Annotated in this window: 103 protein-coding genes and 20 tRNA genes (2 of these 123 only partly in view); 93 read left to right on the top strand and 30 right to left on the bottom strand. The window is 56.3% G+C overall.

Features of this window, described 5'->3' with window-relative positions:
- From ACXAD0_RS13765 to gcvP, 4 genes are all read left to right on the top strand, one after another.
- A protein-coding gene (locus ACXAD0_RS13765) for an L-serine ammonia-lyase (protein ID WP_475089068.1) crosses the window boundary here: on the top strand, positions 1-943 show its 3' portion. Its footprint begins 461 nt before the window's first position; the window shows 943 of its 1,404 coding nt (coding positions 462-1,404); its start codon lies off the left edge, out of view; it ends in the stop codon at positions 941-943.
- 15 nt (positions 944-958) lie between these two features.
- Positions 959-2,074 (top strand): glycine cleavage system aminomethyltransferase GcvT, encoded by a 1,116-nt coding sequence (gene gcvT / locus ACXAD0_RS13760; RefSeq protein ID WP_475089067.1) that lies wholly within the window; start codon positions 959-961, stop codon positions 2,072-2,074.
- 83 nt (positions 2,075-2,157) lie between these two features.
- Complete coding sequence (gene gcvH, locus ACXAD0_RS13755) at positions 2,158-2,529, top strand: glycine cleavage system protein GcvH (protein WP_475089066.1); 372 nt, start codon at positions 2,158-2,160, stop codon at positions 2,527-2,529.
- Between the two features lie 15 nt (positions 2,530-2,544).
- A complete protein-coding gene (gene gcvP / locus ACXAD0_RS13750) occupies positions 2,545-5,430 on the top strand; it encodes an aminomethyl-transferring glycine dehydrogenase (RefSeq protein WP_475089064.1) in 2,886 nt (961 codons plus the stop codon).
- On the opposite strand, the gene ACXAD0_RS13745 is transcribed toward gcvP, so the two are convergent.
- From ACXAD0_RS13745 to ACXAD0_RS13735, 3 genes are all read right to left on the bottom strand, one after another.
- Positions 5,427-6,554 carry an AI-2E family transporter gene (locus ACXAD0_RS13745; RefSeq protein ID WP_475089062.1) on the bottom strand — a complete coding sequence of 376 codons (1,128 nt, stop codon included), beginning with the start codon at positions 6,552-6,554 and terminating at the stop codon, positions 5,427-5,429. The genes gcvP and ACXAD0_RS13745 overlap by 4 nt on opposite strands.
- Positions 6,555-6,974: 420 nt before the next feature.
- The gene (locus ACXAD0_RS13740; protein ID WP_475089061.1) at positions 6,975-7,454 is read right to left on the bottom strand and encodes a hotdog fold domain-containing protein; all 480 of its coding nucleotides are present in this window, start codon (positions 7,452-7,454) and stop codon (positions 6,975-6,977) included.
- 193 nt (positions 7,455-7,647) lie between these two features.
- Positions 7,648-8,652, bottom strand: coding sequence for an isoaspartyl peptidase/L-asparaginase family protein (locus tag ACXAD0_RS13735; protein ID WP_475089060.1), 1,005 nt, complete (start codon positions 8,650-8,652; stop codon positions 7,648-7,650).
- 230 nt (positions 8,653-8,882) lie between these two features.
- Between ACXAD0_RS13735 and ACXAD0_RS13730 the strand changes: the two genes are divergently transcribed.
- The 3 genes from ACXAD0_RS13730 to arsB all read left to right on the top strand — a co-directional run bounded on the left by ACXAD0_RS13730 (position 8,883) and on the right by arsB (position 12,452).
- On the top strand, positions 8,883-9,734 hold the full coding sequence (locus ACXAD0_RS13730) for a hypothetical protein (RefSeq protein ID WP_475089058.1): 852 nt from the start codon (positions 8,883-8,885) through the stop codon (positions 9,732-9,734).
- A 42-nt stretch (positions 9,735-9,776) separates the two neighbouring features.
- Complete coding sequence (locus ACXAD0_RS13725) at positions 9,777-11,195, top strand: M14 family metallopeptidase (protein WP_475089057.1); 1,419 nt, start codon at positions 9,777-9,779, stop codon at positions 11,193-11,195.
- Positions 11,196-11,423: 228 nt separating this feature from the next.
- Entirely contained in the window at positions 11,424-12,452 is a 1,029-nt protein-coding gene (gene arsB, locus ACXAD0_RS13720; protein ID WP_475089056.1) for an ACR3 family arsenite efflux transporter, read from the top strand.
- 65 nt (positions 12,453-12,517) lie between these two features.
- Here the strand turns inward: arsB and ACXAD0_RS13715 are convergent, their stop codons facing one another.
- The 3 genes from ACXAD0_RS13715 to ACXAD0_RS13705 form a co-directional block, all read right to left on the bottom strand.
- Entirely contained in the window at positions 12,518-13,195 is a 678-nt protein-coding gene (locus tag ACXAD0_RS13715; protein WP_475089055.1) for a hypothetical protein, read from the bottom strand.
- Positions 13,196-13,337: 142 nt separating this feature from the next.
- Entirely contained in the window at positions 13,338-13,709 is a 372-nt protein-coding gene (locus ACXAD0_RS13710; protein ID WP_475089054.1) for a hypothetical protein, read from the bottom strand.
- 10 nt (positions 13,710-13,719) lie between these two features.
- Complete coding sequence (locus ACXAD0_RS13705) at positions 13,720-14,916, bottom strand: class I SAM-dependent methyltransferase (RefSeq protein WP_475089053.1); 1,197 nt, start codon at positions 14,914-14,916, stop codon at positions 13,720-13,722.
- A gap of 257 nt (positions 14,917-15,173) precedes the next feature.
- Here ACXAD0_RS13705 and ACXAD0_RS13700 point away from each other — a divergent pair, with 257 nt between their 5' ends.
- On the top strand, positions 15,174-16,067 hold the full coding sequence (locus ACXAD0_RS13700; RefSeq protein WP_475089052.1) for a hypothetical protein: 894 nt from the start codon (positions 15,174-15,176) through the stop codon (positions 16,065-16,067).
- Between the two features lie 67 nt (positions 16,068-16,134).
- Here the strand turns inward: ACXAD0_RS13700 and ACXAD0_RS13695 are convergent, their stop codons facing one another.
- Positions 16,135-17,601 (bottom strand): aldehyde dehydrogenase family protein, encoded by a 1,467-nt coding sequence (locus ACXAD0_RS13695; protein WP_475089051.1) that lies wholly within the window; start codon positions 17,599-17,601, stop codon positions 16,135-16,137.
- Between the two features lie 210 nt (positions 17,602-17,811).
- On the opposite strand from ACXAD0_RS13695, the gene ACXAD0_RS13690 reads away from it, so the two are divergent.
- From ACXAD0_RS13690 to ACXAD0_RS13680, 3 genes are all read left to right on the top strand, one after another.
- Positions 17,812-18,711 carry a polysaccharide deacetylase family protein gene (locus tag ACXAD0_RS13690; protein WP_475089050.1) on the top strand — a complete coding sequence of 300 codons (900 nt, stop codon included), beginning with the start codon at positions 17,812-17,814 and terminating at the stop codon, positions 18,709-18,711.
- 45 nt (positions 18,712-18,756) lie between these two features.
- Positions 18,757-19,731: a chromophore lyase CpcT/CpeT gene (locus tag ACXAD0_RS13685; protein WP_475089049.1), complete on the top strand. Its 975-nt coding sequence runs from the start codon at positions 18,757-18,759 to the stop codon at positions 19,729-19,731.
- A 105-nt stretch (positions 19,732-19,836) separates the two neighbouring features.
- Positions 19,837-20,838, top strand: a complete 1,002-nt coding sequence (locus ACXAD0_RS13680; protein ID WP_475089048.1) for an NADP-dependent oxidoreductase — start codon at positions 19,837-19,839, stop codon at positions 20,836-20,838.
- Positions 20,839-21,436: 598 nt separating this feature from the next.
- Here the strand turns inward: ACXAD0_RS13680 and ACXAD0_RS13675 are convergent.
- Complete coding sequence (locus ACXAD0_RS13675) at positions 21,437-22,012, bottom strand: VOC family protein (RefSeq protein ID WP_475089047.1); 576 nt, start codon at positions 22,010-22,012, stop codon at positions 21,437-21,439.
- A gap of 22 nt (positions 22,013-22,034) precedes the next feature.
- A complete protein-coding gene (locus ACXAD0_RS13670; RefSeq protein ID WP_475089046.1) occupies positions 22,035-22,832 on the bottom strand; it encodes a GntR family transcriptional regulator in 798 nt (265 codons plus the stop codon).
- Positions 22,833-22,885: 53 nt separating this feature from the next.
- Here ACXAD0_RS13670 and ACXAD0_RS13665 point away from each other — a divergent pair, with 53 nt between their 5' ends.
- Positions 22,886-23,371: a PaaI family thioesterase gene (locus tag ACXAD0_RS13665; protein WP_475089045.1), complete on the top strand. Its 486-nt coding sequence runs from the start codon at positions 22,886-22,888 to the stop codon at positions 23,369-23,371.
- Position 23,372: 1 nt separating this feature from the next.
- Here ACXAD0_RS13665 and ACXAD0_RS13660 read toward each other — a convergent pair whose 3' ends face one another.
- Both ACXAD0_RS13660 and ACXAD0_RS13655 read right to left on the bottom strand, forming a co-directional pair.
- Positions 23,373-24,053: a Crp/Fnr family transcriptional regulator gene (locus tag ACXAD0_RS13660; protein ID WP_475089044.1), complete on the bottom strand. Its 681-nt coding sequence runs from the start codon at positions 24,051-24,053 to the stop codon at positions 23,373-23,375.
- A gap of 79 nt (positions 24,054-24,132) precedes the next feature.
- Positions 24,133-25,419 carry an acetyl-CoA hydrolase/transferase family protein gene (locus ACXAD0_RS13655; RefSeq protein WP_475089043.1) on the bottom strand — a complete coding sequence of 429 codons (1,287 nt, stop codon included), beginning with the start codon at positions 25,417-25,419 and terminating at the stop codon, positions 24,133-24,135.
- 153 nt (positions 25,420-25,572) lie between these two features.
- Here ACXAD0_RS13655 and ACXAD0_RS13650 point away from each other — a divergent pair, with 153 nt between their 5' ends.
- Genes ACXAD0_RS13650 through ACXAD0_RS13630 form a run of 5 tightly spaced genes read left to right on the top strand, consistent with a single transcriptional unit; the run spans position 25,573 to position 32,091 of the window.
- Positions 25,573-27,006 (top strand): MmgE/PrpD family protein, encoded by a 1,434-nt coding sequence (locus ACXAD0_RS13650; protein ID WP_475089042.1) that lies wholly within the window; start codon positions 25,573-25,575, stop codon positions 27,004-27,006.
- A gap of 48 nt (positions 27,007-27,054) precedes the next feature.
- Complete coding sequence (locus ACXAD0_RS13645; RefSeq protein ID WP_475089041.1) at positions 27,055-28,455, top strand: phenylacetate--CoA ligase family protein; 1,401 nt, start codon at positions 27,055-27,057, stop codon at positions 28,453-28,455.
- Entirely contained in the window at positions 28,455-29,909 is a 1,455-nt protein-coding gene (locus tag ACXAD0_RS13640) for an amidase (protein ID WP_475089040.1), read from the top strand. The genes ACXAD0_RS13645 and ACXAD0_RS13640 overlap by 1 nt, the downstream gene beginning before the upstream one ends.
- A gap of 53 nt (positions 29,910-29,962) precedes the next feature.
- A complete protein-coding gene (locus ACXAD0_RS13635; RefSeq protein ID WP_475089039.1) occupies positions 29,963-30,478 on the top strand; it encodes a c-type cytochrome in 516 nt (171 codons plus the stop codon).
- Entirely contained in the window at positions 30,475-32,091 is a 1,617-nt protein-coding gene (locus ACXAD0_RS13630) for an FAD-binding oxidoreductase (protein ID WP_475089038.1), read from the top strand. Before ACXAD0_RS13635 ends, ACXAD0_RS13630 begins: the two co-directional genes overlap by 4 nt.
- 43 nt (positions 32,092-32,134) lie before the next feature.
- On the opposite strand, the gene ACXAD0_RS13625 is transcribed toward ACXAD0_RS13630, so the two are convergent.
- On the bottom strand, positions 32,135-33,334 hold the full coding sequence (locus tag ACXAD0_RS13625; RefSeq protein ID WP_475089037.1) for a multidrug effflux MFS transporter: 1,200 nt from the start codon (positions 33,332-33,334) through the stop codon (positions 32,135-32,137).
- Positions 33,335-33,505: 171 nt separating this feature from the next.
- On the opposite strand from ACXAD0_RS13625, the gene ACXAD0_RS13620 reads away from it, so the two are divergent.
- A complete protein-coding gene (locus ACXAD0_RS13620; RefSeq protein WP_475089036.1) occupies positions 33,506-34,366 on the top strand; it encodes an alpha/beta fold hydrolase in 861 nt (286 codons plus the stop codon).
- A gap of 92 nt (positions 34,367-34,458) precedes the next feature.
- On the opposite strand, the gene ACXAD0_RS13615 is transcribed toward ACXAD0_RS13620, so the two are convergent.
- Together ACXAD0_RS13615 and ACXAD0_RS13610 are read right to left on the bottom strand one after the other, a co-directional pair.
- Positions 34,459-36,894, bottom strand: coding sequence for a TonB-dependent receptor (locus tag ACXAD0_RS13615; RefSeq protein ID WP_475089035.1), 2,436 nt, complete (start codon positions 36,892-36,894; stop codon positions 34,459-34,461).
- Between the two features lie 294 nt (positions 36,895-37,188).
- Positions 37,189-38,109 carry a DUF1838 family protein gene (locus tag ACXAD0_RS13610; RefSeq protein ID WP_475089034.1) on the bottom strand — a complete coding sequence of 307 codons (921 nt, stop codon included), beginning with the start codon at positions 38,107-38,109 and terminating at the stop codon, positions 37,189-37,191.
- Between the two features lie 144 nt (positions 38,110-38,253).
- On the opposite strand from ACXAD0_RS13610, the gene ACXAD0_RS13605 reads away from it, so the two are divergent.
- The 8 genes from ACXAD0_RS13605 (at position 38,254) to ACXAD0_RS13570 (ending at position 46,197) form a co-directional block, all read left to right on the top strand.
- Positions 38,254-39,060 (top strand): enoyl-CoA hydratase-related protein, encoded by an 807-nt coding sequence (locus ACXAD0_RS13605; RefSeq protein ID WP_475089033.1) that lies wholly within the window; start codon positions 38,254-38,256, stop codon positions 39,058-39,060.
- Between the two features lie 46 nt (positions 39,061-39,106).
- Positions 39,107-39,418 carry a DUF1330 domain-containing protein gene (locus ACXAD0_RS13600; protein ID WP_475089032.1) on the top strand — a complete coding sequence of 104 codons (312 nt, stop codon included), beginning with the start codon at positions 39,107-39,109 and terminating at the stop codon, positions 39,416-39,418.
- Positions 39,415-40,467 (top strand): nitrilase-related carbon-nitrogen hydrolase, encoded by a 1,053-nt coding sequence (locus ACXAD0_RS13595; RefSeq protein WP_475089031.1) that lies wholly within the window; start codon positions 39,415-39,417, stop codon positions 40,465-40,467. The genes ACXAD0_RS13600 and ACXAD0_RS13595 overlap by 4 nt, the downstream gene beginning before the upstream one ends.
- Positions 40,468-40,514: 47 nt before the next feature.
- Positions 40,515-41,762, top strand: coding sequence for an MFS transporter (locus ACXAD0_RS13590; protein WP_475089030.1), 1,248 nt, complete (start codon positions 40,515-40,517; stop codon positions 41,760-41,762).
- Between the two features lie 108 nt (positions 41,763-41,870).
- Entirely contained in the window at positions 41,871-42,599 is a 729-nt protein-coding gene (locus tag ACXAD0_RS13585; RefSeq protein WP_475089029.1) for a hypothetical protein, read from the top strand.
- Between the two features lie 126 nt (positions 42,600-42,725).
- Positions 42,726-44,183, top strand: coding sequence for a 3-isopropylmalate dehydratase large subunit (locus ACXAD0_RS13580; RefSeq protein ID WP_475089028.1), 1,458 nt, complete (start codon positions 42,726-42,728; stop codon positions 44,181-44,183).
- A complete protein-coding gene (gene leuD / locus ACXAD0_RS13575; protein WP_475089026.1) occupies positions 44,180-44,821 on the top strand; it encodes a 3-isopropylmalate dehydratase small subunit in 642 nt (213 codons plus the stop codon). Before ACXAD0_RS13580 ends, leuD begins: the two co-directional genes overlap by 4 nt.
- Positions 44,818-46,197 (top strand): MmgE/PrpD family protein, encoded by a 1,380-nt coding sequence (locus tag ACXAD0_RS13570; protein ID WP_475089025.1) that lies wholly within the window; start codon positions 44,818-44,820, stop codon positions 46,195-46,197. The genes leuD and ACXAD0_RS13570 overlap by 4 nt, the downstream gene beginning before the upstream one ends.
- Positions 46,198-46,329: 132 nt before the next feature.
- On the opposite strand, the gene ACXAD0_RS13565 is transcribed toward ACXAD0_RS13570, so the two are convergent.
- Positions 46,330-47,559, bottom strand: coding sequence for a CaiB/BaiF CoA transferase family protein (locus ACXAD0_RS13565; protein ID WP_475089024.1), 1,230 nt, complete (start codon positions 47,557-47,559; stop codon positions 46,330-46,332).
- 173 nt (positions 47,560-47,732) lie between these two features.
- On the opposite strand from ACXAD0_RS13565, the gene ACXAD0_RS13560 reads away from it, so the two are divergent.
- On the top strand, positions 47,733-48,704 hold the full coding sequence (locus tag ACXAD0_RS13560; RefSeq protein ID WP_475089023.1) for a hydroxymethylglutaryl-CoA lyase: 972 nt from the start codon (positions 47,733-47,735) through the stop codon (positions 48,702-48,704).
- A gap of 152 nt (positions 48,705-48,856) precedes the next feature.
- Here ACXAD0_RS13560 and ACXAD0_RS13555 read toward each other — a convergent pair whose 3' ends face one another.
- From ACXAD0_RS13555 to ACXAD0_RS13540, 4 genes are all read right to left on the bottom strand, one after another.
- Positions 48,857-49,645, bottom strand: a complete 789-nt coding sequence (locus ACXAD0_RS13555) for a GntR family transcriptional regulator (RefSeq protein ID WP_475089022.1) — start codon at positions 49,643-49,645, stop codon at positions 48,857-48,859.
- 144 nt (positions 49,646-49,789) lie between these two features.
- On the bottom strand, positions 49,790-50,761 hold the full coding sequence (locus ACXAD0_RS13550) for a polysaccharide deacetylase family protein (protein WP_475089021.1): 972 nt from the start codon (positions 50,759-50,761) through the stop codon (positions 49,790-49,792).
- Positions 50,758-51,705 (bottom strand): polysaccharide deacetylase family protein, encoded by a 948-nt coding sequence (locus ACXAD0_RS13545; protein WP_475089019.1) that lies wholly within the window; start codon positions 51,703-51,705, stop codon positions 50,758-50,760. Before ACXAD0_RS13545 ends, ACXAD0_RS13550 begins: the two co-directional genes overlap by 4 nt.
- Before the next feature lie 34 nt (positions 51,706-51,739).
- Complete coding sequence (locus tag ACXAD0_RS13540) at positions 51,740-52,408, bottom strand: isochorismatase family protein (RefSeq protein ID WP_475089018.1); 669 nt, start codon at positions 52,406-52,408, stop codon at positions 51,740-51,742.
- A gap of 333 nt (positions 52,409-52,741) precedes the next feature.
- Here ACXAD0_RS13540 and ACXAD0_RS13535 point away from each other — a divergent pair, with 333 nt between their 5' ends.
- The 10 genes from ACXAD0_RS13535 to ACXAD0_RS13490 all read left to right on the top strand — a co-directional run bounded on the left by ACXAD0_RS13535 (position 52,742) and on the right by ACXAD0_RS13490 (position 66,082).
- Entirely contained in the window at positions 52,742-53,050 is a 309-nt protein-coding gene (locus ACXAD0_RS13535) for an REDY-like protein HapK (protein WP_475089017.1), read from the top strand.
- A gap of 9 nt (positions 53,051-53,059) precedes the next feature.
- Positions 53,060-53,911: an SDR family NAD(P)-dependent oxidoreductase gene (locus ACXAD0_RS13530; RefSeq protein WP_475089015.1), complete on the top strand. Its 852-nt coding sequence runs from the start codon at positions 53,060-53,062 to the stop codon at positions 53,909-53,911.
- Positions 53,911-54,789: an HpcH/HpaI aldolase/citrate lyase family protein gene (locus ACXAD0_RS13525; RefSeq protein WP_475089014.1), complete on the top strand. Its 879-nt coding sequence runs from the start codon at positions 53,911-53,913 to the stop codon at positions 54,787-54,789. The genes ACXAD0_RS13530 and ACXAD0_RS13525 overlap by 1 nt, the downstream gene beginning before the upstream one ends.
- Before the next feature lie 13 nt (positions 54,790-54,802).
- On the top strand, positions 54,803-55,321 hold the full coding sequence (locus ACXAD0_RS13520) for a MaoC family dehydratase (RefSeq protein ID WP_475089012.1): 519 nt from the start codon (positions 54,803-54,805) through the stop codon (positions 55,319-55,321).
- 62 nt (positions 55,322-55,383) lie between these two features.
- Complete coding sequence (locus ACXAD0_RS13515) at positions 55,384-56,553, top strand: acyl-CoA dehydrogenase family protein (protein ID WP_475089010.1); 1,170 nt, start codon at positions 55,384-55,386, stop codon at positions 56,551-56,553.
- Positions 56,554-56,578: 25 nt separating this feature from the next.
- On the top strand, positions 56,579-57,778 hold the full coding sequence (locus ACXAD0_RS13510) for a CaiB/BaiF CoA transferase family protein (protein ID WP_475089009.1): 1,200 nt from the start codon (positions 56,579-56,581) through the stop codon (positions 57,776-57,778).
- Between the two features lie 22 nt (positions 57,779-57,800).
- Complete coding sequence (locus tag ACXAD0_RS13505; protein ID WP_475089007.1) at positions 57,801-58,910, top strand: CaiB/BaiF CoA transferase family protein; 1,110 nt, start codon at positions 57,801-57,803, stop codon at positions 58,908-58,910.
- Between the two features lie 516 nt (positions 58,911-59,426).
- Positions 59,427-61,856 (top strand): cytochrome-c peroxidase, encoded by a 2,430-nt coding sequence (locus ACXAD0_RS13500; protein ID WP_475089006.1) that lies wholly within the window; start codon positions 59,427-59,429, stop codon positions 61,854-61,856.
- Positions 61,857-62,058: 202 nt separating this feature from the next.
- Positions 62,059-65,013 carry an Lcl domain-containing protein gene (locus ACXAD0_RS13495; protein ID WP_475089004.1) on the top strand — a complete coding sequence of 985 codons (2,955 nt, stop codon included), beginning with the start codon at positions 62,059-62,061 and terminating at the stop codon, positions 65,011-65,013.
- Positions 65,014-65,287: 274 nt separating this feature from the next.
- Positions 65,288-66,082, top strand: a complete 795-nt coding sequence (locus ACXAD0_RS13490; protein WP_475089003.1) for an SDR family NAD(P)-dependent oxidoreductase — start codon at positions 65,288-65,290, stop codon at positions 66,080-66,082.
- Positions 66,083-66,293: 211 nt separating this feature from the next.
- On the opposite strand, the gene ACXAD0_RS13485 is transcribed toward ACXAD0_RS13490, so the two are convergent.
- Positions 66,294-67,286: an integron integrase gene (locus tag ACXAD0_RS13485; protein ID WP_475089002.1), complete on the bottom strand. Its 993-nt coding sequence runs from the start codon at positions 67,284-67,286 to the stop codon at positions 66,294-66,296.
- Between the two features lie 373 nt (positions 67,287-67,659).
- On the opposite strand from ACXAD0_RS13485, the gene ACXAD0_RS13480 reads away from it, so the two are divergent.
- The 40 genes from ACXAD0_RS13480 (at position 67,660) to ACXAD0_RS13285 (ending at position 83,355) form a co-directional block, all read left to right on the top strand.
- Positions 67,660-68,115, top strand: a complete 456-nt coding sequence (locus ACXAD0_RS13480; RefSeq protein WP_475087793.1) for a hypothetical protein — start codon at positions 67,660-67,662, stop codon at positions 68,113-68,115.
- A gap of 565 nt (positions 68,116-68,680) precedes the next feature.
- Positions 68,681-69,280 carry a TrmH family RNA methyltransferase gene (locus ACXAD0_RS13475; protein ID WP_475089000.1) on the top strand — a complete coding sequence of 200 codons (600 nt, stop codon included), beginning with the start codon at positions 68,681-68,683 and terminating at the stop codon, positions 69,278-69,280.
- 552 nt (positions 69,281-69,832) lie between these two features.
- Complete coding sequence (locus tag ACXAD0_RS13470) at positions 69,833-70,270, top strand: hypothetical protein (RefSeq protein WP_475088998.1); 438 nt, start codon at positions 69,833-69,835, stop codon at positions 70,268-70,270.
- Positions 70,270-70,776: an energy transducer TonB gene (locus ACXAD0_RS13465; RefSeq protein WP_475088996.1), complete on the top strand. Its 507-nt coding sequence runs from the start codon at positions 70,270-70,272 to the stop codon at positions 70,774-70,776. The genes ACXAD0_RS13470 and ACXAD0_RS13465 overlap by 1 nt, the downstream gene beginning before the upstream one ends.
- A 126-nt stretch (positions 70,777-70,902) precedes the next feature.
- A complete protein-coding gene (locus ACXAD0_RS13460) occupies positions 70,903-71,319 on the top strand; it encodes a hypothetical protein (RefSeq protein ID WP_475088994.1) in 417 nt (138 codons plus the stop codon).
- Positions 71,320-71,430: 111 nt separating this feature from the next.
- Positions 71,431-71,955: a hypothetical protein gene (locus ACXAD0_RS13455; RefSeq protein ID WP_475088993.1), complete on the top strand. Its 525-nt coding sequence runs from the start codon at positions 71,431-71,433 to the stop codon at positions 71,953-71,955.
- Between the two features lie 174 nt (positions 71,956-72,129).
- Positions 72,130-72,567, top strand: a complete 438-nt coding sequence (locus ACXAD0_RS13450) for a hypothetical protein (protein ID WP_475088991.1) — start codon at positions 72,130-72,132, stop codon at positions 72,565-72,567.
- Positions 72,568-72,681: 114 nt separating this feature from the next.
- A complete protein-coding gene (locus ACXAD0_RS13445) occupies positions 72,682-73,050 on the top strand; it encodes a zinc ribbon domain-containing protein (RefSeq protein ID WP_233998892.1) in 369 nt (122 codons plus the stop codon).
- 132 nt (positions 73,051-73,182) lie between these two features.
- Positions 73,183-73,569 carry a hypothetical protein gene (locus ACXAD0_RS13440; protein WP_475088990.1) on the top strand — a complete coding sequence of 129 codons (387 nt, stop codon included), beginning with the start codon at positions 73,183-73,185 and terminating at the stop codon, positions 73,567-73,569.
- Between the two features lie 86 nt (positions 73,570-73,655).
- Positions 73,656-74,024: a transposase gene (locus tag ACXAD0_RS13435; RefSeq protein WP_475087012.1), complete on the top strand. Its 369-nt coding sequence runs from the start codon at positions 73,656-73,658 to the stop codon at positions 74,022-74,024.
- An 11-nt stretch (positions 74,025-74,035) separates the two neighbouring features.
- Positions 74,036-74,878 carry an IS3 family transposase gene (locus ACXAD0_RS13430; protein ID WP_475090346.1) on the top strand — a complete coding sequence of 281 codons (843 nt, stop codon included), beginning with the start codon at positions 74,036-74,038 and terminating at the stop codon, positions 74,876-74,878.
- 63 nt (positions 74,879-74,941) lie between these two features.
- The gene (locus tag ACXAD0_RS13425; protein WP_475088989.1) at positions 74,942-75,313 is read left to right on the top strand and encodes a hypothetical protein; all 372 of its coding nucleotides are present in this window, start codon (positions 74,942-74,944) and stop codon (positions 75,311-75,313) included.
- Positions 75,314-75,469: 156 nt separating this feature from the next.
- Complete coding sequence (locus ACXAD0_RS13420; protein ID WP_475088988.1) at positions 75,470-75,808, top strand: hypothetical protein; 339 nt, start codon at positions 75,470-75,472, stop codon at positions 75,806-75,808.
- A 413-nt stretch (positions 75,809-76,221) separates the two neighbouring features.
- Positions 76,222-76,623, top strand: coding sequence for a c-type cytochrome (locus ACXAD0_RS13415; protein ID WP_475088987.1), 402 nt, complete (start codon positions 76,222-76,224; stop codon positions 76,621-76,623).
- Between the two features lie 271 nt (positions 76,624-76,894).
- Positions 76,895-77,812, top strand: a complete 918-nt coding sequence (locus ACXAD0_RS13410; RefSeq protein WP_475088985.1) for a prolyl oligopeptidase family serine peptidase — start codon at positions 76,895-76,897, stop codon at positions 77,810-77,812.
- Positions 77,813-78,352: 540 nt separating this feature from the next.
- Positions 78,353-78,428: transfer RNA gene (locus tag ACXAD0_RS13405), tRNA-Thr, on the top strand.
- Between the two features lie 280 nt (positions 78,429-78,708).
- Positions 78,709-78,861, top strand: coding sequence for a hypothetical protein (locus ACXAD0_RS13400; RefSeq protein ID WP_475088984.1), 153 nt, complete (start codon positions 78,709-78,711; stop codon positions 78,859-78,861).
- A 168-nt stretch (positions 78,862-79,029) separates the two neighbouring features.
- A tRNA-Ile gene (locus ACXAD0_RS13395) sits at positions 79,030-79,104 on the top strand.
- Positions 79,105-79,116: 12 nt separating this feature from the next.
- Positions 79,117-79,193 (top strand) — tRNA-Glu (locus ACXAD0_RS13390).
- A gap of 11 nt (positions 79,194-79,204) precedes the next feature.
- Positions 79,205-79,277: transfer RNA gene (locus ACXAD0_RS13385), tRNA-Lys, on the top strand.
- 20 nt (positions 79,278-79,297) lie between these two features.
- Positions 79,298-79,373, top strand: a tRNA-Trp gene (locus tag ACXAD0_RS13380).
- 8 nt (positions 79,374-79,381) lie between these two features.
- Positions 79,382-79,456, top strand: a tRNA-Met gene (locus ACXAD0_RS13375).
- 11 nt (positions 79,457-79,467) lie between these two features.
- Positions 79,468-79,542: transfer RNA gene (locus tag ACXAD0_RS13370), tRNA-Phe, on the top strand.
- Positions 79,543-79,556: 14 nt separating this feature from the next.
- A tRNA-Asn gene (locus ACXAD0_RS13365) sits at positions 79,557-79,631 on the top strand.
- Between the two features lie 4 nt (positions 79,632-79,635).
- Positions 79,636-79,711 (top strand) — tRNA-His (locus ACXAD0_RS13360).
- A gap of 5 nt (positions 79,712-79,716) precedes the next feature.
- A tRNA-Arg gene (locus ACXAD0_RS13355) sits at positions 79,717-79,793 on the top strand.
- A gap of 135 nt (positions 79,794-79,928) precedes the next feature.
- Positions 79,929-80,005: transfer RNA gene (locus ACXAD0_RS13350), tRNA-Leu, on the top strand.
- A 5-nt stretch (positions 80,006-80,010) separates the two neighbouring features.
- Positions 80,011-80,087 (top strand) — tRNA-Leu (locus tag ACXAD0_RS13345).
- A gap of 62 nt (positions 80,088-80,149) precedes the next feature.
- Complete coding sequence (locus ACXAD0_RS13340) at positions 80,150-80,365, top strand: DUF7230 family protein (protein ID WP_475090390.1); 216 nt, start codon at positions 80,150-80,152, stop codon at positions 80,363-80,365.
- Positions 80,323-80,396, top strand: a tRNA-Gln gene (locus ACXAD0_RS13335). Before ACXAD0_RS13340 ends, ACXAD0_RS13335 begins: the two co-directional genes overlap by 43 nt.
- A gap of 61 nt (positions 80,397-80,457) precedes the next feature.
- Positions 80,458-80,532: transfer RNA gene (locus tag ACXAD0_RS13330), tRNA-Cys, on the top strand.
- Positions 80,533-80,538: 6 nt separating this feature from the next.
- A tRNA-Asp gene (locus tag ACXAD0_RS13325) sits at positions 80,539-80,615 on the top strand.
- A 5-nt stretch (positions 80,616-80,620) separates the two neighbouring features.
- Positions 80,621-80,698 (top strand) — tRNA-Pro (locus ACXAD0_RS13320).
- Between the two features lie 12 nt (positions 80,699-80,710).
- Positions 80,711-80,788: transfer RNA gene (locus ACXAD0_RS13315), tRNA-Thr, on the top strand.
- Positions 80,789-80,840: 52 nt separating this feature from the next.
- Positions 80,841-80,911: transfer RNA gene (locus tag ACXAD0_RS13310), tRNA-Gly, on the top strand.
- A gap of 7 nt (positions 80,912-80,918) precedes the next feature.
- A tRNA-Arg gene (locus ACXAD0_RS13305) sits at positions 80,919-80,995 on the top strand.
- A gap of 17 nt (positions 80,996-81,012) precedes the next feature.
- Positions 81,013-81,303, top strand: a complete 291-nt coding sequence (locus ACXAD0_RS13300; RefSeq protein ID WP_475088983.1) for a hypothetical protein — start codon at positions 81,013-81,015, stop codon at positions 81,301-81,303.
- 1 nt (position 81,304) lies between these two features.
- Positions 81,305-81,380 (top strand) — tRNA-Arg (locus tag ACXAD0_RS13295).
- 96 nt (positions 81,381-81,476) lie between these two features.
- On the top strand, positions 81,477-82,043 hold the full coding sequence (locus tag ACXAD0_RS13290) for an HNH endonuclease (RefSeq protein WP_475088981.1): 567 nt from the start codon (positions 81,477-81,479) through the stop codon (positions 82,041-82,043).
- A gap of 103 nt (positions 82,044-82,146) precedes the next feature.
- Positions 82,147-83,355: an RtcB family protein gene (locus ACXAD0_RS13285; RefSeq protein WP_475088980.1), complete on the top strand. Its 1,209-nt coding sequence runs from the start codon at positions 82,147-82,149 to the stop codon at positions 83,353-83,355.
- Between the two features lie 106 nt (positions 83,356-83,461).
- On the opposite strand, the gene ACXAD0_RS13280 is transcribed toward ACXAD0_RS13285, so the two are convergent.
- Entirely contained in the window at positions 83,462-84,784 is a 1,323-nt protein-coding gene (locus tag ACXAD0_RS13280; protein ID WP_475088979.1) for an MFS transporter, read from the bottom strand.
- Positions 84,785-84,818: 34 nt separating this feature from the next.
- Complete coding sequence (locus ACXAD0_RS13275; RefSeq protein ID WP_475088978.1) at positions 84,819-85,829, bottom strand: DUF1838 family protein; 1,011 nt, start codon at positions 85,827-85,829, stop codon at positions 84,819-84,821.
- 228 nt (positions 85,830-86,057) lie between these two features.
- Here ACXAD0_RS13275 and ACXAD0_RS13270 point away from each other — a divergent pair, with 228 nt between their 5' ends.
- Positions 86,058-88,679 carry a TonB-dependent receptor gene (locus tag ACXAD0_RS13270; protein WP_475088977.1) on the top strand — a complete coding sequence of 874 codons (2,622 nt, stop codon included), beginning with the start codon at positions 86,058-86,060 and terminating at the stop codon, positions 88,677-88,679.
- Positions 88,680-88,756: 77 nt separating this feature from the next.
- The gene (locus tag ACXAD0_RS13265) at positions 88,757-89,425 is read left to right on the top strand and encodes an NAD(P)-dependent oxidoreductase (protein WP_475090388.1); all 669 of its coding nucleotides are present in this window, start codon (positions 88,757-88,759) and stop codon (positions 89,423-89,425) included.
- 59 nt (positions 89,426-89,484) lie between these two features.
- Here the strand turns inward: ACXAD0_RS13265 and ACXAD0_RS13260 are convergent, their stop codons facing one another.
- On the bottom strand, positions 89,485-90,162 hold the full coding sequence (locus ACXAD0_RS13260) for a TetR/AcrR family transcriptional regulator (RefSeq protein WP_475088976.1): 678 nt from the start codon (positions 90,160-90,162) through the stop codon (positions 89,485-89,487).
- Positions 90,163-90,501: 339 nt separating this feature from the next.
- Between ACXAD0_RS13260 and ACXAD0_RS13255 the strand changes: the two genes are divergently transcribed.
- Both ACXAD0_RS13255 and ACXAD0_RS13250 read left to right on the top strand, forming a co-directional pair.
- A complete protein-coding gene (locus tag ACXAD0_RS13255; protein ID WP_475088974.1) occupies positions 90,502-93,318 on the top strand; it encodes a peroxidase family protein in 2,817 nt (938 codons plus the stop codon).
- Between the two features lie 109 nt (positions 93,319-93,427).
- On the top strand, positions 93,428-94,168 hold the full coding sequence (locus tag ACXAD0_RS13250) for a hypothetical protein (protein ID WP_475088973.1): 741 nt from the start codon (positions 93,428-93,430) through the stop codon (positions 94,166-94,168).
- Positions 94,169-94,184: 16 nt separating this feature from the next.
- On the opposite strand, the gene ACXAD0_RS13245 is transcribed toward ACXAD0_RS13250, so the two are convergent.
- Positions 94,185-95,222 carry an alpha/beta hydrolase family protein gene (locus ACXAD0_RS13245; protein ID WP_475088972.1) on the bottom strand — a complete coding sequence of 346 codons (1,038 nt, stop codon included), beginning with the start codon at positions 95,220-95,222 and terminating at the stop codon, positions 94,185-94,187.
- A 205-nt stretch (positions 95,223-95,427) separates the two neighbouring features.
- Here ACXAD0_RS13245 and ACXAD0_RS13240 point away from each other — a divergent pair, with 205 nt between their 5' ends.
- Positions 95,428-96,207 carry a hypothetical protein gene (locus ACXAD0_RS13240; RefSeq protein ID WP_475088970.1) on the top strand — a complete coding sequence of 260 codons (780 nt, stop codon included), beginning with the start codon at positions 95,428-95,430 and terminating at the stop codon, positions 96,205-96,207.
- Positions 96,208-96,269: 62 nt separating this feature from the next.
- Here ACXAD0_RS13240 and ACXAD0_RS13235 read toward each other — a convergent pair whose 3' ends face one another.
- The 6 genes from ACXAD0_RS13235 to ACXAD0_RS13210 form a co-directional block, all read right to left on the bottom strand.
- Positions 96,270-97,145, bottom strand: a complete 876-nt coding sequence (locus ACXAD0_RS13235; RefSeq protein ID WP_475088969.1) for an NAD-dependent epimerase/dehydratase family protein — start codon at positions 97,143-97,145, stop codon at positions 96,270-96,272.
- Between the two features lie 301 nt (positions 97,146-97,446).
- Positions 97,447-98,136 carry a Crp/Fnr family transcriptional regulator gene (locus ACXAD0_RS13230; RefSeq protein WP_475088968.1) on the bottom strand — a complete coding sequence of 230 codons (690 nt, stop codon included), beginning with the start codon at positions 98,134-98,136 and terminating at the stop codon, positions 97,447-97,449.
- A 267-nt stretch (positions 98,137-98,403) separates the two neighbouring features.
- Complete coding sequence (locus ACXAD0_RS13225; protein WP_475088967.1) at positions 98,404-98,934, bottom strand: flavin reductase family protein; 531 nt, start codon at positions 98,932-98,934, stop codon at positions 98,404-98,406.
- Positions 98,924-99,892, bottom strand: coding sequence for a hypothetical protein (locus tag ACXAD0_RS13220; protein WP_475088965.1), 969 nt, complete (start codon positions 99,890-99,892; stop codon positions 98,924-98,926). Before ACXAD0_RS13220 ends, ACXAD0_RS13225 begins: the two co-directional genes overlap by 11 nt.
- A gap of 114 nt (positions 99,893-100,006) precedes the next feature.
- Positions 100,007-101,425: an FAD-dependent oxidoreductase gene (locus ACXAD0_RS13215; protein WP_475088964.1), complete on the bottom strand. Its 1,419-nt coding sequence runs from the start codon at positions 101,423-101,425 to the stop codon at positions 100,007-100,009.
- Positions 101,426-101,615: 190 nt separating this feature from the next.
- Positions 101,616-102,221, bottom strand: a complete 606-nt coding sequence (locus tag ACXAD0_RS13210; RefSeq protein WP_475088962.1) for a hypothetical protein — start codon at positions 102,219-102,221, stop codon at positions 101,616-101,618.
- Positions 102,222-102,518: 297 nt separating this feature from the next.
- Between ACXAD0_RS13210 and ACXAD0_RS13205 the strand changes: the two genes are divergently transcribed.
- The 11 genes from ACXAD0_RS13205 to ACXAD0_RS13155 all read left to right on the top strand — a co-directional run.
- Entirely contained in the window at positions 102,519-103,325 is an 807-nt protein-coding gene (locus tag ACXAD0_RS13205) for an SDR family NAD(P)-dependent oxidoreductase (protein ID WP_475088960.1), read from the top strand.
- Between the two features lie 65 nt (positions 103,326-103,390).
- Positions 103,391-105,103, top strand: coding sequence for a nitrilase-related carbon-nitrogen hydrolase (locus tag ACXAD0_RS13200; RefSeq protein ID WP_475088959.1), 1,713 nt, complete (start codon positions 103,391-103,393; stop codon positions 105,101-105,103).
- 95 nt (positions 105,104-105,198) lie between these two features.
- A complete protein-coding gene (locus ACXAD0_RS13195) occupies positions 105,199-105,960 on the top strand; it encodes a hypothetical protein (protein ID WP_475088957.1) in 762 nt (253 codons plus the stop codon).
- Between the two features lie 49 nt (positions 105,961-106,009).
- Complete coding sequence (locus tag ACXAD0_RS13190) at positions 106,010-107,281, top strand: acyl-CoA dehydrogenase family protein (protein ID WP_475088956.1); 1,272 nt, start codon at positions 106,010-106,012, stop codon at positions 107,279-107,281.
- A 76-nt stretch (positions 107,282-107,357) separates the two neighbouring features.
- A complete protein-coding gene (locus tag ACXAD0_RS13185) occupies positions 107,358-108,800 on the top strand; it encodes an aldehyde dehydrogenase family protein (protein ID WP_475088954.1) in 1,443 nt (480 codons plus the stop codon).
- Positions 108,797-109,648, top strand: a complete 852-nt coding sequence (locus ACXAD0_RS13180; RefSeq protein ID WP_475088953.1) for an alpha/beta fold hydrolase — start codon at positions 108,797-108,799, stop codon at positions 109,646-109,648. The genes ACXAD0_RS13185 and ACXAD0_RS13180 overlap by 4 nt, the downstream gene beginning before the upstream one ends.
- Positions 109,649-109,682: 34 nt before the next feature.
- Entirely contained in the window at positions 109,683-110,312 is a 630-nt protein-coding gene (locus ACXAD0_RS13175; protein WP_475088952.1) for an isochorismatase family protein, read from the top strand.
- 23 nt (positions 110,313-110,335) lie between these two features.
- Positions 110,336-111,541 (top strand): FAD-dependent oxidoreductase, encoded by a 1,206-nt coding sequence (locus ACXAD0_RS13170; RefSeq protein ID WP_475088951.1) that lies wholly within the window; start codon positions 110,336-110,338, stop codon positions 111,539-111,541.
- A gap of 63 nt (positions 111,542-111,604) precedes the next feature.
- A complete protein-coding gene (locus ACXAD0_RS13165) occupies positions 111,605-112,438 on the top strand; it encodes a maleate cis-trans isomerase family protein (protein ID WP_475088950.1) in 834 nt (277 codons plus the stop codon).
- Positions 112,439-112,483: 45 nt separating this feature from the next.
- On the top strand, positions 112,484-113,746 hold the full coding sequence (locus ACXAD0_RS13160) for an MFS transporter (RefSeq protein WP_475088948.1): 1,263 nt from the start codon (positions 112,484-112,486) through the stop codon (positions 113,744-113,746).
- Between the two features lie 64 nt (positions 113,747-113,810).
- A protein-coding gene (locus ACXAD0_RS13155; protein WP_475088947.1) for a maleate cis-trans isomerase family protein crosses the window boundary here: on the top strand, positions 113,811-114,545 show its 5' portion. It continues 42 nt past the right edge of the window; the window shows 735 of its 777 coding nt (coding positions 1-735); the start codon lies at positions 113,811-113,813; its stop codon lies beyond the right edge, outside the window.

Raw genomic sequence — 114,545 nt, 5'->3', positions numbered from 1 at the left:
CACTGAGGTCGAAGCCGCGGCAGACCAGTCGCTGGATCTGCGTACGACAAAACTCACCTTTGAATTTTCCAGTGGCGAGGAGCTGTTGGCGATTTGCCGGCGCGAAGGGCTCTCAATCAGTGAAATCATGCGCGCCAATGAACGGGCCTGGCGCAGCGAGGCGGAAACCACGGCAGGCCTGCAGCAAATCTGGTCGGTGATGCAGGAGTGTGTCGCCAATGGGATTCGCAACGAGGGCGTGTTGCCCGGCGGACTCGAGGTGAAACGTCGGGCCGCTGCATTGAATCGGCAGTTGTTGAGTCGCCCCGAGGCCTGCCTGTCAGATCCTCTGTCCGCACTGGACTGGGTCACCCTGTATGCGCTGGCGGTGAATGAAGAGAACGCGGCCGGTGGTCGTATCGTGACGGCGCCGACCAATGGTGCGGCCGGGATCGTGCCGGCAGTGCTGCACTACTACATGCGTTTCTCCAAGCAGCCCAGCGCAGGCGACGTCGAGCGCTTCCTGCTGACCGCCGCCGCGGTGGGCATCCTGTTCAAGAAAAATGCTTCGATCAGTGGCGCCGAGGTGGGTTGTCAGGGCGAAGTGGGCTCTGCCTGTTCCATGGCCGCAGCCGGTCTGGCGGAAGTGCTCGGTGGGACGCCGGAACAGGTCGAGAACGCGGCGGAAATCGCCATGGAGCACAACCTTGGCCTGACCTGCGACCCGGTGGGTGGGCTGGTACAGGTGCCCTGTATTGAGCGCAATGCGATGGCGGCCATCAAGGCGATCAGCGCAGCGCGCATGGCCCTGCGTGGCGACGGGCAACACCTGGTGTCCCTCGACAAGGTTATTCGCACCATGCGCGATACCGGGCGGGATATGCAGGACAAATACAAAGAAACCGCACGCGGCGGGTTGGCAGTCAATGTGATTGATGTGCCCGTCAGCGTGATCGAATGTTAACGACGGACCAAGACCATGCCACAGGAATCTCTGAAAACCCCTCTGTACGACCTGCACCTGGAACTGGGTGGCAAGATGGTGCCCTTCGCCGGCTATGCGATGCCCGTGCAGTATGCCACCGGCATTGTGCGCGAACATCAGCACACCCGGGAAGCCATCGGTATTTTTGACGTATCCCATATGGGACAACTGCTGGTGCGCGGTGACAACGTTGCGCAGGCACTGGAAGCGCTGCTGCCGATCGACGTCGCCGGGTTGGAGATCAACCAGCAGTGCTATGGCGTTCTCACCACGGAAACCGGTGGCATTCTCGATGATCTGATTGTTACCCGCTGGTCGGACAATGAATTTTTCCTTGTGGTCAATGCGGCAACGGCAGCGGGTGACCTCGAGCACCTGCAACAGCATCTGCGCGGATGCGATATCCGCGTGCTGGGCCAGCGCGCGTTGCTGGCGGTGCAGGGGCCGCAGGCGGCCGAACTGATTGGCGAGCTGGCGCCCGCGACCCGCGCGTTGACCTTTATGCATGGTGTGCATACCACGCTGCTGGATCACGATTGCTACATCACCCGTTCCGGCTATACCGGCGAAGATGGCTTTGAAATCTCCGTCGCGGCATCGGCGGTGGAAGCAGTGACGCGTGCGCTGTTGAACGACCCGCGTACCGCCATGATTGGTCTCGGTGCCCGCGATACGTTGCGGCTCGAAGCGGGGCTGTGCCTGTACGGTGCCGACATGGATCGAACCACTTCGCCGATCGAGGCCAGCCTGCAGTGGAGTATTGCGCGTTCCCGTCGCGTGGACGGCGACAAGGCCGGTGGCTTCCTGGGGGCAGAAACCGTCTTCGCACAGTTGGCAGAAGGGCCGACTCGCAAGCGCGTTGGCTTTACCGTTGCCGGTAAGGTTCCGGTGCGCGCGGGCGCAGACATTATCGATGCGGCGGGCAATATCGTTGGCAAGGCGACCAGCGGTGGCTTTGGCCCGACCCTGGGCGCGTCTATCGGGATGGCCTATGTAGACCGCGGTTACGAAAAAGCCGGAACGGAATTGCGCGCGCTGGTGCGTGGCAAGCCGGTGGCCATTGCGGTGGCAAAAACCCCGTTCGTTCCGCAGCGGTATTACCGCGGCTAACGCATAACCTCACTCCAAAATTCCAGAATTAGTTGAATCGCGTCGCCGCTGAGCGGCGCTGTGTCATAGAAGGACGAAACAGCATGAGCAACGTGAAATATACCGAATCCCACGAGTGGTTCCGCACAGAGGGGGATCTGGTTACTGTGGGAATTACCGACTATGCGCAGTCGCAGCTGGGCGACGTAGTGTTTGTGGAGTTGCCTGAGACCGAGCGTGCGCTGGATGCGGGTGAAGAAGCTGCCGTCATCGAGTCGGTCAAAGCCGCAGGGGATATCTCACTGCCGTTTGCTGCGACCGTGGTCGAAGTAAACAGCGCCGTCGAGGAAGATCCGGAACTGGTAAACCGCGATCCGGAAGGCGAGGGCTGGTTTTTCCGCGTGCGCCTGGCCGACACCGGTGCGCTGGATGCATTGCTGAGCGCAGATCAATATGCCGAGCAAGCGGGCAACTGAGGGCGGAGAACAAGCATGCTACAGGTAAAGAACACCCTGGTGGAACTGGAAGATCACGCCGAGTTTTCCCGTCGGCATATCGGTCCGGCGCAGGCTGACATCAATGCCATGCTGGCTGCCTTGGGGCACACCAGCCTGGATGCGTTTATCGATGAGATCGTGCCCGCACATATTCGCCAGACGGCGCCGCTATCGATCGAAGAGGGTATTCGTGAGCACGAGGCACTGGCAGAAATTCGTGCGCTGGCAGAACAGAACCGACCACTGCGATCGTTTATCGGCCAGGGCTATTACGGTACCCGCACGCCGAATGTCATCCTGCGCAATATTCTCGAGAATCCGGCCTGGTATACGGCCTATACGCCGTACCAGCCCGAGATCTCCCAGGGGCGTTTGGAAGCCCTGTTTAATTTCCAGACGCTGGTCAGTGAGCTGACCGGGATGGACCTGGCCAATGCCTCGATGCTCGATGAGGCCACTGCGGCGGCGGAGGCCATGACGCTCTGCCAGCGGATGAGTAAGTCCAAGTCACGGGTGTTTTTCGTCGACGCAGATTGCCTGCCGCAAACCATTGAAGTGCTGCAAACCCGTGCCGAACCGTTGGGTATCGAGCTGGTTGTCGCCGATCCCGCGCAGGGTCTTGGTGACCTCGAAGTGTTTGGGGCATTGCTGCAATACCCGGGTGCCGGCGGCGGCGTGCAACATCATCACGGGCTGATCGAAGCGGTGCATGCCCAGCGCGGTCTGGTGGTAATGGCAGCGGATATCCTCAGCCTGATGCTGCTCACTGCGCCGGGTGCGCTGGGCGCAGATGTCGCGATTGGCTCGACCCAGCGCTTTGGCGTGCCCATGGGCTTCGGTGGCCCGCACGCGGCTTATATGGCGACGCGACAGGCTTACAAGCGCTCCTTGCCCGGGCGCCTGGTAGGCCAGTCGGTAGACAGTAATGGCAACGTGGCGTTCCGCCTCGCCTTGCAGACCCGCGAGCAACATATCCGCCGCGAGAAGGCTACTTCCAATATCTGTACCGCGCAGGTTTTGCTCGCGGTGATGGCCTCCATGTATGCGGTGTACCACGGTCCCGAAGGTCTGAAGAATATCGCCAAACGCGTCCACCACCTGACCAGTGTGCTGGCCCTCGGGTTGCGCCAGCTGGGTGTCACCGTGGCCAACGACACCTGGTTCGATACGTTGACCCTGCAGGTGGATGCCGAAGCGGCGGCGCTGCATCAGGCCGCGCACGCGCGTGAGTTCAATCTGCGTGCGATCGACGATAACCGGGTGGGTGTTTCCCTGGATGAAACCTCGACCCGCGAAGACATTGAAGCGATCTGGTCGCTGTTTGCCGGAGAGACGGCGCCGGATTTTGCCGCGCTGGAATCCGAGGTGGCTCCGGTGTTGCCCGGAGAGCTGCTGCGCAATGACCAGCCGCTGTCCCAGGAAGTGTTTAACCGCTATCACTCCGAGACTGAAATGCTGCGTTACCTGCGTGGCCTGGCCGATAAAGATATCGCGCTGGATCGCTCGATGATTCCGCTTGGTTCCTGCACCATGAAGCTCAATGCCACTGCCGAGATGATCCCGGTAACCTGGCCCGCGTTTGCCAATGTGCATCCGCTGGTGCCGGCGGATCAGGTGCGTGGCTACCTGCAGCTGGTGGAATCTCTGGAAGCCATGCTGTGCGAAATCACGGGTTATGATGCGATTTCCCTGCAACCCAATGCGGGCTCCCAGGGGGAATACGCCGGCCTGCTGGCCATTCGTGCTTACCACGCCAGTCGTGGCGAAAGCGGTCGGGATATCTGCCTGATTCCCAGCTCCGCCCACGGTACTAATCCCGCGTCTGCACAGATGTGCGGAATGCGCGTGGTGGTGGTGAAGTGTGACGAGCACGGCAACGTGTGCCTGCAGGACCTGCGTGCGCGGGCGGAAGAGCACGGCGAGCGCCTGGCGGCGATTATGGTGACCTATCCCTCCACCCACGGCGTGTTTGAAGAGGGCATCGACGAAATTGCCGATATTGTGCATGGGCATGGTGGGCAGGTGTATATCGATGGTGCCAACCTCAACGCAATGGTGGGGCTGTGTCAGCCGGGCAAGTTCGGTGGCGATGTGTCGCACCTGAACCTGCACAAAACCTTCTGTATTCCACACGGTGGCGGTGGCCCTGGTGTTGGGCCGGTTGCCGTGCGTGCGCATCTTACGGAGTTCCTGCCGGGCTCTATTGCCGGTGGCAGCGGCGCTGGCCATCGTGGTGGCGTGCCGGTATCGGCGGCGAGTGTGGGTTCGGCGAGTATTCTGCCGATTACCTGGATGTATATCCGCATGATGGGCCGCGCAGGGCTGCGCAGCGCGACTGAGGTGGCGATCCTGAATGCCAACTATATTGCGCACCGTCTGGAGGGCAGTTATTCAATTCTGTATCGCGGTAGCAATGGTCGTGTGGCGCACGAGTGTATCGTTGACCTGCGTCCGCTAAAGGACTCCAGTGGGATCTCCGTGGAGGATGTGGCCAAGCGACTGGTGGACTACGGTTTCCACGCGCCGACCATGTCGTTCCCGGTAGCCGGTACCCTGATGATCGAGCCGACGGAAAGTGAATCCCTGCAGGAGCTGGATCGTTTCTGCGATGCGATGATCCAGATTCGTGCGGAAATCGCCAGGGTCGAGCAGGGCGATTGGCCGCTGGATAGTAATCCCCTGGTCAACGCGCCGCACACAGCCGAGGTGCTGGTCGATGAAAGCTGGGGGCATGCCTACAGTCGTGCCGAAGCCGTCTATCCGTTGGAGCGCCTGCGCCAGGAAAAGTACTGGCCACCCGTGGGCCGGGTCGACAACGTTTATGGGGATAAGAACCTGATCTGTTCCTGTCCGGCGATTGAAGACTACATGGAGAGTTAATCCGGCTGCTTTCTTGCGGATGGTGCCGCGACTGCGTTGGACTCTGTTGAGGGCAGCGCACGAGCGGCACGGGCGCTTTCGAGCGTTTTCTGAAAGATATCCCAAACGGTAATGAAAACGCCGGTGATGACCGGTCCAATAATCAATCCGGTTGCGCCGAACATGGCAAGACCGCCAAAAGTACCGATCAGTACCATCAGATCGTTCAGTTGGGCTTCGCGACCGACTAACCACGGACGAAGCACGTTGTCCGCCAAGCCAACCACAACCGCGCACCAGGCCGCCAGCCCGATGGCGCTCACCGTTTCGCCGGTGAATGCCAAATAGATGACCGCGGGAATCCAGATGATTGAGGGGCCGACGGCCGGAATAATCGAGGCGAAGGCCATCACGACTCCCCAGAATGCCGCCGCCTGAATCCCTGCGACTGCAAAAGCAATGCCGCCCAGTGCACCCTGTACGACGCCGATCACCAGTGTCCCCTTAATGGTCGCACGGCTCACGGAAACCACTCTTTCGACCAGCTGCTTTTGTGCGTCAATCGTCAACCCGGAGAAATGCGCAAGCTGCGCCAGAACGGTCGTCTTCTCCTGTAGGAAGAACACCATTGCATACGCCATGACGAAAAGGTTGAGGAAGAAATGCGCGGTTCCTTTAGTAGCGGCGGACACGATGGACAAAAAGAGTGAGGCCAGCCTGCCAGCAAGCTCGCCCGCCTTCGCTGCGATCTGTGGGCCGAGTGCTTCGAGCTTATCCCTGAACGGTACCCAGTCCGGTAGCTGGATTGCCGTCCAGTCCGCGCCCAGTTTTTGGACAAAACCACTGAGGCTTGCGACCAGTTCGCTCGCCTGGGTTGCGGCGATATAAACGATGACGAGGGTCGGTGCCAATACACCGATCAGTAAGATGATCAGGGTGATCACCGCGGCAATCCCTTGTCGTCCCCCGACGAAAGCACTGACTTTTTCCTGCAGCGGGGCCGCCATCGCGCTAAAGATTGCCGCGAGTAAAAGCGCGACAAGAAAGTCCCGGATCATGCCGAAGAACAGTGCAGTGATCGTCAACGTCGCCAGGCCTGTAGCCCAGAGTGTTGTGCGACCGGGACTTGTAACGACGTCGGACATCGCTGAACGCTCCTCTGCGGATTACCAGGGAAAGTAGAAGCGTAGACAATGACGGCATGGCGGGATTTTAAGCGGGCAGGGCAATGTTACCGGCCCTCTGAGTCTTCCTACCGTTTATTCAATGACGATGAGCAGAAGACGTGTCGAGTGGCCAGATGACTTCATGTTGGTCCCACCATGTCATCCAGCGGGGTAATAGTCTCTGGGGGCTTTTCAGTGCCGGGCAGGATGGCTCGAGCCGGCAGGTTAAAGCGGCTCTCTAACTCTCGCATCGGGTATTGAGCGCTTCAAACAAGCGATAAAGCACCAGTTTGCCTGGCGGGTGGGGAAGGGCCGTTGGGCAAGCTGCTATGGGCACTGGTCCCGCGGATCGTGCATCCTTCAGGCAGGTGATCTGGCGCCCCTCGGGGGCCCAACAAATTACTGCTTTTTCGGCGAGATACGCATGGTGATATCTGCGTGGAAGACCTCTTCATCGTTCTCGTCAAAGACGCTCACCGGCATCACCACATCCTGAGCTGTGTCCCACTGATAGTGCTCCACCTGACACACTGCGCGTAGGTCGGTCTTGGCCATCTTCAGGTATTGCACCGTCATGCCCACCGGGATCCAGCGGAAGTTAGCGCTGAGTGAGACGTCCAGGCAGACGCCACCCGCCAGCTCTGCCGCATTACACATGGCAATCGCGTGCACGGTCTTGATGTGGTTGGTGACGGCGCGACGCTTCTTCAGCTTCACTTCGACCAGCCCCGGTTTTACCTGGCTGAATACCGGTTTGATCGAGCTGAAATAGGGCGCGTTGAAGCAGACGACTTTGCTCACAATCCAGCGGCCGAAGCCACTGCCGCCAAGGCTTTTCCAGAGCTTAAGAATCGGGCTTTTGGAGGGGACGTAAGACATGCAGTGACTCGATCGGTTCGTTGCTATTGGCAAGAGGTTAGGCCTTTAGGGTAGGGCCAGAGGGTTGAAAAGTAACTGGTCTTTTGTGACGTCTTTCATGACGCATTTCATGACGTATTTCATGGCATGACCGGTGTGTGCATCGGTCGCTCAGGGGACACGCCCGAGTCGCGCCCCCTTATCCTCGCTTGACTCAGGGAGACGGGGCTTCGTCTTTATAGATCCCGATTCCCTGCTTGCCATCGGACAGTCGCCAGGCTCGGTACATGCCTGCGGTGTTGAATTCCATGGCGATATTGCCGTCCTTGTCCATGGCGACAATGCCGCCGGTGCCGCCCGCGGGCAGCAGGATATCGTGGATCACTTTGTGCGCAGCGGCCTTGAGGGGTTGATTGCGATAGAGCATCCGGCTGCAGATATCCGCCGCCACATGGAAACGAATAAAATACTCGCCATGGCCGGTGGCGGATACCGCGCAGCTTTCATTATCGGCCCAGGTGCCGGCACCGATAATCGGGGAATCGCCGACCCGACCCCAGCGCTTGGCGGTCATGCCGCCGGTGGAGGTACCAGCCGCCAGATTACCGTCCTTATCCAGCGCGGCCACGCCCACAGTACCGAACTTGTAGTCACTCTCTGAAGGGTTGAAGGCGGTACCTGCCGCTTCCATTTTTTCCTTCACTTCCTCCAACTGTTTCAGGCGGAAATCGGTATCGAAATAGCTGTTGTCCACCAGCGGCAATTTCACGTGGCGAGCAAACGCGTCAGCCCCGGCACCGGCCAGCATTACATGGTCAGACTGGTCCATGACCGCATGCGCCGCGAGGATGGGATTCTTGACGGTCTTTACGCTGGCAACGGCGCCCGCATTGCGATTGCTGCCGTCCATGACTGACGCATCCAGTTCGTGCTGGCCCTCATAGGTGTACACCGCACCTTTGCCCGCATTGAACAGAGGGGATTCCTCCAGAATGATGATGGCGGTGGTCACTGCTTTCATCGACGAGCCCCCGTTTTCCAGCACCTTGTATCCCGCATCGCGGGCTTCAGCTAGCTTGGCTCGGATCTCGGCTTCCTGTTTGTCACTCAGCTTGTCGCGGGTGATGGTCCCGGCACCGCCATGCAGGACGAGCCCGAATTTGTCTGCCCATGCGGGGGCAGCCAGTAGGAGGAGGGTAGTGACCAGAAGATGTTTCATTGTTATTGGGCCTTGTGGTTTGTCGGCGACGGCAATGGATAACTTCCGTTTCGGGTGGAAAACCATCCCGCCCACTACGCAGCAACCACATATCGGTGGCGGTGATAGGTCGCGGTTTCCCTTTGGAAGATCCCTGTGGTTACCTTAACCCAGCTTGTGATGCTCTGCGACCAGTGTGACTGCGCAAGAGCGACGAAACCCGGAAGGCCTGATCAGCAATGGGGCTCTTTATGCGGTACTACCTGCGTAATCTGTTAATGAGTATTTCGGTTTTCGCCGTGGTTCCTGCAGTGGCGGGTGGCGGCAACATCCAATCTGCGGAGCAACCACAGGGGCTTGAATGGCGGAAAATAGATCCGCTCTGGTCGATTGCCCGTCGCGTTGACGGGACGAGCTCGCGCAATGATTTTCTGGTGTTATTCCCGGGATACTCGGTGCAGCGCAGCTGGGCCGAGCAGTGGGCGCAGGCATTGTTGTATGAGCCGAACTTGGCCGAAGTGGATACGGTGTGGACCTTTGCCGGCCCGCAGAGTGTGTTTTATGAAGAGCGCGAGCTTCCCCTTGAGCGCAGTGTCGAGCGGCTGGCATCACAAGTGGTGTCTGGTCGGTTAGTGGTTGTGGCCCATTCCAGTGGCAGCTTTCCCGCACACCGTTGGTTAAATCTGATCGCCAACCATTCCGTGTTGGCCGAACGTCTTGCCGGGAAAGTGCATTACGTCAACCTGGACGGTGGCAGTGGCAAGGGGTTACCGGGTGGTGACCTGGCTATAGGCGAATCTGCGCGTGCACTACTGGCGGGAGGGTTTGCGGTGTCGGCACGGGACCAGCGGACCGGCAGCTTTTCCGCGAACCACGCCGATATGCGCGAGATGGCCAACAGCGATGCGGGCAAGTTCCAGCATGTGCTGTTATCGGTAGATTCCGGTTGCGCCAGGTCAGCGGGCTGGTGCCTGCATGATGCACTGATTATTCATCGCCCCCACAATCCGCAGTCGTTCGATTTACAACGGGACTACACCGGGTTTTCTATCGAGAGAACCGTGAATGCGGACTGGTGGCCGGCGAACAAAGACAAACGATAAGTAACAAATAACTGCACGAGTTAGTACTGGGGGGTAGGGAATATGAAACGATGGTTAGGGCTTATGGTGGTGGCGAACGTGTTACTGGCAGGGTGCGCCGACGAGCAGGCTGAGCGAGCAAATCCGGTGAGTATGGACGGGGAAGCGTATCAGCACTATAAAACTCCGGGGCTCGACCAGCCGGTGATCCGACAGCGGGATATTCTGCCGCTGATTGAAGCGCTTCGGGAGCAGCCGTTGCTGTCGGTAGAGCAGATTGGTGAATCCTACGAGGGGCGTCCCCTGTTCAGTATTGCACTGGGTCAGGGTGAAACCCGGGTGTTGATGTGGTCACAGATGCACGGCGATGAGCCGACAGCGACGCCGGCATTGTTTGATTTACTGAATTACATCACCGCGCCCGAGCAGGCAGACTGGCGCGCGCAGTGGATGGACAAAATAAGCCTGGTGATTGTCCCAATGCTCAATCCGGATGGTGCCGAGCGCAACGCCCGTCACAATGCCCAGAGTTTCGATATTAACCGCGATGCCAAGGCCCTGCAGTCACCCGAGGGCAGGGTGCTGATGCAGTTGGCCAGGGATTTCAAACCGCACTTTGGGTTCAACCTGCATGACCAGAGCCGCTACTATGGTGTCGGCGATACGGGTAAGATGGCGACCATTTCTGTCCTGGCGCCCGCTTACAATGCCGCGCGGGAAGTCAACCAAAGTCGTGGCGATGCCATGCGACTAATCGGCGAACTGGTACAGCATATTCACCCCATGCTGGGTGAGCACATTGCCAAGTATGATGATACCTATGCGTGGCGTGCGTTCGGTGATACGTTTTCCGAAATGGGCATCAGTACCATCCTGATCGAATCCGGTGCCCACCCCAGTGACCCTAACCGACAGGTGGCGCGACAAATGAATGTGCACATGCTGTCGGCAGCCATCGACAGTATTGCCTCCGGTTCCTACCGTGCGGTCTCCCGCGATATCTATGACAACCTCCCGTTCAATGAAGACGATGCGCTGGTGGACCTGAAGATTACCAATGTTCAGGCAGGGGAACTGTCCTATCGCACAGATATCGGTATCCGTGAGCGATTCGGGCAGGTCACGGTTGTTGAAGTCGGCGATCTGTCCAATCTGACGGGCGCGGCGCAGTTTGACGCGGATGGTGCGCAGTATCGAATGGCGAAACCCTATGTTTTGCAGGACGGTGAAGTGCTGGAACTGACAGATCAGCGGTATTTGGCATTGCTGCGCCAAGAGTTCGGCTATTTTGTCGGAGACAGCGCGCAGCTGGTTCGCGAGACGCAGTTTCCGGTGGTGATCAACCCGCAGCGGTTGCAGGGCGAACTGCCAACCCGGCGACGCAATGCGACCTTTCTACTGGCCAAGGACGGGAAAGTGCAACTTGCCGTTTTGGATGGTGAGATGATTCGCGTTGAGCCTGCGCAATCCTCCGACGGCTAAAAGGACTATTTGTGTGACGTTAGAAGATCGCAGGGGCGTGCCGTGGTGCGCCCCATTTTGATCGTCTCAGACCGCCTGTTCTTTTTGGCACTTGTCGCTTTGAGCTGGCCGCGTTGACGCTGCGTCTGTTTCCCCCTCTCGTGCCAATAACTCGCTAGGCTTGTTGGAATAGCCTCGCCAGATTTTCTCTCGGTGAAGGCGTGATATTCCTTCTTCGCGGATGCCGTCATGCGCAGAGCCATCAGTTTTATCGATAAAACCCTGACCCTCTGGATCTTCCTCGCCATGGGTGTCGGTGCATTGCTGGGGTACTGGGTGCCGGGAGTCCCGGAATGGCTGAATTCCATGGGGTCTGGTGCGGTCAACCTGCCGATTGCCATCGGACTGATCCTGATGATGTATCCGCCACTGGCGAAGGTGGATTACTCCCTGCTGCCAAAGGTGTTCCGCAACCTCAAAGTACTCGGCATCTCCCTGTTCCTGAACTGGATTGTCGGTCCGGTTTTGATGTTCATTTTGGCCATCCTCTTTTTGCGTGACTATCCGGAATACATGGCGGGGGTGATCCTGATCGGGCTTGCCCGTTGTATCGCCATGGTTCTGGTGTGGAATGACCTCGCCGAAGGGTCCTCGGAGTATGCGGCCGGGCTGGTGGCACTGAATTCAATTTTTCAGGTGTTTCTCTACAGCTTTTATGCCTGGCTGTTTATTACCAAGCTGCCGCCACTGCTGGGTTTTGAGGGCGCCATTGTCGATATCTCTATTGCCACCATTGCGGAGTCGGTTGCCATCTATTTGGGCATTCCTTTTGCTGCCGGGTTCCTTACCCGCGTATTGCTGGTGCGCTGGAAGGGCAAGACCTGGTACGAGCAGGTATTTATTCCGGCGATTTCGCCCATTACCTTGTTGGCACTGTTGTTCACGATCGTGATGATGTTTTCCCTGAAAGGGGAAGTGATCATCGAGATTCCGATGGATGTGGTGCGGGTCGCGGTACCGTTGATCTTCTATTTTGCTCTGATGTTTTTCATTGGCTTTTACGTCAGTAAGGCAAAGGGAGCGCCTTACCCGCAAAACGCGGCGATTTCCTTTACTGCCGCGGGCAATAACTTTGAGCTGGCGATTGCGGTGGCGATTGCCGTGTTCGGTCTGAATTCCGGTCAGGCTTTCGCGGCGGTGGTGGGGCCATTGGTAGAGGTGCCAGCACTGATACTGCTGGTGCGGGTGGCCTTGCGGCTGCGGTCGATCTATTACTGAGGGGAGCGTGTTTGAGGACAGCGGGCAGAGATGCCTCCACCCGCTGTTTTCTGTGAGGCAAGGTATTAGAACGGCTTGGTCGCACCCAGGAAGGCGACGGTGCCGATGCCAATCCAGTACAGGTAGGCCAGGCGGCGACCGGTACGGATGGAGCGCTCCAGGGTGGCTTCTACCTGTTCATCATCGCGCTCGGCGAGGATACGGAACATGGTGGTCCACTCGCGCATGATAAAGCGCAGTTTCAGTCCGATCATCAGCAGCAGCGAGAAGATCAGGATCTTGGTGGAGAACCACAGGGTGCCGGTGGTGCCGGAGAAGGGACCGTAACCGAGCAGGGAGGAAATACTCGCGATCAGCGTGAGCGGAATAAAGATAAAGCGCAGCGCTTCATCAATCTTGGTCAGGCGGATACCACGGTCGGTTTCACGGAAGAAGAAGGCAGCCCAGCACAGTGCCAGCCAGGCACCGAAGATTACCCAGTTCGCAACCAGCCAGATACCACCAAACGGCTGCACGCCCCAGAGGTAGCCCATGTGGAAGCCCAGCGGGAACAACAGCAGGATGCCGGTGCGAGCCAGGATATCGATTCGGTAGGCGGTTTCCATGTGCCGGCGGCGTTCGTCCATCGGCAATTTACGGTTGACCACGTTATAGGAAGTCTGGAAGACACCCCATTCGCCACCCAGCCAATAGACCATGGCGACAATGTGGAACCACTTGAGTACACCCAATCCAGTAATCATGTCGTTACCTCGATTTCACTCTTATTCTTTGCCAGCTTTATTGTTGTCGGCGGATCCGAAGATTCGCCCGATGCTTGCCAGCTTATGATCGCCGCTTTCGCGGCGAGACTACATTTGTCAAACGGCGAAAATTTTTGTCGCCTTAAATTTCTGACAGTTCCTGGATCACGTCGTCGAGCTTGTTTTCGCTGTTACAGCGCTTGGTTTCCTCGACTGCCTCGCGTTCCTGCTGCACAACACGCAGGATGCGCGCGATGAACTCCTGCTGCATCAGGCCGCGTTCATCGGACTGTGCACGCGTGGGCTTGAAGGCTTCGATCTCATCCTGGTTCAGCAGGCCCTTGCTCTCCAGCAGGCGCTCGACGGTATCGAGTCGCTCGCGGGTGACCGCCAGCTCGCCGGCCATGGCCATGACGATACTCATCAGTCGTTCGGTTTCCTGACTTTGGAAAAACTGCGGACGCTTGCCTTTGGCTTTGGTGCCGGCCAGGGAAATATAATCTTGTTCCATCATGTCTCTCCCCTTATTTGCTGGCCACGTAAACATGCCAGGCGGGTTTGCGGCCATAGTCTTCGGCCTGGTCATCGGATTTTGCGGCGCTCGGGAACAGCGTCTCATCCACAACCGCGGCGAGTCCGATAGAGGTCATGTTTGCCCGTGCAAAACCGGCATTTTCCATAATTTCGAATACGTCCAGGTCATGCATGGTGCCCCAGAAGGGCTCGTTGTTGTTGCGGCTGTCCCAGTCACGCATGAACTGCTCAAACAGTGGCATGTCATCGGTGAACTGGGGTTGCTCCACATGTAGCACCTTGCCACCCTCTGCGGTGAGGCGGAAGGTCTCATTGAGAATACGGGGCAGCGCAGTAGACGACAGCTCATGCAGGAACATGCAGGTGATCACCAGGTCGAAGCTGCCATCGGCATAGTCGAGCTGCTCGGCGTTGGCCTGGCGGAAGGTAATGTTATCGACGCCGAGGGACTTGGCCCGTGCGTGCGCATAGCGCAGGACCGGCGCGCCCACATCTACGGCCACGATTTCGGTATCTGGGAAGGCCTGTGCCAGTGGCACGATGTTGTGGCCTACAGTACAGCCGATATCGAGGATTCGACGGGGTTTGAAACCCTGCTTGGCCTGCTCGCGCAGCCACTCGACAAGGGCCTGGCCGCCGCCATCGCTGTATTGGCCGAGCATGCCCGCGGTGGTGACAAACAGCCCGGAGTCGTAGTTGGCGCCAACGGAAATGTCGTCTTCACAGTACGCGGTGTAGTAACAGCCGGGCATGCAGTGAATATCGACGGCGCTGACGTAGCGGGGCACTTCAACGGAATCGTCCAGCTGGAGCTGCGCGGAACCCTCGTTCAGCTGGGCCGCCTTGCGATTGAGTTCGTCCCACTGACGGTACACCACCGAGCGACCGTTCTGCTGGCGCATCTCCATGGTGTTGCGGCGCAGGGAGCTCCAGGTCTGGTAGTACGGATCGGCCTCCATCAAGCGACGGACTTCCTGGCGGCTTTCCGGTGCGCGACCATTGGCCTTCTCGAACTTGGGCTTGGCGCGATGTTCGTAGGCGGCCTGAACGCCGGGCATGACGCTTTGCGCCAGATGGGCGTTCAGGTTGGTCAGGAAGTTGAAACGCGCGGTTTCATCGTGGGTGGCCTCGGGAAAGACACCGTGTTTGCCAACAACGTGCCATCCGGGGGGAACAGATCTGGTCATGGTCCAGCTCCATCGCTTAGTCTGGGATCGTTAGTAGTGCTGCGTTCACGCAGGATACGGTGAACGGCACCAGTGGGATGGAATCCAGTGTATGGGCGCCCGGACTAGCCGCCATGACATATATCAAGCCAATTACGACCCCCCAGCGCTATGCTGTTCGCACTGTTCCGGCGAGGGCCGGAGGCCGAATCTGGCGGCCAACTAAGTAAGCCCGGCTGCCTCGAGGTATCGGCAGCCCGAAGAGAGAGCAGAGCACCGTGACCGAACAAGCCATTTCCACCCTGGGGCCCTCTTGCCTCGCCACACTCGTATGCCGTGAACTGACCCCTGTGGCGAGTGCCTACTGCGAGTTTCTGCACCTGCAACCGCTTGAGTCGTCTCCGGTCAGCGCAGCGCTGGCGGATCTGTGGCAGGCCCCGGAACTGGAGGGCAAGCACAGTCAATTGCTGGCCAATGCACTGGGTGAACCCTGGTTACGCCTGGTAGAGGACCCCAACGCCGAGCGCCTGACCCCTCTGGCCTACCACGGTTGGCTGGCGCTGGAAGTGCTGGTTGAGGATGTCGACACGTTGGTCGCGGGGCTTGAGGGCTCGCCGTTCGAAGTATTGCGACCGGTAGCGGATTTGGAGTTGTCAGATCAGATCCGCGCCTGTCAGGTTTCCGGACCCTGTGGTGAGGTGTTGTATCTCACCCAGATCAAGGGCGACGTGCCGCCGTTTGACCTGCCGCGTGCACGTTGTGCCGTCGATCGCCTGTTTATCCCGGTGATGAGCGCACCGGATCGTGCAGCCTCAATGGCGTTTTACGATCGCTTCCCCGGTACCAAAGGCCTGAGCTTTGATACCAAAATCACCGTCGTTAATCAGGCGCACGAGCTGGATATCCATCGCCAGCACCCGGTGGCGACGATGCTGCTACGGGACCAGTGCCTGATCGAAATCGACCAGCTGGATATGCTCAAACCCCGTCCACAACTGCCCGGCCGCCTGCCGGCCAATATTGCCAGTATCAGCTTTGAAGTGGACTCCCTGGATGTGCCAGTGGAGTGGGTGAGCGCACCGCGGGTAGTGAGCGATACCGTCTACGGTGGACGGCGTGTAGGGCTGGCCGTTGGCGCTGGTGGAGAGTGGGTCGAATTGATCGAGCGCTGAGTAATCTGCGAAAGAAAAAGGGGCTGCACTGCAGCCCCTTTTTTTGTCGGCGGTCCGCCGTGACGGATTAGCTCTGTGTATTCTGGTCCTGTTCCCGCATCGGCGCGCCATTGCGCTCATCAAAAATATCCAGGTCCATCGCCGGTGCCGTCTGCATCAGCAGGGCTTTCTTGCGCAGGAAGCGCAGCAGGCCCGAGGGCCCCATGCGCGAGGCGCCCATGCCGGAGAGGCGGAACGAATTTTTTTCCACATCGTGCACCATGGCGGTCAGGCTGGCATCGTTGATATTCACTGCGCCGGCATCAAGCTGCGTGGCGACTTCAGCGGCTTCCTCAATCGTACCTGCAAAAACGGCAGCGGACAGGCCAAAGTCACCGGCATTGGCACGCTCGATGGCTTCGCTGGTTGTGTCGAAAGGCAATACGGGAATGAGCGGGCCAAAGGTTTCCTCGGTCATCACCAGCATATCGTCGCGGACATTGCTGAGTACTGTGGGGCGGCACCAGAGGCCGCCGCCCAGCTGTTCTACTTTGCCACCGCAGTGCACGGTGGCACCACCGGCAACGGCGTCTTCGAGCTGCCGCTCGATGGTGCGGGCCTGGCCCTCGAAAATCAGTGGGCCGATATGACCGTCGTGAATGTCCGGGTAATTCAGGCGGACTTTTTCCGCGGCGGCGGTGAGGCGCTGCAAAAACTCACTGTAAATACTGCGTTCAACAAAGACGCGCTCCAGCGACATGCAGGCCTGTCCGGTGGAGCCAATTGCGCTGCGTATTACCGCGCGTACGGCGTTGTCGAGATCGGCAGAGGCCAGCACAATCGCCGGGTCCTTGCCGCCCAGCTCCAGAAACGCCGGAATAAAACTGGCAGCGGCCTGCATGGCGACCTTGCGACCGGTGGCAACACTGCCGGTAAAGCAGACGGCATCACAGGCATCGGTCATTGCCTGTCCCGTTTCTGCGCCGCCAATCACCAGGTCGAATACGCCGGCCAGCTCTGGCACGCGCTGCAGGCTCTCGCGAATGGGTTCGGCAAACCTCGGTGTAATCTCGCTCGGTTTGAGGAGGACGGCACAACCGGCGACCAGCGCCGGAATAGCATCGATCATGGCGAGGGTCAGGGGGAAGTTCCACGGGCTGATGACGCCGACCAGCGGGTAGGGGATACGCTGATGTCGGTAGCGCACACTGGGTAAACTGGAGGAAGTGCCAGGTGCATTTTCCTCCAGTAGGGCAGGGGCCTGCTCGCACCAGTGGTCGATACGGGCCATCACCAGCTGCAATTCAAAGCCGGAGGCAAACGCTCGACCGGTATCCTGAGTCAGTGCTGCTGTGATCGGCGTGGCAAGTTCCGCGAGTGCGTCACGCCAGGCACGCAGGACGCGAATGCGGTGGTCGATTCCGGACTGGAACCAGGCTTGCTGATTGGCCCTGAGGCGCTGGCTCAGTTGCTGAACGTCTTGTGCTGAGGCCTGCGTTACCTGGTAATCGGTTTCGCCATTACGTGGGTTGCGCACATCGATAGTCCGGGTCACGGTATGCTACTCCTTCCAGTGACTGAGTGGCTGAGGATTGGGGTCCCCACCTCAATTTGTTATATTGACATAATAATAGGTCTAAAATAGCATCAATAGCCTAGCCTGCCCAGTCGGGTCGCTGCGGAAAAGCGGCGATTCGGCAAAACGGGCGGTCACTAACAACAAGTCTGCCATCAGGCGGCGTCAATCACGAAGTAGGTATTTTCCATGTCCAGTCCTGACCCGAGTGCTGGCCTGCAGTGGCCCGAAAAGGCCCGTCTGGCACTGTCCATTGTCGTCAATGTTGAGGAAGGTTCCGAGAGTACGATTGCCGATGGTGATCGTGGGCCGGAGCCCGTGGACGAGCTGGGGGTGGTACTGAAGAAGCCCATCCGGATGCACGGCAACGAGAGCAATTACGAATACGGGATTCGTGAAGGCTGGCCACGGATCAAGCGCCTGCTGGAGAAGTACGATATCACCGCGACCTTCACGGCGGCGGCGGTCTCACTGGAGCGCGCTCCGGAAATCGCCGAAGCGATTCGTGCTGGCGGTCATGAAGCCTGTTCTCATGGATACCGCTGGATGCACCAGTTTTTTATGGATGAGGACAAGGAGCGCGAGTTTATCCGCAAAGCGGCGGATTCCATTGAGCAAACCACCGGCCAGCGCCCGAAGGGGTGGTTGAGCCGCTACCTGCATACGGAAAATACCCGTCGTTTGCTGCAGGAAGAGGGTTTCCTGTATCACATGGACGATTACAGCGCAGACGCCCCGTTCTGGGGGAGTGTGCCGGGCAGTGATGAGCCCATGGTGATTGTGCCCTACGCGCTGGACTCCAACGATATGAAATTCTGGACGTCTCCCTCGCTCACGCCGGAAGCCTGGTTGCAGTACGCGAAGAATACGTTTGACGTGCTGTATGAAGAGGGCGCCGAGCAACCACGCATGATGTCGCTGGGGCTGCACCTGCGTATTATCGGCCGTCCTGGCCGGATCTGGGCACTCGAGGCCTTCCTGCAATATGTGCGGGAAAAGAGCGACGTGTGGATCGCCACCCGTCGCCAGATTGCGGAAACCTTTGCCACCCAGTGCGTCGACCAGCCGCCGCGCCCATCGATTCGATAACAAGAGGAAGTATTCATGTTATTCCGTTCAAGCAAAAAACTTTCCATGCCCGCGGGGCTCCTGGTCGCAGGCGCGTTGTTCCTGGGCGTAGGCGTTTCTCAGGCCAAGACCGATACTGCAAAGCTGCAGGAAGATCTGGCGTTGATGATGCAGTGGTTCCCGGGTGAGTACGACAATAATGAGCAGGTCTGGCAGCAGCGCGTCGACGGCGTGGAAGAAAAAGAACTGCATGAGCATATTCACCATATTTTCCTGCCGGTAGAGGCGCCGGAGATTGGTGAGCATGTGTATTTCGTCAAGCAGTATATGGATGGCGACTATGAAAATGTCTATCGCCAGCGCCTGTACAACTTCAGCGTCAACAGTGAAGAACAAGCGATTGAGTTGACCATTTACCGTTTCAAGGATGAACAGCGTTTCCGCTATGTAGACCGCGAACCCGAGCTGGCGGCGGCTCTGAAGCCGGCAGATATCAGCACTACCACCGGCTGTGAGGTTTACTGGAAAAAGCAGGAAGACTACTTCCACGGTTACATGCACGATACCTGTACCTTCAAGTCACAGCGCAGTGGCAAAACCATCCGGATTACTGACACCCTGAAACTCACGGAGTCGGAAATCTGGATTGGCGACAAGGCCTATGATGAGGATGGCAACAAGGTGTTCGGTCGCGATGAACAGCACAAAAATCGCAAAGTCCGTTACTTTGATGGTTGGTTTGCGTTCCAGCGTTCCAAACTGGACGCGTCGGCAGCGGAGGATGATTGGGTGTTTGCCCGTGGCCTGCGCCTGCATTCAGAAGGGGACAAGGTCGCGTTGGTAGGCAAAGATGGCACCGACACTGGCTATACCATTGAGCTGTCGCAACTGACGTACCAGAACACCAAGAATCCGATCCTGAAGCTTGGCCTGATCGAAAATGCTAGCGGCAAGACGGTTACCTACATCTGGTCTGAAATCGATTCCGACAAGCTGGGCCTCAACCTGCGCTGGGTGCAAGTCGGGCTGACGGCAGAATAACGCGTTCATTACTGATGAAGGCGCGTGCCCGGATCGCTGGTGAGGCGGCCCGGGTATTTTTGTTTTTTGCCTGTGATTTTTCAGGCCAGAATTTTTGGAAACCTCATGGCAGACCAGAACCTTTGCGTGCAGCTTGCCTCCTACCCGGATGGCGTCCCCACCGTGGATGACTTTGCGCTGGAAGCCGCACCGATGCCGGTCGCGAAAACCGGGCAGTTATTGTGTGAAACCCTGTACCTCTCCCTCGATCCATATATGCGCAGCCAGATTTCCGGTCGGCATTTATCGGGAGCAGTGAATGTGGGCGATACGATGCGGGGTGAAGTGGTGGCGCGGGTCGTGGAATCCCATAGCGACCGTTTTGCCCCCGGCGATCTGGTGCGCTGTATGGCGGGTTGGCAGCAGTATTCGGTGCAGGACGCGGAAGCGGTGAGTGCAGTGCCGGCTGAGTTGGAAGACCCCGCGTGGGTGTTGTCTTCTCTGGGGATGCCAGGCCTGACAGCGTATGCGGGCCTGATCTGGCAAGCGCAGCCAGCGGCGGGTGAGACCGTACTGGTGCCAGCGGCGACCGGTGGAGTGGGGTCGATGGTGGGGCAGCTGGCAAAAAATGCCGGTTGTCGCGTCATTGGTATCGCGGGCAGTGATGAAAAATGCCGCGTGGCACTGGAAGAATTGGGTTACGACCACTGTATCAATCGACGCACCGAAATGGTCGAGCAGAAGCTGCAGGAACTCTGCCCGCACGGAGTCGATATCTTCTTTGACCTGGTCGGCGGCGAGACACTGGAAATGGCTTCCCGGAATCTGGCAGTGGGCGCGCGGGTGATACTGTGTGGTTTGATCGAGGATTACAATCGCAGCGACTCTGGTCCACGGCCTGGGCCGCCACCTGCGCTATGGATCAAGGCCCGCGCCCGCGTGCATGGTCTGGTGGTGTATGACTTTGAGCCTCGCCGTGATGCGTTTATCGAAGCCTGCCTGCCGCTGGTGAACAGTGGCAAACTGCGTGTGCGTCATGATGTGAGCGAGGGGCTGGCCGCTGCGCCCGAGGCTTTTTGTCGCCTGATGCGCGGTGAGAATAATGGCAAGGTGATTGTTAAGCTGTAACTTTCCCCGGCTCGTATCCCGATCTTTGTGAGTTCCATTTCGCGGTTTAGGTGGTTCTCTGCTGGTGTTGTGGCGGCAAAGCAGCGAAATTGCTGTTGCGAACCGCGGTATACACATCCCTGTGCGCTTCTGCGGCGACGTCCTGTCGCCGAAGATTCGCAACAGCAATTCCGCTTCTTTACCTTCGCTTTTCAGTTTTGCTGGTTGGAAAATTATTAATGGTAGTGGGCATATGCGAGTAGAGGATTCGTACGCAAAAACTTTGCATTTCGCATCGCTGTGTACTGATTTCTATGCGCACATTCCTGTGCGCCTCTGCAGTGAAATCTTGTCGTCCGGGGTTCGGCACAGAGCAGCCGCTACTTTTGCCTTCGCTTGTCAGTTACGGGTGGGGTGTGCAGGTGGGATGTAAAGATTTAGAGGGGGCGAGTGCTAGCGGGTAAAGCGGCGATAAAGTGCAAATACTCCCATTTCGAATCGCTGTGTACACATCCCTGTGCGCTCCGTCGGCGACGTCCTGTCGCCGACGGTTCGAAATGGGAGTATTTACACTTTATCTTCTCTTGAACTTCTGGAGTTCTAAAAATCTGCGGATTGTTCAGGTTCCTGCGGGGGCATCCAGGATTTTGTTGATTTCAATCCAGTAGCCATTTGGGTCGCGTACCATGGTCTGGATCACCGCAATGCGGCTGCCATCTGCGCGGGGGTATTCCAGCCGTTCCGGCGGGGAGATAATTTCCAGGCCAGGGACTTTTTCTACTTTGGCCCACACTTCTTCAAAATTGTCGGCATTGATCACTACGATGGGGTCACCGGGTACGGGTACATCGAAGCGTTCCTTATGTTCCGGCTTTTGCGGTGCTTCGTACTCCAGCAGGCCGAGTGCACCGATAAAGTCGTCGTTTGCACGCAGTAGCACCAGGCGGCGCTTCTTGTAGTTCTCTTTGTCCGAGGGATCGCCGTTGACCAGCCACTGGTCGTAGATCACTTTCATACCCAGTGCGTCGCGGTAGAGCTTCAGGGCTGCGTCGGTGTCCTTGACAATAAAGGTGGTACGCCGCACATCAACGGGAATGCGCTCTGCTTCGGGCACGGGCTTGGCGTGCAGGGAAACAGGGAGTGCGGTGAGGGCGCACAGCAACAGGCTGAGGGCGCTTTGACGGAGTTTTTGCATGGGGACGTCCCTTACTGCTTGTTTAGTGATCGTCGAGGTTCAGGTCCATACGGTACTGGAACCGTTCCGGGGCGTAATACAACTGCAAATAATCGACCAGCTGCTCATCATTGCCACCGGTATACGAATGTCGCACCAGGCTGAGTAGCGGTGCGCCAACTTCGCTGTCGAGTGCTTCTGCCAGCTCTTCTGTCGCCGCAACGGCACTGATGACCTGCGTCACGTGGGTGATGGCGAGTCCCTGTTCACGGAAGATCTCAAGGCGCGGACGTTGTTGGATATCCCGGCGGGTCACGCGCTCTTTGAGCCCGAACGTCCAGCTGTCGTAGTAGCCAAACGGCTGGCCATCGCGGGAGCGCACCCGCACGGTATGCAGGGCTTTGTCCTGGGGGCCGGCCGCACTGTGTGCTTCCAGTCCAGCTTGTTCAATTACCGACGGCGGTACTCGTGTCTGGGCGCAGGTGATCACGCGCACGTCGGAGTGCCGGGCCATGCTTTCGATTTCCTGCAGCATACCCACCAGCGGCGCTTTAACCGGCTGGGGTTTGTAGCGGTAAATCACATGACTGCCGCGGCCGCGGTGACGTTCGATCAGGGCTTCGCTGGCGAGCTCATCCATGGCGCGCTTGGCGGTAATGCGGGACACGCTGAACGACTCTGCCAATAGCTGTTCCGTGGGCATCTGGGCACCATAGGTGATGCTGCCGTTCAGGATTGCCTGCTTGAGCAAATTGTAGAGACGGTAATACAGCGGGGTAGGTGCTTCCTGGTGGAGTGTTTGCACCTGGTAGTCGCTGAACAGGTCAGCTGTGGATTTCATGGTACGGCCCTGACTGCTATTATGGTCTAATGATATATCAAAATAACAATTGAGTGTCACGGGCTTTTACCCGGGATGTTGGGCTGCCGGGTCAGGGTTGCCCACTGGACCTCAAAACTGCGGAAGAGGAGGGTGCCTTGTCGGTACCGGAAGGGTTTGTACTGTGTGATCGCCAGCAGGGGTTTTCTGCCCACGCGGGTCCGTTCTATGAGCGCCGGGAGGCAGATGCTGTCGCGCGTGGTTTTCTGGTTGCCGCCGAGCAGGCCAACCCGGAAGGGTGGTTGCACGGGGGCATGGTGTCGACGTTTGCGGACTTCCTGATGTACCAGGCGTTGGGGGATACACTGGGGCTTGCCGTGCAAACCCCCACGATTAATTTATCCGTCAATTTTATCGCGGGTGCGCAGCAGGGCAGCTGGGTCTGGGGCCGCGGCGTAGTGGGGCAATGTACCCGCACGCTGGGGTTTACCTCGGCGGAAATCTATAGCGACAACACGCTGCTGGCGACGGCCAGTGGCGTGTACCGGCTGATGCGTTGACTCAGTCCAGGCGCGCCAGTGTCAGCAGGGCGTCCGCATCGGCAATACGCAACGATTTGACCCCGACGTCGGCAATGACCCCGTCCACTTTCAGCTGGCGCAGCGCCCGGCTAACGGTTTCGGTGGTCAGGCCCAGGTAGTCGGCCAGGTCCTGGCGGGTCATTGGCAGACGCACCAGCAGCGGATCATCCGGAGTCGGATAGCGTTTGTGCACCTGTTCGATCAGGAAACACAGGCGCTCATGGGCGCGCTTTTGGCCGAGCGCAAAAATCTGGTCCAGCGCGCGCGCCAGTACGTTGTTGCTGATGCGGCCAATGTTCTGCTTGAGCGTGGAGATCTCATCGCTCAAGCGCACAAATGCAGGTCTGGCAAAAGACAGCGCGCGGCTGGGAACCAGCGCCATGGTGTTGTATTCGTAGAATTCGTTGTGGCTGAAGCCGATAAAGTCGCCGGCGAACAGGAAGGCAACAATCTGGCGGCGCCCGGTACTGGACAGACGTTCCACCATCATCGCGCCATCGGTGACCACATACACGTGAGAGGCGGGCGAGTGTTGCAAGAACAGCGCACCCTCGGCATCGATGCTGCGCTCCGTACCAAGTTCAGAGAGGCGGGCAAAGGCGTCCTCGTCCAGATCCTGGCCGAGGTCCGATGCACGCAGAATGTCGAGGCTGTCGCTCATTGAGTACCACCAGCAAACGAATAGGTAGGCAGTGTACCGTACTGCGCTGTTGAAACCACGTCGGCAAGCGCTGTGACGGTCAGAGGATCCGCTGGATATCGTCGTGCCACTGACGCGCCAATTCCTCGCGGAATGCCGGCGCGGCAATGGCGATCAGGGCTTCTGCGCGCTGCTGTACGTTCTTATAGCGCAGGTCTGCAGCGCCATATTCAGTCACAACAATATCGATGTCCTGCCGCGTAACACTGACGGGCGTCTGCGGACCCAGGCGCGGCACGATCCGCGAAATACTGCCGCCTTTCGCAGTGGCCGGCGTCGCAAGAATATAGCGGCCGCCGTCCGCCAGCCTGGCACCTCGACCAAAATCCACCAGCCCTCCGGTTCCGCTGACCTGCTTTCCCTGAATGGTTTCCCCGTTGACCTGGCCGAGCAAGTCGAGCTCGATACAGGAGTTGATGCAGGTCATCTTCGGGATGGCGCTCAGCGTGGCGGTCTGATGTGTGTAGGAAACGGGGGCAAACTGTACCCGGTGATCCTTGCCGCAAAAGTCGTAGAGTGCGTCAGTGCCAATGGCCACGCCACAGGTGATACTGCCGGGGCGATCTGCCAGTGCGCCACTTTCTGCCAGCCCCAGCAGGGGATCTGACACCATGCCGGAGTGGACTTTCAGGTCGCGGTGATTATTCAGTAATTGCAGGATCCCCTGCTGCATTTTGCCCAGACCGAACTGCAGGGTGGCGCCATCTTCGATCAGCGGCGCAATCTGCTCGCACACGCTGGCAATGTTGGCCGGTACCGCGCCGTCGTTGTCGATTTGCAGTAACGGCGCCGTTTCTTCCAGTGCGTAGTCGATCTGCGACAAGGGAATGCTGGGCCCCTTGGTACGCGGCATTCGCGGATTGATATGGGCGACCACTTTTTTACAGTTGGCCAGTGCCGCCGGACTGAAATCCGCGGCAACCCCCAGGCTGCAGTTGCCCTCGGCATCCGGCAGCGAAACCTGGACGAAGGCGATATCAAACTCGGGGCCGCGGCGATAGTAATCCACGGTATTGCAATAAGGCAGTGGCAGGTAATCGATACGGCCAGCATCGTAGCTACTGCGGAAGTCCGGCTGCATAAAAATGACTTCCATCCGAGCCCCGGAATGCAGGGCGGCATAGTCTGTCCGGTTAATGCCGGGGATAAACACCCCGCAAAAGGTCACGCCTTCGCAGTCGTCCGCACAACGGTTGAGAGCGGCATCGATGGTCGCCGACTGACCGGAGCAACCGGGCAGGAAAACCCGGGCGCCCGGGAACAAGACGGTACCGACTTGTTGTGTGGTTAAGGTGCGGGGATGGGGCGCTGTCGCGTGTGCGGGCATCGGTTCTGTCACCGTGATTGAGTGCTTAAAAGATATATTGATAGGTCAATAGGTTAAATGTAGAATCGAGCAAAAGCCACCGCTTTTTGATGGGCGGTGAAGGTGAGATCCGGTGAGGGCGTACACCCTGGCCAGTAAGCGGAATCGATTCCTATGACCAACCGCGTCGAGAGGATATTGCAACATATCCGTGAGACCCGTTTCGAGCGCCTGCCGCCGGAGGCTGTGGCCGCTGCGCGGGTCTTTGTGCTGGATTCCATCGGAGTAGGGATCAGCGGCGGACGGGTTGAGTTTGCCCGGTCGCTGGCCGAAACCGCAGCGACCCGTTGGGGCGGTGCCAGTCCCCATGCGTCGGTGCGGATCTGGAACAGTGCCCGCTGCCTACCCGCAGCGACTGCGGCGATGGTCAACGCGTACCAGATCCATAACCAGGAATTTGACTGTGTGCATGAAGCCGCAGTCGTGCACCCGATGGCGGTCATCCTTGCCAGCCTGCAGGCCTATGCGGAGCAGAGCGGCGCCGAGGGCAACCCGGTTGACGGCAAGCGCTTTATTTCTGCACTCAGTGTGGCCGTCGATGTCGCCACCGTACTGGGTATGTGCGCAACACAACCGATGCGCTTCTTTCGCCCGGGTGTGTGCGGTGGTCTCGGCGCAGTTGCGGGTATCTGTCACCTCGCGGGTTTGAGTGATACCACGAATCGCCATGCGCTGGGCATTATGTACAGCCAGCTGTGCGGCACCATGCAGGCACATCTTGAAGGGTCTGCCACTTTGCCGATGCAAATCGCCTTCAATGCGCGCAATGCCCTGATGTCGGTTGATATGGCACTTGCCGGACTGACCGGCCCCGCCGATTTCCTCGATGGCCAGTTCGGCCTGTTCAGCCTGATGGAAGACAGCGGCAATGCGGAGGCAGCATTTGCCAAACTCGGCACTGAGTCCCAGTTGGCCCAGGTGAGCCACAAGCCTTTCCCCACCGGCCGCGCTGCCCACGGTGCCCTGGATGGCATTCAAACCCTGCAGAAACTGCACGGGTTTGGCGAGGACGATATTGAGCGTATTCGCGTCGCAGCACCGCCGCTGATTCGTCGGCTGGTCGATCGTCCGGCGAGCCCGGACATGAACCATAACTACGCCAAGCTGTGTCTCGGCTACATCGCCGCGACCTATTTTTTGCAGGGGCGGGTGGACGTGACGGATTACGAGGCGGACAAGATTGCAGACGTGCAGCGTCAGGCGCTGGCGCAGCGGGTTGAGATGGTAGCGAACGGTGTCGACGATCCAAACGCGCTGGCACCGCAAACGGTAGAGATTTTCCTGAAGGATGGTCAGGCGTTGCGGATGGAACTGCCGGCAGTGCTCGGCAACCCCGCGCGTCCGTTGGATCGTACCGCGCAGCTGGAAAAATTCCGGCGCTGCTGTGCCACGGCCCACCACCCGTTGCCGAACGATCAGGTGAATGCGCTGGTTGATGCAATCGATGCACTGGAAACCCTGGCTGATATGCGTGAGCTCACTGCAATGGCGGTGCCCGCTAATGCAGTGAATGCAGCTCAAACACTGGACAGTGAACAGCTGGCTTAGACCGGTAGTGCGAAATACAGACGAAGAATAATCGGAGTTGAGTTCCCCATGAGTTACCCCACTTACTATGAGAGTTTTGATTACCCCGGCATGCTGGAAGAGTATCCGCTGGGTGAAAACTTTCTGCAGCGCTATCAGGGAATGTCACGCGACGAACTTCGTAAAATACAGAATGATCGCTTTTTGAAATTGGTCGCCCGCGCCTGGGAAATTCCGTTTTACCAGCGGCTCTGGGGCAATGCCGGGGTAACGCCCGAAGATATTCGCAGTATTGACGATATCGAAAAACTGCCCACTTATTCCAAGTCCGACATTATGCAGAGTGTGGCGGACTATCCGCCCATCGGCGATTTCAATGGCTTTGAAAACCTGCCAGCCGAAGAGCGTCCCCCCGTGGTCTTTCACACGACCAGTGGCACGACGGGCACACCGCAGCCGATTGTTTTTGGTGCCAAGGGTCGTGAGGTGCAGGCGCTTCTGGTAGCGCGTGCCTATCGATTTATGGGGCTCAAGCCGGCGGCAACGGTCCAGTCCTGTTATGGCCATGGCATGATCAATGGTGGCCACTATATTCGCGAGGCAGTGAATCGCTACACCAACGCGCTGTTCCTTTCGGCGGGTACCGGAATTGAAACCCGGTCGGTGCAGCAGGTGAACCTGATGAAAACCTTTGGTACCAATGTACTGGTGGGATTTGCTGATTACATCAAGAAGCTCTCGACCGTTGCACGGGAAGAAGGTCTTCAGCCTGGCAAAGATATCAATATCGATATGATTATTGGCCATCTGGGCATGGAAACCCGTGAGGCACTGAGTGAAGCCTGGGGTGGTGCAGAGCTGTACGACTGGTACGGCGTAGCCGATACGGGCTGTATCGCGGCCGAAGGGCCCGATCACAATGGCCTTTACGTGTGGGAAGATGCCCAGTATCTCGAGTTACTGGACGTGGACGACAACACACCGGTCGCCGCCGGAGATCGTGGCAACATGGTCGTGACCTGTCTCTACAAAGACGATGTCTACCCGGTGATTCGTTTCAATACCTGCGACGTTACCGAAGAAGTGATTGGTGAGAATCCTTACGACCTGCCGTTCCGTCGTATCCGTGGGTTCCTCGGGCGTTCTGACAATATGGTCAAGATCCGTGGTATCAATATCTATCCGCATGGCGTGGGTGCCATGCTGGTCGACCATCCGGAGTTTGCCGGGGAGTACTTCTGCCGTGCTCAGCGTCTCGATAATGGTCGGGATGAATTTATCGTGATCGCCGAGGCGCGTGCCCCGGAATCTGATTTTCCGGGCATTACGGCGGCATTTGCCGAAACCCTGAAGCGCAAAATAGGGATTGAAGTCACAGTAGAACTGGTGGGCGAGGGCGGTACTGCGCCGCTCACGGAGTTGGACAAACGTCAGAAACCGTTACGACTGCGCGATGAGCGTTTTTCCTGATGAGCACTGAAACCATGCTGCCTTTTGATGAGTCGGATCTCACGCTGTTGCTACAGGACGCGACCGAGTTAGCGCGACTGCTCGACCAGGGCGCGTTGACCAGTGAACGACTGACCCAGTTGACGCTGGCGGCGATCGAGACATTGGACCCGCAGATCAACAGCTATATTGCAGTCGATCCTGAGGGTGCCCTCGCCGCGGCGCGTGCGTCGGATCTCCGCCGAAAGGAAGATCGGCTGTTGTCTCCGCTGGACGGTCTGACCCTCGGGGTGAAAGACAATATCGATGTGGCCGGCATGGTTACTACCGGCGGCTTGGGAATTCCCGCAGATACTGCACCTGCTGCCAGCGACGCCTTTGTTGTGTCCCGGTTGCGTGCGGCCGGTTGCGTGATTATTGGTAAGTTGAATCTCCACGAGGCAGCGCTTGGGGCCACCAACGACAATCCGCACCACGGGAAATGCCGCAATCCGCATCGCCTGTCGCATACGCCCGGTGGTTCCAGTGGCGGCTCGGGTGCCGCTGTAGCGGCTGGTTTGTGCGCTTTCGCGCTGGGCACCGATACCATGGGTTCGGTGCGGATTCCTGCGAGTTATTGTGGTGTGAGTGGGATCAAGCCCAGCATCGGTGCCGTCAGTATCGGTGGTACACAGATTCTCAGTCGTCGCCTGGACAACATCGGGCCGCTGGCGCGCAGTCCAAGAGATTTACAGCGGATTCTGCCACTCATGTGTGCGCAGGATCCGGCCAGTGCACAATCCCGCTCGGTAATGATGGATCGCGTCGGCGCCGAACCAGGCAATCTCACGTTTGCGGTGATCAAGGATCTGGCCGAGTGGGGCGTTGCTGCTGAAATTCAGCAACGGTTTACCGATGCCTGTGCAGTGTTCTCCGCTGCCGGCGCCAGCATGCTGGAAGTTTCCGCGGTACACGACAGTGACCATTTCGATCCTGCGGCGGCGCGCCGTGGAGGTTTGCTGGTGTGCGAGGCGGACCTGCTGGTACATGAGCAGGAAAGGCTGGCAGCGCATCCGGAATATTACTCTCCCGGGCTGAAAAAGATGCTCGACTGGGCGGCGGGCAAGAGCGCTGCCGATCTGGTGGCTGCAGATCTGCGATTGGATGCCGCAGCGGTGGTACTGACCCAATTGCTCGGTAAGCGGGATTTCCTGTTAATGCCGACAACGCCCCAATCCGCGTTTGATTTCAGCGAGCCTGTGCCGGCAGGGCAGGCGGACCTCACCAATATGGCCAATATGAGTGGTCATCCTGCGGTGAGCGTACCAATGGGCAGGACGTCCGACGGGTTACCCCTGGGGCTGCAGATTATTGGCCGCCATGGTTCCGACCTGCAGTTACTGCAATTGGCCAGTTGGTTCTCGGATCAGCGGGATACGAAGGCGAGTATCCCTGCAGATCTGGCAGGCTCCTTCACCAGTGAGCTTGCGACCTGAGTGCCGTCGGCTGAATACATTGAGTCTTCGGAAAAATAACAAGAGGTACTCCGATGCGAACACCACAGTCTTTTTCAATATTCCCTTCCAGCTTCAAGGTTGGCGCGGCGCGTCTTGGTCACCGTTACTGGTCCGCACTGTTCGCGACAGTGATCCTGCTGTCCGGATGCGGTTCCGATGCGGGGGTAGGGGAAGTCTCCGACGAAGAGATGATTCAAGCCGAACAGGCATCCGATGCTGTCGTTGACGCAGTTGATGAGGCTGGAGCGCGCGCGTTTCAGGCTTGCGTGGCCTGCCATACGCTGGGTGCCGACGAGCCTCACCGCCTGGGCCCGAACTTGTTTGGTATCGTTGGGCGCGCTGCTGCCAGTCAGGAAGGGTTCAACTACTCGTCGGCATTGCAGCAAAGCGGCCTGACGTGGGATCGGCAAACGCTGGTTCGTTGGATCAAGCAGCCCATGTCTACGGTGCCGGGTTCGCGCATGGTTTACATGAATCGCCTGAGTGACAGCGAAATTGACCAGCTGCTGAACTATCTTGACGCCGGCAGTGCGGAGGCCGGTCAATGAGTGCCGATGAAGAAAAGATATCCGGTGCTGCCGGACGTGCGAAGAATGAATCCGCATTGTATGAACAGCTCTGTGCAGTGCTGGGCGCTGATCATGTCCTGAATGATCAGGCATCCCGAGAGCTGTATAGCCAGGATGTCGCTTACCGTGGCGGCACGGCGCAGCTGATCGTTCGGCCAGCGAGCACCGAACAACTGACACAGGTCGTGCGAGTCTGCGCGGCGGCAGGTATCGCGATTGTGCCCCGTGGTGGTGGTATGTCGTATACCGCAGGCTATCTGCCACAGGTTGGCGGTGCGGTGGTGATTGACAGTTGCCGTATGAATCGCGTCTTGGACGTCAATCGTGACGATATGACCGTAACGGTTGAAGCGGGTTGTACCTGGCAGGCACTGCATGAAGCCCTCGAGCCGCATGGGTTGCGCACTCCTTACTGGGGAACGTTGTCCGGGCGGTTTGCCACCGTGGGCGGCAGCGTCTCACAGAACAGCATTTTCTGGGGGTCGGGCCAATTTGGTTTCGCGCCGGATTCCGTACTTTCCATGGATGTGGTGCTGGCAGATGGCTCCGTGCTGTCTACGGGCTCTGCGGCCAAAGCCAATACCCGACCGTTTTTGCGGCAGCATGGCCCGGATATTACCGGACTGTTTACCGGAGACTGTGGTGCGCTGGGGTGCAAGGCGACTGTCACCCTGCGACTGCTTGCGGCACTGCCCGCGCGACGCTACGTCTCCATTGCTTTCGAAGACTATGCCTCCCAGTCCAGCTTTATGAGCGAGATTTCCCGCCGCAGTCTGGCGATGGAGTGCTTCGGTTTCGATCCATTCCTGCAGGAGCAGCGCATGCGCCGCGAGAGCCTGGCGACGGATGTGAAAGCGCTGGGTGGCGTGATGCGTGGTGCCGGTGGTCTTGGCAAGGGCCTCAAAGAGGTAGCGCGTATTGCCATGGCGGGCCGCCGCTATATGGATGACGTCAAGTGGTCTCTCCATCTGGTGCTCGAAGACCACTGCGAGGCAGGTGCGGTTGCGCGACTGGACGCGGTACGCAAGTTGATTGGTGAGCATCACGGACGGGAACTGGAAAATACGATTCCCAAGGTACTGCGCGCGAATCCTTTTGGACCGGTCAACAATATGGTTGGCCCGAATGGTGAACGCTGGGCGCCGGTGCACGCTCTGGTGCCGCATTCCCTCGCTGGCGAAGTATACGCGCGCAGTGAAGCTGTGTTTGCGGCGCACCGCCAGGCGATAGAACAGTTCGATATCGGTATTGGTTATTTGGTGTCGACGGTTTCGACGCATTGTTTCGTGCTGGAGCCGGTCTTCTTCTGGCCGGACCAACTGGAAGCGTTGCATCGACATGCGGTCGAGGACGCACACCTGGAGCGCCTGCAAACGTTCGCTGCGAGTCCTGAGGCGCGCGCCGCCGTGATGACCATTCGGACGGATCTGGTTGAAGCGTATGCGGAGATCGGCGCAGCGCATCTGCAGGTCGGCCGCGGCTATGCTTACTGCGGTGCGCTGCAGGAACCAGCAATGGAACTGGTGCGTGCGGTCAAGCGTCAGCTTGACCCCAACGGTTTGATGAATCCTGGCGTACTGGGTCTCGATTAAGGCCTTTGCCCGTGCAGCAGGCGATGTCCCGGCCCGGTCGTCTTCAGCGGTTGTTGTACTCGGCCTGCTGTTCTTTACGCACATAGGCTTTTTGCAGAATCAGCGCAAATGCTGGCATCAGCAGGATCAAACCTGCGAAAGCCAGCAATTGCTGCTGGGCTAACCACAAGCTCAATTGGGTGCCGATTGCTCCGGCCATCAGCTGTATAAAGCCCAGTGCACCGGATGCGCTGCCCGCGCTACCGGGCGCTGCCGCAACGGCAGCGGCAACACATTGGGACTGGCTGAGTCCTCGCCCGATCATCAGTACGGCCATCGGCAGAAACATGCCGGGCAGGGAAGGGGGCAGGGTGATAAACAGAATCATCATGACAGCAGCGGCAAGCGCTGAAATTTGATTGCCGAGTGTAATCAGCTGGTCGCCGGTAAATCGACCGCTCAAGCGTCCCGTCGCATAGCTGCCTGCTGCGGTTCCCGCGGCCATCAACAGATACCAGCGACCGTACTCGGTGGCGGAAACGTGCAGCTGGTTGGCAAGAATAAACGGCGCTGTACCCACAAACGCGAAGAACGCGATGGAAAGGCAGGAAGCATTGACGGTGTAGTGGAGATACTTGCGGTTGTGAAACAGCTGCGTCAGGTCTCGCCGCCATCCCGTTGCATTTTGATCACTGTGCTGGCCGGAGTCCGGCCGGGTTTCTCTGCGGGTCAGGGCCACAAACAATGTCAGTATCGAGAAGGCGAGTGCAATTTCCAGCGCTACCCGCCAGTGGTACTGATCTGTCACCCAGCCGCCGAGCAGTGGTGCTACCGCCGGGGCGATGGCCATCACGCTGACGATGTAGCCCAGCATGGCGCCGCCGGCTTGCTTGCCGTGCACATCGACCACCATGGTCCGCGCAATGGCCATACCAGCGCAGGTACCGAAGGCCTGTAACACGCGGGCGGCAATCAGGCTGTTGGCATCCGGTGCGAAGATGGTGGCGATGCTTCCCAGGGTGAATAGCGACATGCCCAGAATCAGGGCCGGGCGTCGGCCCCAGCTGTCCGCGAGGCGGCCATAAACGAGCTGCCCGGCGGCAATAGTGACCAGAAAAGCCGTCACGACCCACTGAATATGGCGGTCGCTGACAGCGAAGTCTGCGGCCATATTGGGAAGTGCGGGCACCACCAGGCCCATCGCCACCGGGCTGGCCATCGCGAGCAGCGCAAGCGGTAAGATACTTCGGAGTGATGCGTTCAAGGGGTACCACTGGCTGGTGGGAAACGTCAGTTATTTTCAGCGCTGTAACTATACCAGCGTATGGCGATGATTTAGGGTCGTACGTGCCTTATTGTGAAAGTTTGTTGATCGATTGCGTCGGGAGTGCGGGTTGTGCGCCAGGTTTTCGATGCGCAGTTTGGAAGTGAGTGAATGAACATCCAGCGAAATTATGTCCATTTGAACCGTCGCCTTTTTTCCGATGGCGCCGAGCATGGCGCCATTCAGCATGTGCACTATCGCGAGGCGGGTGATGGCCGCCCGCTGGTGCTATTGCACCCTTCGCCTCTCTCGTCCGGATTTATGGTGCCATTGATGAATCAGCTGGCGTCGCAGGTGCATTGTATTGCCATGGATACGCCGGGCTACGGCGACTCGGATCCTCTGCCCGAGCCCGCCAAAAATTTGTCCCCTTATGTCGCGGTGTTGAATGCGTTTATCGATGCCCTCGGTCTCGAGCGGCCACTGATCTACGGTAACGCAACCGGCGCGCAGATCGCGATTGAATTCGCCAAGGCCTATCCGCAAAAAGTAGACGGGTTACTGCTGGAGAATGTCGCCTGGTTTTACGCTGATGAGCGCGACGCCTTGATGCAATCTTATTTTCCGGAACTTGAACTGCAAGCCGATGGGGCTCACCTGCAGCTCGCCTGGGAGATTGCCAGTAGTATGTTTGAATATTTCCCCTGGTACGCCAAAAACGAAGACAGCAGGGTGGGGCCAGGAAATGTTCCAGCTGCGCTGGTCCACGAAACTGCGATGCACTACCTGCGCGCCGGGACGGACTATGCCATGGCTTACAGATTGGCGATGGAGAATGAGGATCCAAGGCAAATGGCATCACTCACCGTGCCGACAAAGATACTGCACTGGGAGGGCTCACTGTTGCGCCAGTACACTGGCCGAATGCTCGAGGCCGATTTGCCGGAGTGTGTCAGTGTGTCGGCTGTGACAGGGGATCAGGGAGCGAGGTTCACCGCGTTGAAGGCGGCGCTGGCCGATCTGCAAAGCTAGTTTGCGATTGGGTTCCCGGGCTTCTCTGTTGGCGGCCCAGATAAAAAAGCCCCGCATTAAGCGGGGCAAGTCTTGCAGATCATGAGAGAAAATCAGAAGCGGTAGCTGGCAGTAACACCCGCCGCACGCTGCTCCGGCAGGGTCGCACCAATGGCACGGTTCGGGCCGAAGTTGAACAACCCTTCGCTGGTGGTTTCCACGTAGCGGATCAGCGCCGGAGAGGTGTCATCATCGGTCAGGTTGTTGACCCACAGCGCCAGGTCCAGAGATTGGCTCTGGAATCCAACACGTAGATTCACCTTGGTGGCATCACCGGTATGTGCCTGGTTGTAAACCTGCGCATAACGCTTGGAACGGTACAGAACGTCAGCGCGCGCAAACCAGCCCCAGTCTCCATTGAGTTCACCGTGCAGGGTGTTGGAGAAGGTGAACTGGTGCTTGGAAACCTGCGGTAGCTCGGTGCCGGAAATGATCACGTCGCCGGTCGCTGGATCTGCCGGGAAGCCAAGCTGCAGTGCTTCTTCGTAGCCACTGAGCATGCTGCCGAACGCCGACAGGTGGTCCTGCGCATCCAGGCGATATTCCTTGATCTCGGTATCGGTCAGGGCGTAGCCCGCATACACGTCCCAGAAGTCCGTTACGCGCGCAGTAATATCCAGCTCGAGGCCCTGAATTTCCGTCTGACCCAGGTTGGTCAGGATGGAGTAGGCACCAAAGCCAGACGCACCGGAGGTGGTGTTGGTCAGCTGCTGGTCTTCCCAGTCAATGTAGTAGGCTGCCGCATTCACGGTCGCACGACCGTCCATCAGGGTGGACTTGATACCGGCCTCAAAGTTCAGCGCGGTTTCTTCACGCACTTCACGCTGGTTGTCCAGCAGGTCAGAAGTCGTGTTGATATTGCCCGGCTTGTTGCCCTTACTGATGGTGCTGTACAGCATCATGTCGTCAGACGCTTTCCAGGAAAGGCTGACACGTGGCAACAGGGCAGTGTAGGTCTGGGAGAAATCCAGATCTGCGGTGCCGCCATTGGCTTCAACAGTCTCGCGGCTGCTACGCAATTCTGCGTCGACGGTCAGGCTGTCGTTGAAGTCGTAGGACAAGCCCGCGTAGACCGAAACATTTTCCGCAGTGCGCTCCGCCACTTCACTCAGGGGCAGGACATCATAGCCCGGTGCGACAGGCGCAAGGCCGCCGTCCTGGGAAGAGTTACGGGTTTTGCCGTTGCTCTCGTAGGCATAGTAGGAGAGGCCTGCCATATAGCGGAATGCTTCGGCGTCGGAAGAGCGCAGGGTGAATTCCTGGCTGGTTTCCGAAGAGTCACTGTGATCTTCACTCAGCATGCCAAAGCGTGTCGGAATGGAAAACGTTTGGAACGTGGAAAAGTCCATCATGTTCAGGAAGTAGAAGTCACTACCGCCGAAACCCTGGTCCTGACGCGCTTCGCTGCTGTAGTCGGCGTAGCCAGTCTTGGAGCTCAGGGTGAAGTCACCCAGGGCCCAGTTCATGGTCAGGTTGGTGCGCAGGGCCTCAAACTGGGTGCCCATGTCGTCGTAGTAGCCGGTTTCCAGGCTGGTCTTGCCGTCGTTCGCTGCAAGCGCGTCTTCAGCCTTTACCTCGCCACAGAAGTATCCACTGTTGTTGTACCCGGCGCCCACGTCACCTGGTGCGGAGGCCGGTGCATCGGCAGGGCCAAAGCCGCAATTGTTGTTGCCGGCGGGCAGCAGGCCGATCGCGTAGGGGTCATCCTTGGAGTCTTCCCACATCACACTGACGTGACCGTCGAAGGTATCCGAGGGTGCAAATGACAGTACGCCGACAAAGCTCTGGGACTGCTCACCGCCGATGTCGTCGTTATTGGCCGGAGCGCCGAGAACGTTGCCCTGGAAGCCGTTTTCGTATTGGCCGTCGTACTGGTAGTGGCTGGCAGACACCATGTAACCCATGGTTTCAGACAGCGGACCGCTCAGGGTGACGTCGGTGCGAATCTCACCGTGCTGGCCGGCAGTGGCGCCGATTTCGCGCTCATGGGAGTCAGTGGGCTTTTTCAGTACGTAGTTGATCGCGCCGGCGAGCGTCGCGCGACCGTAGAGGGTGCTCTGGGGGCCCTTAACCACTTCGACACGCTCCAGCGCGGAAGTCGGGAAGGTGGGGCCGCCTTCGCCTACGTAGATCCCATCCACAAACAGACCGGCGTTGGCGCCACCCTGGATGTTGGACTGGCCGCGAATAGCCGGACGGAAGTCCTGGCGGCCAAAAGACTGGGCGAAGTCAAAGCCGGGGGTAAAGTCGGCGACATCGGTCAGGTTGGCAATACCTGCGTCTTCCAGCATTGCCTCGTTCATGGCATTGATGGAGAGCGGTACATCTTGCAGCCTCTCGTCTTTCTTACGTGCAGTAACCACGATTTCTTCGACGGTGTTGGATGCAGACTGGTCGGCCTGGGCCACAGAGTAGCCACTGGCGCCAGCCAGCAGGGTTGCGGCAATAGCACGGCTCAGAAGCTTCTGGCGGGGGTGCTGAGAATTCATGTTGCTCTCCGGTTATATTTTTATCGGATGACCTTTCTCACGAACAAAGTACAGCGAGCTCGTAGAATTATGCGCCAAATTGGCGGTCTTTACTAAGGTATAAAATTATAACGTTATGTCAATAGGTTTTAACGAGCTAAATCTGTCGCTGCGATGAATTGACGGGTACAGGAGGCTGTTACCGCGCCACGGAGGTACTGGGGGCGGGAAGAGGGTATGGTTTCAGAGAAATGCCAACCGGCCGCGAGGGCCGGTGGCTAGCCTGTGAGACTAAAACTGAGTAGCGGTTTTGGGTCAGTGACCTGACCCGGACGCCTTCTTGTCCTGCTTGGCGGCACGCTTGTCGAGTACCTTCTTGAAGTAGGTCCAGGAGGTTTCGTTCGGGCGCTTGTCGTCTACCGGCGGCGCATGACGATATTTCGGATAATCCTTGGCAATCGCTTCTTTCATGACTTCCGGCAGCAGGTCCCAGGATTCCACCTTGCCGCCCTGGGCGTTGAAATACATGTCGCCGCTGCGGCTGCCCATTTCCATCCAGGGAAGCCAGTCGGAGATACGCACCCAGGCGACGCGCGCGTAGGCCGTGTCTTTGCTGTCGTCCAGCAGTTCCTTGTAGTCACCATAGAAATCGAAGATTTCGGTGGCGTGGTAGGTGCCGCCTACATACTTCTGGTAGTCGCCTGCCAGCGGGTTGGTGTAGAACAGTGGGATTTCCCAGTTGGCCTGCCAGGTGTTGCCGATCACCTCGTGGCGGAAGGGCAGGGTTTTACCTTCGGCGGTTTTGCCGAAGGTCGGGCGGCCATTTACCGGGTCGTTGGCAACGTGGATAACGTCCACAGTCTCGCCGGTCCAGGGGTTTTCCCAGGTCTTCAGGACTTCGTTGGTCTTGGGATCCAGATACAGCATGATTTCCCGGCTGACCTGGCGGAAACCTTCACCGCGCTTGGGGTCATTGACGGTTGTGCACTGGCGGATGTTGTAGCCCTGCAGGTTAAACAGGTGCTTGTCACGTTCGCCGGGCACGCGAGAGTAGGCGCGGCCGTGCCAAACGTAGGCTTCCTCTTTATTGTCCTGCAGATTGCACTGGATCTTTCGGTTGACTTTGACGACACCTTCCGGTGTATTCAGATCAATGGTGGCCGCTGCGGCGGCACTGCTCAGGGCAGTAATACCGGCCGCGGCAATCAGGCCGACGAGGCTTTTGGCGGAAAGCATGGTGATACTCCTTCTGCTTTTTCTGCTTATTCGTTGATGTCGCGAAAGTCAGTCTAGCGTACAATTGATTATAAAGATATATGTATATAACATTATCGAATCGCTGCCCGCTGGGCCCGGATTTTCAGACCCTGGAGAAACCCTGTGACTGGTAAGGTTTATACACAAACGGCCGGAAGCTTGGCGACCCTCGTGATTGACCATGAGGTCAGACGCAATGCGCTGAGTCAGTCAATGTGGGAGCAGTTGGAGCAGGAAGTTGCGACGTTAGCCCGTAACCCGGAAGTCCGTGCTGTGATCGTGCGTGGTGCCGGAGAGAAAGCCTTTAGCGCGGGTGCGGACATCGGTGAATTTACCGAGCTGGCCCGCGACCCTGAGCGACTTGCCGCCAATAACAGAGCGGTACAAAGTGCTCAGGCCGCGCTGGAAGCGCTGGAAAAACCGACCATTGCCATGATCTACGGTGCCTGTGTTGGCGGCGGCTGTGGCCTGGCGCTGGCCTGCGACTTCCGGCTCGCGGCAGACAATGCGCGTTTTGCGGTTACCCCCGCGAAACTGGGGTTGATGTACAGCGAACGCGATACCCGTCGTCTGTACAACCTGGTCGGTCCGGCCAATACGCGAGATATTCTGTATCGCGGTCAGGTGTTTGACGCAGCCCGGGCAGACCAGATGGGCATGCTGAGCGGTGTGGTTCCGCAGGAGGATCTTGCCGCTGCTGTGGCGTCGCTCGCGCAGGAGCTGGCGTCTGCATCCCAGTATTCACTGCGCGGCATCAAGGCGGTGCTGGCCCGGATCGAGGGGCACGGTGAACGCAGTGCCGAAGAAATAGATCGACTGTTCGCTGAGGCGTTTACCGGTGTTGATTGTGCGGAAGGAACCGCTGCCTTTATGGAAAAACGGTCGGCAATCTTCCCCTACCGGGTGAGTGAGCCGGAGACGCAAAGCTGAGGTTCTGCCTGTGTCACCGGAGAAAAAGAATAAGAGGTAACTTTTTATGGCGGCATTTATCTTTGTAGAAGCCACCATCCACAAGCCGGCGGAATTTGCGCGGTATGCAGCGGCGGTGCAGCCGCTGGTCCAGCAGTTCGGTGGTGTTTACCGAATTATTGCGGGTGCCGTCGAGCCGCTCGAAGGCGAGCCGGGCATTCATAAGGTGGTCATGCACGAGTGGCCCGACATGGCTGCTGCGCGTCGATTCTGGGATTCCCCGGAGTATCAGGAAATCAAGGCGCTGCGCGAAGGGACTGGCGAGTTTGTGGTCCGTCTTATCGACGGCGTTGACACCGCATCGGAGGTATCTGCATGAGTCAGGTTGAGTCCTACAACGCACTGGCGCTGCAGGTGAACTGCGCCGCGGTCAACAGTCTGGATGCCGCCGGCGCACGTCGCAGCATGCTGGACAGTATTGGCCGTATTGAAAAGCTCCTGCTGGGCAGTAAGGCATTTATTGGTTCGTTCGGCGGTGTTACCACCAAACTGGTGGTGCTGCCGGAATACTTCCTGACCGGATTTCCCCTGCGTGAAACCATTCCCGAGTGGGCCGACAAGGCGTGCATTGAAGTGGATGGCCCTGAATATGCTGCGCTCGGCGCGCTGGCTCAAAAGGCCGGTGTTTATCTGTCCGGTAACGCCTATGAGCTGGATAAGCACTTCCCTGGGCTCTATTTCCAAACCAGTTTTATTCTCTCGCCGTCGGGCGATGTGATCCTGCGCTATCGTCGGCTGGTCTCAATGTATGCGCCGACGCCGCACGATGTCCTGGATAAATACCTCGATATTTATGGTGCCGATGCACTGTTCCCGGTTGTCGATACCGACATCGGCCGGCTTGCCTGCGTGGCCTCTGAAGAGATTCTCTATCCGGAAATTACCCGGGCGCTGGCTTTACGCGGTGCCGAGGTGATCTGTCATTCCAGTAGCGAAGTCGGCAGTCCGGAAGATACGCCCAAGAATATCGCCAAGCGCGCCCGTGCCTACGAAAACATGGTGTACGTGGTTTCCGCCAACAGTGCGGGCATCAGCGGTATCGCGTTCCCCGAGGCCTCAACCGACGGCTATTCGCAGGTCGTGGATGCCCATGGTGCATTGCTCGGTGTGGCCGGACCTGGAGAGTCCATGTGCGGTAACGGTGAGGTGGATATCGAACATTTGCGCGCGGCGCGTCGCCGCCCGGCGATGACCAATACCCTCGCACGCCAACGTCTGGAGCTATTTGCCGATGTGTATGCAGGGCAGGGCGTTTACCCCGCCAACTCCATGCTGCAGGAAGGCACGCTGGTATTACCGGATAGAAAGCACTTTACCGATGCGATCGGCAGCACTATTCAGGCACTATCTGAACGTGGTGTGATCTAACTGAAACGATTCAAGATGTATCTATAAAAATAATTGGAGCGGTTCCCATGAAGAAAATGTATCCCTGGATGATGGCAGTGCTTGCCGGTCTGGCACTCATGGTCAGTAACGGTATGAGCATCACCGGCCTGCCGGTTTTTGATGAGGCGTTGCTGAATGAATTTGGCTGGGATCGCGGGGCACTGAAATTCCGTGACATGGTGACCTTCCTGGTTGCCGGTCTCACTGCGCCGTTGCTGGGTGTCCTGCTGGACCGTTTTGGTGTGCGGGTGTGCATGATGGTCGGCTGGGTGTTGCTGGCCGTGGGTTACTTCTTCTACAGCCAGTTGCAGTCGCTCGCTGGCCTGTATGGCATTCACGCGCTGCTGGGGATCGTGCTGGTCCTTTGCGGTCTCAATGCGGCCGTTATTCTGGTCTCGCACTGGTTCGTGGAAAAGCGCGGAACAGCGATCGGTATCGCGCTGGTGGGGACCAGTCTTGGTGGGGCTCTGTTGCCACAGTACGGCAATGCGATGAACGAGATGTTCGGCTGGCGCGTTTCCATGCAGTCTGAAATTGTGTTCCCGATCATCATGTTGGTGCTGACGATTTTTGTGATTCGTAATCGGCCTGCGGATCGCGGCATGGCGCCTGTTGGCGGTGCGGACTCGACATCTGCCGCCGGTGCTTCCAGTGCCAGCCTGCCGGGTGTCGCCTATGGCGAGGCGTTGAAGACGCGTTCTTTCTGGGCGCTGGCCACCATTGCCATGACCACCTTCTATACCGTGCTGGGTGTGCAGGCGCACTTGTTCCTGCATATGCGTGACCTGGAGTTTTCCGCGGATGTTGCGACCAACGCGATTTCCACGTTCTTCCTGTGTGCGCTGGTGGGTAAATTCCTGTTCGGCTTACTGGCAGATAAATTGGATCGCACGGTGGTGTTTGTTTCCAACTTGCTGGTCATGCTGTTGGGCGCGATCTGCCTCGGCATGATGCAGGAAGGCTTACTGTGGTTTGCGGTGGTCGCCTTTGGTCTGGGCTGGGGTGGCGTGTACACCATGTTGCAGCTCTCCGCGATGAACTGCTTCGGCCTCAAGGCCGCGGGTAAAATTCTGGGTACCATCACCGTGATGGACGCGATTGGCGGCGGACTGGGCATCTGGCTGACCGGCGTCATGTATGAAGCCTACGGCTCCTACAATGTGCCGTTCATGATTTTTGCGGCCCTGATTGTGGTGGCGTTTATCTGTGTGTTCCAGGTGCGCGACGTGCAGTCGAAGAGCGCTCCAGAGCCCGCGGTTGCCGCGACAGCCTGATGAATTGGTCTGTTGCGCAGCCACAATAAAAGATTACGTTGGTATGTCATCGGGATGACCCGGAAAGGGTGTCCCGGTGGAACAAGTTTTAACGAGTGAGTCAGTTCAATGGCGAGAGACGGATACCGCACCATTCGCGGCAAGTTGCAGTACACCAGCAAAAAACCAGAGCGTATGGATGAGGAGCGTGGGCGCGAGTATTTCACGCTTACCCAACAGCCGGACGGTACCGATGTGCTGCTCGCGCACTGCGAGATCGACGATGCACCGCCGGTCATCCGCGATGTCTCCCAGGCGATGGATCACGAGACTTCGCGTCCGTTGGATTGCTCGGTGCGCCTGAGTGTTGGCAATCGGTTCGAAGGCAGTGGTTGGTTCCGTTTCACCAAAAACTATGTGGAGTGTGAGACGTTCAACCATCGTGACGGACGCATCACCCAGCGTATTGAGGTGGATGAACCGGTGCGCTGGATGCAGTGTCACCCCATCTTTGGTGACGGTCTGCTGATGAAGTTGTATGACTTGTCGCAGGGCCCGGGCAAGCAGCGTATTCCCAACATGATGCTGTCCTCTCCGGATCACCGCGGTGCCACCGGGCCAATGTTGTTCCCGATTGGTTTTTCTCTCGTCTATGTGGGGGAAGAGGAAATCACCGTGCCCGCGGGTACCTTCCTGGCGCGGCATTTTCAGGTGACCGATACCGCAGAGGGATTGCCGGAAGAGCATCCGCCGTACAACATCTGGGTCACCGCGGACAATGATTACATCCTGCTACGTGCCGGTGCCGAAGGCTACATGCAAACTAATTACGAGCTGGTTGAGCTGACAATAGCGTAACCGACCGTCGCCGTGTGCTGTCACTTTGGCATTGCGATTAAGCTCTAATGATATAATAATAGGTCAATTAGGGTTCTATAACGCTGGCCGGTCTTTCTCCGGCGAGCGCGCGATGAGGCAACAATAATGACAGCGCACAACGCTGCTTCCTTGTTCGACAAACTCTGGGCGGAGCACGAGGTTTGCGTACTGCCCAGCGGCGAGTCACTGATCTACATCGATCGGGTGTTCCTGCATGAGCGCACCGGTTCAATTGCCCTGAAGAGCCTGCACAGCGCGGGCTACCAGGTGCGGGATCCCTCGCGGGTGTTCTGCACCATGGACCATATCGTCGATACCTTTCCCGGTCGCGGCGATAAAACCCTGATGCCTTCCGGTACCGACTTTATCCTCGCGACCCGCGAAGCGGCCAATGCTTCCGGTATCCACCTGTTTGATGTGCAGCATCCCGATCAGGGCATTGCCCATGTGGTCTCCCCGGAACAGGGTATCGCATTGCCGGGCCTGACACTGGTTTGTCCTGACAGCCATACCTGCAGCCTCGGTGGTCTCGGTGCGCTGGCCTGGGGGATTGGCTCGAGCGAAGCGGAACATGCCCTGGCCACCAATACTTTACGCGTGCGCCGGCCCCGCACCATGCGTGTGACTTTCCGTGGTCAGTTGCGTGCCGGTGTCACTGCCAAAGACATGATTCTGTATTTGATTGCCCAGCACGGCGCCGATGGCGGCAGTGGTTATGCGGTGGAATTTGCCGGTGACGCGATTCAGGCGCTACCGGTCGAAGCACGCCTGACGTTGTGCAATATGGCGGTGGAATTCTCTGCGTTTACCGGATTGATCGCCCCGGACGACAAAACCGAAGCGTATTTTGCCGGGCGCGATCGGGCGCCGGCAGGCGAAGACTGGCAGCGCGCCTGCGAATACTGGCGCACGCTGCGCAGTGACGACGGTGCGCTGTTCGATCGGGAAATCGAGATCGACGCCAGTGAGATACCGGTGATGGTGACCTGGGGTACCAGCCCCGAGCATGCGGTGGGTGTCGACTGGGTGATTCCGGTCCCCCAGAGCCTGAGTCCGGCCCGCGCCGAGCTCGCGCACAAAGCGCTGGCATACCAGGCACTGGAACCCGGTCGTCGATTGCAGGATATCGCCATTGATGCGGCGTTTATCGGTTCCTGTACCAACAGCCGGATCAGCGATCTGCGTATCGCCGCAGATATCGTGCGCGGTAAACAGATCGCGCCCGGTGTGGCGGGCGTGGTGGTGCCCGGATCGCGCCGGGTGAAACGGCAGGCAGAGGCGGAAGGACTCGACAAAATTTTTGAGGCTGCGGGTTTCGAGTGGCGGGACTCCGGTTGCTCCATGTGCTTCTTTGCCGGTGGCGAAACCTTCGGGCCGGGCAAGCGGGTGATTTCGAGCACCAATCGCAACTTTGAGGGGCGTCAGGGGCCGGGTACACGTACCCACCTGGCCAGTCCTGCCACGGTGGCAGCTTCGGCCATCGCCGGCCATATCGCTGCCGCAGAAGCGCCTGATGTAGAACATGTGGGCGATAGTGCTACCGTGCAGGAGGCACAGGCATGATGAAACCGTTTACTGTTCACACCGGTGTCGCCGCGCCGATTCTCCGTCGCAATATTGATACCGATGCGATTATTCCGTCCCGGGAAATGAAGCGCGTTTCCAAAGACGGGCTGGGCGAGGGCATGTTTGCAGCGTGGCGCTACACTATGCCCGGCGGACGTGAGCCCAATCCCGATTTTGTCCTGAACCAGTCCGCCTATGCGGATACCAGCATTTTACTCGCCGGTGATAACTTCGGTTGTGGTTCCTCTCGTGAGCACGCCGTGTGGGCGCTGCGGGAATTCGGAATTCGCACCATTATCGCCGGCAGTTTTGGGGCGATTTTCCATACCAACTGTATTCGCAATGGCATTTTGCCGGTGCAGCTCGATGAAACGGATATCCGCAGGATTGCCGAGTATGTGCAGGCGGATCCGGAAGTGCATCGGGTAACCGTCGACCTGGAGAAGTTGCAGGTGCAGGCGGGTAGTGCGCTGCAGTTTGCGTTCGAGCTGGACGCCGGTGCACGGGAAATGCTGCTGCAAGGACTGGATCCGATTTCGCTCACGCTGCAGGAAGAAACGGCCATCGATGCCTTTGAGCAGCGTCGCCGCCAGATTCATGGCTGGGCATTTTCTGACAAGAGCGATGCGGTATGAGTGACGTCCAGCCGCTGTTGCCACAACTTGTTGCGCTGCTGGATAGACCGGTCGAAGAAGCGGATCGACGTCGTGCGCAGCTGCATCTACTGGACTGGCTGGCCTGCGCCGCGTTAGGCGCAAGCAGTGACATCGCTGCCAAATTGCGTCGGCACCTGCAGGTCAGCGGCGCACCGGGCACTGCCATGACGTTTGGCCTGTCGGGTTATCACTGGGCGGACGCACTCTGGTATAACGCCGCGATTGGCAATGTCGTGGAGATGGATGATGTGCATCGTACCTCCACGTTGCATCCCGGTCCGGTAGTCATTCCGGCAGCCCTCGCGGCCGCACAACTCAGTGGTGCCAGCAGTCAGAAATTACTCGAGGCGATCGTCATTGGCTATGAAGCGATGATTCGTATCGGCCGCGCGTTGGGCCGCGATCACTACGCGTTCTTTCACAATACATCGACGTGCGGCGCCTTCGGTGCAGCCGCAGCGGCATCGTACTTACTCGATCTGAATACCGATCAGCGTATCTGGGCGCTGGCCAATGCCGGTACCCGGACCGGAGGCCTGTGGCAGATGCGCCATGAGCCGACGGATAGCAAGCAGCTCCACAATGCGGAAGCCGCACGTACTGGCGTGCAGGCCGCACTGCTGGCGAGAGAAGGCGTGCGTGGCCCGGCCAGCCTGCTGGATGGCCAGCAGGGGTTCTTTGCGGCCACTTCGCCGGAGGCCGATCGGCAAGCTGTAGTTTCGGAGCCGGAAGCGCCCTGGCAGGTGTACCAGTGCAGCTTCAAACCCTGGCCCGCCTGTCGTCATGCGCATGCTGCCATTGATGCAGCCATTGCCCTGGGCTTGGGGCCAAGGGCGGTGAATGGCATTGCGGCCATTGAGCTGGAAACCTTTGGTGATGCGCTGGTATTTTGCGATCGCCCCCAGCCACAAACTTCCCAGGAAGCACGCTTCAGTTTGCAGCACTGTATTGCGGTGACGTTGCTGGAAGGGCGACCGGCACTTGCGCATTTTGAACCCGGGGCCTTATCGCGTACTGAATATGTGCAAATGCGAAATCGGGTCAAAGTAAAAGTGGGCAAGGATCTCGACCGGAATTACCCGCAACACTTTGGTGCTCGCCTTACGGTCAGGCTCAGCGATGGCAGTCATCGAAAAGTGCTCGTGCGTGATGCCTGGGGTGACCCGGAAAATCCGATGGCAGAAGCCGATATCAAGCAAAAGGCGGTGACCCTGTTTGGGGCCGGCGGGGTTGCGCCCGATGCGGCCAGTGACCTGGTGAATATGACGCTGGCGCTTGCCGATGTGTACGCGTTGCAGGACTGGCTCGAGTTATTGGCGCGGGCGACGGCAGCCGAGAGTGAGGTTGCGCACTGAGCTGGCGTGTTTGTGCGTGTGGCAGAGATGCGAAAAAGGGGCAGATGCCCCTTTTTTTATTTCTGATCAATCTCACTTGAATAGGGCGCGGCCATCCATGGCCGCTGGCGGGGCTACCCGCCTGAACCGATGTTAAGCCGGCGAGGCTTCTTTTGTATCTGCGCCAGCGCACAAAATGCCGCGTTCCACCAGATCTTCAATTGCCTGCTCGTCCAGTCCGGCAAGGCGTGCGACTTCGACGCTTTGCTCGCCGGCGATGGGCAGGTCGCGGCGCAGGCCGGGGCGGGTGCCATCAATTTCGATGGGCAGGGCAGGCAGTTTTGCTTTGTCGCCATTGGACAGCGTGACTTCTATCAGGCCATCGCCGCTGTTCAGGTGCGGGTCGTCAAACAGGTCGGCGGGCTTGTTGATCGGTGCAAATGGAATACCCGCGCGATCCAGGCGCGCCATCATGTCTTCTTTCGACAGGCTGCCGAAAAGCGCATTGATTTTGGGGATCAGGGTTTCCCGCTGTTCGACCCGTCCGGCATTGGTCTGCAGGCTTTCGTCCGCTGCCAGGTCGTCCAGGCCAAATTCCTCGCAGAAAGCGCGCCACAAAGTGTCACTCACCACACCGACAAATACACGTTCGCCTTCGGCGCTGTGGAAAATATCGTAGATCGACCAGGCGCTGCGGCGCACGGACATGGGGGGCGGTTCTTCGCCGGTGGTGGCCTGTTGGGCCATATGCTGGCCGACCAGGAACGCGGTGGTTTCAAATAGTGAGCTGGTGACATGGCGGCCGGTGCCCGTGTTCTGGCGCTCCTGCAGCGCGGCGAGAATACCAATGACACCGAACATGCCGCCGGTAATATCGACGACGGACGTGCCGGCACGCAGTGGGCGGTCGGGCAGGCCGGTCATGTACGCGAGGCCACCCATCATCTGGGTGACTTCATCGAGGGCCGTGCGGTGTGCATAGGGGCCGCTCAGGAAACCTTTCAGCGAGCAATACACCAGGCCGGCGTTGCGCTGCTTCATGTCTTCGTAACCGAAGCCGAGGCGATCCATGGCGCCGTGGCGGAAGTTCTCGATCAGCACATCGGCGCTGTCGATCAGGCGCAGGGCCAGCTCGCGTCCCTCGTCGGATTTCAGGTCGAGGGCCAGGCTCTGTTTATTGCGGTTGTACATCGCGAAGTAGCCGGCACCGGAGCCTTTCAGGCGACGGGTGTTGTCACCTTTATACGGTTCCACCTTAATGACCTCTGCGCCCAGGTCGGCGAGAATGCCACCGGCGGCCGGGCCCATCACCATATGGGTGAATTCAATGACCTTGATGCCGGCGAGGGGCAGGGCGCTGCCGTTATTGTTGTTACTGTGCATCTTCACATCGCTCCCGTTGCCCGCGTGACGCGGGTGGTCCAAAGGGTCATGCGTGGGGCCAAACATTGAGGCTTACGCGAACTTGAATATATGATATAACAATATAACATTATATCAACATTGGCGTGAAAATATTGCGCCGGTCGGAACCTGGTGCGGAAGTGAGGCAAGCGATGCAAGTAGCAAATCTGGACAAGACCATCGATGTAGAAATCAGCGAGGTGGGCCCCCGCGATGGCCTGCAGAGCATTGCACCAATCATGCCTACGGACGCCAAGAAACAATGGATCGCTGCACTGGCCGCGGCGGGCTTTCGCGAGATCGAAGTCGGTTCGTTTGTGCCGGCCAAAATCCTACCGCAGCTGGCGGATACCGGTGAGATCGTGCGTTACGCTCGCGAGATTGCCGGCCTCAAGGTGGCAGCGCTGATTCCGAATTTCCGCGGTGCCTGCGATGCGGTGGAGAGTGGTGCGCACAAGCTGACCATTCCGTTGTCGGTCAGCGAGACCCACAGCCTGAAGAATCTGCGCCGCACCCATGCACAGGTATTGGAAGAGGTTCGCCGCACCAGCGCCATGTTGCGCGAGCTGCCGGCGGAACAGCGTCCGCATCTGGAAGGCAGTCTGTCGACCTGTTTTGGCTGTACCCTGGAAGGCCCGGTGAGCGAAGCGGCGGTTGTGCACTTCGCAGAAGAATTAATGGCGGCCGGTTGTGATGAAGTAGGCCTGTCCGATACTACCGGGTATGCCAATCCGGTGCAGGTGCGCCGCCTGATCGGCAAGGTGCACGCCGCGGTTGGCAAAGAGGCACTGACAGGTATTCACCTGCATAACACCCGCGGCCAGGGGCTCGCGAATGTGCTGGCGGCGGTGGAAGCCGGTTTGACTACCGTGGATGCGTCCATGGGTGGCATCGGTGGCTGTCCGTTTGCGCCGGGTGCCAGTGGCAATATCGTGACCGAAGACTTGGTCTTTCTGCTCGAGGCAATGGGCCTGCGCACCGGTATCGATTTCGACAAGATGCTGGCAGCGCGTGAAGTGCTCGCCCGTGCACTGCCGGACGTTCCACTGTATGGATTTACTCCGGATGCCGGTCTGCCCAAGGGATTTGTGCGTGCGGGTTCTGCAGAAGTTGAGTTGGCATAAAGCTCAGGCTGGTGCTGTCTAGTCTGAACTGTACAGGCTGGATACCGGCCTGCGCCGGTATGACGAGAAGATAAGTAGGCTTCGAATTATTTCTCGCCAGTAATTAGCGGCAACCGTCATCCCGGCGCAGGCCGGGATCCAGTTGGGTGGGCTTAGCGCGTCAGTTCGTCCCCGGTCAGGTCCATTTTGTATTGGAAGCGCTCGGGGTGATACAGCACGTGCATGATATCCACGAGGGTTTCCTTCCCATCAACTTGCGCGTAGGAGCGCCGTGTCAGGCTCAGGAGGGGTGCGCCTTCCTGTGTGTCGAGTTCCCGCGCCACATCGGCGGTGGCGGATTCGGCGCTCAGAATCTGGGTGACGTGGGAAATTTCCAGCCCCTGTTTGCGGAAAATCTCCAGGCGGGTGGACTCGGCAAACTGCTGTGCGGTGACTTCGCGGGAAAGCCCGGCGGTCCAGCTGGTGTAGCGACCGAACGGCGCGCCATCGCGGGAGCGGACACGCACCAGTAGCAGGGCATTTTCACCGGGCTCCAGACCGAGTTCGGTACGCACTTCCGCCGGCGGCTGCAGCTTTTCGCAGCTGCGCACCACAACATCCGAATGGCGAGCCATGCTCTCGATTTCCTGCAGCATGCCCACCAGCGGCGCTTTCACCGGCTGTGGCTTGTACTGGTAAATCACATGGGTGCCCTTGCCGCGGCGGCGCTCTACCAGAGACTCCGCAGCCAGTTCGTCCATCGCACGCTTGGCGGTAATCCGGGATACCGAAAACGCCTCTGCCAGCTGCAGCTCGGTGGGCATCTGCGTGCCGTTTTCGAGAGTGCCGTTGAGGATCGATTCTTTCAGCAGGCTGTACAGTTGGAAATACAGCGGGGTGTGCGAGTCCTCGGTGAGGGACTGCAGTTGGTGTTGGCTGAACAGCTGGGTAACAGCTTCCATGTATCCTGGCCTCCAGGGAATGCCGAGCAGGGTTGAGCGGTGACAAAGGTCCTAATGATATATCTTTCTAGGACATTTGCCACTGCTGGCCCTGTTCGGTGCCTGGCGCGAGGGTGTCGGCAAGAGTCGGTTGAGCCCTCAGGCTCAGGCGATCTCGACGGCTTCCTGTCGATGCGCGGTCTTGCAGCCCTGCAGTAGTTCGCCGGCGGGCGCGGAAAAAACGCCTTGCTGGCGGGTCACAAACTCCAGAATCCGCTCGAGATAGCCAATACGGTGGGGCTGGCCGAGCATCCACGGATGGATATTCAATGCCAGAATTCGCCCGCCCTGTACCTGAGCCTCCTGCAGCAGGAATCCGCAGGCATCTTCCACCTGTTCGGCGTAAGACGTTTCGGAGTGCAGGTTATTGCGCAGGACAAACTGGTCTTCCAGTTCTGTGGAAAGCGGCATGGCCCATAAATTACCTTCCTGGGTATGGAAGGGGTAAGGCATGTCATCGTTGACCCAGTCGCACAGGTATTCCACGCCGGCGGCAGCCAGCAGGTCCGGGGTATTCTCGCTATGCACTTTGCCGGGGCTCAGCCAGCCTTTGATGGGCTTGCCGGCGACTTTTTCGAGTGTTTCCAGGGTGCGGGAAATCAGTGCAGACTCCTCCGCGGCATCCTGTCCCCCAAAGTGGGGCGAATCCATATTCCAGCCGTGGGCGACCAGTTCGTCGCCGCGCTCACGCAGTAACCCCATCAGGTAGGGTGCGCGCTCGACGAGCTCGCCATTGACCGCAAAGGTCGGGCGAACACCAAAGCGATCCAGAGCCTTGAGAATCCGGTAGATGCCCACGCGGTTGCCATAGTCCCGCAGGGAGAAGTGGCGCAGGTCCGGGTAGGGCATGGTCATGCCACCGGGCGGCGGGAAGGGTTTGCCCTGTTGGTTCAGGGGGAAAAACTGCAGGCTGACATTGACCCAGAGTGCGAGTTTGGCGCCATTGGGCCACTGGACCTGGGGGCGTTCACTCAGCATCTGCCAGTCATAGCGGCTATGGTCCATGCCGTAACTGCGCTCGGGATATTCCAGGTGCTCGCGGGGCAGGGACTTTGAAGGTTTATTGAGATCACTCACGCGCTGGTCTCCCCTTGTTTTGCCGCGATATCGGCCCGGGCCGCATCGTAGTAATGTGCGCGGTAATACTCGGCAATTTCCCGTCCGGTGGTAACCCATACGTCGGAATGGCCAGTGATGTATTCCAGCGCTTCTTCAAAGGCGCGCATGCGATGCGGGCAGCTTACCTGGTAGTTATGGGTGGGGATGCACATCACGGTGCCGCTCTCGGTACCTTCCGCGTACAGGCGGTCAAAATTTTCCTTGAGCATTTGTCCGTAACGGCGCGGTTCGACTTTGTTCACCACATACGCGATGGTGTCGTTCATCTCCAGCGAGTAGGGAATCGACACAAAGCGCTTGTTACTGCGCAGGTTGATCGGCGTGGGTTGGTCATCGTGGAACAGGTCGCAGGTATAGAAACCGCCGTCATCGCCAAATAATTCGGAGCCCACTTCCGCAAACAGGTCGATGGTCAGTTCAGAGTGGGACAATGCCGGGGCCAGATAGCCTGCACACTTCTGTCCGGTGTGCCGGTAAATGGTTTCCATGGAATCGCGGATCATTGCGCGTTCCTGGTCTTCCGACATACCGTAGGTGTAGCGGGTATTGTAAATACCGTGGCTGAAGAACTCCCAGTTGCGTTCTTTGCACAGCTCGATGATTTCCGGGTGGTGGTCGCACAGTGCTGTCGACAGTGAGATGGAACCGCGCACCCCGTACTTGTCCAGCAGGGCCATCTGGCGCATGTGCCCGACCCGGTTGCCGTAATCGCGAATACTGTAGCCAGGCACCGCCGGGGAGGGCTGGGGCCAGGCCTTGCGAAATGGATTAGCCGGCGGATTCAGCTCGTAAAACTCAATATTTGGCGCGACCCAGAAAGCCAGTTTGGCCCCATTGGGCCACTGGATTTTCGGGCGCTGGTGATAGGGCCAGTAATCGTAAAAACCCGGATCTGCCTGCATCACTTTTTCCTCAACACTTTCCCGGTTGCACCTGTCAGCCTTTTTGCCCGTTTAGCCATTCAAACACTTCCGCCACGTCGAGCACGTCAGCGTACTTCAGGGACAGGTCGGTGAGGTTGGCGAAGTGATAGCTCTCATGTTTGTCGGCGACGCACTCTTCGGGAACGATGGTGCGGTAGCCGCGGGAGAGGCTCTCGACTGCGGTTGCGCGAATACAGCCCGACGTCGAGCCGCCGGTGACAATCACGGTATCGACCTGGTGCCAAACCAGCAGGGACTGCAGTTGGGTTTCGAAGAAGGCGCTGGGCATCTTCTTCAGGTAAATCACATCTTTTTCCCGGTCGATTTCCAGTCGGTCATCGAACTCGCTGCGCTCGGAGCCAAACTTGATGTTCTGCAGGGAGTTCGGGGTATCGGTGCGTGTGCCCCAGATGCCGGCGTCTTCGCCAGAATTCATGTATGCCACATGGGTCCACACTACCGGCCAGCCCAGCTCGCGGAAACTCTTGGCCAGTTCGTTGATGTAGTGCATCTGGTTGGGATCGGTTTCGTACGCGGTCTTGAACAGATCGGTGCGGGTGTAGGCCTTTTGCGGATCAATATTGACCAGGACAGCCTTGTTGCCGAAGCCAAAGCGCTTGCGTGCAGGGTTGGCCTTGACCTCCAGATAGAGTTCCTTGGCGGTTTTGTTCGTTGATTCCACAGTAAAGCCCTCCGTTTTTCGGCAAAGCGCGCTGGACTCGTTCATTCCCTCCGGGGTCGGGGGGAGAGCAGGGCGCAAACTCTTATTTGTTATAATGCTATATCAATAGCGTTTTGTCGGCAATCGCTGTGGCGCCTCCTGCCTGGGGTAGGCATGGCGCGCAATACTTCTTTAGTAACCCAAAGCGACCGGCGGTTCCAGTACTGGTGTGATGCATGTCCCCAGAAGACAGCTTTGGCGTGCCTTACCCTCAAAAGATATATTGACATAACAATATCTCAAGAATAGGATCTTGGGGACTCTAACAATAACCAGATCAGTGAGGCTTCTGCCATGACCATGATCGTAGTGCTGTTCAATCTCAAATCCGGTGTTAACGCTTCTGACTATGAAGAGTGGGCGCGTACCACCGACCTCCCCAACGTACAGCGCCTGCCGTCTGTTGATCAGTTCTCTGTGCTGCGTACCACTGGCCTGCTGGGTTCCGATGCGCCGGCGCCGTTCCAGTATGTCGAGCTGCTGGCCGTGAATGATATGGCCAAGCTGGGTGAGGATGTGTCCACCGAGACCATGCAGCGTGTGGCGGCAGAGTTCCAGCAGTTCGCCGATAACCCGCAGTTTATGTTGACGGAAAACATCTGAGGGTTGCCCATGGCACAGCAAAGTAAATATACGGAGTTGCACGGCAAGGTCGCAGTCATTACCGGCGCCGGCCGCCGCAAGGGGTTGGGCGAGGCCATGGCGCGTCGCCTGGCAGCGGAAGGCGTCAAGGTGGTACTGACCGATATTGGTCGGGCGGTTGGCGACAACATGCCGGAGAACGCGATCGGTACCAACGAAGAAATGGAAGCGATTGCCGCGGAGATTCGTGCGGAGGGAGGCGATGTCGCCACCTTTTCCTGCAACGTCCTCGAGCCGAAAGAAGTGGAAGCAGCGGCGGAATTTGCGCAGAAGCAGTTTGGCAGCCTCGATATCTGGGTAAATAACGCCGGTATCGGCTACCTGATGTTGCCGATCGTCGAAATGCCGGAGGACCAGTGGGACGCGGTGTTGGGCGTTAACCTGCGTGGTGCCTTTATCGGCATCAAATATGCCGCGCGCGCAATGCTGGCGCAGGGCAAGGGTGGTCGCATCATCAATATTGGCAGCCAGGCGTCCAAGTCCGGCTTCCCGCATGCGTCTGCCTATACCGCTTCCAAGCACGGCATGGTGGGCCTGACCCGCTCTGCCGCGATGGAGCTGGGTCCGGAAGGCATCACGGTCAATACCATCTGCCCGAATCATGTCACCACCGGGCTGGGTGCCTGGCAGAACTCGCACTTTTCTGATGTGACCGGCAAAGGCCACGACAAGTATATGGAAGACATGCGCGCACGGATTCCGATGGGCCGTCCCGGCCTGCAGGAAGATATCGCCAAGGCCTGTGCCTTCCTGTGCTCTGATGAAGCCAGCTATATCACCGGCGAATCCATGAATGTTTCCGGTGGTGAGGAATATCACTGATGAGCTGGAGCGCACGCAGCCTGTTGTTCGTTCCGGGCCACCGCCCGGAGCGTTTTGCCAAGGCGCTGGCCACTGCGGCCGACCTGGTCTGTATTGACCTGGAAGATGCTGTGCCGCTGTCTCTGAAGGAAGAGGCACGGGCAGCGGTTGCGGTATTTATCGGCAACTGCAGCCGTGCAGAAGCGCAGCGGCTGGTGATTCGCGTGAGCCCCACAGGTACCGCGGCCGGGCAGGCCGACTGTACGGCGCTGGCACCAGTGTTGGCACAGTCGCAGAACCGGCCCGCTTATCTGATGCTCGCCAAGACGGAGTCTGCAGCGCAGCTCGCACAAGCTGATGCTGCCATAGGCAGTACCGTGCCCTGGATTGCTCTGGTCGAAAGTCCTGCGGGCCTGCTCGACCTGAATGGCATTTGCACCGGGACAGTCAGGCCCACGGCACTGATGTTTGGGGGTGGCGATTTTGCCGCTGAGCTCGGTGCAGACTTTGCCTGGGAACCCCTGTTGTTTGCGCGCTCGCAGTTGATGCTGGTGGCCGCAGCCAATGGCCTGCCGGCCATCGATGTGCCTTTCCTCGATATTAATGACGCCGAGATGCTGCAGCAGGAAACCCGTCGCGTACGGGCGCTGGGCTACTCGTGCAAGGCAGCGATCCATCCGCGTCAGCTGGATGGTATTCACCAGGGCTTTGCCCCAAGCGAGCAGGAAGTTCTGCGCGCAGAAAAAATTATTGAAGCGTTTGCCGCAGCCAATGGCGGTGCAGTGACTGTGGATGGTCGCATGATCGACCAGCCCATTGTCGACAGTGCACGTCGTACCCTGGCTTTGGCCGGGCGTACTACGCAAGACGTTTCTGAATCCCAAGTTTGTTCAACCTGACGGAATTATTGTTATGGCAGGAGAAGTAAAGCAGGTCGGCGATAACCGCTACCGCGAAACCTTTGGTCGTTTTCTTGAAGACTTTGGCGTAGGCGATATTTACGAGCATCGTCCTGGTCGTACCATCACGGAGACCGATAACACCTGGTTTACCCTGCTGACCATGAACACGCACCCGGCGCACTTCGACAAGAAGTACGCTGAGGGCACCGAGTTTGGCAAGCCGCTGGTGTGCAGCCCGTTCACTGTTGCCCTGATGGTCGGCATGAGCGTGACCGATATCAGCCAGAAAGCGATTGCCAACCTGGGCTGGGATGAGATTCGTATGAGTGCGCCGCTGTTTGTTGGCGACACCCTGTACGCCGAATCTGAAGTGCTGGACAAGCGCGAGTCCAAGTCGCGCCCGAACCAGGGCATCGTGACCGTACGCACACGCGGTATCAACCAGGACGGCGTAGAAGTCTGCTCCTTCCTGCGCAAGGTGCTGGTGTGGAAGCGTGGCGCCGAGATGGAAGACAAGGTCGGCTACTAATTCCGGACCAAAGAATACATTGACCCGGTGCCTGCGCATCGGCACAGCTTACGGAGGCAGCGATGAGCTGGACTGCAGAAGACGAGGCCGCGATCCTCGATACGATTGATCGTTTTGTACAGAACGACGTGGCGCCGATCGCCCGCGACAAAGACCTGGCTGACGAGTATCCCCACGAGCTGGTGGATACCATGAAAGAGCTGGGCCTGTTCGGTGCAACCATTGGTGTTGATTACGATGGCCTGGGTCTGTCTGCCAGCGTTTACGCACGCATCGTGCAGAAAATTGCCGCTGTGTGGATGGCACCCGGTGGTATTTTCAACTCGCACCTGATTATGGCGGCTGCCATTGAACGCGCGGGTACCGAAGAGCAGAAGCAGCGCTTCCTGCCCGCGATGGCGGCGGGTGAGCTGCGTGGTGGCATTGCGCTTACCGAACCGAATGCGGGTACAGATTTGCAGTCCATCCGTTGCGTTGCCCGTCGCGAAGGCGATGAGTATGTCATCAACGGCAGCAAAATGTGGATTACCAATGCCCTGAACGGCAACTGCCTGGGCTTGCTGGTCAAGACCGATCCCGATGCGGAACCTCGCCACAAGGGCATGTCCATGTTTGCGATCCGCACCAAGGACGACGAAGGAAATTTGTTGCCCGGAGTCCAGGTCAACAAAATCAAGAAGACCTGCTACCGCGCAATCGATACCTGTGAAGTGGTGTTTGAAGATTTCCGGGTGTCTGTCGATGACCTGATCGGCGGTGAGGAAGGTCGCGGTTTCCAGAATGCCGTTGGCGGCCTGGAGCTGGGCCGGATCAATGTGGCTGCCCGTGGTGCCGGTATTGCGCAGGGCGCGCTGGATCACGCGGTACGTTACGCCCAGGAGCGCGAGACGTTTGGCAAGCCGATTATTCGTCACCAGGCCATTCAGCTCAAACTCGGTGAGATGGCCGCACGTGTGGAAGCATCCAAGCTATTGGTGGAGCAGGCCGCCCGCATGTATGACACCGGCGAGCGCTGCGATATGGAAGCCGGCATGGCCAAATACTATGCCAGTGAAACCGGCGTATTCTGTGCGCAGGAAGCCATGCGGATCTTCGGTGGTTACGGCTTCTCGACCGAATACGAAATCGAGCGCTATTACCGCGATGCCATGTTGATGTGTGTGGGTGAAGGTACCAACGAAATGCAACGCATCATTATCGCCAAACAGCTCGACGCACGTTCCGCCAGCTGAGCCCATCCGGACGAGGTATATCGCTATGAGCGACCAAGATTTACCGTTGGAAGGTGTGCGCATTATTGCCGTTGAGCAGTATGGGGCCGGCCCGTTCGGTTCCATGCAGCTGGCAGATATGGGCGCGGAGGTAATCAAGATTGAAAACCCCCGTACCGGAGGCGATATCGCTCGTCAGACTGGCCCGTTCTTTCTGGGCGAGCACGACAGCGAATTTTTCCAGACCTTCAACCGCAATAAAAAGAGCCTGACCCTGGACCTGAAAAGTCCGCAGGGCAGGGAAGTGTTTGAGCGGCTGGTGAAGTCTGCCGATGCGGTCATCAATAACTTGCGTGGCGACCAGCCGGCCAAACTGGGGCTGGACTACGACACGCTCGGGCGCATCAAACCGTCCATCGTCTGCGGTCATCTTTCCGCTTATGGCAGGGACAATGACCGTGCAGATTGGCCCGGTTATGACTACCTGATGCAGGCCGAAGCCGGCTTTATGGCATTGACCGGAGAGCCCGACAGCGCACCGACCCGCTTTGGCCTGTCGATGGTTGACTTTATGACGGGTATCACCCTGTCGATGGCCTTGCTGGCGGGCCTTTACGGCGCATTGCGTTCCGGCCGCGGCCGCGATGTGGATGTCAGCTTGTTTGATGTTGCACTGACCCAGCTTACCTATCCGGCGACCTGGAATTTGAACCGGGGGCATGTGGTCGAGCGTGTGGCGCGTTCCGGACATCCGTCTGCGACGCCGTGCCAAATGTACCGCACCGGTGATGGCTGGATCTTCGCCATGGCCATGACAGAAAAGTTCTGGCAAATACTCGCCAGAGGCGTGGGACGGGCAGACCTGCTGGAAGGTGAACGCTTTGGATCACCGGCGCAGCGGCTCGCGCATCGCGATCTGCTCTGTGAAATCCTCGATGAGGCGTTCTCAAAAGAATCCACCGCCCACTGGATGGACGTCTTTGCCGGCAAGATGCCGGTGGCACCGGTCAACAACTTTGAACAGGCCATGGGTAATCCCTGGTTGAACCAGATCGGCATGGTGCAGAACTTGCCGCATGCGGAAAACGACAAGTTCAGGGTCATGTCCAGCCCGATTAAGCTGGACGGGCAACGCCTGGATGGCAAGGGCTGTTCGAAATTGGGTGCAGACAGTGATGACCTGCTGCAGGAACTCGGCTACAGCGCCGAGGAAATTTCCGCTTTCAACAGTGACCAGGTTGTTTGACGGGGCGAAACAGGAATCCTCTATGAAGTTACAAGGTATCAAGGTTGTAGACCTCTCTTTGTTCTTGCCAGGCCCACACCTGACCATGCTGATGGCAGACCACGGTGCCGAGGTACTGAAGGTCGAGCCGCCCGGTGGCGAACCGGTGCGTGAGGTCGGCCTGAAGAAAGATGGATTTTCTGTATGGTTCCGCAATACCCACCGCGGCAAGAAAAGCCTGCGGATGAACCTGAAAGACCCCGAGCAAAAAGAAGCCCTGTTGCGTTTGTGTGATGAAGCGGATGTGTTCGTGGAAGGGTTCCGGCCTGGTGCCATGGAACGCCTCGGACTCGACTATGCGACGCTCAAGGCGCGCAACCCGCGTCTGGTGTATTGCTCCATTTCTGCCTATGGCCAGACCGGGCCAAAGCGCCTGAAGCCCGCCCATGACCTGAGCATTCAGGCAGACTCGGGTACCGTGTTCCTGAACGAAGGCGCCGATGGTGCGCCGGCGATGCCGGCGCTGCCGGTTGCCGACATGGCTGCCTCCCTGATGGGTTTGTCCGGCATCCTGATGGCCTTGCTGCGTCGTGAAACCACAGGGCAGGGCGATTACCTGGACATCTCTATGCAGGACAGCCTGATCGCGTGGCTGCCGAATGCGCTGGGCCCCGTTTTCGCGGAAGGTCGTTCACCGGTGGTGAAGGATGAGCGCTCCTGGGGCGGTAATGCGATGTACCAGATTTACCGTACCCGCGATCACCAGTTTCTGACCCTGGGCGGCAGTGAGGTCAAGTTTGCCCACAACCTGTTCGAGCTATTGGGGCGCAGTGACTTGACCGAGGTGTGCAAGCGGCCGCCCGGACAGCAGGCTGAGGCCATCGCCTTCCTGCGCGAGACCTTTGCGGCGAAAGACTTTGCCGAGTGCCAAGCGCTGTTGGACAGCATCGACGTCTGCTGGTCTCCAGTCCGTAAGCTGGACGAAGCCATCGATGAACCCCATTTGCGCGAACGCGGCATGGTGTTCACGGATGAGGATGGGAATCGACACCTCGGCCTGCCGATACGCTTTCAGGAAGAACCCGGCAAGGCCAATACCACCTTGCCTGAACTGGGTGAACATAACGCGGACTATCTCGTCGAGAATGCCTGAGGCGCAGGGCGCGCACCAGAAGTAGAAACGTCTCAGTATCAGTATTTACAGAATCCACCTTGGTAGCTAATTGTTAGCGGCCCGTTCATTGAGCGGGCTTTTTTTTGTCCGGTATTTTTTATCCGTTACCTTCATGTTCGGTATCTTCATGGGTGGTACTTTCATGCTCGGTAATATCTGGTATCACTTCGTGTAGTCCCGGAAGTGCGACCTCTACTGCGCACGCTTCTGTACGGAATTTGACTGATAACCCTTCGGCCGGAGCCGTTTTTAGTCGCGCACTTGTTGCGGAAGTGCGACCTAACCCAAATTTTCTGTAATCCGTGTCAACGAATCGTAGCCCTAATCGTTAGATATCAAAATTTGCCTCCGTTCAACGAACCGCTTGCGCGGTTTGAACACGGAGCGAGCGCTGGGGTTGGATCGTGTATTGCGGGCAGATTGACTCCTGCATCATTCCTCCGGATTCCACTTCAACAAGTATGACAATGAAAACAAGCGGGAAAGATTCGGTTTATGAGCGGTAGATTTGATGTTGCGGCACGCAGTTGTGCGGTGAAGGTGGTGTTACTCGTTGTTCTGATTTTTCTGACGGGCTGTGGCGGGGGCAGTAGCAGTTCCAACAGTGACCCTGTCACCCCAAACAGCGGTGTTGATAATGGTGACCCCAGCGCTGGGGGAGACAACAGTCAACCGGTCTATTCGCTAGATATATCGACCACTTTCTTCAAGGGCCCGGTCGATGGTGCTGACTGTGAAATATTCCGGATAGAGGGCGGCGTAAAGACCGATTCGGTCGCCACCGGTATGACAGGCGATCTCGGAGTTGCGTATTTTGGTGAAGCCATTGATTACGCGGGCATGGCGCTGATCGAATGCTCCGGTGGTATCTACTTGGACGAGGCCACCGACAGGGAAACTACAGACCCAACACCGTTGATGCGCTCGGTCGTCAACATCAATCCCGAGAGCGGCAGCACCTTTCAGTTTGTAGTGAGCCCGCTTACCGAGATCGCAACGCAACTGGCACAAGCAGCGGGCAACCTGGACACGGCAGTTGGAGAGTTAGGGTTCAATAGCAAGGTTGCTACGGCATTTGGGCTCCGTACAGAGATTGATATCACGACGCTGGTGCCGAAAGACCTGTTGCTAGCACCTTCTGAAATGGATGACAGTGCGGAGTATGGTTTTGTCCTGGCTGTGATATCGGCGAGTAATGCGAACGACGGAGAGATAGACCTCGGCGAGCTGCTCGAGCAGTTGGTAACCGGGCTGGCTGACGAGCTGGAAGGTGGTAATTCCTTGTTCCCCGCAGCTATCCGCGAGGTGCTGGGGGAAGCGACGTTAACCTACACCGACCTGAGAGCGTCGTTGAGCTTTACCCAGAGGGATATTATCGAGACGTTGCATCTCAACCTGGTACAGGGTGCAGCACTCATTGTGCCCGAAGCAGATACGGATATTACAGATTCTATCGATCAGCCGTTCTCCCAGACCAGTACTGAGCTGGTTGATTTTGTCCTGAGTAAAAACCTACAGCCGGTCGCGCCGGCGCCGGATGTGACCGATGCGATGTACGCGCTGGGTCAGGCGCTCGCCTTCGACAAAATACTCAGCGGCAATAAAGATGTTTCTTGCCTGAGTTGTCACCACCCGCTACTCGGAAGCGGAGACGCCCGTTCACTGCCACTGGGGACCGGGGCTTTTAACCTTGGCCAGAACCGTGTGGGCGGCAAGGTGGTGGCCCGACATGCGATGCCTCTCTTTAATCTGGACTTGTTTGAAAATATGTTCTGGGATGGACGTATCCAGATGGACGAGACTGGCACCTTACGGACGCCGGCCGACCAGAGTGGTGATATTGACCAGGGAATGTTGGATGTATTTTTTGCCAGATCGGAGATAGACGGTTTTCAGGGGTATGGCCTTGTTGCGGTGCAAGCGATGTTTCCGGTGGCCAACAGGGCAGAGATGCGCGGAGAAGCCAGCGCGGATAATGAACTGGCTACATTCGCAGATGGGGACTTTGCTGGTATCTGGAATGCCCTGATGGGTCGGCTCGGGGCGATACCGGAGTATGTCACGCTATTTGAAGCCGCATACCCCGGTGTCGGGTTTGATGGGATGACCTTTGCCCACGCTGCTAACGCCATTGCTGCCTTTGAAATCCGCGGTTTTGACAAGCGTGACAACCCCTGGCAGAGATTTATTCACGACGTCTCGACAGATGGTGTACTGAATGATCCGGATATTCTGACCGAAGCGCAAACCCGGGGTGCACACTTCTTCTACGATACCGGCTGTGATGTGTGTCATGCGGGCTCCGTCCTGTCTGACTTTGATTTTCACAACCTGCCGCTGGCGCAATTTGGGCCGGGCAAAGGGGATGGAGAGAACGGCGAGTTTGGCCTCGGAACCGACGGCAAGCTGGACTTTGGGCGTGAGCGTGTCACCGGGCAGATGGCGCACCGCTATCAGTTCAGGACCCAGCCCCTGTTCAATGTGGCACTAACGGCGCCCTATGGGCACCTGGGGCAGTTTTCCGACCTGAGTAGTCACGTACAAATTTATGCAACGCCCCGGCAATTCTGGATTGCCAATTACATGGGGTACAACACCGCTACAGCAGCATTTGATGAAACCCCGGGCTTTGCCAGTCAGGTCAGTGCTCCCGAGCAAGTACTGTTTGCGCAATTCAACCCTGAGGGCTTTATCCGCACGGATGCCTACCGGCAAATCATCATCGGCTTGCTGGATGACCATGACACGCTGTCCCAGGAGGAAGGCAAGGTCTTCGGGGCGGGCAACCTGACCTCTGAAATCGAGATACTGGTGGCGTTCCTCGAGGCGCAAACCGACCCTGCGGCAGAATCCGACAACTTAAGATTATTGATTCCGCAAAGTGTCCCCAGTGGCCTGCCGGTGGAGCGTGCCCTGATCGAGTGATTTTATTCGAGAAAATCACTCTCAGACAAACAATATCGCAGAGCAGTCGCGAACCCGGTGTTGCCCAGGTGGCAGCACCGACTTCTTGTGTAAAAGCCATTTTTTCCTGTCATCCAATGCCTTTCTCAGACGTTAAAGAACTCCATGCCAATTGGGAATTGGCAGTCTGAACGATCTACTCGTGTGTGAAGGGGGAAGCCAAATGGGTAACCAGTCGTTTTGTATGAATTTTCGCCTTTTTGCCAGAATCCTCGGTCTACTGCTGACCGGTCTCCTGACCGCCTGTGGCGGGGGTGGTGGCGGTGATTCAGGCAACAATAGTGCCGTGATTGAAACACCGGATGAAGGGAGTACTGGTGGAGGTGATACCGATATGGAAGTTGAGTTTGCCATTGGTATGGCTGCACTCAACGATACCGGAATCGCGTTTGGGGCTGATTACAGCAGTAATGGCATTAACTGCACGATGACCATTATTGCCTCTGATGGTGTGACCGCTCTCCCTCAAGACTGCGGCCAGGGGCGGAGTGCTGGATTGAATTCAGCGGGGGGCGGCGACAATGGATTTGACTTCACACGCCTGAATGCGGATGGATCCGAGTATACGGGCAGTGGTGATTACGCTTCCGCCCCTTGGGCGTGTGTGCGTGACAATCGCACAGGCCTGCTGTGGGAAGTAAAAAGCAATGATGGGGGAATCCATGATGCATCTAATACCTATCGTTGGGGAGGTTTGACGGCGCGGGAGAGAGGGGAGGTAGTCCGCGAAGGTGACTATTATGATGACTGGAACCCGTTAATCATCGGTACCAATGAAGAAGCATTGTGTGGCTACAGTGACTGGCGTGTGCCGGATAACACCCAGTTACTGTCTATCGTTAATTTTGGTGCAAACAGTCGCTCACTGAAAATTGACACCGACTACTTTCCGAATGCAGTTGATGAATTCTACTGGTCATCGCTACCTTATCGTGGAGAGCATGGCGAATTCTATGCCTGGGCCTTTCAGCTGGTGTTTGGTAACAATAAAAATGTCCAGCGCTACCAGCCGGCCGCAGTCCGCTTGGTGAGAGTGATTGATCCGGTTGAGACCAATGACATAGCAGGCACCAGTCCCGATGAACGTTATTCAGTGAATGATGATGGAACCGTGACGGACCTGGCAACGGGCTTGATGTGGGCCCAATGTGTTGCGGGTCGGGATGGTGTTCTGTGTGGTAGTGGAGCAGCCGAAGCGATGGACTGGGGCGTAGCACTGGAATATGCGCAGGATAGTACGCTGGCTGGATACAGCGACTGGCGTATTCCCAATACGAAAGAGCTGTTTTCACTGGTTGACTTCAATACTGTCGAACCAGCAATCAATCTCAATATCTTTCCTGCCACGACGGTTGACTATACGTGGACCTCGTCGCCGATGGTTGAGTTTCCCCAGGACTCCTGGTTTATCAACTTCAAATCAGGTTTGAATTGGTTTAAAGGTCGAAGCGATGCAATGTTGGTTCGGCTGGTGCGTGGCGGGGTCGACGATGCCAGATTGGCTGATATCGATCCGCAGGATAGCGACGCTATTATCGATAACGATGGCCTTGGCGCTCTGGCGGGTTTATTGGAGCCAGTTGATGTTCATGCTCAGCTACTAATCGAAGAGCAAGGCTTCACGGGGGATCCGACCATCGGCCGAAGCCTGGCTGATATCAAAGGTGCGAAAGCACAGTTGGGTAAAGCACTATTCTATTCCAAGCGTTTAAGTGGCGAATATGATACCGCCTGTGCCTCATGTCACCATCCGGCATTAGGCGGAGGTGACAACCTGTCGTGGCCTGTTGGTTATGATGCGGTAGATAGTTTTCATCGCTTCGCTCCAGACCTACTTGGACCAGGCCGTTTCTTTAATGGTAGTGAACCGGAAGAGTTTGACAGCTACCCCGTTATCGGGCGCAATGCACCATCTGTATTCAATATTGGTTTAATTGACGATGGCCTGTTCTGGGATTCGCGCGTAGAGAGCACCAATGGTGAAGTTGGCGCCCGAGGCACGGAGGGGGGAATTGTCACTCCAGACTCTCCGGATCGCAGCACTGCGGATAGCAATATCCCGGGCGGGGCATCTTTAGCGAATGCACAATTGCGCTTCCCGATTGTAACGCACAACGAAATGCGTGGAGACGAGCCTCTGGGCGCGGATAACTCTAGCTACCGGGAAATGTTGGCAGCGCGCTTTGTTGGTGATGCCCAATGGGAGGCTCTGTTTGCCGCAGCCTATGGTGATACCAGTATCAGCTTTGACCGTATCGCTGAATCACTGGCGGCTTTCGAAGAATCCATGGTTTTCATTGATAATCCATGGAAAGAATACGTTGCATTCCTTCGGGGCGATGCGAGTGCGAATGTTGATGCGCTGACCTATGATCAAAAAGTTGGTGCAGTATTGTTTATGACCGCGGGAGACGAGGGCGGAGCTGCGTGCAGTCAGTGCCACTCAGGGGACGCCTTTACAGATGGGAGCTTCCATGCAATTGGCCTCGGGCAGGTTGGTCCAGGGAATGGCGATAGCAGTACCTTTGTCACAGATAGTGATTTTGGTCGGCAGAATATTAGTGGCGATGTTGGTGATGCATACCATTTCCGTACATCGCCTTTGCTGAATATCGCCGAGACTGGCCCCTATATGCATAACGGCGCGCTATCGACCTTACGACAGGTGATGGATGTCTATGGCAATCCGGGAGGCGCAATGAATGCGCTGCTCGGCATTGGTAGCATCCTGGATGCAAACGCAGTATTTAACGAAATGGGCGATGCGGACTATTGTGAGTTAGTTTCGATTACCGAGATAATGGAGAAGACGAACGAGACTTGTGAGCAGGTTTACAACAATATGAACCCGCATGCGTTCAATAATACCCGCTTCCTGTTCCGTCAGACGTTTGACGAATCCGTGTCAAACTCACCCGCTCCAGAAATTGATATCAATATTGAACAATCTGACAGGGTGGTTGCCTTTATGGAGGCACTCACCGACCCCTGTGTGACTGATCGTGATTGTTTGCAGCCATGGATCTACGATACCAGTAACTGGGCTGATCATCCGGATTACGATGACAACCCGAACTGGATTCTTATTGGCGAAGACAAGAACGGATTAGAGTTGTAACCAATATCACCTGTAACTAGCCGCTGTCCCTCCGGCTAGTTACAGGTAGAACCTGTTGCGAAGTGAGGAACGAACCACATTCCTGTTCCTGCGCTTATGAATATTCCGGGGAGACAGCCAGATCATGATCTTCACCGGTTTGTTTGGCTCCCCCTAACCGCGCGTCAAGGACTTTCAATACGTCTATTCTTGCTGATAGGTGTCCGAACCTACAGCCTGGCCTGTCTGTTCATCGCCAATGTGACTCAAAGCTCCTCAATAGTCGGATTTGTTCATGGATCTTCAGCTGGCGGGAAAATTAGCGTTCATCAGTGGATCAACCAAAGGCATCGGGCGCGCGGTCGCCGAGGCCCTGCTGGCAGAAGGCGCCCGGGTCATCATTAATGCGCGCACAGAGACCCAGCTGGTGGCGGATGAGCTCGCCAATCTGGGGGAGGTGATGGCGGTCGATGGTGATCTCGCGGATCCGGTCCAGGTCGATAGAATCTGCGCCGATATTGATGCAATCGGTCCGCTGGATATTCTGGTCAACAATGTCGGCATCTTTAACCCGCGCCCGTTTGCCGAGATCTCCGACGAAGAGTGGCAGCAGGTGTTTGATGTGAACATTATGAGTACCGTGCGCCTGTCACGTCACTTCTTCCCGGGTATGTTGGAGCGCAAGTTTGGCCGGGTCATCCATATGGCCAGCGAGGCGGGCATGCGGGGCCTGGAGAGCATGGTGCACTACTCGATGAGCAAGGGGGCTCAGGTCGTTATTGGACGTGGTATGGCGAACCTCACCAAGGGAAATGACGGCAGCGTGACCGTCAACTCGGTATTGCCCGGTCCAACCCTGACAGAAGGCGTCGAGGGCTGGCTGAAAGAGAGTGCGGCTGTGGAGGGGAAGTCCGAGCAAGAGTTTGTGAAGGCGTTCTTTGCCGAAACCGAGCCCAATTCGCTCCTGCAACGATTTATTCGGCCTCAGGAGATTGCCAGCGTGGTTACCTTCCTCGCATCTCCACTGAGCTCGGCGATCAATGGCGCCTGTGTGAGGGCAGAGGGCGGCTTGATCAAATACATTGGCTAGTGGTCCATGCGGAAAATTAGGTAGCAGTTCGCTTCGCCAACCTGTCCAGCTCTGCGTTGAGAAAGCTTGAAATAGAACCACTATTGCTGCGCTCCCTCGCCTTGATCTGAACACCCTGGCTGTGCTTCTTTGTTGCAAAACTTTCCGCATGGGCCACTAGTACCTGCTGGGCAGGGAAGCCTTCCCCAGCGCTTCAAATGCTGCTCGCTAATCAATGGTTCAGCCGGTCTACAGGGCTCAACACCCCTTTGCCCCCACGGTTTACCACATGGGTGTAAATTTCCGTGGTTGCGATATCGGCATGCCCTAACAGCTCCTGAATTGTCCTGAGATCGTAACCGACCTCTAACAGGTGGGTAGCAAAGCTGTGCCGGAAGGCGTGCGCTCGAGGTGGCTTGTTGATACCGGATTCCTTCACGGCGCGGCGTAACTGCTTGCCCAGCGCTGAAGGGTGCAGGTGATGCCGTCGTATCACGCCGCTGCGCGGGCAGAGGGCAACCCGTGAGGCTGGAAACAAGAACTGCCAGGCGGTACTGCGGGTCGCGGCGGGATACTTCCTTTCCAGGGCATCAGGCATGTAGACATCCCCATATCCACTGGCGACATCCCGGGCATGGATAATCTTCACCTGCTGGATCTGCGTATGCAGGTCCGTAATCAAGCCTTGTGGGAGTATGGTGGTCCTGTCTTTATTGCCTTTTCCTCCACGTACGAACACGTTATTGCTGCCAAAATCGATGTCTTTCACCCGGAGAGACAACAGCTCGGCACAGCGGAGCCCTGACCCGTACATCAGCTCTACCTGAAGGCGATAGGCACCTTCGAGCCTGGCCACAATCGCCCGGATTTCTTCTCGGCTATAGACCACCGGAAGGCGACGATACTGGCGGGCCGGTGTAAAGCCGATATTGGCAGTGTCGACCCCCAGAAACCGTTTGTAGAGATAGACGAGCGCGTTCAGGGCGATACGCTGGGTATTAACTGAACAATGACAATTCACCGAGAGATGGTTGAGAAACGCCTCTACCTCGGCCATACCAATCTCCCGTGGATGCCGTAGCTTATGGAAATGGATGAATCGCTTAATCCAGTGGATATAAGTCTGCTCCGTCCGATACGCCAAGCCGGCTGCTCGGATATGGCGGCGAACGCTCGGGATAAACTTGTTCGAATTTTCGGGAAGTCGGTGACGAATATCATCCATGATAGGTCTCCTAAACTGTATATACATACAGTATTAATCTGACAAAGAGACCGCGTCAAGGCCCGAATTAATGAGCCATGGCTCACATCCACGGAAAATCTTCTCTAACCTGTTGATTTCATTAGGTGGAAAATGTGTTCAAGAGCCACATGTAAAATCATGCGACTTGAGTCACTGGCTCACTATCACTGGTTGCGAAATAACCAGAAATCTATAACCTACTGTAAAATTTGGTTTTTTATCTGGATCTGGGGCAGGGTATTCCAGAAATAGTAGCCAAGTGGATAATGAGCCACTGGCTCTTTAATAAACTGTTAGCATTTTTATGGTTCGTACAATTTTTCTATTTTTTTTCATCCCATTGGTGTCCCATGTGTCAGATAATCTGGTGGTGCCAGAAGACATTCACGGGATGATTACAGAACGCGGGTGCAGCCAAGTATCTGATTTTTACTCACGAGTATCTATTAAACGGCCGCCTTATGCTGTGAATGTTGCTCCTTACGGAAAGTGGGAAGTCGCTGTATGGTGCACAACTGACATGGACAAAGAGGAGTATTTGCGAGAGTACACCTTATTGCTACATTTCGATGATCCAGAGCACCCCATGGCGTCGTGTCCTAGCAAAATTGAATCTATAGATTTCATTGGAGGCTTGGAATTCAAAGATATAAGTGACCCTGCCAATTGGTATCAATTTGTAGGTACAAATGAAGAGATATCCAGCTTGGAAAAAATTGAAACCAAAGGGATTTTGAGTATATATGATGGTACAGGAGCTATTTATGTGTGCCTAAATGGAAGGTGGGCTGCAAGATTCTTGCACTAAATGCTAACAAAGCAATGCAGCCGACATTTAAAGCGATGCTCCTTTTGTGCATGTTCGCTGCGCTCACATTTGATACACAAAAGCCGCTCCGCTTTAAATGCGGCTGATTGCGGCGTTATGCGGCAAATTAAGTCATGGCAAAGTTAATCCTATTTTCCGGAGTATCGATATTTGCTTATACGTTGCTCGCTATGATTTTTGGGCTGCCGGAGTTAGCCGATTTCCTTCCTCTAAATTGGGTACACTCGGTACCGAGTCGAGGTTTTTACAAAGTGGTACCATCGGAGGGAAATAACCTAAGTGGTTTGTTCACGCTGTGTTTCGGGGGGCTTCTGGCTCTGGTTGGTTACTTTCTAAACCGAATAAAAGGTTAGTAGCTTAGTGCTAAGGTTGCGGGGCGCATAACAAGCGCATGCAGCATGCTCCGGGCCTTTGGCCCTCCGCGGGACGCCCAACGCTATGCACATTTTGTGCGGGTCGCTGCGCTCCCAGATTCGCACAAAACGTGCATAGCATTGGTCGCCCCTGTTGCGGGCGTTAACGCTTCAGTACTAGAGGGATTCGCATGGAACGAAGTACTGGTAAAAGCTCTATTCGCAATCGAGCAAATGAAATTAAATTAATGCGGTGCAGAAATTTAATCGCCGTAATTGAAAATCCTAGAGATTCGATAAATATAGGCACCATTGTCAGAAATATAGACGCTTTAGGCGTTGAAAAAACATACGTGATTGATGAGAGCGGTGTTTTGCCTGCTGATTGGGAGGATATGAGAAACGATCGCTTACTTAACAAGATATCGGTGTCAGCTATAAAGAGAAGCTTTGTAAAAGTCTTCTCTAGCACACAAGATTGTATTAATCACTTATCGGAAAATAATTTTTTTTCAATCGTTACTTCACCCCACTTGCAGGGAAAGGAAAATTGTTTATTGCATGAGGGTGTCTACACACAAAGAAAATTGGCGGTGTGGTTCGGAAATGAATCATATGGGTTAAGCAGCGAGGCAATTGAAAATTCCAAGTTTTGTATTAACATTCCAATGTGTGGTTTTGTAGAAAGTCTCAATCTCGCAACTGCAACAGGAATAGTATTCTACGAAGTCACTAAGCAAAGAAGAGCGTACATCGAAGAAAAACTAAAGACTCAGGACATGGCGCGTTAACAAAGCAATGCAGCCGACGTCTTACTTTGTGTGATTTTTGCACGATTGCTGCGCGCCCATTTTCGTGCAAAAAGCACACAAAGTAAGCCGCGGCTGATTGCGGCGTTATGAGTAAAGCATGAACGAGATCATCGCAATACTTCTAGTTCCATTGGTGGCAGCCATGTTCTGTATGGTTCCGGTTTGGTTCGTGGTTGTTTCTAAATACTTTTCCTATCTCAGAGAGCATCATCCAGAGACTTATCGGGAAATGGGGCAACCTACATTGTTCTCAAATAATACGCCTTCCAACAATGTGTCGTTCTTAAGATATATCTTTGGTAATTCGTATTTAGCATCAGGTGATAGTCTGTTGGTTTCAAAGAGTCTTTTCCTTAAAAGGTTCTTCTGCAGTTGCCTAGTCATATTTATTACAGTTATTGTGGGGGTAGCAGGGCTTGGTCACTCATAACAAAGCAATGGTGCAACAGCCCAGCAAGCTGGGCTTGGACCTCCGTTCCAGGCCTTCGGCCTTCCGCTACGGCCGCACATTGCGGCGTTATGCAAAAAACCATGTATAAACTATGTGCAGTATTAATCTTTTTCTCTGTTGGGGCTTTCGCAACAATTGTAAACTACCCCATCGAAATCAAAGAGAATAAGAAAGGTGATGCCTACGTAATTACAGCAAACCTTACGAGAGATCTTAAAGGTCAGGAATATGTTGTAGATGAGGCGAGAATTACCTTTCTTTCACCCAACCCTAAAGTTGGCGAGGGTAACTCTTCATATACAACTTACGAATTTAGAAAAAATGCGTTCTGTGAGTGTGAAACAGAGTGTAGTGATACCTTTTTAGTGTCGAATAAAAGTCCAGAGTTCAGCTTTGTCTGGGATGGAAAAGACGATAAATGTAATTTGGCTGAGCCTGGGATTTATAAATTGGAGCTAAAAGCAAATATAGGCAACTTTAGGGCGTATCTTTCAAGCGATTGGATTCGGGTCAAATAATGCATAACAAGTCGGTGTTGTCGCCGCCAAAAAACGGCGGCTGGGACTGTCAACCCGCTGCGCGGCTTGCCAGCCCCAAACCTCAGCGTTATGCGATCACCCAAAAAAATGGAGAAATGATGAAATTTGTAATAATTGTTTGTCTGGCGATGCTCGTTTCAGCATGCACTACTACATCCGAGCAGTATTTAGTTTCTGATCCTATAGAGGTGGAAATTGATAAGTTGGGTGATTTCTGGGTTCCAAAAGATAAGACAATTGGATTTAGGATTTCACCTAATCGAGTGCCGGTAGCTGGTGCTTCTGGCTTTGTTAGAGTGCGCTTCCTTATTGATTCAAATGGCAACGTATATGACCCAAAAATAATTGAGTCAATGCCAAAAGGAGCTTGGGATGAAAGCGCAGTAGAAGCCAGTTCTCGACAAAAATATGTTCCATCAGAAGATAACGAAAAGCTAGTACCGGTATATGTAACTCAAACGATAAAATTCAGCTTTGGCGCATAACAATCAGCGGCAGAGCGACAGCAAACGCTACGCACCTTTTGTGTTACTCGCTGGCGCTCAAACACTAACACAAAATGCGCTCCGCGCTGGCTGCGCCTGCGCTGGGCGTTATGAGCTTGGTGAGTCATGTTTAAGCACATTGTGAAAATTATGGCCTTTTTGTTTTGTGGGTATGCTATGGCTGATGGGCTTCCTCGAAATACAGAGGTAACACCAGAAAATGCCGAGTCGCTTTCCATTCAACTGAAAAAAATTGATTCGGGAAGCGCAGAAACTTATCTGTATCTTCTTGAGTTTTCCGACAAACTTGGGAATTGCATGGCTGGCCGAGTTCAAACCAGTCTAATGCTTGCTAAAAACGAAATTTCAGGCTCTTCGATGGACTATCAAGTCGGTAGCTCTAAACCAACTGTTTTGCTCCACATGCCCGCGTCCGGATATGACATGGCTGTTACTTTGCAGTATTGCTGTTCAACGGACTTGTATCCTGGCTGTGAGAAATCAATCTCAATCAGTTCAGTTAAGAGTTTTGCGCCACAGTGAAGTTCGCTCATAACAATCGCAAGCAGGATGCTCCGGCCCTGCGGGCCTCCGCGGGACGCCCAACGCTATGCACATTCTGTGCGGGTCGCTGCGCTCCCATTTTCGCACAAAATGTACACAGCATTGGTTGCCCCTGTTGCGGGCGTTAAAGCAACAATGAAAAAAATACGACTTCAGATTTTGGCTTTATTTTTTCTATCGATTTCATCCTATGGAAGTGAAGATTGTGTACGAGCAGATCCCGTGACAATTGTTGAGGATAGAAGTGCCGTCTCTTCATATTCCGCAGTTGTTGGTGAAGACGGCGAGTTAGAAGAAAGTTTTATCTTAAGTAATGGGGTGAGAGTAAAAATTAGACAATTTGGTTGTGCTCATTTTGGTCTTTCCTATCAGTTTAGGATGCCTGATGTAAGCAACCCTGAAAAAATTATTATGCTCAAATCTACTATGGCATCAATTTCAAATGTTTCTGGCTCTTTCTCTCAATCTATCTCGAATGCCATATCAAAGCTCAAACAAAACGAGCCCATCCCTGAAGAAATCACGCTTAGGGAAGGGTTTGCATGGCTCTACTTGTCCAGTGAACGTACTACAAATGGCGAGTTATTCATGGTGTCATATGACGTTGCTCTGTAGCGCTTTAACAAAGCCAGGCAAGTTGCTCCAGGCCTTCGGCCCTCCGCGGGACAGCTTACCTTGTGCACCTTTTGCGCAGGTCGCTTCGCTCCCATTTTCGCGCAAAACGCGCACAAGGTAAGCTGCCCCTGCTGGCGGCGTTAGAGCGCAATGAGTCGAAGCATTCGAGATTACGTGAAGATATATAGTTCTGGAATTCATGGAATACTGGATTTCTTTGTTGTTGCTGGTTTACTTTATTTGGTCGCGTATGAAATTGGCCCTGCTCTAATAGTGCTTTGGATAGTTTCTGTCGCTTGGGCAATTTTTTGGGGTTGGAAGATTAGCGATTGGTACATCCCTATAGAAGGTGAAAAATGGCTAATTGAGCCATATGTAGCAACACTGGCAATTACTTTAATAACAGCACTTTCTTCATGGGCGAGCTTTCTCTTGTTGTATGAATTGAGCCCTTGGGATTCAGGTAGTGCCGATGTGGGTAGTGCGCTGAGTGGAGGCATAATTTTCGGGTTATATGGATTCGTTCTGTCTTTGCCGGTTACTATTCCTATAAGCGTAGTTCTAGGCAAGTATTTGTACGCTTTTATATTAATTAACCATGAAGCCAGGTAATGCTCTAACAAGCGGCTGTTATCGCCCCTCCGGGGCTGGGACGGCCTTTACGCTGCTTCGCAGCTTCTAGCCCGCCCCAAAGCCGAGCGTTAGGCGGTAATTGAGAAAGCAGAAATGAAAATAGATTATTCAAAATATTCTAGAGAAGAGCTTGAGCAGGCATATAGAACGATAAATATCAGTGAGCATCCTGAGCGCTTCGAAGAGCTCAAAAAATGGATAGCAATTCGAGACTCCGAGCCCCAAGAGAATCCCAATCCTGCATTAAGGGCAACAGGAGGCACAAAACATAGTTGCATGAAATGTGGCCATGAAAATTATGATTTGGGTGAGTTCCATGCTGCAGGTAGTGGCTTGGCAAAATTTTTTGATATACAAACATCAAAATTCACAACGGTTTCGTGTCGTAGATGCAGTTACACCGAAGTCTATCGATGCTCCAAAGATCGCATATCGGATGTATTGGATATATTTGTGGGGTGATTCGCCTAACAAGCAGCGGCAGAGCGACAACCAACGCTACGCACATTTTGTGTTACTCGCTGCCGCTCGAACATTAACACAAAATGTACTCCGCGCTGGCTGCGCCTGCGCTGGGCGTTAGTGTTGAAAATTATGAACCAAGACCTAGATAAAAAATTAAACCTTCCGATGATTCTGTATGTCGTAGTTGCAATTTTTATGCTTATCGGCGTTGTGTCAGCGTACGAAATGATTCTCGCTATATTTAATGGCAGGTTGGTGCTTGAACTAGGTGTGCTGCTGTTACCTTGTGCTTACGGCCTTACTCAGCTGAGTAGGGGGTGGCGTTTAGCTTCTATAGTCGCATCGTTAGTTATGCTTTTCGTTAATGGAGTAGGAATTGCCTTGCTTTATTTCCATTCTGAGCCAGTAAGCCCTTCGGCATATTTTTATTCTGCCATTTCTGCTGTTCTTTTAATGTTGGTCTATGGAATACTCGTAAGCGATAAAGTATCAGCATTATTTTCGAGTGAACACTAACAAGTCAAAGCAAGCCGACGCGCTTGGGCGCGTGATCTGTAACCACTTTTGTGGACGGTATTTACTGTTCATGAAAGAGGTCCAGAATGGGACAAACGAAAAAGCGTAACTACGACCGTTACACATTGGCTTATAAGCTACAGGCCGTTAAGTTGGCCAATCATCCTGACGTTAGGTCAAAGGATGTGGCAGAATCCCTCGGCATACATCCGGTGATGCTATATCGGTGGCAGATGGAGCATCGCAGGGGAGATCTGAAGGAAAATAAGCACATGAAGCCGAGCAAGCCGTCACCGAAACGTCGTCCCGATAGAGCTGATCCAGTAAAAGAAGCAGAAGAGAAGCTGGCTGCTGCAGAGAAGAAAATTAAGAAGTTGGAGCGCGAACTGGCAAATCGCAATGATGAGATCGATTTGCTAAAAAAGGCCGAGCGGTTCTTCCAGCGGAAAAAGTAAAGCTCTTCGAGCTGGTTGAGAAGAACCGCAAAGGGCGGGATGTAAGAAAGCTCTGTAACCTATTAGGCGTATCGAAGAGCGGCTTCTATGCCTGGCGCAGTCGCGAAGAGAGTGAGCGACGTAAGCACGATCGGCGCCTTACTGACGCCATTGTAGAGCTGCATCAGGGGTTCCGGAAGGCTTACGGTGCGCGCAGAGTACATCAGCAGCTGAAGCGTAACGGCCTACCGTGTAGTGTTAGGCGCGTATCGCGGCTGATGAAATGCGCAGGTATCAAGGCCTCTAGCAGAGGGCTCTACACCTGGAACCCAGGCAAGCATGAATTTTACTCGGCGACAGGCAATCAACTTGGAGTAGCTGATCCCGCGGATTCCGTCGGTCGCCAGTGGGCCGGAGACTTTACTTATATAAAGACCGGAACTGGCTGGCTATATCATGCCGTTGTGATCGACTTGTTTACGAGATCGGTGATTGGCTGGTCCTTCAGTAGGAAGCGTAATAGCGAGCTGACGAAGAGTGCCCTAAAGATGGCCTTGGCGCGCCAGAAACCAAAGGCTGGCTGTATATTCCATTCTGACCAGGGAATTGAATATGCCGCACATGAGTATCGAGAGCTTGTTGAGTCGGCAGGGATGACAAGGAGTATGAGCCGAAAGGGCAATCCGCTGGATAATGCCATCGTTGAATCGTTCTTCCACAGTATGAAGACAGAACTTGTCCATCAGCGGATGTTTCAGAACGAAATCGATGCAGTGGCTCATATCATCGAATACATAGAGTTCTATAACCGAGAGCGGCTCCACTCCAGTCTCGGCTATCAATCGCCCTCAGAGTATGAAAAACTGGCGGCATAAAGTGTCCACGAAAGTGGTAGCAGATCATGCCGGTTAACACGGCGTTATGCATCGGAGAATTTCGTGCAAGAACCAATAAGAAATGCGAAGTTACTATTTTACGTATTAGGATTTCTCGCTGCGGCAGTCTCTGTATTGTTATTACTCTTCATCGCCGCGTCTGATATTCTGGATGTCCTTGCATTTAGTGGGCAGGTTATATTGATCAGCACCGCGTCGTTCGCGGGGCTAAATTTCGCCATTGGCTGGGGCTTTCTGAAAATGAAAGTATGGGCCTGGTATGCCGGTCTTACTGAGATGCTCATAATTGTCTTGTGGGCCCTCTATCAACTAGTTAATTTTGATTTAGGAGGTCTTACATTGCTTGTATTAAGTGGCTCTGTACTCGCTTGGCTATGGAGTAATAAGTCAGCTCTCCGCGAGTTCCATGCATAACAAGCACAGGCAATATGCTCCGGCCCTTCGGGCCTCCGCGGGACGTCTTACCTTGTGCACCTTTTGCGCAGGTCGCTACGCTCCCAGTTTTGCGCAAAACGCGCACAAGGTAAGCCGCCCCTGCTGTGGGCGTTATAGCTTCAAGTAGAAAGTAGTATGGAAAAACATAAATATATTAAGTTGCTTGACTACTGCGTGAGTAAAAATGGCTCGTATCACATGGAGCCAGCACTCGTAAATGCGAATATTACAGAAAGTGACTTTGAACTAATTCGCGATAGCATATTCATAAATGCCAATACTCAGGCTCCCGCGCCAAGTAAAAATGACGTTTTTGGATGGCGTCTGAGGCCAGAAGCTGTTTTTGGCTACCTTACTTATAAGCAATATGAGCATGCGGAGAAGTCTGCTAAAAGAGCCATGTACACGGCAGTCGTTTCTTTGGGAGTTGCGGTCCTTACATTGGTTGTTACCGCCTTCGGAGTTTGGCTATAACAAGGCCGGGCAATTTGCTCCGGGCCTGCGCCCCTCCGCGGGACAGCTTACCTTGTGCACCTTTTGCGCAGGTCACTTTGCTCCCATTTTCGCGCAAAACGTGCACAAGGTAAGCTGCCCCTGCCGGCGGCGTTAGGTACCCGAGTTACCCATAGAAAGTAGACACCTCACTACTACTAAATGAGGGTCTAACCATGACTAAGAAAAAGAGCTTTGCGCCAAGCAATAGCGTATGACTTGCCCGATGCTGCGTCTGCCAAATATCGTTGTGCTCAGGGTCGAATACACTCATGCGCCAAACTAATCGGGCTGATTGTCTAACCGTATGACGGTGTTGGCTTCCTGTGAGACTATAAAATCGTAACTTCATACTCCCCTGTATAACAGACTTGAGACCTGACCAGGAGAAAATCATGTTTCGTACTATAGCGTTAGTACTGTCATTCCTGTCATTCGGTGTGCACGCGGATAATCCCTCCGGTAAGCATCTGGCATATGTGGTGGGTTGTGTAAATTGTCATCATCAAACGGCGAAAGACGTCATAAATGCTCCTCCCCTTGTTATGGTGAAGGCTTACTCGATAGAGGAATTTCGCAATTTGATGAGGGAGGGGGTAACAAGAGCAGGGCGCGATATGGCTGCGGAAGGTAGCGTCATGGGATTCGTATCTAAAGAACAGTTTTCCCATATGACGGATCAGGAAGTGGTCGCACTGTACAACTACCTTTCCGTAGAGTGGACTGCGGAGCAGGGTCTGGAAGAAGAGAAGAAGATCCCACTTTACTTTAAAACCTCGCAAGATTCTGCTGAATAGCCACGTGCCCTGTAACCAATGAATAGAGGGTGGTGGCTAAAGCTTTGGTACAAGCTGCTGCAGATAAAGAACCGTCATAGAACGGTATATCGCAAACAACAATGGCCGTCATTATATCTGGTGCGCTGTGTTCTTTTATTGATCGCTTCGGTTTGATGACGCTTGTATAGACAGATTTACTTTACCTGTAGGAGGTTGTCGATCTGTCCTAATTGTCCAACGAAATCCGCCTTGTAATTAATAAAAGTATAAAAAGTTTTCGGAGCAAGAAATGCGCATACATTCAGTCATTACCTGTATTTGCCTTTTGGCGGTTTTCGCGAGCAGTGCCAACGCCCAGTCCCGGATTGATAAAAATGTCGTCTACGGTATGCATTCCGGGTTGGCACTACTCATGGATATCCATTATCCCGATCGACCCAACGGTAAAGGGGTCATATTTATTATGGGGAATGGTTGGCATCAGGAGTTGTCATATGACGCCCAGCCTTTGAGGGAGATGGCGATGTTTCCGGAGTTCGGCGCTCCGGCGTTAGTTGAAGCGGGCTATACGGTGTTTGCCATAAGCCATCGCGCTGCGCCACGGTTCCATTACCCCGCTGCGGTGGAAGATGCCCGTCGGGCGATGCGTTTTATCCGCCGTAACAGTGAGCAGTACCAGATTGACCCGAACCGCATCGGAGCGGCAGGTATGTCGTCCGGGGCGTATCTCGCTCATATGCTCGGAACCCTTGAGGAGGATAGCTCCATCGATGGTCGCCGCCTGCACGGGGATAGTTCGAGGGCGCAGGCCGTGGTAGCGCTCGCAGGGCCGGGAGATCTGCTTGCGTTTGCGAGCTCACCCGAGGGTGCGCGCCATGTGGTTGCCTCATTTATGGGTGCAGTGTATTGGCAAAGGATGGGCCCGGACTCTGCGGAAGGGGAACTCTACCAGGAGGCCTCACCGGTAGGGCATGTTTCGGAAGATGATGCGCCAGTGCTACTGGTGCACGGCAAAATGGACCGTGTCGTGCCATATGCTCAGAGCGAAGCCATGTACCACGCGCTCCAGAAAGTGGGCGTGGAATCGCGGCTGATCTCAATACCCGAAGTTGGTCATGATCTTGGCCTGTTCCAGGAAGCGCCGCCCGTAAATGTTACGCAGGAGATGATCGGGTGGTTTGACCACCATCTGAAGAGCGATCGCTAGCGAGAGAGTCGTATCAGGTATATTCGCTTACGTTATGGGAGGCTTGCTGATGCTCCCATCGCTCGCATTCGCAAGTCTCCATTTACCGGTAACAGATCTTTGACGATGTTTCCTTTCTGTTTCTTCCCTTGGCGCCATAACGGGTGACGCTGGCACTGCAGCGAAGGGGGGAGGTGCAGGTATGTTGGAGAGTATTGGGCCGGTGGAAGTGACCGCATAGAGTCCTGCAAGTCAGGCAGATCACATTAGACGCCAAATTGACGTTTTTTAGTCAATACCTATTGATTATTCAATTCATCAAATTAGAATCGCCAGCTATTCTTTAACCAGATCAGTAATTCGACGAGGCAAGTCGGTGTATCAACCCTTAAGACACTCTACAAATCGTCTGAACGCGGCTTCCGCAGGGAAGCGGTGTGATTTTATATGGGATGAACATCTCCTGTATTGATTGCCTCTCGGTGTACGGGAGGCTGCGAGCCTCCTGGAATCCGGTTGTAAAAACCCCCTCAGGTTCGCCTCAGGGGGTTTTTTGTTTTTGGTCTGATAGCTCATCGGGTAGGAGCACCCGCTTCGTAAGCGGGCGGAGGCGGTTCGAGTCCGCCGCGGACCACCAATTGAGGAAGCAAACTTGGTTTTAAACACCAAATTGAACAGGCACTGAGCGTATGAAAAGACGCTCCCTACCGGCTTAGCGCCCATCATTTTATGCTGTTTCAGACGGTAGGGCAGGCGACCGCTTGAAGTTTGTAACCTATTGAAAAATATACAAAAAATGTCAAAAAAAGTTGTTGCGGAAGTGAAAAACCGTGATAACGTTTAAACAGAACTTGCGGGGCGCGAACCCGCAGATGGAATTTTGAAACAGGCGAGTTTTTTACTTTCTGGAAATCATTATGTGTAAGTGGCATCAACAGAGGCAGACGATCGAGATCACCCTGATACAGGGGCGGGATCTCTTTGCCCTGGATATGCCAGGCAGTTTTGTATGTTCGTTACCCAATCCGATGAAAGGTAATGAGATTGAGAGCGAGCGTATGAAAGCGTAGTACGACCTGTCCGGTCGGCTGCGCGCCAACCGGATACTTGAGCGACTAACGCGATAGAACCCGGTTGGCATCCGCCAATCGGGTTTTTTCGTTTTGGCGGTTTGTAAAAGTGTTTCCGGCACTGACACCCGGAGTGTTTTTTAACAAGTTGGTCGTTGTTGATTTGTTTGCGGTGTAGCTCAGCGGTAGAGCAGACGCTTGATAAGCGTCAGGTCGTCAGTTCAATTCTGGCTGCCGCAACCAACTCTTATTGATACCCCTTTGGTCTATTTGGCTAAGGATAGCTGGCTTTCAATCAGCAGGTACGGGTTCGAAGCCCGTAAGGGGTACCAGTGTTTCTTGTAGGGGCTTGGCAGACCGGTCATGCACCTGGCTTTTAACCAGGCAGAAGGAGGGTTCGATTCCCCCAGCTCCTACAAGACATATTGGATATTGCCAGTCGGTAGCTCAATGGGCAGAGCACCGGATTCCAAATCCGGCGGTTGGGGGTTCAACTCCCTCCCGGCTGGCCAGAATGGCATGCGGGATAGAGCAGCGGTAGCTCACCGCCCTCATAAGGCGAAGGTCCCGGGTTCGAATCCCGGTCCCGCATCCAAATTCTGACGTGCACCGTTAGCTCAGGTGGTAGAGCAGCCGGTTGAAGCCCGGTGCGCGCAAGTTCGAACCTTGCACGGTGCACCAGATATTTAAGTCATTCGGGGATAGCAAAGTGGTAATGCGCCTGGCTGTTAACCAGGAGAGCGTCGGTTCGATCCCGACTCCCCGAGCCAAGTAGTGGTGTCGCTAGCTCAGTGGCAGAGCATCCGGCTGTGAACCGGAAGACCAGGGTTCGATTCCCGGCTTCACCCCAACAACGCGTCCGTGGCCAAACTGGATAAGGCACTGGCCTACGAAGCCAAAGAGTGAAGGTTCAAATCCTTCCGGGCGCGCCATATTGCAGCGGTCACATCCTTCTCCCGATTCGTTGCACGGGGGGCTGCCAATGGGTAGTCATGTTCATCGCGCTGGTGGGGCGGTGAAAAGAATCCAAACCCAACGCGTAATGCGGGGTTTTGTCAGTTTGCACAGCGCCAGTGGTGGAAAGGGTATACACATCAGCCTTAAACCCTGATTGCTGCGAGTTCGACTCTCGCCTGGCGCACCAGATTTGGCCGAGTGGTGGAATGGGCATACACGCCTGGCTTAGAACCAGGATTCTGGGGGTTCGAATCCCTCCTCGGCTACCAACTGATAGTCTATTTGCCTCGCTAACGAGAGAGACATTGCCAAACATACATGGAGATAGGGAATGAAGAAGAAAAAGTCACGCAACTATGTCGCGAAGTACGCGCGACAATTTAACCGGCCCGCTGTACACCGTAATCGCAAAGCGGACGAAAAGGCAGGCCGTAAACAGAAACATAAAGAGAGGTATTGCCAGGGTGTTTGCAGAATTTCCTGGCAATACCTCTCAGATCTTCTTGGCGATTGGAGTAACGGTAACTCGCAGGTCTCTGAAACCTGAATCGGGGATTCGAATTCCCCATCGCCAGCCAGTTTGGCAATGACTGGCTTCTGCAGCGCTACCGACTGCTGGTTCTAGGTTGTCCAGTTTAAGTCCGGTTGGCTGAGCGGTTAGGCAGTGGTCTGCAAAATCACTTGAGGCGAGTTCAACTCTCGCACCGGACTCCAGATATCGCCCGATTAGCATAGAGGCCTAATGCAAGCGCCTGTCGAGCGCGAGAGCGCCGGTTCGAATCCGGCATCGGGCGCCAGTATTCGGTGTATAGCTCAGTCTGCGTAGAGCGCATGGTTTGGGTCCATGAGGCCGGGGGTTCGAATCCCTCTGCACCGACCAGTCCATTGATTTGCCCGTGTAACTCAGTTGGTCAGAGTACCTGCCTTGTAAGCAGGAAGCCGCCGGTTCGAATCCAGGCCTCGGGCACCAACACTATCTCGCGTTCGATCGGGAATTCGAACATCTAATTAGATCTATTTCTGCGGTGGTAACCAACCGGCCGGGTGACAGGCTTCCAACCTGTTTAAACGGGTTCGACTCCCGTCCACCGCTCAAACTTGATCTCGTAGCTCAACTGAAGAGAGCCCCAGCCTCCGAAGCTGGTCGATGCCGGTTTGAATCCGGCCGGGATCGCCAACCGAGGAGGGCATTTTATGCGTCTTTTGATTAGTGGCGCCAGCCACCAGTCTGCGCTGGCCGCGCGCAGCTATAGCGCGGCAAAGCGCTTGATTCGGGAGAATCCTGTAGCGGTCGTACAGGTAGTCCAACCGGACCCGTCACGGGAGAACCTGATTGGGTTTCTGTCATGGTGCAACGGGAGGCATTGCCTGCCCGCACAAGTGGTGCTGAATCAGGTTGCACCTGAAGAGCGCCGTCTGGCTGCCGGATACCTGCTGGCCAGAGGGTATCGCACGCTGGACCGGATCACCTTTATCAAGCAGTAACGTGCCCGTAGTTCAATTGGCAGAGCAGGACCCTTCTAAGGTCTCAGTTGCAGGTTCGAATCCTGCCGGGCATGCCAAACAACGACCAGCAATTGTGTACGGGGAGAGCCGTCAGAAGAACCCGGGGTCTAACCGGATAAGAGTGAAATCACTGAGCAGCACAGGGAAGCATGATGAAACAGGTATTGTATGTGGATTCCGGGGGAATCCCTATCCGTTGGATCAGTATGGAAGCGGCAGCGAGTCTGTATGCGCGCGGGCAGGTGCTTTGGGAAACCGGTGCACCACAGCGAACCCTGCGAGGCGGACGAACGCGACTGGGGCAGCAGTCGATACTGGCGGTTTCTCCGGTTGTGGCGGGTAGTCGGAAAAACCTGCGCAAGCAGACGACGCCGCATTTGACCAATGCCGCGCTGTTTTCCCGGGATGGCTATCTCTGCCTATATTGTGGATTGCGCTTCAGTGAAAGGCTGCTGACCCGCGACCACATTGTCCCGGTTTCGCGCGGAGGACATGACTGCTGGGAAAACACCTGTGCTGCCTGTCGATCATGCAACCAGCGTAAGGGCGCGCGGACGCCAGAGGAAGCCGGCATGCCACTGATTGCTGTGCCCTTTGTACCGAACCCCTTTGAAGCGGTTCTCCTGCAAGCACGGCACATTATTGCCGACCAGATGAGTTACCTGCAGTTCGGACTAAGTAAACGGAGGGACTGGCAGGCGGTAACAGGAAGAAGTTGATGAATATGGAATTTGAAGAGAAAAATATTTTAGAAATTAGGCCAGCAATGGCAAGGACCTCCGTCACCGCGAAGTTAGTATGGTGGTGGAGTAGGGAGGAATTATGCCGGTAAGAAAAGTGCTCAACCAGAATGGGGCAGACGGTGGTGTACCGGTAAAAATATACACCGATGAAATCGAGTCTGCGGCAATGCAGCAGCTGAAGAACGTCGCGCAACTACCGTTTGTGCACTCACACGTGGCGGCCATGCCCGATGTGCATTTCGGGCTGGGAGCCACCATTGGCTCGGTGATCCCGACGGTTGGTGCCATTATTCCTGCCGCGGTGGGAGTGGATATTGGCTGCGGTATGAACGCCGTACGAACGTCTTTGCATGCCAATCAATTGCCTGACAGTCTAAAGGCACTACGGGAGTCCATTGAGGTGAAAGTCCCCGTGGGCTTTGCCCGACACAAGCGGGCGAATGTCCGGGAAGCTGCCTGCAAACGACTTGCTCCCGGAGCGGAACGACTGTTTGAGAAGCACCCTGAGTTGTTGAAAAGACTGAAAAAGCCGATGGAAACCTGGACGACCCAGGTGGGCACCCTCGGTGGTGGCAACCACTTTATCGAGGTTTGCCTGGATGAAAGCAATCAGGTCTGGGTAATGCTGCACTCGGGAAGCCGGGGGATTGGCAATGCGGTAGGGACCTATTTTACCCAGGTCGCCAAGAAGGATATGGGCGTTCATGTGCAGAACATCCCGGACAGCAATCTGGCCTACCTGCGCGAGGGAACGCAACACTTTGATGACTATGTCGAAGCTGTGCACTGGGGGCAGGAGTACGCGCGCGTAAACCGTCAGGAAATGATGGCGCTGGTGCTCGAATGCTTGCGAGCCCAATTGCCACCGTTCGAGATCACCTCTGAGGCGATCAACTGCCATCACAACTATGTGTCGATAGAGCAGCATTTTGACAAGGAGGTTTTCCTGACTCGGAAAGGTGCGATCAGCGCAAGGGAAGGGCAGTTGGGGATTATCCCCGGCTCGATGGGTGCGCGTTCTTACATCGTTCGCGGTAGAGGGAATCCGGAGTCTTTCTGCTCCTGCGCACATGGTGCCGGGCGAAGGATGAGTCGGACGGAAGCGAAGCGACGCTTCAGGAAGTCAGATCTCGAAGAGCAGACCCGGGGTGTCGAGTGCAGGAAGGATGTTGGTGTGATTGACGAAATTCCCGGTGCCTACAAGGACATCGATCAGGTGATGGCGAATCAGTCTGACCTGGTCGAAGTAGTGCACACGTTGCGCCAGGTGGTGTGTGTGAAGGGTTAACGGCGTGTTAAAAACAAGAGGGGGCTCTGTTCAGAGCCCTCTCTTGCGTTTGTTGCCATCTGTTTCTTGACCTTGGGTCCAAGTGTGGCGATCGCGTCGTTGGGATTTAGCTGGACGCACTGGGTTCCAGTGCCGTGGGCTTCTCACCCTCAGAGGAGAGCGTCGCGCGCAGCAGCAGGGCCCAGATGGCGACAACCAGTGCAAACAATCCAAACAGCACAAACGGCCCGGACTCCCGCCAGCCATCAAACAGGTAGCCCCCGACTTTTGTGGCGATCAGAATGCCCATGGCACCGGTCAAATTGAATACCGCGACAATCGGTCCACGCTGTGACTCTGGCGCGCGTTCGTTAATCAACACGCCACTGGCGATAATACAGCCGACTTCGCCCATCCCTATGAAGACGGCACAGATGATCATCGCCATGCTAAATGGGTCGGAAACAAAACCCGTTGCCATATAGCCGATGGCTGAAATAAGCAGCGCAACGACCAGCGCACTGACGCGATTCAGTTTGTCCGCCATGATCCCGAACAGTGGGGCGGTCATGAGGGCGGTGCCCTGGGCGACCACGACCATATTCGCCGCTTTCTTTAACGCTTCGGAGGTCTCAAGCCCCAAGACCTGTGTCCCATAGTTTGTTCCCCAGAGCGCAAAGAAGGTACCAACAATTGCCAGGTTGCCTCGCGCAACGAATGAGGCACCATAGGCCAGTGCGATCTTTGAGTCCTTCGCTGCCACAAAGCCCTGTCTGAGTTGCTGGAGCGCAGGTTGCTTTTCCTGAGCCGAGACAGGCCAGTCCCGCCGAATACCAAACCACATGGCAATCGCCGCGAGCACACATAGTGCTGCGCCCACGCCATAAGACAGCAGTCCGGCGGTGATGGGGTCATACCCCTGCGACTGAAAAATGCTGGGAAGGCGCAACAGCAGGAAAATGGTGAACACGGCACCAAGGCCATTCATGAAGCCCTGCATCCCGGCGGCCTTACCCCGAGATTCGTCTGCGAAGTAGTCTCCGATGAGTATAACCACGATACAGGTGATTGCCGCCAGGCCGCAGGCGCAGATAATTCTGGCGAGCAGGACACCGGCATAGGTCTCTGATAGCGGGAAGATCATCAGGCCAATGGCCGTCAGCAGAAATCCGATCACCATGACCACGCGTCGTCCCCTGCGATCTGCCATGGGGCCGAATATCAGCAAGGAAATCATCAGGGCAATTTCACCCCAGAATCCCAGGTCGCCGGCCAATCGACCGTGCTCCGATTCGGGAATATTCAGGAACTCAATAAACAGATAGCCGAACATCTGTGGAGCAAAAGTCCCCATCGCAATGAGGAGAAAGCTGGCTACGTAAAAGGTGGTGATATGGGTGGGTATGGTACCTGCCGACAGGTTCAATCCAAGAAATCGTGACTGTGTCATCGTTATTGTATCCCGATTATGATTTTCCAGTTTGTCAGTAGTTTACTTCTGACCCCTGGCTTTGGATTTGCTCGATCTCAACTTCTGGCGAAATATCCCGGGCGTAGGCCTCCCAGGTGCCGATGGGAAACCCATCATCCCAATCATTACACGGTTCGAGGTACTCGGGATGATATTTTTCGGTGTATTCGAGCACTGCTCTTGGGATATCGACATAGCCGTTATTCGATTTATGCGAGTTCATGCGCCCAAACAGCACACCCTGAACACCGCTTTGCCCCATTTTCATCCATGGCCACCAGGGAGACATGCGGGTAAAACCGCTGCTAAATGCTGCTGAAGGGGTGTCCCGGTCTTCGAGCTGGTCGAGAGGTGTGGAAAAGGTAAAGTGCTCGGAGGGGTTGATGTACTCCCCGGTACTGGCCTTGGGCCATGCGGATGGTGTAACCGGATTGCGATAGCGGTGGGTGTAGTCCCACTCGAGGGTCATCTGATCGCCAAACTGCTGCCAGGGCAGGATAAACGGAATGGACCCATCGTCATTGACGATCGCAGTCGCTTCGTTCATTAGGGTAGGGGCGTCTCCCGCTTCTCCCATCGCAAATCGGGGCATGACCGGGGTGAGCTCGCCCCGAATCCGATCGTTCAGAAAGTTATAGACCTCGACCCGTTCACCGGTATACGGGTTTAACCAGTCGCGCAAGATTGCGCCGGTGGCGGGGTCATAGAAATAGCCGGTTTCCTTACCCCTGAGTCGGATATTGCCATTGGACAATTGTTTGGCCTGAAACTGCCCGAGCCCACAGTAGCCAAATAGTGGCTTGGCCCGCTGGTCGCCGACCATTCCGAACATCAGACCGTGAAATGCAGAAAACACGGGCTCATCGGCATAGCTCGCCCAGAGCTTGCCGAAGGCATACAGGTTGTCCTTGGGATCCTGCAAGTCCAGTTTTTTTCGATTCTGATGCGCTCCGCTCCGTTGCGAAAATTGATATTTGTCATTTTTCTGCAGAAAACGCCGGAATAGATTCGAAAGGTCGCTCATGATCCTCAGCCCTTGTCGTGTTTTCCATTATTAAGTTCTGCCGTAATAAAGGACTGCAGTACGGCGAATGTTTTGTGTGCGAACCTGATTTCGAATCGAGTATTGCTTTATGAGAATTTCAAGTCAATAATTTGTGAACTAGAAGTCACAAGGGTGACGCATCAAGCCGATGTTTGCTTTATGCCCCATCGAGAAGTTCCGAATTCAATCATTGAGAGGAGCATTGGGATGTATAGGTATAAGAAAACAGCACTGGCCGCAGCCGTTGCCATGAGTATTTCACCGGTTGAGCTAATCGCACAGTCTTCGGAGGAGTCTGCCGGAGCAGTAGAAGAAATTGTCGTGACCGCACGACGCCGCAGTGAGAGCCTGCAGGAAGTCCCCATCTCAATCTCACCGGTTACCTCGGATGAAATTAAACAGCGCGCGTACTCCGGTTTAGAAGACATCGCTGCCGCTACCTCAGGCTTCACCTACGAAGGCTTTTCCACCAGCGGTACCAACGGCAATGCGGTGATTCGCGGTATGGCGCAGACCTTCACGACTGCGCGTACGCAAAACGTGGCGTTCTTCCTCAACGGTATTCATCTGCAGCGCCAGAGCATGATGAACTTCGGCTTGATCGATATGGAACGCGTGGAGGTCGTGAAAGGCCCGCAGAGCGCAATGTATGGCCGCAACGCATTCGCGGGTGCGGTGAACTACATTACCAGCCCTGCAACCGATTCCCTCGAGGCAAACATCTCGGTCACTGCGGGTAGTGACGAGCGGCAGGACATCAAGGCGTTGATCAGTGGTCCGATCATCGAGGATGTGCTGTACGGCAAGTTGAACGTGGCGGAATCTACCTACGACGGCCATACCCGCAATGACCACCCGTTTGCCGATGCCAGCGTGCCGGGCCCCAGTACGGAAGGGAAGCTGGGCGGCTGGGAAGACCAGACAATTTCCGCGGCGCTGGAATTCCGTCCCAACGAAAACCTGAATATCAAACTCGACTATTACCGGGCTGATATCGAGCGGGAATCCCAGCCGTATTACGTGATGTCTGGTGCCACCAATGTGGCCTGGGGTTTCACCACCTACAGCGATATGAACTGTAACTCGGTCACGCGAATGACCACCTTCGGTGCCCCGATTACTGCCAATTCCTGGTGGTGCGGTGAGGTTCCCTCAATGCCCACCAGTGCGCCGCATAACCTGGCTCCTCCGGAATCCGGTATTCCGGATGATATGGGGCATAACTCGATTACTGTGGACCCTCGTTCTGTTGGCGCCGTCGCGGAAACGGAAGTTGCCAGTATTGCGGTTGACTACGAGATTTCAGACAACGTGTCTGTGAGCTACCTGTATGGGCAGACCAGCAGTGACTCCTTTACCAATGGTGGCTCTGCCGACCGCGATCCATTGACCGGTGTCGCGAACCTCTGGGGCTTTGACGAGCTATTTATCCCGTTCCCGCCACCGGGAACCACGATACAGATTCCGCAAATTGCCTACACCAACAGCTTTAGTGGTCGCCCGATCTCGGTACTCGAGAGTGATTCCCATGAGCTTCGCCTGAATTTTGACGGCGATAAATGGGAGGGCGGTGTCGGGGTCTATTACAGCAATATCGATGATGAGAGCTACGATCTGACGCTGTATATGCCACTCTGTTCCGGCTTCAACGCCGGTGTCGACTACGGCATTCCCAGTCAGGCCGGTTGTGGCTTGCCCGCCGATGGCAGCGTCCCGTCTCCCTTATCCGGTGCTGACGACCAGACTGCCCAGATGCTCGGTGCCTGGCACGGATCTGAGTCCAAGCACACCCTGTATGACGACAAGATCTTCGCGCTGTTTACCGAGGTTGCGTACTCGCCAACGGAGAACCTGACCCTGCGCAGTGAAATGCGCTACACCGAGGAAGACAAATCCATTGAGCGACTGACCGATGGCTTTGGTGTTGCTCCGGGAGGGTTTGCGCCATCCGGTATCGTGGTGCCCAAGGACCAGGACAATTTCTACTACTTTACGCCGCGTCTGACCGCTGAATATCAGGTGAACCCGGACCAGTTTGTCTACGCCTCGGCCGCGATGGGTGTGAAATCCGGGGGCTTTAACAATACCTCCGATGTATCGCACCTGACTTATGACGAGGAACAGAACTGGACCTACGAGATTGGTAGCAAGAACACCTTCCTTGAGGGTGCCCTGCAGCTGAATGCAGCGCTCTACCTGATTGAATGGGAAGATCTGCAAACTTCTCAGGCGCCTGCTACCGGTACACTCGGCGACACCGTGTTGATTGCCAATTCGGGCAATGCCCAGTCGGTAGGTTTTGAAGTGGACGGTCGCTGGCTGATCGGGGATAGCTGGAGCACGGACTTTGCCCTCGCGTGGGCCAATCCGGAATATGAGGACGGCGTGGTCTATGAAGAAGGCCAGTTGTACATCAACAATGGGTGTAATGCGCCGATCATGACCATGCCGATGATCCCGGTACCCTGTGGTGATGCGGAGGTCGGCGGCAACCAGCTGGCCAGGACTTCCGAGTGGCAGGGTAGCTTCGGCCTGAACTACCAGACAGAGGTGTTTGGTGATTGGGCGCTGCAGGCACGTCTGGATGCGAACTACCAGTCCAAGCAATACGTGACGCCGCTTAATCTGGCACATACCGGTGATCGGACGATCACCAACGCCAACCTCTCACTGGCGGCACCGCAGAACTGGCGCTTTAACATCTGGGGTAAAAATATTCTGGATGAAGACTATGTCGGTGGCGTATTCGTCTTGAGTCAGTTTAACAAGATGATTATCGCTACAGGTATGGGCCCATCGTACGGGGCAACTGTCAGCTACGATTTCTAAATACCATCCAGGCCAGGCAGACAGGTCGCGCATCGACGCGGCGCTGTCTCCTGGCATTTTTATGCGCGGTGAAAGCCATGGAAACGTCAGCAAAAGGAATTGACGGTGAAAATAACCGGTTACTGATTTTCGGTGCTACCGGAAGAACCGGCAGGCATCTGGTACAACAGGCGCTGGAGGCCGGATATCAGGTAACGGCATGTTCGCGGAAGATCGATCGCCTCGACATCGAGCATCCTCGCCTTCGTAAAGTGAGTGTCGATATTCAGGATAGGGAGAGTGTTCAGAGCGCGATGGAGGAACCCTACGATGCTGTTCTATCTGCACTGGGGATTTTCCATAAAAGCCACGAAACGCCGCTCGCCGATGGAACGCGTAATATCATCAAGGCCATGCAGCAGTCGGGGCATCGTCGATTATTGCTACTGTCTTCGCTTGGTGTTGGGGACAGTATGGGGCAGGGCAACTGGGTCGTATCCATGGTGACCCGTTTCATTCTTCCGTATGTTCTGAAAGATAAAGAAGTGCAGGAAACGCTTGTGCGGGAGTCCGGGCTCGACTGGACGATCCTGCGGCCACCGCAATTACTGGATAAAGAGATCGCGCGCCCTTATCAGCTTTGGTCGGGGAGGCGCTCTGAAAAGGGGTTGCGCTGGAAAATCTCCACCAGAGACACAGCCCATGCCTTACTGCGCTTGCTCAATGACCGTGATTCCATAGGTCAGGCATTCCAGATCTCCTATTGAATTGGGGGTTAGGCGTTTTAGCGCTGTTCAGCCCGCTGGCGCACCGGTTTGGGTCAGTCTTAGTCTTCCAAAAATCGGTCCACGAGTGTATCTGTGACCGCTTCTATACGTTTCCAGCTGGCTTTTTTTCTCAAGTCCATACCAAAGCATTTTGGGCTGGAGACCTCCCGCATACAGAGATAATTGGTCATACAGTAAAACACCAGGGCAAGTGAAACGATATCGTCTTTGTTTTCACTATCAATATCCCGAAAAACTTCCGTCAGTTCCCGTGCGATTCGATCACTGGCGTCTTCGAGAATCACGGTGATTTCACTGGGGTGCATCAGTTCACTCGCCATGATGCGGGTAATCACGGGGCGACGGCGCAAGGCGGCAATGTAGTTGTGTTGCACCAACCGAAACTGTTCTTTGACAGTGAGTGAGGCGAATTCATCGATGTCGCCGCCGATCAGTTCTTCTGCGGTGGGCCAATTGGCGCTGCGCTCGATCCAGGCCTTCACTAGCCCTGGCAGTCCGCCAAAATAGCGATAGATCAACTCTTTACCGACCCCAGCCTCTTCAACCACGCTGTTGACCCCGATTCCATCAGGGCCGTCTCGTACCAGCAAACGTTCGCAGGTATCAATTAGCAGTTGTTCAGTTGCCGGGCGGTTCCGTTTACCCGTTTCTCGGCGAGTCGCAGCAGCCTTTTTACGCGGTCGCTTGAGTGTTGGGGTATCTGATTCTTTGGCCATGGCATTTGTACTCCACTCGATTCCCTACGGTTGGTTTCCCGATTACCGGAATGCTAACTACAACACGAAACAGTCACCGGCCCAATATCTCATTGCTGCTGAGAGATAGATCACTCTCAGAAGGTATTGGCGCGGTACTCTTCATCTCCGAATTTCTTTTGATAAATGTCATTTTTGGGGTGAATTTTACTACTTATAGTGACCTCGAAGTCAATTGTATTGACTTTAAAGTCACCAAGTGCGTTCCTTGCATTCTTCCAGTTGTCTGGTGGCCCACAAGGTTCGGGGATCAGGCTTGTTCGCTCCCCCCGAAACTGCAATATAACTTTGGAGTCTACTATGAGAATAATGAAGAAATCATTGGTAGCCGCCGGGATCGCAGCTGTAGTGGGGGTTTACGCGTACTCGGTTTCTAGTAATACCAACACCACCTGTGATCCAAACGCGGTACAGTCCTACGATGGCCTGTGTAACAACCTGTCTGACGCCGATTGGGGCGCAGCGGATCGCTTGTACACGCATGGTTACGAGGGCAGTGAGTATGCCGATGATGGTGTTTCACCGTGGATCAATGAGAAAGGATTGAGCACGGAAGCCATCAACGAGCGCGAGATCAGTAATCACCTGATGTCGAACAAAACCGGGGTTTCGCTGAATAGCGATACACTCCTGTCACATAACGTGCTTTGGATGGGGCAGTTCGTCACCCATGATGCCTCAAAGATTGACCGGGATCGCTTCTCGCATCCTTACTACACGGATACGATTCCGCGGCTGATCTTTGGCACCGACCCCCAGAATCCCACGACTGCGGATATCTATCAGTGGCTCGGCGTGCACCCCAATGACCCATCCAAGTGTCTGCCGCAGTTTGATGAATTTTTCCAGTTTGTGCCCTGCGCGAGCAAGATGCCGCTGAGAGATCCCTCGATTGAGGCCGCACAGGATTACATCGATAGTAATGGGGTACCGGGTATTCCTGTACTGTTCCCTGGTGCGCCGGAGAACGAAATCGCAAGAATCATGTTCTCGCGCAACCCGCTGTTGCCATTTACTGGTGAAGTCTCCAGTCCGGTGATCGTCCACCCTGATGCCATTTATGAGGTCGTAGATGGTCGCAAGGAAATTCGTAACCGAATCAACAGCTGGCTCGATCTCTCGCAGATCTATGGTGACTCGGCGGCAATTAACGCAGATCTCCGTTCCAAGCCCAACCCGCAGGATCCATACGGTCCGCGTATTCCGGTTGGGGGCGGCAAGCTTGCGACCTATGACTACGTGGGTGAAAACGCGAAAACGGTGCTTTATCGCCCCAATCCAGAGTTGAAAGCAGACCTGTATGAGTTCCTGCCGACAGCTGACATGGTACCCGCACATCCGCGCCCGAATGACCCGACCCGTGCCTTCAACCCCCAGGATGAATTCCTGTCCGGTGATGACCGCGCTTCGGAAAACCTGCAGTTGCTGACCTTCCACCTGGCGTTCCACCGCTATCACAATCGGGTTGCCGACCAGATGGCACTGAAGCATGCCGGAGATACTGCAGGTATGAGCGCAGACGAGGCAGACGAGTTTCTGTTCCAGAAGACCCGTCGTTTCGTGATCGGGGTCTATCAGCACATTCTGTTTGACGAATATCTGCCGGCCCTGTTTGGCTCCCAGTATGACGAACTGATTGGTGGCTACAGTGGCTACTCCTCCTCGATTAATCCGGACAGTAACACCAATATGTGGAACTCGGCCTTCCGTTATGCCCACAGTTCGGTGCCGAAAGAGTTCCTGATTTTTGATGAGAATGGACAGAACGTCATCAAGCCACATGTAGTGCTGGAATATCCCGATCCCCAGGGCCCGCCGGTGCCGACGTTTGTGGATGTTGTCACACGGAGCTTTATCCCTGAGTTTGGTACTCAGAATGTGCCCGGGTTGTCCCAGAGTGGTCCGAACCCGCCATTTACGGTCGCGAACCATGTTGCGCTCCATAGCACCGGCGGCAAGGGCATAGCGAATGTGATTCGCTCCATGAGCCGTACGGTAACCGCCAACATCGACCTGATCTATGAAGACAGCGTGCGGGATGTCGTGGCCGCGCAGAGTATGATCAATGCGGGTATCGACCTGGCTGCGATTGATATTCGCTCAGCGCGGGAAGTCGGTGTGCCTGACTTTAACCGTTTACGTGGCGTCTATCGTGGCAAGACCATCTACCAGAACAGCGGTAACAACGACAACTGTCGTGTCTGGCACCTGCTGTATGAAACCGATCCGATTGATTGCTTCCTGGAGATTACCTCCAATGTGGAAGTAGCGGAGGAGTTACGAGCGCGCTATCGCAAGGTCTACAACGTGGAAGGCTTGCTTGGCTTGCTGGCAGAAGACAAGGTTGCTGGTTCTTCTTTGCCGCCGACCATGGCCCGCATGATCGCCCGCGAATTCAATCTCAAGCGCAGCGGTGACCGCTTCTGGTACGAATTGGTCTACCAGGACGATGCGGAAACCCTCGCTGAAATCCAGTCGGTATCGATGGCAGATATCTTCGTGCAAACCGCCTGTGGTGTCGGTGAGCCTGGTTGTGCACTGGATAAGTCGGAGCTGGGAACGCTCGATGCCAACGGTTACATCAATGCCTTCGTTGTTGACCCTGCTATTGAGCAGGTGACCTACGAGGCCGGTGCATGTGTACACGCAGGTTTCTATCCAAACCTGGACAATCCGGAAGATACCAGCCTCGCCAGCAGCTTCGTTGCCTGCTCCGAGAGCTACTCGCGTGATGCGTGTGCGGTTGCTTCGTTCGATGGGGATATTACCGGTGACGGCATTCCGGATGTGACTCCGTTCGAATCGGTATTCCTTGGTGCGGCCAAGCCTTATGGTGATCAGCTCTGTCCTGATGTACTGGAACCGCAGCATGTGAACTTCCAGTTCGGTCCGACAGCGGTCATGCCTGCGGTCGGCACCTGTCGCCAGGGCTTTATCCATACCCGCGATCGTGTGTATGCCTTCCCGTTCGGTGCACCGTTGAATGTGACGGAAGTGGAGCGCTGGTGTACCAGCGATGGCAAGAACTTCCTCGCCGGTGGTTTGTTCGGAGAGTGGGTGGATGGTGCTCAGCCTTCACCTGGGCCGAGTGCCTATCCGCCGCCGGTGCGTAACTAACATCCCTCCAGGATGAACTAAGATGTACTCGAGGTGCTGCTAGAAGTAACTTGATGGGTGCTCCCTATGGAGCACCCCTTTTTCATTTATAACGCTAAGGTACTCAGCGATGGAAACACTTGAGGCACAGGACTCGGTCGGAATGATTAACGAGTATGCCAATGAGTTTGAACAGCGCATCGTCAGTGCACTGGGGCTCTCACTTTCTGAGGCATTTTCTGACCTTGCTGTTTTGAAAAACCTCCAGGGAGGGGAGATGGGGTATGCCCGTGTCTACACCCATGAAAGTGGTGTGATTGAGAAAGCGGCTTTTATGTCCCTGACGATGATGCCCGGGATGCGTTACTTCAATATCCATGTCATTCCCAAAGCGGAGTTCAATATTCCCCGTTTTAGCTTCGAGGGGATGCTGAACAATAAAGGAAGTCAGGTCTCCCTGGATCTGTACCCAGACTTTGATGTGACAATGCATCTGGACTATTTCACTGATCGCTTCCAGCGCATTCGGACAACCTATCAGGAGGCGAGATTCGATCATCCGGTTGAAGAGATTGAACCTTCTCGGATGGAGCATATGCGAGCGTGCTGTTCACCGTACTTTCTGTTGGCATATGGCGTTGCGGTAGAAAATCTGGGTGTGTTTTCCCGCTATGCCGAGAACTATCTGGCAGATTGGCTGGACATTTGTGCAAACGCGCCGCGCAATACTCAAGTAGAGACAGAAGCACGTCGCGTTCGCCGCAAGCGAATTATGCAGGCCATTATCGATGCGGATCCCGACCGCGATAAGGTGGTAATGGTATTCGGTGAGGCGCTCACCCAGCGCATTGAGCAAGCCACAATGCTCTAGGAAGCGTCGGTTAACACTATTTGCGTTCGACCGCCAGTAAGCCCGATTGCGTTGACGGATCGAGGTCCGCTAGCCGTAACCGGGCTGACGCGCTGTTAAGCAGGTGCGACTCGAGGAAGTCCCGGATAATCCGTGCCATCAGGTAGCGACTTGCGTCATCGTCTACGGGCTCCTCCTCGAATACGCGATCATTCGTTCGATCGACCGGAAAGCAAATTGAAAAGTGATTCGATTCCCGCAGCAAAACCAGCAGATTGTTGGCGTCGTTAGCGCTGACTGCCCGATGGAATGTGTCGCGCACCAACTGGGTAGGCGACGCCGCGGTGGCGCCATACCGGGTGGCACTATGTGCGATACAGCCATCTTTTTCTCCCCCCAGTATTAGCACCGCCGTATCCGTGGGTATCGGCAAGAAGTGATCTTCTGGCCAGCCCAGGTCTACGGTCGCCCCCGTATGCGCGCCGTAGGAGAATACGGCCTTGACCCCTGGTACCCAATCCCCGCGCGCATTCAGCAGGGCTAACGCGCCGCCGGCAGAATGCCCGCCCAGCGCGATGCGATCCAGATCCAGTTTCCCTTGAAGGGGGCCCTGTTGATGATGGCGTTCGAGCAATGCGCGGATGGAAGGTAGTGCCACTGCGGAGGCCTGTTTGCCAAAATGCTCCGGCGTCATCGCGCTGAGTGCAATGCCCGGGGTGGCGCTGGTCAAACCCGGTATCTCCTCGGAGACCATCTGGTAGGTCACCATCACGATACCTGCGGTGCAGAGCTGCTGTGCCAGCCAGGCGTAGGTAAAGGGGTCTGTATTGATGCCCGGCAAGAAGATCAGCACGGGATAGGGCGGGAGCCGGTCCGCCGGGGTTGTCCGTTCGGCGTGCTGGCCCGCGTCTTCGGCGTCGTCGGTAGCAGGGTAGAAGATACGTACGATGGCCGTATTGAACGGTGGGGTTCTCCCCTCGATATGCACTGCATCTGACAGACTACGGATACTTGTCATTGGACGGGTTTCACTGCCGCGGTTATCTGGAGCACTGGCGACGCTCAATTTTGCCACCTTATCCAGCTTAGTAATGGGGTGACGTCTCGCGATTGATAAAAGTCAATTCTCGCCCGGGGTGAATAGGATAGAACAAACCAGATAGGATTCCTCATTCTACGCTGGTTTCTCTCTGCTCCCTGACTCACTGGTGTGGTGGAGCGGTTACGGCATAATGAAGAGAGGAGAGCATTGATTTCCATTGTGTTAAAGCGAGACCGTTATGAAACGCACGATTCCGGGCGAAAGAGTAAGTGGACTATTGGTGACGGCCGGGCTGGCGCTGGCCGTTGGTCTCTGGGCGGGCGTGTTACAGGCGTCTGATGCTGGCTCCCAGTCTGGGCGCGCGGCGGTAGCGGCGTTGTCTGCGGGTACTGACGAAGCGTTTTGCGGGGATTTGCAGAAATATATCGTGCGCGCCGACATGGCCGTGGAGAATATCGTTCACAAGCCCGACAGCTATGAGGGGGCCTTCCGTAAAGCGAAACCGCTCGCACTGCCGCTGACCAGCCATCAGTTTGTTAACTTTGCCCGGGCGGATGGCAGCCAGGCAGATTTTCCGGTATCGGTTTCCTGCAAGATGAAGACCACCGAGCGGATTCATACCGCTTTGCAGGAGTCAGGCTCGACGGTTGGACTGGCCAGTGCGGATGGCGAACTGAGCGTCGACCGGAGCTGCAAGCAATGGACCGAAGAACTGGTGCAGGCGGCGTATCAGAAGTTGGAATCTGCCGGCGCAACAGACCTGTGGCCGAGAGACAAAATCGTCTTTGAAGAAGATGGGGTTTCCATTGGGCCTTTCTGGCTCAACCCGCATCCTTATCAAACGGCATACGCAGAGGCGGGCATGCTGCACCTTCGCAGTAAGTCCCTGCATGTGGAGTACCGTCGTTTTATGCCGGTGCCGGATAGCTTTATGGGCACCCACTACTGCCATTTGATTACGCCGGAATACCTGTCTCGATTGATTTCCCGTGAGGAGACCGCGTTGCCACAGGGCTGAGTCCGAAGGCGCCGGGTCACGCCCCATCCGGAATACCCGGACTGGGGCGTTTTTATTGGTGCCTAGCTGGCAGGCTCAGCCTGCGCCGAGGAGATGTAATGGGCATTGGGATCGCCGTGTTTGACGCGATAGCCACTTGCATAAATTTTCCCGGCTGAAATCTTGCGGGTGGGAGCCTTGATCTGCCCGAGAAACTCCAGTGGTTCCAGTCCCTCGGCAACACAAATCGCGTCGAAAATCTCCTTGTTCGTGAAGGGCTCTCGTTCGTTGTCACACACATTCAATATGCCCTTCAGGTCATTTTGTATCGCGTGAGCAACGGCCGCGACCACATCCTCGAAGTGGATGGCGTAGAGCAGTGCGTCTGCGCCGAATACTGCCTTTCCACCGAAATAGCTGTGCGCAAGCTTGACGCGATCAGGGAAGGACAGGTCACCGGGTGCGCCGTACATGTCCGGGAAGCGCAGCACGCAGCCATCAGCCCGCGACAGAATTTGCTGCTCCGCTTGCTGGTAGTAGAGCGAGGAGGGCTCTTCGTGGTTGGAGGTGGGCGTCTCCTCTGTGATCGGTGCAGTTCCGCTACCACCATCGCCGTACACGGAAAACGACGACAGGAAAATCAAGCGCTCGCAAGCGGCGGCCGCATTCTCACAGGAGGCGACCAGGGTTTCCCGATAGTGTTGGTGACGCTCCTCGAGGGTACGGGTATTGCGCACGTTGGGGGCCACAGTGACGATGATGGCATCGCAGCCGGATGCCGCCGCGGCGACTTTTTCGGTTTCATGACCTTTAAGCACGGCGACCTCGTCAGCGTACTGTGCCAGCTCTTCGACTTTGCCGGGCGTGGTTGTGGTGCCAACGATGTGGTGGCCCTGGGCACGCAGCAAGGTGCCGAGTGCGCGGCCGACGTGTCCCATTCCCATAATGAGAATTTTCATAGTGGTCTCCTGCCAGAAAATTAGAACAGCGTTACGAGATCAGGCCCCGAACGGCAGGCCACGGTACGTTATTCACTGATGGTAGGGGGGGTTAACGCGTGGACATTGATCATTATCAATTCCGACTGCGTGCACTGACGAGAAGGGCGCAAATTACGACAATGGGGGAGGGGCCTGGCAGCCTGAATACTGTCGCCGATTGGCAGCCGCCGGACGGTGGCGCTAATCAGCCGCTATTCAGCCGGTATGCAGGCGTAATGAAGAGGCTCGAGTGCCCGCATTTACGCGCGGGCACGCGGCATCAATGAACGCTGGCGAGCTCTTCGAGCACCTCGTGATCTTTCACACGGATACTGTGGGCGTTGATGATTTCGATCAGGCCCATGGTTTTCAGGCGTGCAAACGCGCGGCTGACGGTCTCGATGGTGAGGCCCAGATAGTCGGCAATATCCTGCCGGCTCATGATGAGCTCGATGTTCCCCTGTTGCGTGCCGCACTGGCGACGCAGCAGCTGCGACAACAGGAAGCACAGTCGCTCATGGGCCTTTTTCTGGCCAAGGGCAAAAAGCTGATCCAGGGTTTGTGCGAGAACATCACCGCCGATCTGACGGGCATTCTTCTTGAGCTGCGGATAGCGGTCGACGCGTACCAGGAAATCACGACGGGGGAAGGTTTGCAGTTCGGCCTCGCTCAGGCAGATCACGCTGTATTCGTATTCGTCGGTATTGGTGAAGCCGATGTAGTCGCCGGGATAAGCGAAGGAGATGACCTGGCGACGACCTGAGCGGGAAAGGCGCTCAATCATCAGGGCACCGGATACGATCACATAGGAATATTGTGCGGGGCTGTGCTGCCGGATAAGGCAGTCTCCGGTAGGGATGCGCCGACGCTGGCAAATCTCTGCGATGTCCGCAAGTTCACCTGCGCCCAGTCCGCGGAACAGCTTCGAGTGGAAGAAAGTTTCCGGTGGTTTCAGCGCGAGGTTATTCATGATCCAGCTACCCGACTGTTATTGTTTTAACACAGACTAATGGCAAAGGACTCGCCTGTCTATCCACTTCAACGTATCAATATTACCGGCTTTAGAACGGGGCATGGTGGGACTGGAATGCCCCATTTGGGCGCCTCGGTGGACAGAAAGTTGCGCCCTCTGACCTGGGAAAGGATGCGGGTCTCGCATCCGGCCCTCCTGCACGGAAAAATCGTCGAATTCTGTGACAATTCTTTACGTCGCAGGCGGGACGGCTGGGCAGGTTAGTCAGGCAATGCTCGCGTAACGGCCACCGTGAAACACCAGTGGTCCGGACTCTTGAGTGTGCATTTTTTCGACACGCCCAACAATGATCACGTGATCTCCGCCTTCATAGCGATGCGCGACCGAGCACTGCAGGCGAGCGCAAAACTCTTCCAGCAGGGGAATACCGCTGTCGCTATGGTGATAGGCAGCCTGGGCGAACTTGTCGACGCCGCGTTTGGCGAACAGGGACGAGACATCCTGTTGTTGCTCCGACAGCACGTGAACGGCAAATTCAGAGCACTGGTCGAACGCCTCAAAGCAGCCGGTTTTCTTGTCGATACACCAGAGGATCAGGGGTGGATCGAGCGACACCGTATTAAAGCTGCTGACGGTCATGCCTACTGGCGAACCATCGGTATCATTGGTGGTGACAATCGTCACTCCCGTGGGGAAGCGGCCGAATACCTGCCGCAGCTGTGTTGGTTCGACTTCGTAGGATTGTTCCTGCAGCGGGGGGGCGATACCCGCGATCGCTTCAGCATTAATCGACATAGTTGGCTCCCAGTTTCAGTTCGCCTTCCTGCCAGCGAAGGACCCCAAAGGTGGTGTACTTCTCTTTCTGTGATTGCATGAACTGCCAGGCGCAGACAAAGGTGTAATCCTCATCGACCTGGGTCTCGCGGGACCACAGTTTGAATGCCTCGCCGTAGACGTGACGCACGGAGTACAGGTAGCGGCCATAAGACATGCCATTGCCGTACATATCCGGTCCATGGTACTGGTGATGATTACCGGTGCGCGTGCGCATCGCTTTCCAGCGCGCATTGACGACGCCGGAGATTTCAATGGTCTGTTCAGAGTGCAGCAGGTTGATCGGGTTGTGGTGAATCACAACATCGTTGTGGCCGATCAATTCCTGCTGCTCGTTGTAGACCTCAAAGCGTCCACTCAGGGTGCCCGCGTGTTTTACCGGGAGGTTAAATGGGCGCTTGCCGTCGAGCTTTTCTTTCTCAAGGAAGGCTTCAACCCGCTTGCGGGTAGACGGATTGGTGTCGTGATCCTGGGTGACGGTGTAAAGGCCGTTGAAAACGCCAACAAGGGTGTCGCCTTCAAACAACTGGGAGGAGTACACCTGCATCCCCAATTCGGGAACCACATGATTCATGGTGCGCAGGTTAACGTTCCAACCGGGTGAAAAATAATTCGAGTCCACCAGCAGCCCATAAGGTCTGCCACTGCCGAAGAAATCCGGGCCGGTATAGATTCGGTCCTGATCGGAGTCGATGACGCCAAACTTGAAGGGCGCGCCGATTTCAAAACGATCATTGAGCGGGCCGGTGGCATCGAACTTGGTGTTCATCCAGTAGGTGGTACGGCCATCCTCGAACTCACTGGCGCGGCTGACTTTGTTGTAGCCCACATGGGTGCCATCTGCCTCAAACAGGGACGGCAGGCCGTGCCACTCACCCTCGATGGCTTTTTGCCAGTTGCTCGGCTGTTGATCGCTCATAGTCAGTCCCCGTATTGGTCGCGCCGTTTGTCGGCGCGACGTGCGCTAATGCAATAATTTGCGACGATTTGCCCGAATTGTTGATCGGGCAAGCGTCCTGCGCTTTATCAATTGTCAAATATTCATGACCGGTGGCGCCGCAGCCGTGAGTTCGGCGGCCTGATCCGTGGCATCGCCCACCAGGGCAAATCCCTGTAGCTGGCCATCGGCATCGACAAAGCGCGCGCTGACTCCCTCTGCGTCCTGTCTGTCGAAGTGCCAGTTGCCATCGATACCTGCCGCCGGTGGGGAAACGACCACCGGGCACAGGGTTGTCTTGATGGAAACCGGCATGGTGTCGTAGCGCACCGGAGTCGGGGTACCGGCAAAGGTCTGTGCCAGTGCGCGGGCAGCGGCCAGCAGGGGGGCGACATAGCAAAGCGTGTGCCCGTCGACCTCTGCACAGTCTCCCAGTGCATAGACATCGCTGGCGCTGGTGAGCAGGTTGCGGTCGGTGGTGATGCCCCTGGCGGTAGCGATACCAGCCTGTTGTGCCAGTGCGATGCGTGGGCGTACGCCAACGGCACTGATTACCCGGTCGACAACCAGCTGCTCACCGTTAGCCAGTGAGGCGCGCACGCGGGTTCCTTCGTAGTCGAGCGATTCCACGGTGGTGCCGAGCGAGAAGCGCACGCCGGCATCGGCCAGTTTCTGTTGTACCAGCGCGCTGGATCTTTCAGGGAGCAGGCCGCCGAGAATCCGGGGTTGGGCTTCGATCACCTGCACCTCGAATCCGGCTTGCACCAGGTCGTTAGCGTATTCACATCCGATCAGGCCGCCACCGATAATCAGCACGGAGCGGGCGCCGGCACTGGCAGTATGGAAACGAGTGAAATCCTCCAGGTCATTGATGCGTAACGCGCAGCCAGCGGCGCCGCCACCGGTGGGAATCTCAATGGTGTCGGAGCCCAGTGCGAGGACTAGCTTGCCGTATTGCAGCTGCTGGCTCGAGTCCAGGGAAATGGTGTGCGCCGTGGTATCGATCGATTGCACCCGCGTGTGTACGAGGATCTGGGCAGAGAGCGCAACGGCCATTTCACGCGCCGTCTGGTTGACCAGCTCGTTGGGGGTGCGTCCTTTCTGGAAAGCCGTGCTGAGCTGCGGCTTGGAGTAGTAAGCGCCATCGTCTGCGCTGATCATGATGAGCGGTGTGCGGGTATCGAGCTTGCGAAGTTCCCGGGCGAAGTTGTAACCGGCGAGACCGGTACCCAATACGATGACCGGCGCAATGCTCGGGTCGATATCGGCAGCGGTGGATTCAGCGGCAGCGATGGTTTCCGGTTGTGCCGGGGCTTCCGCTGGCGCCTCAGCGGCGACCTGGCGGACCTCAACCATCTCGAAGTCTTCCTTGCCCACCGCACACTCGGGGCATTGCCAGTCATCGGGGACATCTTCCCAGCGTGTGCCAGGCGCAATGCCATCCTCCGGGGCGCCTTTGGATTCGTCATAGATCCAACCACACACCAGGCATTCCCAGATTCGATACTCCTGCATTTGCATACTCCTGCAATCTTGTTCTACACACGAGGGGGCAGCGCGCTGCGGCGCCATATTCCCCAGACTAAAAAGGTGTTTTTCCCTAGTGGATGACAATTGTCAAGAACCGCTGGGTCCTTTAGCGGCAGTGTTGGAGATATAGCTGGGCACTCGTGCGTCTCAGGCGGTCGAGCTGCCCATGGATGCGTCAGGCCAGCTCGGCCCAGATTTTTGCGCTGAAGGGCGCTTCATGCACGGCGCCGTCAGGGCCGCGTGGGTCCAGCTCGTGGCGTTTGTCGCAGGTCGGCGACAGGCGGGTCCCCTTGGCGGTCAGCGTTCTGGTAGCGATGCCATTGCGGTAAAGCACGGTGTGGCGCACCCGCTGGCCAGGGGCGGTGAGCATGATGAAATCGGGTTCCATATAGATATTACAGGCGGCATCCAGCTGACGCGCGTTGAACGTCAGAATGCCAACGCCGCCGGATACACCGACATTCTCGTAGGCGCCGGGTCCGAGTGAATCAAATACCAGGACGCCGTCCTGCATCTTGCCGGTAAAGGTTTTGGCCGTTGAGCTGCGTCCGCGAAAGTGGACGTTGGTGAGCTTCAGGGTGTAGCCGTCGAAATCGAGGTACACCAGATTGTCGAACGGGCTGCGTCCCGGTGTGCCGCTGCCTGCAGTTGTGTCGTCGTCCAGCGGGGCACCGTCGAGCTCAAAGAGTTCTACCTGATCGTGCCAGGTACCGCGCATCTGCAGCAGGTTGTATCCGACGGAGCCGACAGGGAAAACAGGGGGTTGTTGCATCTCAGGCATGTTGGCCGCTCACTTGTTCAATGGTTGTGAAAACGCGCACTGTGCGTTTTGTTGTTAAATAGACATAATGGTATAACAATAACGCAAATTGGCTATGCCAACTACCCGCGTCGCCGGATCTCGTCGTCCGCGGTATTCGGCCTGAAATACGTTGAACGCGAAAAACCGGTTATGCGGCCATTTTGTGTCGAGTCGGTAAATTTGCAAAAAGAATAATCAACGCGGAACGCCGCTAGCGCTTGCGAAGCTGACGAGTACCTTGGCGATTGCAGGCAGTCATCATCAGGAGCTTTTTCTATGAAAACGGTTGTTATCACAGGGAGTACCCGCGGTATTGGTCGTGGACTTGCCGAGAATTTTTTGAAGCGCGGTTGCAGGGTCATTATCAGTGGTCGATCCTCGGAAAAGGTTGACGAAGTTGTCGCGGACCTGCGCGGCCAGTTCGGGCAGGATGCGGTTGATGGCGTCCGTTGTGAAGTGACGTCTGAGCAAGACCTGCAGGCATTGTGGGACTGTGCGAAAGCCCACGGAACGGTCGATATCTGGATCAACAATGCGGGGATGAGTATACCCACTAAGCCGCTCGCGGAGCAGGATGCGCAAAAGTTACACGCCATTGTCGACACCAATGTCACTGGCTTACTGCTCGCCAGCAAAGTCGCGTTGGCAGGAATGTTGAAACAGGATTCCGGACAGCTCTGGAATATGGAAGGTTTCGGCAGTGGCGGCGAGGCGCAAAAGGGGATGGTTGCCTATGGTGCGACCAAGCGTGCATTGCGCTACATCAACAAGGCGTTGCAAAAAGAAGTGAAGGGTACGGGTGTACAGGTCAACGGTCTGAGCCCGGGTATCGTGGTGACGGACTTGCTCATCGGTGACTATGATCAGTCATCCCCCGAATGGCAGCGGGTTCAGAAAATTTTCAATATTCTCGGTGATCACGTTGAAACCGTCACGCCTTACCTGGTGGACGGTGTGCTGAAAACACAAAAATCCGGCGCGCGCGTCGCCTGGCTGACGGGCGGCAAAGTGCTGTGGCGCTTCCTCACTGCAGGATTTAACAAGCGGGATCTTTTCGCCAAGCTGGAATCGAGCCCCGCTTGATTTCCCTTGGTCGGCATTTGAAATCTATTCGTTTTAAGAGGCAGTAGTCTGGAGGTGGGTATTCTATGAGTAAGCAATCAATTCGTGTTGCGGCGGTGCAATTCCATGTCGGTACAGATGTGGAGCAGAATCTTCACAATACCCTGAGGATGCTGAATCGCGCGGCGGCGGTGCAGCCGGATCTGGTCGTTCTACCGGAGTTTTGTAATCACCTCTCCTGGTACGACAGCGCAGAGCATTGTGCAGCGGTTTCCGTCACGCTCGATGGCCCATTTCTGGCGGCAGTCGCCGAAAAAGCGAAGACGTTGGGTGTGTATGTGGCGATCAACTGTACCGTTTTGCGCGACGATGGCAGCATCACCGGTTCCAGCTTGTTGTACTCGGACAGCGGGGAGCTGGTCGCGGATAACACCAAGCAAATCTACATTGGCCATGAAAACGACTTTCTGAAGCCTGCGACCGCGCCGGGGCCGGTCGTGGAGACACCGCTCGGCCGCATTGGTCTGTACAGTTGTATGGACGGTGTGATCAACGAGCCACCCCGCACACTTGCGCTGCGTGGTGCGCAGATTCTCTGTAATAGCCTCAACTCTTTTGCCAGCGACGAAGGTTCCCTGCATGTACCGGTGCGTGCGCCGGAAAACCGAGTGTTTATTGTGGCTGCCAATAAAGTCGGCCCGCTGGTGCCTGAACCGCTTTTGGTGCCGGTCAGTGAAGCGACCGGGATTCCGCAGAAATTCCTGCACGGGGCAGGGGAGAGTCAGATTGTCGCACCGGACGGCACCGTGCTGGCCTGTGCTTCCACTGATGAAGAAGAAGTTGTGTTTGCGGATATTGAGCCTGCACAGGCGAATGACAAGCGTCGTGTCGACGGCACGGATATTTTTGCCAGTCGCCGACCTGGGCTGTATGCGCCGATCAGCGAGGATCCGGCATCCCAGACGTATCCAGCCTGGAGTGAAACCGCATCGTTTGGCGCTGCAGTAGCCGACCCGCAGGCGACAGGGGAAGCCGGCCTGGCATCGTCGGTGGCTCTGGTGCGCGATGCAATTGGTGGGGGTGCCAAACTGGTGGCGTTGCCGCCGTTGCTTGGTGCGGCTGAGATTTCTGCAGACCTCGCGGCCTCGATAGCGTTTTCACAGCAAGCTGTTGCGCGGATTAGCGAGGCGTGTGGCAATGATGCGTACGTGGCGACGGCAATGCCGCTGCGCGAAGCGGATGGGCAGGCCCGCTATTGCGCGGTATTGATTGGCGGTGAAGGCATCGTTTTCTCCCAGACGCAGGTCCATCACAGTGAACGATTTGCCTGGTCGGCGCCTGCCGATCAATTCGAGTCGATCGAGCTTCCGTTCGGTCGCGTCGCGCTGGTGACGTCTGACGATAGTGTCTACCCCGAAACATTCCGTCTGCTGGCACTGGCCGGTGTGGATTCTGCGGTGGTTCCGCTTGAGCCGCTCGAAGCCTGGGAATTGAAGACCGGCTTGCTCGAGCGTTCGGCAGAGAACCGTATCAATCTGTTGGCGGCGGCGATTGGGTCTGAGCTGGGGCAGGGGTTTGCAACGGCTTTGCAGCGGGATTTTACGGTCATGACCGAGTGGAAAGAGCGCCCGTTTGATGGGCTGTTGAGTCAGCCGGAATGGCTCCAGCTGGCTGCTGGTGAGCAGTTGTTGCCGGTCACTCTGTATCCTGCGTGTGCAGCCAACAAAGAAGTTTCCAGAAATACCGATCTGGTCGCCAACCGGCCGTGGAAACTATGCGGTTCGATTACCGCACATTAATGTCCGTTCGCCTTATTGAGATATATCAATGAGGCGAATCGCTACTTTCCCGAAAATTCCATTCATAGTCACAGTAATCAACATTGGAGGTCGTTATGTCTGCGGAGTCTTCACCAAATGCATCTATGCCCAGGGCGCTGTTTGAAAAGACCCGGGACAGAGTGATCGAAGCACTTGCGCTCACGGAAGTGAATGCTGCTGACGGCGGCCCCTATATGCCGTTGGAAAGTCAGGTTCCGGCGTTTCCGGGCAGTGTGGGCGAGGTTCGCGTGTACAAGGGCGGTCCCCTGGCGCAGATGGTGACCTGTTCGATCGTGGTGCCGCAGATTGGTATTGATTCTCACATGTTGTTTGCCTTCACCCCAAGTGAGAGTCCAGTGCCGCATTTCACGCTCGACTCTGTTGGTGCGCAAGGCCACTGGGCGTTTCACCTGGATTTGATTCCCCGTGTCGATCTGGGAGCCAACCTGGCCTACATGGATGAGGTGTTCACTCCGCTATCTGAGGCGTGTAAAGCCGGTCGTGCGATCGAGGGGTTGAGCCCGGCACTACTCGACCCGCGTCAGCTGGCCATTATGTCGCCGTGGATGCTTGCCAACCGCGCTGATGAAGCGGCGTTTACCAATATCGAAACCACGGTGGAGGCCTATCAGTCGCACTGGTTCGCGCTGCTGGAAAGCGGCCTGAGTGAAGCGGCGGTTGAAGGAATCGATAGCGAAGCCCTGGCGACACGGGATGCGCGAAACCGCGCCATTATTTTTGATCCGAATGTCGACAAGGTTTGGGATCAGGTCGGCGGGCTGATTGGTCCGGAGCGCAGTGAAGCACTGCGGAAGCTGCTGAGAACATCGGCCTGAGGACGCGCTTCGCGTTTATAAGAATATTGTGAGAGAGGGAGGTGACACCATGTCTTTGACTGGAGCAGTCCTGCTAGAAGATATGAACGATGCCGAGCGCGCACGCGCCGAAGTCGTGGAGTCAGTTTTGCCTGCGGTGCGCGATGCCGCCAGGGAAGTTGATGCGAATGCTGAGTTCCATATGCCCCACGTGAAGCGATTCAGCGAAGCGGGCTTGCTGGGCCTTGTCATCCCCACCAGTTACGGCGGGCTGGGTGGCGGTCTGCGCGATCTGTCCGCGGCCTGCTTTGCGATTGGTTCCGCTTGTCCCTCTACTGCACTGGCATTTTTCTTCCACTGCAGTGCCGCATCTCGCGGCCTGCTGGCAATGGAAGCCCTGGAAAACGGCCTGTTTAATGACGAAGAGGCGCCCATTGTGCGCAACTTCGCCGAGAAGGTGCTGTATAGCATGGGGCGCGATGGCAAGTGGTTTGCCAATTTTGCGAGCGAATCCGTCAAGTCTGAAAAGGCTGCCGTGACCATTAGCACGGAAGCCAGGAAAGTCGACGGGGGCTACCTGCTGAACGGCGTCAAATCATTTGGTACGGGCACGGGGATCGCGGATCAGTATCTGGTGACCGCCAGCCTCGAAGGCTACGACACGGCGGAAGGGCTGTGCACCTTCTTTGTCGATCGCGATGGGGAAGGGGTGAAGCCGCGGGCGCCGTGGGATGCGATTGGAATGCGCGGTACCAGTTCCGGTGGCATCGTGCTGGAAAACTACTTTGTGCCGGACGATCAGGCGCTGGCGATTCCCGGTGCATTTACCCGTTGTATGCAGATGAGTCGCGGCAGTTTTGTGGGTAACCAGATGGCTGCGGTTTGTGGCTACGCGGGTGCGGCACAGACGGCCTACCAGAATGTTCTGCGTCACCTGACGGAGAAGAAGTTTGCCGATAGCGGCAAGCCGATCGGCACTGCGCCTTATCAGCAGGAGCTGATCAGCAAAATGATGGTGGACCTGCAAACCTCTTTGCTTTGGCTGCGTCGACAACTGCAGTTGGAAACCAGTGAGCCACCGATTGCTTCGAAGCACGAAGTCGTCAAGCAATGGCGCTTGTGCAAAGGCGTGGTGGCCGAATGCGGATTCAATATCGCTGCCAACGCGCTGAAGGCGAGTGGTACCTCGGGAACCATGGGAGATCCTGCCCGGTTCCTGCGTGAGCTCACCATGGGCATTGTGCAGGCGTTCCCCGCCGAGCGCGGCCGCCTGATGGCCGCGCAAATGGAAATCGAAGGGGCTGAGCAGAGTCTGTTCGGCGTTGCTGATTCCAAAGCCTGATTGATGGCCTGGCAGTCAGACATGTACTGCCAGGCCTCTCCTTACCGTGCCCAGCCAGAATGAATTCGGAGAAACCATGCTCGAGCAGTTGATGCGCATCGGTGGTGAGCACCGCCCGGCCTCCAGTGGCGCAAGCTTTTCTGTCCTGTCGCCCGCGACCGGTGATGAAATCGCCCGCGTGCCACGCGCGACAGCCGAGGATATTCACCAGGCAGTTGCCTGCGCAAGCGAGGGTTTTACGGAGTGGTATCGCCTGCGGCCAGCAGAGCGCGAAGCAGCACTGTTGCGTGCAGCAGAGCTGGTTGAGCGGGAAGGACAGGCGCGTTTTCTGGATAACCTGATAGACGAAAGCGGTTCGACCATTACCAAGGCGCGCGGCGAAATCGCCTACACCGTCGACCTGTTGCGTACTGCTGCCGGCGAGGCCCGTCGTCTATATGGGGAAACCTTTCCCAATGATGATCCCAAACGCCTTTCTTTCGTGATCCGTGAGCCGTTGGGCATTGTCGGGGTGGTGTCTCCCTACAACGCACCGCTCTCGCTGCTGGCAAAAATGTGTGCTTTTCCCTTGGCCGCGGGCAACAGCCTGGTGGTCAAGCCGTCGGAGGAGACACCGCTGACGGCATTGGCATTTGCCGATCTTCTCTGGGAGGCCGGAATTCCGGCGAACGCGTTTAATGTGGTCACCGGATTTGGCGCCGAGTGCGGTGCAGCGCTGGTCGACCATCCCGACGTACGTGGTATCGCGCTGACCGGTTCTACCAATACCGGGATCGCGGTCGGCCAGTCTGCGTTGAAGAAAATGTGCCGCATGCAGCTCGAGCTGGGTGGCAAGAGTGCGTTGCTGGTATTGGCTGACGCGGACCCCCGGGAAGCCGCCAAAATCGCGGCGCAGGGTATCTTTACCCATGCGGGCCAAATCTGCATGGCCAACTCCCGTATCGTTGTGGCCAAGGAAATTCATTCTGAATTTATTGCCGCATTGAAAGCCGAAGCGGAATCCCTGGTGTTGGGCGACCTGCGCGACGAGCGCACCGCTTTCGGTCCGCTGATTAATGCACGCGCGGTGGAGAAGGTACTCGAGCATGTGCGCGATGCGGTCAACGGTGGTGCCTCGCTGCTCACCGGTGGCGAAATCAAACAAGGGCTGGTAGTCCAGCCAACCGTGCTGCTGGATCCCCCCCGGGATAGCACCGCCTGGCGCGAAGAAAGTTTCGGCCCGGTGACGAGTGTGATGGCAGCGAACGACCTCGATCACGCGATCGAGCTTGCCAACGACAGTGACTACGGTCTCTCTGCGGCAGTCCTGACCCATAACCTGCAATGGGGTTTACACGCCGCACGCCAGCTCGCTTCTGGCGCTGTGCATATTGGTATGCACTCCTTCCAGAGTAATGCGCTCGCGCCAATTGGTGGCGTTGGCTTGTCGGGAATCGGCCGCAGTGGTGGTCACTACAGCACTGAAGAGTTTACCGAGATCAAGTGGATCAGTGCCGATGTCGGGCAGTTACCACGGTGACGGAACAAACGCTGAAGGGCAGCAGTAAGGCCGTTTTACGGGGCTACCTGCACAGCGGGGGAGGGCAGCTGCATTACCGGGTATGCGGCCAGAATTCGCAGCCTCTCATGCTGCTGCTGCATCAAACACCGAGCTCCTCGGCAATGTATGAGCGGCTGATGCCCTTACTGGCCGATGCGTTCTATGTGGTTGCCGTAGATACCCCGGGTTTTGGCAATAGCGACCCGCTGGCGGTACCGATCAGCATTGCTGCGCTGGCACAGGAAATTTTCGAGGCGGTTGCTGCAAGTTTCGGGCATCCCACGCTGGTCTTCGGTCACCACACGGGAGCATCCATCGCCGTGCAGATGGCCTACGACTATCCCGATGCCGTCGGTGCACTGGGTTTGAGTGGGCCGCCGCTACTGAACGAGACACAGCGCGAGCAATTGCCCAAAGCGGCGGCGCCTATTCCGCTGGAAGATTCCGGCGAACACTGGTTGGCCATGTGGGCGCGCTTGCGTGCAAAGGATAGTGATGCCGGGCTCGATTTGAGTGTGCGCGAAGCGCTTTCTGCATTTGCCTGCGGCGAATATTACCAGGGGTCCTACGATGCAGTGGTCGCACATGATATGGCGGGGCAACTGGTGTCGATCGACTGCCCGGCGCTGGTCTTTGCAGGTGATAGGGATGCGCTACAGACCGCGGTGATGCCGGCGGTGAACCTGTTGCGAAAAGGCACCCTGGGCCAGCTGCAGGGGAGTGCCGGCACTTATGTTTGCGATTATCACGCACGGGAAGTGGCCGATTTGCTCAAGACTTTTTATGCGACCCGTGTGCGCAACCAAACAACAATAACAGCCAGCTGACGTTCGGTGACGTCGAGAAGTGGGGAAACAGACAATGAACCTCAAGCGCAAGAGCCTCGGGCTGGGTACCAAGCCGGCCCTGTTGCTGGTGGATATGGTGAAAGGGTTTACCAGTTCGGAGTGCCCGCTCGGCACGGACTGCCCGGAGGTGGTCGCGGCGAATCGTGTTCTGCTCGATGCGTTTCGCGCACGTGATCTACCAGCCGTCTTCACCACCGTTGTGTACCACAGGCCGGACCAGGCAAGAGTGTTTCGCAGCCGCATCGAGCATCTCAATGTGCTGACCCCTGACTCGCCGTGGGTACAAATTGACCCGCGACTGGCGCCCGTGAACGGAGAGCCTGTGTTCGAAAAACAGTGGGCGAGCAGTTTTCATGGCACGAAGCTCCATGACTATCTGCAGGCGCAAGGTGTTGATTCCCTGGTCGTGACCGGGTTGACCACCAGCGGCTGTGTGCGCGCGACGGTCGTCGACGGGCTTCAGTATGAGTATCCGGTGATCGTGCCGCGGGAAGCGGTCGGTGATCGAAACCCCGACGCGCATGAGGCCAACCTATTTGATATGCATGCCAAATACGCCGATGTCATGTCGCTGGCGGAAGTGCTGGCCATGCTGGACCAGCCGGCAACACAAGAAGCAATAGAAGTGCAGGTGACAGAGTGACACAGAGTAAGCCACGAGTAGCAATGGACCCCGTTATTATTGCCGGAGCAGGCCCGAGCGGCTGCGTGCTGGCGCTTTCCCTGGCAAAGAACGGCATACCCGTTATGCTCCTGGAAAAATGTGCGAGCCTGCCGATCGACTTGCGGGCATCGACCTTTCATCCGCCATCGCTGGAGATGATTGCTGACCTGGACGAGCAGGTAATCGAGCGCATGCTGGAAAAGGGGCTCAAAGCCGACCGTTACCAGTACCGCGACCGGAGCACCGGCGAAGTGGCGACTTTCGATATGTCTCTAATCGCCGATGAGACCCGTTTTCCGTTCCGGCTGCAACTCGAGCAGTATGAACTGACCCATTTTATTTGCGATGCACTGCGGGAGTATCCGTGTGCGGAGGTCCGTTTTGGTACCCAGCTGGTGCACTACACCCAGGATGCCTCCGGCGTAACTGCGGTAGTCCGTACCGACCGAGGCGAGGAGCGTATTCGTGGTCGTTATCTGGTGGGTTCTGAAGGAGCACGCAGTTGTGTGCGCAAGGCTTCGAACATTGGCTACATGGGCTTCACCTACAACGAGAAGTTCCTCGTGGTCAGCACCAGCTTCCCGTTTGAAGAGGTGTTCGACGATTTCTCCTACGTGAATTATGTCTCCGACCCGGAGGAGTGGTGCGTGGTATTGCGTACCGACAAGCTCTGGCGGGTACTGGTGCCGGTTTTCCCGGAGAATGCGGAAGACGAGGACAAGTACCTCTCGGACGAGTTTGTCCAGTCGCGGCTGAAGCGGCTCTACCATCGCGAAGAAGATTACGATATTCACCACCGCAGTATCTATGCCGTGAACCAACGGGTGGCAGAAACCTATTTCAAGGGGCGTGTGCTCCTGATCGGCGATGCCTGCCATATCAACAATCCCCTTGGTGGTATGGGAATGAATGGCGGGCTACACGATGCGTTTAATTTGGCCGAGAAACTGGAGCAGGTCATTTTGCGCGGAGCCGATGCACAGCAGGCCTTTGAACTCTACGACCGGCAGCGTCGTGAACTGGCAGTGCAGTTTGTGCAGAACCACACCATCCAGAACAAGAAACTGATGGAAGCACGGGACCCGGAAGTGCAGCGTAAGCGCCAGGAAATGTTGATGGAGTCCGCTTCCGATCCGCACAAAGCGCGCGAATTCCTGCTCGAGCGTTCAATGATCAACTGCGTGCGCGAAAGCCTGAAGGTCGCCTGAACCTATGGCGGGCGCCTGGCCCGCCGGCATTCGCCTTGCCCAATAACAGACGAGGATTCCACCATGGATTTTCCACAACATATCGACCTGTCGAAGACCCGTGAGCGCTCTCAGGTGACCAATGGGCATCGGGACAATTACATTGGTCACCGCGCGAAAATCGGTGTGGTGATTCCCTCCACCAATACTTCGGTGGAATACGATTGCCAGCGCATTTTGCCGCGTGGCGTTACCTGGCATACCACCCGTTTTATGATCGATCATCCTGACCTGAGCGATGATGCGAATTTTATGCGCTTCCTGGAACGTCTGCGGGAAACCATTGGCGATTCGATCGAGAGTCTGATGACGTGCAAGCCGGATCACGTGATGATGGGGATGTCTGCGGAGACATTCTGGGGCGGCATCAAGGGTAACGATGGCTTCGTGGATCGCATTCAGGAAATGGTTGGCCACGATACCGGACTGACTACCGGTGCCAATGCGGTGATCTCTGCGTTAGAGGCACTGGGAGTGCCGGAGAAGAGTGGCAAAACCCTCTCCATCATCACACCTTACCAGCCGGTAGGGGACAAGAACGTACGACTGTTTTTTGAGGACGCCGGCTACAAGATCAAACATCTTGTGGGTCTGCGTTGTGCCAATGCCCACGACGCGATCGCGCTGGTGCCGGAACCGCAGATCCTGGACATCGTGCGCGAGATCGATGGTGACGACGTCGATGCCATCGTGCAGGTGGGTACCAATCTCTCGACTGTGGGCGTATTCCCGGCCATGGAGAAAATGCTGCAGAAGCCGGTGCTGCCGATCAACGTAGCGACTTGCTGGCATGCGCTACGCAGCTGCGGTGTCCACGACAAAGTCGACAACATGGGTTGGCTGTTCGAGGAGCACTGAGTTCCAGTAGCAAGTCATTGGGCAGTCGCGGGAGTGCAATAGAGAATGTATATCGCTGTATTGGTGGTGCTGTTGGACATGGTGGGTTTTGCCATCATGTTACCGATCCTGGCCTATTACGCGTTGCAGCTGGGAGCCAGCCCTGCCATGGCCACGTTCTGCATGGCGCTCTATGTTGTAGGCATGTTTTTCTCTACCCCGATCTGGGGGCGCCTGAGCGACCGCTATGGGCGCAAGCCGATCCTGGTTGTGAGTCTTGCTGGCGCCGTAGTGGGCTATGCGTTCCTGGGTTTTGCTACCGCAGTGTGGATGGTGGCGTTGTCACGCCTGTTTAGCGGGACCATGGCAGGCAACATTTCCGTCGCCCAGGCGTATGTTGCGGACGTTACTACCGAGGAGGATCGGGCCAAGGCCATGGGCATGTTGGGTGCGGCGTTTGGGCTCAGCTTTATCCTGGGTCCGGCGCTCGGCGGCTATCTGGCCGGCGACAGCTTTGCCGATGCCAACCTGCAGTTGCCTGCCATGGTTTCTGCAGGGCTTTCGACCGCGGCATTACTGGTCGTGGTGTTCTTCCTGAAAGAGAGCCTTACCCAGCCGAGAACCAGTGAGAGTCGTGAAGGGCAATCGGTCAGGGATTTACTGGGCTGGATGTTCGCGCGGCGCAACCTGATGTTTTTGCTGGTATCGGTATTGGTTTACAACCTGGCTGCGGGCTTCGTCGAATCGGTATTTCCTATCTGGGCAGATGCCACTGGCGTGGCTCATGGGCCAAAAGATCTGGTGCCGGTGTTACTCGCTGCCGGTATTGCCATGGTGGTTATGCAGGGGGGGCTGATTGGTCCGTTGTCTCGAAAGTTTGGTGAGCGCCGCTTGATGCGAGCGGGCAGTGTGATTTTCGGGGTGTCGGTACTGCTCGTCACAGTGGCGGGCGCCATGTCCAGTGTGGTCGGCGTGGCATCGGCTCTGATGGGACAGGCGATCGGCGCGGCCCTGGTGTTGACCCCCATGCACTCCCTGACGTCCAAAGAGGCGTCGCCGGAAAACCGGGGATCGGTGATGGGGGTCTACAACGCCCTGGGAACACTGGGGCGCGGTGTCGGTACCGGGTTAACCGGAGCCATTTTCTCCGGGATCGGCACCCATGCGCCGTATTATGCCGGCGCCGCGATGATGGGGCTGCTGTTACTGCTGGCTTTCTCCATTCGCAAGCCACGCGCGGAAGAGGACACCGAAGAGTTGACCCCTGAAGACCGCATGCCGGGCCAAACGGCCTCTGAGCCAGCTTACGCAGCCACCACAAATTCTTGACTATTGTCATCCTCGCCGGCCCGGTGGGCCGGTATAACTCCTTCTGATAACAGGCGGAGTTACCATGGACAACTATCAGATTGCGCGTCGGGCACAGATCGGCGTCATCATCCCCTCCACCAATACCGGTGTGGAGTATGACCTCCAGCAGCTGAACATTGACGGGGTTACCTGGCATCCATCGCGTTTCTGGATCGAGCTGCGCAACTGGGCCGATGAAATGGAGCGTAGTGGAGACGATGAAAACACCGTTTTCGAGCGCTTTCTGGAGATCATGCGAGGTGAAATCCCCACCTCCCTGCGTAATGTCATGTCTGCAAAGGTCAGCCACATCATGCTGGGTATGTCCGCAGAAACTTTCTGGGGCGGCCTGGAAGGCAATATTGCCTTTGAGCGGGATATCGAGGGGCAGATTGGTGACCTCGGCCTGACTACCGGGGCAGGCGCCACCAAGGATGCGCTCGACTGTTTTGGTGCCAAGCGGATTTCCGTTGTTACCCCTTACCCGCAGGTCGGCGACGATAACGTGCGTCGCTTCTTCGGTGATATCGGTTTTGAGGTCGTCAAGGTCAAAGGCCTGAATCGTCCTTCTGCGACCGCCATTGCCGAAACTCGAATCCAGTCTGTGCTTGATGCCGTTCGAGAGATCGACGGGGATGATGTTGACGCAATTATTCAGTGCGGAACCAACCTTTCTACTCTGGATATCTTCCCAACGCTCGAGCACTGCCTGCAAAAGCCGTTGATCCCCATCAATATCGCGACCGTCTGGCATGCCTTGCGAGCCTGTGGCATTCAG

Source organism: Microbulbifer sp. ABF4_148, from assembly GCF_056158985.1.
The sequence above is the reverse complement of the archived record's forward strand: the minus strand, read 5'-3'. Positions and strand labels throughout refer to the sequence as shown.

Excerpts from the sequence above, each read along its gene's own strand:
- gcvT (WP_475089067.1), top strand. The coding sequence starts at position 959 with ATGCCACAGGAATCTCTGAAAACCCCTCTGTACGACCTGCACCTGGAA.
- gcvH (WP_475089066.1), top strand. The coding sequence starts at position 2,158 with ATGAGCAACGTGAAATATACCGAATCCCACGAGTGGTTCCGCACAGAG.
- gcvP (WP_475089064.1), top strand. The coding sequence starts at position 2,545 with ATGCTACAGGTAAAGAACACCCTGGTGGAACTGGAAGATCACGCCGAG.
- ACXAD0_RS13745 (WP_475089062.1), bottom strand. The coding sequence starts at position 6,554 with ATGTCCGACGTCGTTACAAGTCCCGGTCGCACAACACTCTGGGCTACA.
- ACXAD0_RS13740 (WP_475089061.1), bottom strand. The coding sequence starts at position 7,454 with ATGTCTTACGTCCCCTCCAAAAGCCCGATTCTTAAGCTCTGGAAAAGC.
- ACXAD0_RS13735 (WP_475089060.1), bottom strand. The coding sequence starts at position 8,652 with ATGAAACATCTTCTGGTCACTACCCTCCTCCTACTGGCTGCCCCCGCA.
- ACXAD0_RS13730 (WP_475089058.1), top strand. The coding sequence starts at position 8,883 with ATGCGGTACTACCTGCGTAATCTGTTAATGAGTATTTCGGTTTTCGCC.
- ACXAD0_RS13725 (WP_475089057.1), top strand. The coding sequence starts at position 9,777 with ATGAAACGATGGTTAGGGCTTATGGTGGTGGCGAACGTGTTACTGGCA.
- arsB (WP_475089056.1), top strand. The coding sequence starts at position 11,424 with ATGCGCAGAGCCATCAGTTTTATCGATAAAACCCTGACCCTCTGGATC.
- ACXAD0_RS13715 (WP_475089055.1), bottom strand. The coding sequence starts at position 13,195 with ATGATTACTGGATTGGGTGTACTCAAGTGGTTCCACATTGTCGCCATG.
- ACXAD0_RS13710 (WP_475089054.1), bottom strand. The coding sequence starts at position 13,709 with ATGATGGAACAAGATTATATTTCCCTGGCCGGCACCAAAGCCAAAGGC.
- ACXAD0_RS13705 (WP_475089053.1), bottom strand. The coding sequence starts at position 14,916 with ATGACCAGATCTGTTCCCCCCGGATGGCACGTTGTTGGCAAACACGGT.
- ACXAD0_RS13690 (WP_475089050.1), top strand. The coding sequence starts at position 17,812 with ATGTCCAGTCCTGACCCGAGTGCTGGCCTGCAGTGGCCCGAAAAGGCC.
- ACXAD0_RS13685 (WP_475089049.1), top strand. The coding sequence starts at position 18,757 with ATGCCCGCGGGGCTCCTGGTCGCAGGCGCGTTGTTCCTGGGCGTAGGC.
- ACXAD0_RS13680 (WP_475089048.1), top strand. The coding sequence starts at position 19,837 with ATGGCAGACCAGAACCTTTGCGTGCAGCTTGCCTCCTACCCGGATGGC.
- ACXAD0_RS13675 (WP_475089047.1), bottom strand. The coding sequence starts at position 22,012 with ATGCAAAAACTCCGTCAAAGCGCCCTCAGCCTGTTGCTGTGCGCCCTC.
- ACXAD0_RS13670 (WP_475089046.1), bottom strand. The coding sequence starts at position 22,832 with ATGAAATCCACAGCTGACCTGTTCAGCGACTACCAGGTGCAAACACTC.
- ACXAD0_RS13660 (WP_475089044.1), bottom strand. The coding sequence starts at position 24,053 with ATGAGCGACAGCCTCGACATTCTGCGTGCATCGGACCTCGGCCAGGAT.
- ACXAD0_RS13655 (WP_475089043.1), bottom strand. The coding sequence starts at position 25,419 with ATGCCCGCACACGCGACAGCGCCCCATCCCCGCACCTTAACCACACAA.
- ACXAD0_RS13650 (WP_475089042.1), top strand. The coding sequence starts at position 25,573 with ATGACCAACCGCGTCGAGAGGATATTGCAACATATCCGTGAGACCCGT.
- ACXAD0_RS13645 (WP_475089041.1), top strand. The coding sequence starts at position 27,055 with ATGAGTTACCCCACTTACTATGAGAGTTTTGATTACCCCGGCATGCTG.
- ACXAD0_RS13640 (WP_475089040.1), top strand. The coding sequence starts at position 28,455 with ATGAGCACTGAAACCATGCTGCCTTTTGATGAGTCGGATCTCACGCTG.
- ACXAD0_RS13635 (WP_475089039.1), top strand. The coding sequence starts at position 29,963 with ATGCGAACACCACAGTCTTTTTCAATATTCCCTTCCAGCTTCAAGGTT.
- ACXAD0_RS13630 (WP_475089038.1), top strand. The coding sequence starts at position 30,475 with ATGAGTGCCGATGAAGAAAAGATATCCGGTGCTGCCGGACGTGCGAAG.
- ACXAD0_RS13620 (WP_475089036.1), top strand. The coding sequence starts at position 33,506 with ATGAACATCCAGCGAAATTATGTCCATTTGAACCGTCGCCTTTTTTCC.
- ACXAD0_RS13615 (WP_475089035.1), bottom strand. The coding sequence starts at position 36,894 with ATGAATTCTCAGCACCCCCGCCAGAAGCTTCTGAGCCGTGCTATTGCC.
- ACXAD0_RS13610 (WP_475089034.1), bottom strand. The coding sequence starts at position 38,109 with ATGCTTTCCGCCAAAAGCCTCGTCGGCCTGATTGCCGCGGCCGGTATT.
- ACXAD0_RS13600 (WP_475089032.1), top strand. The coding sequence starts at position 39,107 with ATGGCGGCATTTATCTTTGTAGAAGCCACCATCCACAAGCCGGCGGAA.
- ACXAD0_RS13595 (WP_475089031.1), top strand. The coding sequence starts at position 39,415 with ATGAGTCAGGTTGAGTCCTACAACGCACTGGCGCTGCAGGTGAACTGC.
- ACXAD0_RS13590 (WP_475089030.1), top strand. The coding sequence starts at position 40,515 with ATGAAGAAAATGTATCCCTGGATGATGGCAGTGCTTGCCGGTCTGGCA.
- ACXAD0_RS13585 (WP_475089029.1), top strand. The coding sequence starts at position 41,871 with ATGGCGAGAGACGGATACCGCACCATTCGCGGCAAGTTGCAGTACACC.
- ACXAD0_RS13580 (WP_475089028.1), top strand. The coding sequence starts at position 42,726 with ATGACAGCGCACAACGCTGCTTCCTTGTTCGACAAACTCTGGGCGGAG.
- leuD (WP_475089026.1), top strand. The coding sequence starts at position 44,180 with ATGATGAAACCGTTTACTGTTCACACCGGTGTCGCCGCGCCGATTCTC.
- ACXAD0_RS13570 (WP_475089025.1), top strand. The coding sequence starts at position 44,818 with ATGAGTGACGTCCAGCCGCTGTTGCCACAACTTGTTGCGCTGCTGGAT.
- ACXAD0_RS13565 (WP_475089024.1), bottom strand. The coding sequence starts at position 47,559 with ATGCACAGTAACAACAATAACGGCAGCGCCCTGCCCCTCGCCGGCATC.
- ACXAD0_RS13560 (WP_475089023.1), top strand. The coding sequence starts at position 47,733 with ATGCAAGTAGCAAATCTGGACAAGACCATCGATGTAGAAATCAGCGAG.
- ACXAD0_RS13555 (WP_475089022.1), bottom strand. The coding sequence starts at position 49,645 with ATGGAAGCTGTTACCCAGCTGTTCAGCCAACACCAACTGCAGTCCCTC.
- ACXAD0_RS13545 (WP_475089019.1), bottom strand. The coding sequence starts at position 51,705 with ATGCAGGCAGATCCGGGTTTTTACGATTACTGGCCCTATCACCAGCGC.
- ACXAD0_RS13535 (WP_475089017.1), top strand. The coding sequence starts at position 52,742 with ATGACCATGATCGTAGTGCTGTTCAATCTCAAATCCGGTGTTAACGCT.
- ACXAD0_RS13530 (WP_475089015.1), top strand. The coding sequence starts at position 53,060 with ATGGCACAGCAAAGTAAATATACGGAGTTGCACGGCAAGGTCGCAGTC.
- ACXAD0_RS13525 (WP_475089014.1), top strand. The coding sequence starts at position 53,911 with ATGAGCTGGAGCGCACGCAGCCTGTTGTTCGTTCCGGGCCACCGCCCG.
- ACXAD0_RS13520 (WP_475089012.1), top strand. The coding sequence starts at position 54,803 with ATGGCAGGAGAAGTAAAGCAGGTCGGCGATAACCGCTACCGCGAAACC.
- ACXAD0_RS13515 (WP_475089010.1), top strand. The coding sequence starts at position 55,384 with ATGAGCTGGACTGCAGAAGACGAGGCCGCGATCCTCGATACGATTGAT.
- ACXAD0_RS13510 (WP_475089009.1), top strand. The coding sequence starts at position 56,579 with ATGAGCGACCAAGATTTACCGTTGGAAGGTGTGCGCATTATTGCCGTT.
- ACXAD0_RS13505 (WP_475089007.1), top strand. The coding sequence starts at position 57,801 with ATGAAGTTACAAGGTATCAAGGTTGTAGACCTCTCTTTGTTCTTGCCA.
- ACXAD0_RS13500 (WP_475089006.1), top strand. The coding sequence starts at position 59,427 with ATGAGCGGTAGATTTGATGTTGCGGCACGCAGTTGTGCGGTGAAGGTG.
- ACXAD0_RS13495 (WP_475089004.1), top strand. The coding sequence starts at position 62,059 with ATGGGTAACCAGTCGTTTTGTATGAATTTTCGCCTTTTTGCCAGAATC.
- ACXAD0_RS13490 (WP_475089003.1), top strand. The coding sequence starts at position 65,288 with ATGGATCTTCAGCTGGCGGGAAAATTAGCGTTCATCAGTGGATCAACC.
- ACXAD0_RS13485 (WP_475089002.1), bottom strand. The coding sequence starts at position 67,286 with ATGGATGATATTCGTCACCGACTTCCCGAAAATTCGAACAAGTTTATC.
- ACXAD0_RS13475 (WP_475089000.1), top strand. The coding sequence starts at position 68,681 with ATGGAACGAAGTACTGGTAAAAGCTCTATTCGCAATCGAGCAAATGAA.
- ACXAD0_RS13470 (WP_475088998.1), top strand. The coding sequence starts at position 69,833 with ATGTATAAACTATGTGCAGTATTAATCTTTTTCTCTGTTGGGGCTTTC.
- ACXAD0_RS13465 (WP_475088996.1), top strand. The coding sequence starts at position 70,270 with ATGCATAACAAGTCGGTGTTGTCGCCGCCAAAAAACGGCGGCTGGGAC.
- ACXAD0_RS13460 (WP_475088994.1), top strand. The coding sequence starts at position 70,903 with ATGTTTAAGCACATTGTGAAAATTATGGCCTTTTTGTTTTGTGGGTAT.
- ACXAD0_RS13455 (WP_475088993.1), top strand. The coding sequence starts at position 71,431 with ATGTACACAGCATTGGTTGCCCCTGTTGCGGGCGTTAAAGCAACAATG.
- ACXAD0_RS13445 (WP_233998892.1), top strand. The coding sequence starts at position 72,682 with ATGAAAATAGATTATTCAAAATATTCTAGAGAAGAGCTTGAGCAGGCA.
- ACXAD0_RS13440 (WP_475088990.1), top strand. The coding sequence starts at position 73,183 with ATGAACCAAGACCTAGATAAAAAATTAAACCTTCCGATGATTCTGTAT.
- ACXAD0_RS13435 (WP_475087012.1), top strand. The coding sequence starts at position 73,656 with ATGGGACAAACGAAAAAGCGTAACTACGACCGTTACACATTGGCTTAT.
- ACXAD0_RS13420 (WP_475088988.1), top strand. The coding sequence starts at position 75,470 with ATGGAAAAACATAAATATATTAAGTTGCTTGACTACTGCGTGAGTAAA.
- ACXAD0_RS13415 (WP_475088987.1), top strand. The coding sequence starts at position 76,222 with ATGTTTCGTACTATAGCGTTAGTACTGTCATTCCTGTCATTCGGTGTG.
- ACXAD0_RS13410 (WP_475088985.1), top strand. The coding sequence starts at position 76,895 with ATGCGCATACATTCAGTCATTACCTGTATTTGCCTTTTGGCGGTTTTC.
- ACXAD0_RS13400 (WP_475088984.1), top strand. The coding sequence starts at position 78,709 with ATGTGTAAGTGGCATCAACAGAGGCAGACGATCGAGATCACCCTGATA.
- ACXAD0_RS13340 (WP_475090390.1), top strand. The coding sequence starts at position 80,150 with ATGAAGAAGAAAAAGTCACGCAACTATGTCGCGAAGTACGCGCGACAA.
- ACXAD0_RS13300 (WP_475088983.1), top strand. The coding sequence starts at position 81,013 with ATGCGTCTTTTGATTAGTGGCGCCAGCCACCAGTCTGCGCTGGCCGCG.
- ACXAD0_RS13290 (WP_475088981.1), top strand. The coding sequence starts at position 81,477 with ATGAAACAGGTATTGTATGTGGATTCCGGGGGAATCCCTATCCGTTGG.
- ACXAD0_RS13285 (WP_475088980.1), top strand. The coding sequence starts at position 82,147 with ATGCCGGTAAGAAAAGTGCTCAACCAGAATGGGGCAGACGGTGGTGTA.
- ACXAD0_RS13280 (WP_475088979.1), bottom strand. The coding sequence starts at position 84,784 with ATGACACAGTCACGATTTCTTGGATTGAACCTGTCGGCAGGTACCATA.
- ACXAD0_RS13275 (WP_475088978.1), bottom strand. The coding sequence starts at position 85,829 with ATGAGCGACCTTTCGAATCTATTCCGGCGTTTTCTGCAGAAAAATGAC.
- ACXAD0_RS13270 (WP_475088977.1), top strand. The coding sequence starts at position 86,058 with ATGTATAGGTATAAGAAAACAGCACTGGCCGCAGCCGTTGCCATGAGT.
- ACXAD0_RS13265 (WP_475090388.1), top strand. The coding sequence starts at position 88,757 with ATGGAAACGTCAGCAAAAGGAATTGACGGTGAAAATAACCGGTTACTG.
- ACXAD0_RS13260 (WP_475088976.1), bottom strand. The coding sequence starts at position 90,162 with ATGGCCAAAGAATCAGATACCCCAACACTCAAGCGACCGCGTAAAAAG.
- ACXAD0_RS13255 (WP_475088974.1), top strand. The coding sequence starts at position 90,502 with ATGAGAATAATGAAGAAATCATTGGTAGCCGCCGGGATCGCAGCTGTA.
- ACXAD0_RS13250 (WP_475088973.1), top strand. The coding sequence starts at position 93,428 with ATGGAAACACTTGAGGCACAGGACTCGGTCGGAATGATTAACGAGTAT.
- ACXAD0_RS13240 (WP_475088970.1), top strand. The coding sequence starts at position 95,428 with ATGAAACGCACGATTCCGGGCGAAAGAGTAAGTGGACTATTGGTGACG.
- ACXAD0_RS13235 (WP_475088969.1), bottom strand. The coding sequence starts at position 97,145 with ATGAAAATTCTCATTATGGGAATGGGACACGTCGGCCGCGCACTCGGC.
- ACXAD0_RS13230 (WP_475088968.1), bottom strand. The coding sequence starts at position 98,136 with ATGAATAACCTCGCGCTGAAACCACCGGAAACTTTCTTCCACTCGAAG.
- ACXAD0_RS13225 (WP_475088967.1), bottom strand. The coding sequence starts at position 98,934 with ATGTCGATTAATGCTGAAGCGATCGCGGGTATCGCCCCCCCGCTGCAG.
- ACXAD0_RS13220 (WP_475088965.1), bottom strand. The coding sequence starts at position 99,892 with ATGAGCGATCAACAGCCGAGCAACTGGCAAAAAGCCATCGAGGGTGAG.
- ACXAD0_RS13215 (WP_475088964.1), bottom strand. The coding sequence starts at position 101,425 with ATGCAGGAGTATCGAATCTGGGAATGCCTGGTGTGTGGTTGGATCTAT.
- ACXAD0_RS13210 (WP_475088962.1), bottom strand. The coding sequence starts at position 102,221 with ATGCCTGAGATGCAACAACCCCCTGTTTTCCCTGTCGGCTCCGTCGGA.
- ACXAD0_RS13205 (WP_475088960.1), top strand. The coding sequence starts at position 102,519 with ATGAAAACGGTTGTTATCACAGGGAGTACCCGCGGTATTGGTCGTGGA.
- ACXAD0_RS13200 (WP_475088959.1), top strand. The coding sequence starts at position 103,391 with ATGAGTAAGCAATCAATTCGTGTTGCGGCGGTGCAATTCCATGTCGGT.
- ACXAD0_RS13195 (WP_475088957.1), top strand. The coding sequence starts at position 105,199 with ATGTCTGCGGAGTCTTCACCAAATGCATCTATGCCCAGGGCGCTGTTT.
- ACXAD0_RS13190 (WP_475088956.1), top strand. The coding sequence starts at position 106,010 with ATGTCTTTGACTGGAGCAGTCCTGCTAGAAGATATGAACGATGCCGAG.
- ACXAD0_RS13185 (WP_475088954.1), top strand. The coding sequence starts at position 107,358 with ATGCTCGAGCAGTTGATGCGCATCGGTGGTGAGCACCGCCCGGCCTCC.
- ACXAD0_RS13175 (WP_475088952.1), top strand. The coding sequence starts at position 109,683 with ATGAACCTCAAGCGCAAGAGCCTCGGGCTGGGTACCAAGCCGGCCCTG.
- ACXAD0_RS13170 (WP_475088951.1), top strand. The coding sequence starts at position 110,336 with ATGGACCCCGTTATTATTGCCGGAGCAGGCCCGAGCGGCTGCGTGCTG.
- ACXAD0_RS13165 (WP_475088950.1), top strand. The coding sequence starts at position 111,605 with ATGGATTTTCCACAACATATCGACCTGTCGAAGACCCGTGAGCGCTCT.
- ACXAD0_RS13160 (WP_475088948.1), top strand. The coding sequence starts at position 112,484 with ATGTATATCGCTGTATTGGTGGTGCTGTTGGACATGGTGGGTTTTGCC.